We start from the raw sequence: 112,214 nt of genomic DNA, 5'->3' as shown, positions 1-112,214 counted from the left end.
GGCTCGCGAGGCCGCAGGTGGGCCCCTGTCACCGCGTCCGGGGCGCGCGGGTCGGCCGGTCCGGCCATGATCGTCCGCACCGGCTATCCTGGTCCGGTTGCCCGTGTCCAGCCGGGTTCCCCCGGAACCGGTCACGGCAACGACGCACGACCTCCTGCCACGGAAGGACCGTGGCCGCTTAGCCCACAGGAGGTGAGCACGTCTTGCGTCATTACGAAGTCATGGTGATCCTCGACCCCAGCCTCGAGGAACGCACCGTCGCCCCGTCGCTCGACACGTACCTGAACGTGATCCGGACCGCGGGTGGCTCGGTGGAGAAGACCGACGTGTGGGGCCGCCGGCGCCTCGCGTACGAGATCAACAAGAAGGCCGAGGGCATCTACGCCGTCATCGACCTCCAGGCGACGCCGGAGGCCGTTGGCGAGCTGGACCGTCAGCTCCGACTCAACGAGTCGGTGCTGCGCACCAAGGTCATCCGTCCGGAGATGCGCTGAGCATCTAGTCCCGGCACGTCCGGATCAAGCCTCATCCACGCTGTCGTACGGCTCTGAGAGCCTGTACGGCACAAAGATGAGTGCGCGAGGAGATGGTCATGGCAGGAGACACCACCATCACGGTCATCGGCAACCTGACCGATGACCCCGAGTTGCGTTTCACCCCCTCCGGCGCGGCGGTCGCCAAGTTCCGGGTCGCTTCGACGCCCCGCTTCATGGACAAGGCCTCCGGCGAGTGGAAGGACGGCGAGCCGCTGTTCCTCTCGTGCACGGTCTGGCGCCAGGCCGCCGAGAACGTCGCCGAGTCGCTGCAGCGTGGCGCTCGGGTGATCGTGTCCGGCCGGCTGCGTCAGCGGTCGTACGAGACCCGTGAGGGCGAGAAGCGCACCGTCATCGAGCTGGAGGTCGACGAGATCGGCCCGTCCCTGCGCTACGCCACGGCGAAGGTGCAGAAGATGTCCCGCTCCGGTGGCGGTGGCGGCGGCTTCGGTGGTGGTGGCGGCCAGGGTGGCGGCGGAGGCAACTTCGACGACCCCTGGGCCTCTGCTGCCCCCGCCCCCTCCCGCGGTGGTTCGGGCGGCGGAAACTTCGACGAGGAGCCCCCGTTCTGATGGCGCCGAGCGCCCGCGATCGCAAACCAGGAGCAAGAGCAATGGCGAAGGCTGCGGCACTGCGCAAGCCGAAGAAGAAGGTGAACCCGCTCGACAAGGACGGGATCACCTATATCGATTACAAGGACACCGCGCTGCTGCGCAAGTTCATCTCCGATCGCGGCAAGATCCGCGCTCGACGGGTGACCGGCGTGACCTCGCAGCAGCAGCGGCAGATCGCCCGTGCGGTCAAGAACGCCCGTGAGATGGCGCTCCTGCCGTACACGGCCACGGCCCGCTGAGGGGAGGCACGGACATGAAGATCATCCTTACTCAGGAGGTGTCCGGCCTCGGCTCTCCGGGCGACATCGTCGAGGTGAAGGACGGCTTCGGCCGTAACTACCTGCTGCCGCAGGGCTTCGCGATCGCCTGGACCAAGGGTGCGGAGAAGCAGGTCACGGTCATCAAGCGGGCCCGCTCGGCCCGCGAGATCCGCGACCTGGGCCACGCCACCGAGGTCAAGACCCAGGTCGAGAGCCTGAAGGTCAACCTGAAGGCCCGCGCCGGCGACGGCGGCCGGCTCTTCGGCTCGGTCACCCCGGCTGAGATCGTCGACGCCGTCAAGGCCGCCGGCGGTCCGACGCTGGACCGCCGCCGGCTGGAGCTGCCCGGCCACATCAAGGCGCTCGGCTCCTACCCGGTCAGCATCCGGCTGCACCCCGAGGTGACCGCCAAGTTCGACCTGAACGTGGTCAAGGGCTGACACCCGTAGCACGACGCGAAGGGCCCGCACCGGACACCGGTGCGGGCCCTTCCGCATCTGCGTCACCACGACCCCGGCGGCAGCCCCGGTCTCGCCGGATCTCAGCCGAGCGGGTTACCCGTCACCGCGCTGATCACCACCGTGGACAGGCCACCGCCCACCACGGCCGCCGCCAGCGCCACCGTCGCCGACCGCCAGGTCGTCCCGACCTGCCGTAGCAGCACGGCCACCACCAGGCTGCTCACCAGCGCCAAGCCGAAGCGCGGGGCCGCCGAAACCAGCGAATCCAGGGCATGCGTACGCGGCGAGTCGCAACCGCCACCGGTGATGTCGGTGACGCAACCCGCCGGAGGCTGACCGCTCAGGAACAGCAGGCCGACGACGACCAGCACGGCCGGAACCAGGTAGCACGCCACCGTGTAGACGAGCGGCCGCAGCGGTCCACCCGGATCCGGGTCCAGCAGGTCGTCTTCCAGTCGCCGGCCCCACGAGCCGCCACCGATCGTCTCCACCCGCTGCCGCAGCGTCGGCCCGGCCGGCGCCACCGGCCGGCCGCGAGGCACGGCACGCGGACGCGGAGCGGAGTACGCCACCGCCGGCGACCTCGGCGCCGACGTCGGCGTCTCCATCCACCGCGGATCGTCCCCGGCCAGCCGGGTACCCGACCAGAACGCCTCGGCCCGCTCCGGTGACGCCCAGCCCTCCCGTACCGGCGGGGCAGTACGGTCCCACGGGTCGACGCCGTCGCGCACAGGCTCCAGATAGCCGGTGTCGGTGAACCGGTCCCACTCGCCCGTGTGCTCCGTACGGTCCCAGCCGCTCTCCGCCTGCTGCCAGCCGCCACCGGGCGCCGACCTGTCCCAGGCGTGCACGCCCGACGCGTCCCACGGGTCGACCGCGGGCGGTGGCTCCGGGGGCTCGCGATCGGCCGCCCGACGCCGCTGCCAGGGATCCGCCACCGGCCGGGACCGGTCCGAACCCGACGGGGCCCCCGACCGCGACCAGGTCGACTCCGAAGCCGGCGACGGTGACCGGCCCGACGACGCCGACGACGACCAACGCGGCTCCGGCGCCGCCGACGCCGGCCAGTCGGCATCCGACGTCGCCGGCCGGGACCGGTCCGAGCCCGACACCGCCGACCGCGACCAGGCGGAGTCCGACGCCACCGGCGGCGGCCAGGAAGAACCCGACGCCGATCGACGCCGCCGGCCCGCCCGCCCGCTGTCCCGCGCCGCTTCCTCGTCGCCCGGACCCGCCGAATCCGGCAGCCCGGACCAGGTCACCTGCGGACGTCGGGTCGCCGCGCGGCGGGGACGACTACGGGGCGACATTCCCGACACCGGCTCGTCGTCCGAGTCGGCACGCCTGTTTCCCACGTACCCCCGCTCCTGGGGGGCGTCCATCGTCCACTCAGCCGTGTGGTCCGACAACGGACCCGCGCCGATCGCCCGCTGCTCACGCCGGCGGCGATCCGCCTCCGTGCGCCAGACACCCTCGGAGGACGGCGTCTCGACCTCGATCTCGTCGTCGTCGGGCGCCGCGTGCCGCCCGCCACCGTCCGCGCGACTCACCCCGGACTCCAGAGCCCAGCGGGGAAGGTAGGTGTCCACGGGCTCGTCCTGGCCGCGCTCGATCGCCCGCCGCCGACTCGGCGTGCGGTAGCTCTCCGGCGCGTACGAGTCGACCCGGCGCGGCCCGGCGGGCTCATCCCAGGAACCGCTCGGCCGTCGCTCGCGCGGGCTGTCCTCCCCGCTTCCCCAGTCCCGGTGTCTCACGGCCGGAGCGTGACCTCTCTCAACCCGAAAGTAAACCCGCTGTCCCAGGTGTCGCCGTTCGCAGCGATAGTACGGGACGAACGACGACAAAGCTCGGCCGGAAATCTTCCGTCCACAGGGTGGGGACAGGAAAAGGCCAGGTCAGAGGCGATACGCCCGGAATTCCCCATCACTTTTCCACACCCTGTGCACACCCTGCGCACATGCCGGTCCCCAGGCGTCCACAGGTTGTCCCGAGGCTCATCCACCGGCCTTGTTGAGTCGCTGACCTCGGGTTCCGTATCGTGGTCCCCCGACCGCCGGACGATGACCCCCGATCGACCGGAGGGGTCGGCGGAAGTTGTCACACCCCAGCGATAGAGCTGGACTCGATCCGACGCAGCAAGGGGGGCACCCGTGTCGGTCACCGACGAGACGCGTGCGGAACGGACCGGGGGACAACCGTCCGAGCCGCCGCCGCGCGATACGGCGTTCGAGAAGACACCGCCGCAGGACGTGGCCGCCGAGCAGTGCGTACTCGGCGGCATGCTGCTCTCCAAGGACGCCATCGCGGACGTCGTGGAGATCCTGAAGACCAACGACTTCTACCGCCCCGTCCACGCCACCATCTTCGACGCGATCCTCGACATCTACGGGCGCGGCGAACCCGCCGACCCGATCACGGTGGCCGCCGCGCTCGCCGACTCCGGCGACCTCGCCCGCATCGGCGGCGCGCCCTACCTGCACACGCTCATCGCCAGCGTGCCCACCGCCGCGAACGCCGCCTACTACGCCCGCATCGTCGGCGAACGAGCGGTGCTCCGCCGCCTGGTCGAGGCCGGCACCCGGATCGTGCAGCTCGGCTACGGCACCGGCCAGGGCGGCAGCCGCGACGTGGACGACATCGTCGACCTCGCCCAGCAGGCCGTCTACGAGATCACCGAGAAGCGCGTCAGCGAGGACTTCGCGGTCCTGGCCGACATGCTGCAGCCGACGCTCGACGAGATCGAGGCGGTCGGCGCCCAGGGCGGCATGATGACCGGTGTGCCGACCGGCTTCACCGACCTGGACCGGCTGCTCAACGGCCTGCACGCCGGCCAACTTATTATTGTTGCAGGCAGGCCTGGTCTTGGAAAGTCAACGGCGTCTATGGATTTTGCCCGAAATGCGGCTATCCGCGCCAACCAGGCGGCGGCGATCTTCTCGCTGGAAATGAGCAAGGTCGAGATCGTCATGCGACTGCTCTCGGCCGAGGCGCGCGTACCGCTGCACGTGCTGCGCAGCGGGCAGCTCTCCGACGACGACTGGACCAAGCTGGCCCGCTGCATGGGCGAGATCAGCGAGGCGCCGCTGTTCGTCGACGACACACCGAGCATGAACCTCATGGAGATCCGGGCGAAGGCGCGGCGGCTCAAGCAGAAGCACGATCTGAAGTTGATCGTGGTCGACTATCTCCAGCTGATGACCTCACCGAAACGCACCGAGAGCCGGCAGCAGGAGGTCGCGGACCTGTCCCGTGGCCTGAAGCTGCTGGCCAAGGAGGTTGAGTGCCCGGTGATCGCGGTGAGTCAGCTGAACCGTGGCCCGGAGCAGCGTACCGACAAGCGGCCGCAATTGTCCGACTTGCGTGAATCTGGGTCGATTGAGCAAGATGCGGACGTTGTCATCCTTTTGCACCGCGACGACTACTACGACAAGGAGTCGCCGCGCGCGGGCGAGGCGGACTTCATCATCGCCAAGCACAGGAATGGGCCGACCGACACGGTGACGGTTGCGGCGCAGCTGCACCTGTCGCGCTTCGTGGACATGGCCATCGTCTGAGCGGCGTCAGCCGAGCAGCGGGAACCAGCCGGCGGCCTCGCCCAACTCCAGCCGGTCCCGGTCGGTCAGCGGCACGCGGCCGGCGGCCTTCAGCAGGTACTCGTGGTCGTCCCAGCCGGTCGGCCGTACCGCCTCGTCGCTGAGCAGGCCGTCCATCGTGGTCACCGCGACCCGCGTCGGGTCCGCCGCCGGCAGCGGCGCGTCCGGCAGGTCCACCACCAGGTCGAGGTGGTGGATGACCGCCTCGGTGGTCAGGGTGGCGAGCAGATGGGGTACGCGCAGCACGTGGCCCTGGGTGCTCACGTATCCGTCGGGGTCGGCTGCGGTGGCCGCGCGGACGGCGGCGGGCGCGGTGTCGGACCAGAGCTGGACCACACCTGAGGGCCGGTCGAAGGCGACGGCGGAGCGGCGCGCCCACCAGGCGTGCCGTGCACTCGCGTCGTCGTCGGCGGGGGTGAACGCGCGCCAGTAGCTGACGTCGTCCACGTCGGCCGGTCCGGGTGCGGGGCTGGCCAGGGCGACGAGCGCGCGCTGGGCGTCGCAGAGCACGTGGAAGAGCAGGTCGGCGACGAGCCAGCCGCGGCACCGGGTGGGCCGTTGCAGGCCGGCGTCGTCGAGCGGGGTGACCACGGCGGTGATGCCGTCGTACGCCTGGGCCAGCGCCTCGTGCTGCCGGATCGGGCTCATGTCCTGCAGCCTGCCACGGCGCGCCGCGCCCGGCAGGGTGAAGGAGCAGGACGTCGGGCACGCCGGGTCGATGCGGTGCACCGGCCCGGCGTGGGCGTCGGCGTCGGTCAGTCGAACAGTTCGCCGAGGAAGCCGTGCTTCTTCTTCCGGCGGTAGTGGCCGTGGTAGCCGTAGTGCTGCTGCTGGCTGTGGCCGTACGCGGGCTGCGCGTAGCCGTGGCCGGGCGGCGGCGGAGGAGGGGGCGGGGGGACGGCGCCGTAGCCGGGCTGGTGCGGCGCGGCGGCGGGCGGGGGCGGCGGGGGCGGCGGGTAGCCGGCGCCGGAGGGCGCGGCCTGCCGGGCGCCGCCGTGCTGCTGGTTCCAGTTGGCCTCGGCATCGAACAGTTTTTCCAGCTCGCCGCGGTCGAGGAAGATGCCCCGGCATTCGCCGCACTGGTCGATGACTACTCCGCTGCGCTCGTACTGGCGCATTTCTCCGCGGCACTTGGGACAGGTCATCTGCATGACAACGACGGTACCGGGTGTTTTCACGCAGTGGCGGCCAGCGCCTGCGTCACCTCGTCGTCGGAGACCTCGTGGAAGTCCTCGTAGTACGCGCCGACGGCGGCGAAGTCGGGCGGGAGTTGGCAGCTCACGACCGTGTCGGCTTCGGACGCGAGCATCTCGTACGCCTGCTCGGAGCCGACCGGGACGGCGACCAGGACGCGGGCGGCGCCGAGGTGGCGGGCGACCTGGACGGCGGCGCGTGCGGTGGCGCCGGTGGCGAGTCCGTCGTCCACGACGACGGCGGTGCGTCCGGTGAGGTCCAGCGGCGGGCGGCCGCCGCGGTAGCGCTGCTCACGACGTTCCAGTTCGGCCTGTTCGCGGCGGCGGACCTGGGCGCGGTCGTTCTCGCTGATCCGGCCGGCGACCATCTCGTTGAGGACCTGCACGCCGCCGGGGCCGAGCGCGCCGTACGCGACCTCGGGCGCCCAGGGCACGCCGAGCTTGCGGACGACGAGCACGTCGAGGGGCGCGCCGAGCCGGTCGGCGATCACCTGGGCGACGGGTACGCCGCCGCGGACCAGGCCGAGCACGATGACGTCGGGTCGGCCGGCGAGGTCGGTCAGGCGCTCGGCGAGCGCCCGTCCCGCCTCGGCCCGGTCGCGGTAGGTGGTCATCCCTCAGGTGTACGCCTTCCGGCCGGGTCGCGCGGGGCGGTTGCCGGGAATGCCGTCGGGTCCGCTGGTCGGGTGAGCGCCAGTGCCGGGGCGAGCACGAGCAGCGCGGCCGGGTAGAGCAGGTAGCCGAAGCGGGTGGAGGGCATGAGGAGGATCGCGGCGAGCAGCCCGTACCCGCAGATGATCGTGGTGGTGGCGGCGGTGCGGGGCGGGTGGCGCAGCAGCCGGACGGCGATCGCGAGTCCGGCGGCGACGAGCAGCGCGGCGGCGATCGCCCGGCCGGCCGGGAGCGTCTCGGCGATCAGGTGCCCGGGGAAGGGCGACTGGGCGGGACTGGTCACCATGCCGTGGCCGAGGGGGAAGCGCAGGACGTTCTCGACGAGGGCGTCGCGGTCGACGAGCAGTACCGGGACCAGCGCGAGGACGGGTAGGCCGAGGGCGCCGAGGGCGGTGCGCAGGGTGGCGCGGCGGGTGGCGGCCCAGAAGAGCAGGACGAGGGCGATCGGCCAGGCGAAGAGTTTCAGCGCGCCGGCGGCGCCGATCGCGAGACCGGCGCGGCCGGGGTGTCCGGCGGCGGCGAGCGCGAGGGCGAGCAGGCAGAGCGCGAGTACGGGCAGGTCGTCGCCGCCGGTGGCGAGGGTGAGCGCGCAGATGGGCAGGACGGTGGCGGCCTGGACGGCGCGCAGCACGGCGGCGTCGCGGCGGGGCGCGGTGGGGCCACCGGCGGCGCGCAGCGTGGCGACGAGGGCGATCACTGTGAGCGCGGTGACCACGGCGAACCAGATGCGGGCGTCGGTCCACCAGGCGTCCACCGCGGCCCGGGGCAGCCCGAACAGCGCCATGCCGGGCTGGTAGGGGGTGTAGCCGAGGAGTTGCTCGCCGGGGGGCAGCGCGGCGATGGAGTCGGGGCCGAGGTAGGGGGTGCCGTGCTCGGCGAGGCGGGTGCCGGCGTTCTCCACGACGATCACCTCCTCCTGGGCGCGGTCGGTGCGTCCGCCGGCCCGTTCGAGGCTCTGCGTGACGATCGGCAGCAGCGCGGTGGTGGCCCAGGTGATTCCGGTGACCGTCCAGCGTGCGGGCAGCGCGGCCAGGGGTCTGCCGGCGGCGCGGCGGCGGGCGAGCAGTTGCGCGGTCGCCGCGAGGGTGGCGAGCGCGTACCCGATGGTGGCGACGGCGCCCCAGGCGCGGTGCGGCGGCAGCGTGGAGGTGGCGGCGGTGATCGCGGCGAAGACGGTGGCGGTGGCGTAGAGGCCCAGGTCGAGGGCGAGGCCACCGGCTGCGGTGTCGAGTGCCGACCAGCGGCGGGAGACGGGGGTCGCGGGGTCGGCGTGGGCGGTCACGCGGGCCAGTCTGGCAGACCGGCGCGGTGGTCCCGCGGGGTCAGTGTTGCCGGGAGTCTCCGGCGGCGGACGGGTTCGGGCGGGTGCGGGCACCGCCGGCGCGGCGTCCGGGGAGGCGAATCACGGCGCCCGCGTCGTGCAGTGCGGGTGCGAGCGCGCCGGTCCGGCCGCCGTGGCCGCGTTGGAGGCTGGCGAGCAGCGCGGCGGCGGGCAGTGGCCGGGCGAACAGGTGGCCCTGGCCGGCGGCGCAGCCGAGTTCCCAGAGGGCGCGGCGCTGGGGTTCGCTCTCGACGCCCTCGGCGACGACTGTGAGGTTGAGGCTGCGGCCGAGGTCGAGGGTGGAGCGGATGACGGCGGCGGCCTCGGGCGCGGTCTCCATGGCGGTGACGAAGCTGCGGTCGATCTTCAGTTCGTGCACGGGGATGCGGGAGAGCAGGGAGAGCGACGAGTATCCGGTGCCGAAGTCGTCGAGCGCCAGGCGGACGCCGGAGTCGCGCAGCCGGCTGAGGACGCGGTCGACCACGTCGAGCTGGCTGAGCGTGAGCGTCTCGGTCAGTTCCAGCACGAGCCGGTCCGGTGGGAGGTCGTGGGCGCGCAGCCGGGCCAGCACCGCGCCGGGGAAACGGGCGTCGAGCAGGCTGCGGGGGGACACGTTGACCGAGACGGGCAGGTCGAAGCCGGCGTCGCGCCAGGAGCCGGCGGCGATGAGCGCCTGGTCGAGGATCGCCTCGGCGAACGCGGGCAGCAGTCCGGAGCGTTCCACCGCTTCGAGGAAGCGCAGCGGGTCGATGAGCCCGTGGGTGGGGTGGTGCCAGCGGGCCAGGGCCTCCGCGCCGATCACCTCGCCGCTGCCGAGGTCGACGATGGGCTGGAAGTTGACTGTGAATTCGTGGTCGGCGACGGCGCGGGGCAGTTCACCGCCGAGGGTGAGCCGGCTCAGGTCGGCGGTGTCGCGGGCGGGCGCGTAGGTGGCGAGGCGTTGGCCGGCGCGTTTGGCCTGGTACATGGCCACGTCGGCGCGGCGCAGCAACTCGGGCATCCCGCCGGTGGCGGGGGCGACGGCGATGCCGCCGCTGGCCTCCACGCTGATCCGCATGCCGTCCACGTCGAGCGGATCGTGCAGGGCGTTGAGCAGGGCCTCGGCGCGGTGGGAGGCGACGGCCGGGGCGGGCAGGCCGCGCAGCAGCACGGCGAACTCGTCCCCGCCGAGCCGGGCGACCAGGTCGTCGGGGCGGGCCGCGTGGCGCAGCCGCTCGGCGACCTGGATCAGCACCCGGTCACCGGCGCCGTGGCCGAGGGTGTCGTTCACTTCCTTGAAGTGGTTGAGGTCGATCAGCACCAGCGCGGTGACGCCGTCGGCGTGGCGGGTGGTGAGCTGGGCGCTGCCCTCGTCCAGCAGGTGCCGCCGGTTGGACAGGCCGGTGAGGGCGTCGTGGGTGGCGGCGTAGGCGTGGTCCTGGGCGATTCGGGCGAGTTCGGCGTACGCCTGGGCGTTGCGGACCGCGGTGCACAGGGCGGAGGCGAAGGTACGCAGGGTGTACTGCTCCCGCTCGGAGAGCTCGACCGGACCGGTGAACCGCAGCCGCAGCACGCCGAGGTCGTCGGTGCGGTTGTGGCCTTCCAGCGCGACCGGCATGACCCGGCCGTCGATGTCGCTGGGCCGGGGCGACGTTCCGTCGTACGCGATGCCTGCGGCGTTGCCGCGGACGGTGCGTCCGCCCTCGCGCAGTTCGATCTCGATCTCGTCGGCGGAGAAGAGTTCGCTGGCTTCGGTCACGGCGGTGGTCAGCACCTGGTCGAGGTCTACCACGTTGAGCGCGTCGGTGGCGCGGGCGAGTCGTTGCCACGCCTGCTGTTCGGTGCGGGTCCGGATCCGACTGGAGTAGGCCAGGTGGAGGCTGAGCACCAGTGCCGGTACGGCGGGCAGCAGCCGGGGGTCGACCCGCAGGATGAGGACGGTGCAGGCGGCCACCAGGAACCGCAGGCCGAAGCCGGCGATGCGGAGGTCGAGGTCGTCGCGGAACTGCCGGAGGACGGGCGTGCGGGAGGCGAGCGCGATGACCGGGATCGCGAGGACGTCGTCGAGGATCGCGGCCACCAGGTAGACGAATCCCAGCAGCACGACGATGCCGAGCGGCTCGCGGGGTGGCCAGGCGCTGCCCAGGGCCAGCGCGGCGAGCGTGGCTCCGCCGGCCACCAGGGTGTGCTTCGCGATGGCGAATGCCACCTTGATGGGGGCGAGGCGGGTCACCGATCCGCATGCCACCCCGATCCCGGTGGCCAGGATGACCCACGAGGGTGGAGCGACGGCGAGGCCGATGACGATCGCGGTCTCGACCCAGGCGAAGTAGAACGTGGTCGAGCGGATCCGTAGGCGTGTCTTGATGACGGTGGCCAGCGTCACCGTCAGCACGAGGGCTGTGACGGTGACGAAGTCACGTGCGGAGTCAGGGTGTTGCGTGCGGGCGGAGAAGATCGCGGTGAGGGCGACGATCGTCGCCCCCGCGACCAACGTGTAGACGATCCCGCGCAGGCGCGAGTCGACAGCCGTTCGGCTTTCCGTCGCTCGGCTCAACCGGAGTCACCCGCCGCTCACCGTCGGTATGCGATGAGCGGCAGCCTACCGCTTCGCCCGTGGCCGGGAAACTCAGGAAACTCATCCCCATTCGGTGCTGCGCATTGTGCTGCCCCCTTCGGATTCGCTACGGGGCGGAATCGCGGTGGACCGAAGCCGTTACTTCGGTCTGATTTCGCGAATTGCCCGCCGGTCGTCCTGTGCCTTCTTGGCGCCTATGGGCGCCGTACTGCCTGAAGGCAGATTAGGGGATATCCGACTGGTTCGAAAGAATTAATGTCGGTATGCGCAATATAAGTAAGTATCGCCGATTAAATGACGTTCTGTCCACGGGCGGTGTGCGGAGCGGAGCCGATCGTCTCCTTCACGTACCCGCGCAGTCGCTCAGCGCCATCAGATTGGCCGAGGTGGGCTTACGTCGCCTGTAGCGTCGTCGCGGCGGCGAAACATTACAACCGTGCTTTGGGCGGCTTCTGCGGTCGGGTCGGATGAGGACCGGAGGGGCCCTTGGCGAGGGCATCGGCTTTGTGGCAAATCGATTACGCCGCAGCCTGGCGCGGGCAAGAGCCGACTGAGGCCGGAACAGCAGCATGAAATCCACGTTGTCGGCGGTCTGGCGGTGCGGCTCGGCGCCGCGGACCTCTCGCTCGGCACCCCCGAGCAGCACTTGGCTCCCGATGCACGACCTGCCGGACGAGTTGTGGGCTGACGATCCGCCCCGCTCCGCGATCGCCGATGTCCGGACGTACGTCGGCAACCTGTACCGGCTGACCGCGCGGTGGTGCCACACCCGGGAGCTGATGCGAGCGGGAGAGCCGGCGCAGGCGGTCCCGTTGCCGGAGGACTTGGCGGCCGTCTACCGCGCGCGAGGCCCGCACCGACGAACTGGGTGTGCCACCCCAGCGAGGAGACGGAGCAGCTAAGGGTCGCCCTGCCGCGCTCGCCCGTCGACGGCTCCCCGACTCCGGACACGACGCGGAAACAAATTCAGAAAGGCACTCACAAGCGCAACTGGCTGCCGCGCACAGTGCCGGACTTCGTCGGTCGGAAGGAAATTGTCGATCGCTTATTGCACGACGTGGGCGAGCGATCCGGGAGCGGCCCGACGATCCGCCTGATCGACGGCACGGCGGGCTGCGGCAAGACGACACTTGCCCCGCACGTACTCGCGGCCGGCCTGCTCGGACACACCGAGGACACGTGGATGAGCCTGCCGCAGCGCTTGACATCCTGCTTCGCCAAATGGGTGTGCCGGCCGGCCGGATACCGATGGAACTGCCCGGTCGATTGGAGATGTGGCGACGGGAAGTGGCATGGGATCCGCGATTGTGGTGCTCGACAACGCTGCGGACACCCGATAGCAGCGGCGCTCCTTCCCGCCGACGGCCGCGCGTCGTCGTACCCGGCGGATAGGGTCGGGCCGTGACCGAACCCGCGCAGCTCACCCACGTCGACCCGGCCGGCGCGGCCCGGATGGTCGACGTCTCCGCCAAGCCGGTCTCGGGCCGGCTCGCGGTCGCCGCCGGCCGGCTCCGCACCACCGCCGAGGTGGTCGAGCTGCTGCGCCGCGACGGCCTGCCCAAGGGCGACGCGCTCGCCGTCGGCCGGCTCGCCGGCATCATGGGCGCCAAGCGCACGCCCGACCTGATCCCGCTCTGCCACCCGATCGCGCTGCACGGCGTCACCGTCGACCTCGACCTCACCGCCGACACGGTGGAGATCACCGCCACCGCGAAGACCGCCGACCGCACGGGCGTCGAGATGGAGGCGCTGACCGCGGTGGCGGTCGCCGGCCTCGCCCTGGTCGACATGGTCAAGGCGGTCGACCCGGCCGCCTCGGTGGAGGCCGTCCGGGTGCTCCGCAAGGAGGGCGGCAAGACCGGCGAGTGGGTCCGGCCGGAGGACCGGCCGTGATCCGGGCCCGGGTGATCGTGGCCTCCAACCGGGCCGCCGCCGGGGTGTACGAGGACACCAGCGGCCCGCTGCTCGTGACCGGCCTGCGCGAGCTGGGCTGCGAGGTCGACCCGCCGGTGGTGGTGCCGGACGGCGACCCGGTCGGTCAGGCGCTGCTCACCGCCCGCGAGGAGCGCGTCGACGTGGTGCTGACCAGCGGCGGCACCGGCATCACCCCGACCGATCGCACGCCCGAGGTGACCCGCGCGCTGCTCGACTACGAGATCCCCGGCATCGCCGAGGCGATCCGCGCGTACAGCCGCGACACCGTGCCGGCCGCGGCGCTGTCCCGAGGGCTGGCCGGGGTGACCGGCCGGACGCTCGTGGTCAACCTGCCCGGTTCGCGGGGAGGCGCCCGCGACGGCCTGGCGGTGCTCGGGCCGATCCTGCGGCACGCCGTCGACCAGCTTCGCGGCGGCGACCACTGAACCCGCGGGCCGCGTGCCCCGGCGTTAGGCTCGCCGGATGAGCACGGAAACCGAAGCCGCCGCGGCCGAGGCGGCCACGCCACCCCCGGCCGGGTGGGAGGAGGCCCGCTCCCGGGTGTACGCGGTGGGCCTGTCCGCCGCGCTCCCCGCGGTCGCCCGCCCGCTGGCCGAGGCTGACGGGCACACCCTGGCCGAGCCGCTGACGACGCGTACCGACCTGCCGGCGTTCCCCACGTCCAGCGTGGACGGCTGGGCGGTGCGTGGGCCGGGGCCGTGGCGGGTGGTCGGGCGGGTGCTCGCCGGGCACACCGCGCCGCCGCTGGAGGCCGACGGCACCACTGTCGAGATCGCCACCGGCGCGATGGTTCCCGAGGGCACGACCGCGATCCTGCGGATCGAGGATTCGGCCCGCACGACGGACGGCCTGGTGACCGGCACGCCCCGTACCCAGCCGGAGTGGCGGGAACCGGGCGAGGAGGCGTACGTCGGGGAGGAGCTGCTGCCCGTCGGCACGCCGGTGGATCCGGCGGTGATCGGCCTGGCCGCCTCCTGCGGGCACGACACGCTGCGGGTCCGCCGCCCGCCCCGGGCCGCGCTGCTGGTCTTCGGCGACGAGCTGCTCACCTCGGGTCCGCCGGGCGCGGGCCGGGTCCGCGACGCGCTCGGCCCGTCGGTGCCCGCCTGGCTGCGCCGCTACGGCTGCCAGGTGCGTACGGCCGACGTGGTCGGCCCGGTCGCCGACACGCTGCCCGCGCACGTGGCGGCGTTGCGTGGCGCGCTCGCCAACGCCGACCTGGTCTGCACCACCGGCGGCACCATGCACGGGCCGGTCGACCACCTGCACCCGACGCTGGAGGCGCTCGGCGCCGACTACGTGGTCAACACGGTGGCGGTGCGCCCGGGCTTCCCGATGCTGCTCGCCCGGCTGGTGGACGACGACGGGCGGGTGCGGTTCGTGGCCGGCCTGCCCGGCAACCCGCAGTCCGCGGTGGTGGCGCTCGTGTCGCTCGTCGCGCCCCTGCTCGCCGGCCTCACCGGCCGGCCGATGCCGGTGCTGCCACACGTGACGCTGGCCGAGCCGATTCCCGGGCGCGGCGACTACACCCATCTGGCACTGGCCCGCTGGGACCGGATCGCCGGCACCGCGTACCCGGTGCGGCACGTCGGCTCGGCCATGCTGCGGGGTCTCGCGGGCGCGGACGGTTTCGCGGTGATCCGGCCCGGCACCAGCGGCGCGGCCGGCGACCGGGTGCCGCTCGTGCCGCTGCCGCTGACCCCCGGGGAGCGTGCCGGATGAGCGCGACGAACGAGCCGACGGGAGACGTCGTGACTGTGGAGGCAGGCGTGGTGCTCGGCGCGGTGACCGACCGGCCGCTCGACCTGGCCGCGCACGAGGCGGCGGTCGCCGACCGCCGGGCCGGCGCGGTGGTGTCCTTCCAGGGCGTGGTTCGCGACCACGACCACGGGCGGGGGGTCACCCGTCTGGAGTACGAGGGCCACCCCACCGCCGAGGCGGTGCTGCGCGAGGTGGCGGCCGAGGTCGCCGCCGACCCGGCGGTGTACGCGGTCGCGGTGTCGCACCGGATCGGCCCGCTGGAGATCGGCGACGTGGCGCTGGTGGCGTCGGTCAGCACGGCGCACCGGGCGGCGGCGTTCGCCGCGTGCGCGCGGCTGGTCGACGAGGTCAAGGCGCGGCTGCCGATCTGGAAGCGGCAGGTCTTCGACGACGGCACCGAGGAATGGGTGAACTGCCCCTGAGGGCTCAGCGCCGGGCGGCGGGGCGAGGCTCAGCGCCGGGCGGCGAGCGCGCCGCCGCGGCTCAACCGGTCGTGGTAGAACGCCGGCTCGGCACCCGGACGCCACGGCAGCGCCGCGACCAGCACGATCAGCGCGATGGCCAGGGAGTTCTCCATGAGCGCGCCGAACAGGCCGTCCTGGTAGTGGGACACCTCGGGGAGCTGGTGCTCGTACGGCCAGATCGGTGAGATCAGGAACAGCAGGTAGAGCCCGAGCGCGCCCGCCCCGTGGCGGAGCCCGGTGAGCGTCGGGTACCAGATGGGCGGGCGCAGCGCGGGCACCCCGTTTGCCGAGGGTCCGCTGCCGCGCAGGGGCAGGCCACGGCTGGCGTCGCGGCGGCGTACCGCGGCGTCGGCCAGCACGATGATCGCCGGGATGACCCAGATCAGGTGGTGCGACCAGGAGATCGGGCTGATCACGTTGGCGGTGAGCCCGACGAGTGTGAACGCGGTCAGCTCGTCGCCGTCGGCGCGGGCGCTGATCGCCCGGGACAGGCCCAGCGCCAGGAGCAGCACCGAGAAGGCGAGCCAGAGCAGACCGGGCGTCTCGATCGAGTCGTAGAGCCGCGCCAGCAGCCCAGCGAGGGACTGGTTGGCGGTCATGTCCGCCGCACCGACCCGCTCGGTCTGCCACAGCACGCTCGTGAAGTAGGCGCGGGACTCCTCGCCGACCACACCGAACGACGCGATGGTCACGCCGATCGTGGTGCCGACAGCGGTGAGCGCGGCCCGCCACTGCCGGGTGAGCATCAGGTAGGCGACGAACAGCGCCGGGGTGAGCTTGACGGCGGTCGCGAGCCCGATGCCGACGCCCGCCCAGGCGCCGCTGTAGACGAACCGGGCCAGCGGCGAGTCGGCGGTCTCGTGGTGAGTGCCCCGCTTGGCGCGCCAGCGCAGACCCACCATGTCGGCCATGATCAGCGCGAACAGCAGCAGGTTGACCTGGCCGTAGCCGAGCGTCTCCCGGGACGGCTCGACGGCCACCGCGAGCGGGGTGGCGATGCCGACGGTGAACCAGAGCGGCCAGCCGAGCCGGTCCACGATGGGGCGCAGCAGCGCCGCCAGGACGACCGCGAGCGCCCCGATGCTCGCAAGCGCGTTGACGAAACCGGCGCCGTCGACCGGCAGCCAGGACATCGGCAGCATGACCAGGCCGGCGAACGGCGGGTAGGTGAAGCCCAGTGTGGTCGACGGCGCGACGAAGTCGTACAGCTCGTTGCCGCTGGCCCACCACACCACCGCGCCGTGGTAGATCTTCATGTCGAAGAAGTTGTACGGCCGTCCGAAGGCGCCGATGGCCAGCCACGCGACGTACGACACGGTGGCCACGACGCCGAGGCGCACGACGGTCCGGCGGTCGACGCGGGAGGTCGGGGCGAGGCGGTTGGTCCGTCTACCGACTGACGTCGGCATGGCGTGGCCACCCCCGTACCAAGGTCGTCGTACCCGTCCAGGTCCAGAACGGAGCCTAGAACGGCGCCTCACGTTGCTGCCTCCCGCGTTACGCGACCGTGTCCGATCCCACACGTGTTTGCGACATTTCCACCGCGTTAACGGGTCTCGGACGGTTCAGGTGATTGGTGGCCTTGCGGGGGGTGGTGGCCGTACGAAAGGACTGTCAGCCAGGCATTCTGCGGGCGGTCGCCGCGGAGCGTACGGCGATCTTCGCGTCGCGCCGCGCGGTGCGGACCGCGCGCTTGACCGACCGGCGCGAGTGGTCGATCCGGTGGCCCGCGCGCCAGCGCAGCCCCGGCTTGCCCTCGGTGTCGGCGGCGGCGAGGAGGAGGCCACCGAGCAGGCCGATATTCTTCAGGAAGTGGACCTGGTTGTTGTTGCGCGCCGCCGGGTCGTCGTTCTTCCAGAAGGCGTGACCGGCGGCCGTGGTCGGGATCAGGGAGCCGGCGAGCACCAGCGCCACCGGGCGGGTGAACCGGCCGGTGGCCAGCATCAAGCCGCCGACGAGCTGGGTGGCGGCGTTGGCCCGGATGAGCGAAACGGTGTCGGTGGGGATGCGCGGGTGGACGTTGCGGATCAGCGGGGCGACCTTCCCGGTGACCGGTTCCGCAGCCTGCACCAGCCGTTCCGGGTTCTGCAGGTTGCGGGCGCCACTGACCACGAAGATGCCGCTCAACATGACTCGGGCGAGGGAGCGCACAGGCTTCATGGCTCAGTCTTACCCCGTCGCGGGCGTCGTCATCCCCGCAACACACGAAAGGTATCGGCCGACGTGGACGTCCGGACGGTATCGATTTCAGCGACAGTCGCGGATGGACCGGTTGCGTTCGGTAAGGTCGCGCGGGTGACGACGCTGCGATTACGCCCGGAGGGCACGGCCGACGAGCCGGCGGTGGCCCGGGTGCTGGCCGCCGCCTTCGCCCGGCCCGACGTGGCCACCCCGCCGGAGGTCGGCCTGGTCGAGGAGCTGCGGCACAGCCCGGCATGGATTCCCGAGCTGGCCATGGTCGCCGAGTACGGCGGCGAGGTGGTGGCGTACGCGCTGCTCACGCGCGTGGGTGTACGCACCGACGACGGCCGCGTGTGGCCGGCGCTGGCTCTGGGCCCGGTGGCCGTGGCGCGGCACCGGCAGCGGCTCGGTCACGGCACGGCGGCGGTGCAGGCGGCGCTCGACGCGGCTACCGAGCTGGGCGAGCGGCTGGTGGTGGTGCTGGGCGACCCGGCGTACTACCGGCGGTTCGGGTTCGGCCGGGCGGACCGGCTGGGCCTGACCAGCCCCTGGTCCGGGCTGGGCGAGCCGTGGCAGGCGCTGGTGCTGCCGCCGTCGGCGAGCGAGGAGCCGCCGCCCCCGTCCGGCGAGGTGGTCTTCCCGCCGCCGTGGTCGCGGGTCTGAGCGGTCGCGGTCCGAGCCGTCAGGTGGGCTGGGTGCGCAGGTAGCGGCCGAAGTGCGGCACGGTGAACGCCACCGTCCCCCGCTCCCCGGAGTAGATCAGCCCTTTCTTGATGAGCGCGTCGCGGGCCGGGGAGAGGCTGGCCGGCTTGCGGCCGAGCGCGCGGGCGATCTCGGCGGTGGGCACCGCGGCGTCCATGTCGTCGCGGCCGGCGTCCTCGCCGTCCACCAGCGCCAGCGTCGCCATGGCCCGCATGTACTCGCGTTCGGCCGGGGTGGCCCGCTCGAACCGGGAACCGAAGAACCCCACTGCCAGCTCCGCCTCCGCCTCGGGCGCGGCGACGCGGACGTCCGCCGCGGTGATCGGCGAGCGGGGCGCGTGGTCCCAGGTGGCCTTGCCGTACGCCTGGACGAAGTAGGGGTAGCCGCCGGACTTCTCGTAGAGCAGGTCGAGGGCCTTCTGCTCGTACTCGACCTCCTCCCGCTCGGCCGGCGCGCAGAGCGCCTGGTCGGCGGCGATCCGGTCGAGCCGGTCGATGCGCTGGTAGCGGTAGAGCCGCTCCGAGTAGGACTTGGCCGCGCTGAGCACGGCCGGCAGGTGCGGCAGGCCCGCGCCCACCACGATCAGCGGCGCGCCGAGCTGGGACAGCTCGTGGCAGGCGGCGCAGAGCGCGGAGACGTCCTCGGCGCCCACGTCCTGCATCTCGTCGATGAAGATCGCGATGCCGGTGCCGACGTCGGTGGCGACCGCCGCCGCGTCGCTGAGCAGCTCGACCAGGTCGATCTCGATGTCGCCGGAGTCGGCGCGTCCGCTGCTCGCGGGTACGTCGATGCCGGGCTGCCAGCGGTCGCGCAGCTTGGGCGCCGCGCCACCGCGTCCGGTGGGCGCGGAGCGTTGCGCGAACGCCTTGAGTACGCCGAGGAAGGCGTCTATCCGGTCCGGGGCACGGTGCCGGGGCGCCAGTTCACGGACCGCCATGTGCAACGCGGCGGCGATCGGGCGGCGCAGCGACTGGTCCGGCCGCGCCTCGATCTTGCCGGTGCCCCAGAGGTGGTTGATCGCCTCGGACCGCAGCGTGTTGAGCAGGACCGTCTTGCCCACGCCGCGCAGCCCGGTGAGCATCAGGCTGCGTTCGGGCCGGCCGCGCGCGATGCGTTCCAGCACCACGTCGAACACGTCGAGTTCCCGCCCCCGCCCGGCGAGTTCGGGCGGGCGCTGGCCGGCGCCCGGCGCGTACGGGTTGCGGACCGGATCCACGAATCGCACAGTATCGGGTTCTCTAGCGACCAGGCTAGACGTGCGTAGAGGCGGCTACCGCGTGTCGGCCTCGACCTAAAACTAGGGCTGTCTAGCGTGGATGCTAGACAGCCCTAGTTTTGGTTACCGACAGGCCGGGGGTCTCAGCGGCGCTTCAGGCAGAGCACGAAGTCGAGCGTGTCCAGCTCACTGTCGAAGAAGTACCAGTCGGTGTAGCCGTCGACCTTCCCGCACTTCGCCTCCGCGTCCTTCTTGCCGCTCGTCGCGCCGTCGACGCGCCGCAGCACCTCGTACGTCTTCGGGGCGCAGTCGGCGATCACCAGCTTCGGCTGCCCGCCGCCGCCCTCGTTGGCGACGCACTGGCCCGCCTTCACGAAACGCGGATCGGTCGAGGAGGCCGGCGCCGGCGCGGTGGGCGTCGTCTCCGCCGGATCGCTCGGCGCCGCCTCGGTCGGATCAGCGGCCGGCGCGGTGGCCGCCGTCGTCCCGGCCGTCGGGCTCTCCTCGTCCCGGCCGAGCATCCAGTACGCCCCGGCGCCGCCGAGCAGCAGCACCGCCAGCACGACCACTACCACCAGCAGCGGGCCCTTGCCCCGCTTCGGCGGGGTCGGCTCGGCGTACGGTGGCTCCCCGCCGTACGGCGGTCCGGGGGACCAGGCCGGCCCCGGCTCGTAGCGCTGCGTCGGCGGGCCGTACTGATCCGCCGGCGGGCCGTACCGGTCGGCGGGCCCGTACTGGTGGGTCGGCGGCCCGTACTGATCTTCGGGCGGGCCGTACGGCCGCGCGCCCGGCGGCGGGCCGTACTGCGGGTCGGGCTGCGCGGCGTAACGAGGGTCGCCCTGCGGGGCGTAACGGGGATCGGACTGCGGGGCGTAGCCGTCGTCGGGCCGTCCCCAGGGGTCGGGGGAGCCGCCGCCCGGTGGACCGAAGTTCGACATGAACGCCTCCTGCGTACGCCAGTGCTGAGAGGCCGGCCACCAACTGGGGACGCCGACGCCGTGGTCACCGTAGCGTGGACCCTCGATGAGCTCACGCCCCACGAGTGCGACGAACGCTGTCGATTCCGCGACGCCGCCGACCCGCACCGCCCTGATCTGGACCGCACTCGTGCTGGTCTACCTGCTCTGGGGCTCGACGTACCTGGGCATCCGGGTCACCGTCGAGTCGCTGCCGCCGCTGATCTCCGCCGCGATGCGGTTCGCCGCCGCCGCCCTCGTCCTCGCCGTGGTGCTGCGCCTGCGGCGCGGGCCCGGCGCGTTGCGGGTCCCCGCGCGCCGTGTCGGGTCCGCCGCGCTGATCGGCGTGCTGCTGCTCGCCGGCGGAAACGGGCTGGTGGTGCTCGCCGAGTCCGGTCCGGCCGGAACCGCCGTGCCCTCGGGCGTGGCCGCGCTGCTGGTGGCCACCGTGCCACTCCTGGTGGTGCTGCTGCGGACCGTGGGCGGGGACCGGCCCCGGCCGTGGACGTTCGCCGGGGTGACGCTCGGGTTCGCCGGCCTCGTCGTGCTGGTGCTGCCCCGCGACGGGGTGGACGGCGTGCCGGTGGCCGGCGCGCTCACAGTGGTCGCTGCCGCCGCGAGCTGGTCGGTCGGCTCGTACCTGTCCGGGCGGATCCGGATGCCCGCCGACCCGTTCGTGGCCACCGTCTACGAGATGACGGCCGGCGCGGCGGTGCTCGCGCTGGTCGGCGTCGCCCGTGGCGAGCTGCGCGGCTTCAGTTTCGCCGAGGTGACCGGGCGGTCCTGGGCGGCGCTGGCCTACCTGATGGTGGCCGGTTCGCTCGTCGCCTTCACCGCGTACGTCTGGCTGCTCGCCCACGCGCCGATCTCCTTGGTCTCCACGTACGCGTACGTGAATCCGGTGGTCGCGGTGGCGCTCGGCGCGCTGTTCGTCGCCGAGCCGATCACCTCGCAGGTGCTGCTGGGCGGCGCGGTCATCGTGGTCGGCGTGGCGGTGGTGGTGAGCACCGAGCGACCCCGCCGGTCCCCGCCACCAGCCGTCGACGGGGCAGCCGGGGAACCCACCGGGCGGTAGCGTCCCGGCCCGTGTCGGCGCTGCTGGTGACGGGGGTCGCGCTCCTCGGCGCGGCGGCCGGGTGGGCGGCCGTAGCGGTCGGCCGGTCGTTCGTCACCGTTCCCGCCGGCGGCCCTCCGCGCCGGGGCGCGTTCGCCCTGGCCGGCGTCGTGGTGTTCGGCGGGCTCGCCGCCGCCCGGGGCGGCGATCCGGCGCTGCCCGCGCTGCTGCTGATCGCCGCGACCGGGCTGGTCCTCGCGGTCACCGACGTGACAGCGCTGCGGCTGCCCGATCCGCTCGTCGCCGTGGTCGCGCTCGGCGGCGGGCTCGGCCTCACCGCGGCCACGGCGGCGACCGGCGAACCGCGCCGCCTGGCCGTCGCGGTCGCCGGGGCCACGATCTCCTTCATCGGGTACGCGCTGCTGGCGCTGCTGCCCCGGGCCCGGCTCGGGTTCGGCGACGTGAAGCTCGCCGCCGCGCTCGGGCTGCCGCTGGGCTGGCTCGGCTGGCCGGCGCTGCGCCTCGGGCTGCTCCTGCCGCACGTGCTCGCCGGGGTGGCGGTCCTCGTCCTGCTCGCCGCCGGCCGGGTACGCCGGGACACGCCGGTGCCGCTCGGCCCGGCGATCCTCGGCGGCGCGTGGCTCGCCGCCGTCCTCACCTGACGCGCGCCGGTCAGATCAGCCGGAGCTGGTGGTCCTTCGGGCGGCGGGGCTCGGCCGCGTCCAGGCGCTCGAACAACGCCGGGTCGATCACGTCGAGGAACGGCGACGGGCGGGTGTCGCGTTCCGCGCCGTGCCGGGCGCGCCGGCCCGCATGGCTGACGTAGAGCCGGTCCTGTGCCCGGGTCAGCCCGACGAAGAACAGCCGCCGCTCCTCGGCCACCGCGTCGTCGTCCGGCTCGGAGCCGGGCCAGCGCAGCGGCAGCAGCCCGTCCTCGGCCCCGACCAGGAACACCACCGGGAACTCCAGGCCCTTCGCGGCGTGCAGCGTGAGCAGCGTGACCGCCTCGGCACGCGGGTCCAGCGCGTCCACCTCGGCGCCGGTGGCGAGCTGGTTGAGGAACAGCTCCAGGTCGTCGTCGCAGCGGCGGGCCAGCGGGGTGAGCAGGTCCACCGCCGTGCGAACGTCCTCGGGGCGTACCGCGCCGGAACCGTCGAGCGTCGGCACGGCGAAGCGCTCGGCCAGGATCTGCCCGGCCTGGCGTACCCGGGCGGCGAGCGAACCGTCCAGACCGGCGTGGCGCAGCTCGCGGGCGATGGCCGGCACGCCGGGGCGGTCACGCAGCCGGTCGTGCGAGCGCTTCTGCACCGGGATGTTCGCCCGGGCCAGCGCGTCCACGATCGGCGCGGCCTGCGCGTCCGTGCGGTACAGCACGGCGATGTCGGAGAAGGACAGCGACGTGGTCCGCCCGTCGATCCGCCCCGAGTCCAGCGAACGGTGGGACAGGCCACCGACCAGCTCGTCCACGGTACGGACCACGAAGTCGGCCTCGTCGTACGCCGATGCCGCCGCGTACCGGCCGACCAGCGGCGCCTCCGGGTCGAGCCGGGCCGGGTCGAGGCGTCGCCCTCGCACCAGCGACGACGGCGCGATGGCCTGCACCGCGGCGGCCAGGATCGGCGCCGAGGAGCGGTAGTTGCGGTTCAGCCGAACCAGCCGGGCGTCGGTGAAGTCCTGCGAGAAGCGCAGGAAGTAGCCCACGTCCGCGCCCCGGAACGAGTAGATCGCCTGGTCCGGGTCACCGATCGCGCACAGGTTGCCGTCCGGCGGGCTGAGCAGCCGCAGCAGGTCGTACTGCACCGCGTCGACGTCCTGGTACTCGTCGACGAAGATCCACTTCCACCGCTCGCGGTACTCCCGGACCAGCTTCCGGTCCCCCTTGAGCAGCGCCACCGGCAGCGTCAGCAGCTCGTCCAGGTCGACCAGGTCCCGCTTGCGCAGCAGCGCCACGTACCGCTCGTCGTCGTCACCGGCCTCCGCGCGCGCCGCCGCCCGGTCCGCGTCGTCGGCGATCCGGAAGTCCGCCGGCAGCCCGGCCGCCGCCGCGTTCTCCCGCAGCACGGTCAGGCCCAGCGAGTGGAACGTACCCACTGTGACGTCCTCGGCGACCGGACCGAGCAGCCCGTCGAGCCGGTGCCGCAGCTCCTCGGCCGCACGCCGGGTGAACGTGATCGCCAGACACTGATCAGGGAAGACGTTCAGCTCCGCGCACAGGTACGCGATCCGGTGCGTGAGCGTGCGGGTCTTCCCGGTGCCCGGACCGGCCACGATGAGCAGCGGGCCGCCCGGCGCGGACGCGGCCACCCGCTGCATCGCGTCCAGCCGGTCCAGCAGGCCCGTGCCGACCTCCTCCATCCCGGCGAGCATCGGCTCGAACGGCTCGTGCGGCGACGGCGGCGGCGCGATCGGAGGCGCGGGCGGCGGCGTCCGCTTCGGCTCCGGCCGGGCCGCCGCCGGGCGCTTGGCCTTCGGCTTCGGCGCCGGCTCCGAGGGCCGCCGCTGCGCGGGCACGGGTACGTCGAACAGCGTCTCCTGCCCCGCCCCGGCACCCGGACCGCCCAGCTCCGCAGGATCGAACAGCGTGATCACCCCGTACTCGCCGTCGTAGCCCGGCACCCGGCGCACGTCGCCGCGCCGTAGCCGGCCGATGCCCTCCGCGAGCAGTTCGCCGCCGACGCGGCCGATCTCCTCGACCGGGGTACGGGTGAGGATCTCCAGCTCCGGGCCGAGCGCGGCGATCAGCTCGTTGAGCTTGCCCTCGACCTTCTTCGACCGCGCGCCCACCCGGTTCAGCTCGCCGAGGATCTCCGCCAGCGGCACCAGGTGGGTCACCTCGCGCGCGTGCGCCGGACGATGCCCCGCCGGCCGGTCGGCCAGCTCCTCGATCCGGCTGAGCACGCCCACGGTGAGCGGCTTGCCGCACTCCGGGCAGCGCCCGCCCGCCTCACGGGTCCGCTGCGGCGACCAGTTGATCCCGCACAGCCGGTGCCCGTCGGCGTGGTACTTGCCCTCCTCCGGGAAGAACTCCAGGGTGCCCGCCAGTCCGTCGCCGGTGCGCAGCGCCTCGCGGATGGCGAAGTAGTCACGGGCGGCGGTGAGGACAGTGGCCTCCCGGGCCAGGGCCGGCGGCGAGTGCGCGTCCGAGTTGGACACCAGCTGGTAGCGGTCCAGGCTGCCGACCCGCCAGTTCATCTCCGGGTCCGACGACAGGCCGGTCTCCACAGCGAAGATGTGCTCGGCCAGGTCCGCGTAGCAGTCGGCGATCGCGTCGAAGCCCGACTTCGAGCCCAGCGCGGAGAACCAGGGCGTCCAGATGTGCGCGGGCACCAGGTAGCCGTCCGGACTCGCCTCCAGCGTGATCTCCAGCAGGTCGCGGGAGTCCAGCCCGAGGATCGGCCGCCCGTCCGAGCCGAGATTGCCGATCCGGCCCAGCGCGGTGTTGAACCGCCCCACCGCGTCCAGGTCCGGCAGGTAGATCAGGTGGTGCACCTTGCGTGTGCGGTCGTCCCGCTTGTAGATCGTGGAGATCTCCACGCTGAGCATGAACCGGACCGGGTCCGCCTCCGCCTCGCTCGCCAGCCGGGGCGGCAGCCGCCGGGCGACGTCGCGCTCCGCCTCGGGCGCGAGCCGGTACAGGCCGGGCTCGGCCGGGTGCAGCGTCTCGCGCAGGTGGTCGTACCAGGCGGGATGGGTGAAGTCCCCGGTGCCGAGCACTCCGATGCCCTTGCGCCGGGCCCACCAGGCCAGGTTCGGCAGGGTCAGGTCGCGGCTGCACGCGCGGGAGTACTTCGAGTGGATGTGCAGGTCCGCCACGTACGGCGGGAGGCCACCGGGGGGTGCGGCGCTGAACGGAGGCACGCCGCATCCTGTCACGTCCGGTCCCCCGCCCGCCCGTCGCCACGCGTACGGGTGACCTGAGCAATGCGGTGCTGGACTCGGCGGCCCCCGCGCGCTATGGGGCGCGCAACTCCACCAGCGTCACCTGAGGTGGCGCGCCCACCCGGACCGGCGGGCCCCAGAAACCGGCGCCGTTCGTGACGTAGACCTTCGTGCCGTCCACCTCGCCGAGACCGGAGACCACCGGTTGTTCGAGCTTGACCGCCAGGTTGAAGGGCACCATCTGACCGCCGTGGGTGTGCCCGGACAGTTGGAGGTCGACGCCGAACTTCGCGGCCTCCTGCGCGGCCACCGGCTGGTGGGCGAGCAGCACCACCGGCCGGCTCGGGTCGCGGTCGCCGAGCGCGGCGGCGTAGTCGGCGGGGGCGGCCACCCCGGTGCCGGCGGCGCTGACGTCGTTCACCCCGGCCAGGTCCAGCACGCCGCCCCGGGCTTGGATCTCCTGCCGTTCGTTCTGCAGCACCCGCAGGCCGAGCCGGTCCACCTCGCGGACCCACTCCTCCACTCCGGAGTAGTACTCGTGGTTACCGGTGACGAAGAAGCTGCCGTACCGGGACTGCAGGTCGCGCAGCGGCTCGGCGGCCTCGCCCAGCTCGGCAACCGTGCCGTCGACCAGGTCACCGACCACGGCGACGAGGTCGGCGTCCATCCGGTTGATCATCGCGACGATCCGCTCGGTGTGCGCCCGGCCGCGCAGCGGCCCCAGGTGGATGTCGGAGACGGTGGCGATGCGCAGCCCGTCCATGCTCCGGGGCAGCTTGGCCAGCGGGATCTGCACCCGGTCGAGCTGCGGCGGACCGACGGCGGTGCGGACGCCGTACCCGGTGACGCCGGCGGCGGTCAGCCCGGCGAAGATCGCCGCCCCGCGCGCGAGCAGCAGCCGCCGGGAGGGATCGTGGTCCGGCGCGTCGGTGCCGGCCGGCGGCGTGTCGGTGCTGTCGACCGGCGGCGGCGTCCCACCCTCCGCGGTTGCCGCGCCCACGAGTGCGGGCTCGGGCTCCGGGCCGGTGGCGACCACCGAGCGGGCCCGGCGGCGCAGCACCAGCCGGACCACTGCCGTGGGCACTTCGAGCACCAGCAGGATCACCAGCAGGTAGAACATGAGTGCGACCCAGAGGTAGCCGGGCCAGGCCAGCCAGTACCAGCCGTTGCGGGTGCCCGCCAGGGTCACCGGTACGAGCACCGCCAGCGCCGCGATCGCCACCCCGCCGGCCCGGCGCCACCGCCCCGGGTGCGTGGTGTCCCGGACCAGCCGCTTCCACAGGTAGAAGTGGATCAGGCCGATCACGAGCACGACGAAGCCCAGGAATGTCGCCATGGCCAGCACGTGTGCCCCCCTCAGCCGCCCGCGAAGGGCGGCAGCACGTCCACCGTCACCCCGGCCGGCAACAGCGCCCGCCGATCATGACAGGCGACGCCGTCGACCAGGAAACTCGCCGCCTTCAGCACCACGGCGAGGCGTTCGCCGTGGCGGGCGGCCAGGTCATCGAGGAGTTCGTCCAGAGATCGGCCCGCGGATGCGGTTTCCTCGGATCGCCCGGCCGCCGCGCGGGCGCCGGCGAAATAGCGGACCGTCAGCTCCACCCTCAGCCTCCGATCGCCGACATCGAGCGCGCGGGCTGGAGGAACGTCGGATCGTCGATGCCGTGACCGGCCCGCTTGGCCCACATCGCGGCGCGCCAGCGCCGGGCCAGCTCCTCGTCGTCGGCGCCGTCGCGCAACGCGCCGCGCAGATCCGACTCCTCGGTGGCGAAGAGGCAGTTGCGGACCTGGCCGTCGGCGGTGAGCCGGGTGCGGTCGCAGTCGCCGCAGAACGGCCGGGTCACGCTGGCGATCACCCCGACCCGGGCCGGCCCGCCGTCCACCAGCCATGTCTCGGCCGGTGCCGCACCCCGCTCGGACGGGTCCGGCGTCAACGCGAACGCGGCGTGCAGGGAGGCCAGGATCTCGTCGGCGGTGACCATTGTCGAGCGGTCCCAGCCGTGCTGCGCGTCGAGCGGCATCTGCTCGATGAACCGCAGCTCGTAACCGTGCGCGAGCGCGAACCGCAGCAGCTCCGGCGCCTCGTCGTCGTTCGTGCCCCGCATGAGCACCGAGTTGATCTTTACCGGGGTCAGTCCGGCGTCCGCCGCCCCGGCCAGCCCGGCGAGCACGTCGGCGAGCCGGTCGCGCCGGGTCAGCGCGGTGAACCGGTCCCGGTCCAGCGTGTCGAGCGAGACGTTGACACGGTCCAGCCCGGCGTCGCGCAGCGCAGGCGCCATGCGGGCCAGGCCGATGCCGTTCGTCGTCAGCGAGATGCGCGGCCGGGGCGTGAGCGCGGCGACCGCCGCCACGATGCCGGGCAGACCGGGTCGGATGAGCGGCTCACCGCCGGTGAAGCGCACCTCGGTGATGCCGAGCCGGGTCACCGCGACACCCACCAGCCGGACGATCTCGTCGTCGCTGAGCAGTTGCGGACCGGACAGCCAGGGCAGGCCCTCGGCCGGCATGCAGTAGGTGCAGCGCAGGTTGCACTTGTCGGTCAGCGAGACCCGCAGGTCCCGGGCGACGCGGCCGTACCGGTCGGCGAGGACGCCGTCGGCCGTCGTCCGCGGGGCGCTCATCCGTCGACCGTAGCGCGCTCGACGCCCCGGAGGGCGTCCCGGGCCGTGGCGGCCACGGCGTTCGCGTACGCCGCGCCGAAGATCGCGGTGTGCACCAGCAGCAGGTGCAGCTGATGCAGGGGCACCCGTTCCCGCCAGCCGTCGGCCAGCGGCCACGCCTCCCGGTAGGCGGCCAGGACGCGGTCTAGATGGGGCGGGCCGCCGAAAAGGGCGAGTTGCGCCAGGTCGGTCTCGCGGTGTCCGCCGTGCGCGGCCGGGTCGACCAGCCAGACCCGGCCGTCGGCGCCCCAGAGCAGGTTGCCGGGCCAGAGGTCGCCGTGCAGCCGGGCCGGCGGCTCGTCGCCGCCGAACTCACCGATCCGGGCCACTACCTGCTCGACCAGCGCCGCCCCGGACCCGTCGAGCGCGCCGCCGTCGACCGACAGGCGCAGGTACGGCAGGAGGCGACGCCGGGCGAACCAGTCCGGCCAGGGACCGGGGTCGGGTGTGTTGTCCTGCGGCAGCGCGCCGATGAACCCGGTCCAGTCCGCGCCGAACGCCGGTGCCCCGGCCCGGTGCAGCCCGGCCAGGTCACGCCCGAACGCCTCCGCTGCCTCCGGCGTCGGCTCGCCCGGCTCCACCCAGTCGAGCGCCAGCAGGTCGGGCAGCGCCACGAGCACATCCGGCACCGGCACCGAACCCGCCTCGCGCAGCCAGCGCAGCCCGGCCGCCTCGGTCGCGAAGAAGCCCTCCGGCAGGGGACGCGCCGCCCGTTCTGGCCACGTCTTGGCGAACACGGAGTGCCCGTCGTCCAGCGTGAGCCGGGAGGCGGCGCAGATTTCACCGCCGGAGACCGGGGTCTCCCGGATCCGCTGATGGGTCAGGAAGGTCGGCAGGTGCTCCGGGTGTGCCCGCAGGTACGCCAGGTCCATGAGCGCAAGGTAGCGGGTACCCCGGACAACCGTGGGGCAAGCGACGCCACGGATCGCCGCTGACCTGGACCGATACGCTCCGTATCTGTGGACGGACCGCGTGTCGTCCACAGGGGCGGACAGCGCGGCAGGCGAACGCCCACGCTCCCGGCATGAACTCCACCGAGCAACCCCGCCTCTCCGTCCGCTCACCGGCCGACATGGTCGCGGCCGTGCCCTACCTGCTCGGCTTCCACCCGGCCGACAGCGTCGTGGTGGTCGCGGTACGCGGCCGGCGCGTCGTCTTCGCCGCCCGGGGAGACCTGCCCGCACCCGGCGCCAACCCCGGCCCGGCGGCCCGGCACCTGGCACAGGTGGTGGCCCGGCAGGACGCCGACGCCGCCACGGTCGTCGGCTACGGTCCGGCCACCCGGGTGACCGGCGCCGTGGACGCGATCGGCGACGCGCTGACAGCTGCCGGGCTGGTCGTGCTCGACGCCCTGCGGGTCACCGACGGCCGCTGGTGGTCGTACCTGTGCGCCGAGCCGTCCTGCTGCCCGCCCGAGGGCACCCCGTACGACCCGGCCGCCAGCCAGGTCAGCGCCGCGGCCGTGTTCGCCGGTCAGGTCGCCCTGCCCGACCGGGCCGCGCTGGCCGCACAGGTGTCCCCGGTCGACGGGCCGGTACGCCTCGCCATGCGCCGGGCCACCAGCCGGGCCCGTCTGCGCCTGGCCGCGCTCACCGGCGGGACGTCCTCGCAGTCCGGCCGCGGCTCGGAGGCCGGCAGGCCGCACGACGACCCGGAGCCGGTCGACGGCACCGCGCCGGTCGGCAACGGTTCGGCGGATCGCTCCGGGCCGGGTGGCGGTCCGGTGGACGGCTTCGGGTCGGCGGACGGCTTCGATCCGGCGCACGGCTTCGATCCGGCGGACGGCTTCAGTCCGGCGGACGGCTTCGGGCCGGGTGGCGGGCAAGCGGGCGGGCTCGGGCCGGGTGGCGGGCCGGCGGGCGGCAGTTCCGTGCCGGGGGACGGTGATGTGCGGGCCGACGGTGCCGGGCCGGGGGATTCACCACGTGCGGTGCGGAGCGCGGGCACGGCGGCGGTGCGGGCCGCGTTCCGCCGGCAGCGGCGTGGCGAGCGGCTCGACGACGACGAGGTGGCCTGGCTGACCGTGCTGCTCACCCACATCCCGGTACGCGATCACGCCTGGTCCCGGACCGACGGCCGGGACGCGGACATCAGCCTCTGGACCGACGTGACCCGGCGCGCCGAGCCGGACCTGATCGCCGCGCCGGGCTGCCTGCTCGCCTTTTCCGCCTGGCGCTCCGGGCACGGGGCGCTGGCGGCGGTAGCCCTGGAACGGGTGCTGTCCGCCCACCCCGGCTATTCGCTCGCGGTGCTGCTCGACGAGGCGCTTCGGCGCGGGGTGGCCCCGTCCCAGCTGGACGGATGGCCCGGTCCCGACGGCGGCTCGGTGCTGCGCCGTCGCCGTCGCCGCCCACGCGGCTGAGCCGCCGCCGTCGCCGTCCACGGCGTTGAGCCGTCAGCCGCCGATCCGCGCCGTCCCGGTGTAGACGTTCATGGTCGGCCCGCGCAGGAAGCCGACAAGCGTCATCCCGGCCTCCTCGGCCAGTTCGACGGCGAGCGTGCTGGGCGCGGACACCGCGGCGAGCAGCGGCACGCCCGCCATCCACGCCTTCTGGGTGAGTTCGAAACTGGCCCGCCCGGAGACCAGCAGCACGTGCCCCGCCAGCGGCAACCGCCCCTCCCGGGTGGCCCAGCCGATCACCTTGTCCACCGCGTTGTGCCGCCCGACGTCCTCCCGCAGCACCACCATCTCCCCGTCGGCGGTGAAGAGGCCGGCCGCGTGCAGGCCGCCCGTGCGGTCGAAGGCGCGCTGCGCGGCCCGCAGCCGGTCCGGCAGCGCGGCCAGCAGTTCGGCGGTGACCGTCAGCGGGTCGTCCCGCACGGCGAACCGCGAACGGGTACGCACCGACTCGATGCTGGCCTTGCCGCACACGCCGCACGAACTGGTGGTGTAGAAGTTGCGCGAGGGATCGGTGACCGGCTCCGGAACACCGGGCGTGAGCACCACGTCGACCACGTTGTAGGTGTTCGGGGTCTCCGCCCCGGCGCAGAGCTGTGCGGTGTGCACGTCCTCGGCCGACCGGATCAGCCCTTCGGTGAGCAGGAAGCCGATCGCCAGGTCCAGATCATCGCCCGGGGTGCGCATCGTCACCGCGAGCGGCCGACGCCGGCCCGGCCCGGCCGCGCCCACGCGGATCTCCAGTGGCTCCTCCGCAGCCAGGGTGTCCTGGCGGCGGATCCGGCCCCGGCCCTCGCCTGTCGCGTCGAGGTCGATCCGCAGCACGCTTCGCCGGTCTGTTGCCCGTCCCATGCCGCCATCCTCCCCGGGCCCTCTGCCGCCCGCACCTCACCCCCGCTCCTTGCACCCGCGTCGCCCGAACGGCCCGGCCTTGCCCGGCCGATGATGATCGACACCAGATCGCCGAGGTGGCGGTATCGGAGGGCCCCGGATGCCACCACTTCGGCGAAAGGGAGTTGATCAACGTCGGAAAACCGCCAACAAGAGCCGGGCGCAGGTCCGAGCCTGTGAACCGAGCCCTCGGTCCGAGCCGGGATGCGGCGGTCGTGGCCGTGGATAGGGTGAGGCGGTGACGGGGTACGCGGCGGTGGTCCTCGCCGGTGGCGCGGCCCGGCGGATGGGCGGCGTGGACAAGCCGGGCCGCCCGGTTGGCGGCCGGCCGATGCTGCACCGGGTACTGGCCGCGGTGGCCGATGCGGACCAGCGGATCGTGGTCGGCCCGTCCGGTCCGCTGCCCGACGGGGTCCGGACGACACGTGAGGAGCCACCCGGGGGCGGGCCGGTGGCCGCCACAGCGGCTGGGCTGGCGCTGCTCGACCCGGCCACGACGACAGTCGCCCTGCTCGCCGCCGATCTCCCGCTGCTCACCGCCGCCGCGGTCACCGAGCTGCGGCGCGCGCTCGACGCCCCGCCCGCCGGGCAGCCGCACGCCCCGCCCGCTGGGCAGCCGCACGACCCAGCCGCCGAGCGGGAACACGACCCGGCCGCCGAGCGGGAATCAGCGCTCACGCCGGCCGGATCGACAGTCGCGCTCGCCTGTTACGTGGACGCCGACGGCCGCCGCCAGCAGCTCTGCGCGGTGTGGCGGTTGCCGGCTCTGCGGGCCGCCCTGGACCGGCTCGCCGCGACGCGGGGCGGCACGCTCGACGGGGCGCCGGTACGCGCGCTGCTCACCGGTGTCGCGGTACGCGAGGTGTCCTGGCCCGGCTCCGGTCCGCCGCCCTGGTTCGACTGCGACACTGACGAGGACGTACGCCGGGCGGAGGAGTGGTCGAGATGACGGTCCTGGACGACTGGGTCACGGCGGTCTGCGCCGAGCTGGACCTGGACCCGGCCGGGGTGCCGGTGCCGACGGTGCTGGACGTGGCCCGGGACGTGGCACATCAGGTGGTCCGGCCGGGGGCGCCGGTCACCGCGTACCTGCTGGGGTTGGCGGTGGGGCGTGGGGCGGATCCGGCGGCGGCGGCCGAGCGGCTCAGCGCGCTGGCCGGCTCCTGGCCGGTGGATCTGGGCGGTTCCACGCCTGCGGAATAGCGCCTCGGGCGTGATTCGGTCGCCGCCGCGCGTGGGTAGGGTGGCGGGAACGGACGGAGGCGATCATGACGGCAGACCACCCCTCGGCGCCGGTCGAGCAGCCGGCCGGCGACACGCCGGTTGAGCACAGCTCCGGTGGCACGCCGGCTCATCACTCTGCCGGCGGTACGCCTGAGCATCATCACGAGTCGATCCTGCTGGACGAGCCGACCACTGCCGATCTGCGGGCCAAGGTCACCGAGGCCTGGCGTGAGTTCGCCCGGGCGCTCGCCGAGCGGCTACGCGCGCTGCCCGCCGGTGGCCACCTTGAGGTGACACTCGATCCGACCGCCTCCGGCACCGGGGACGCGGTCTACTCGGTCAGCGTGGACGCGGGCGAGGAGGGTCGCCTCTCGGCGCGGGCGGTCGGCAACGCCACACTGCCGCAGGGCTACCGGCTGGACCGGGCGGCGGTGGCCGACATGGTCGCGCTCGGCTGGTCGCCGCCGGGCGTGGTGGCGGGTTCCGGCGAGCAGTTCGGCCTGGACTGCGGCGCAGACGAGTCCACCCGGCTGGCCGCCGTGCTCTCCCGGACGCTGCGTGACGTCTACGGCGCCCCGCACCCCGCCTTCCTCGTCTACCTGGTGCACGACGTCGAGGGTGAGCCGCTGCCGGTGGAACCGCTCGGCACGGCCCGCAGCGAGTTCGGGCCGGACCGGGACGTCGAGGCCGATCTGGACGAGGCGCTGGCCGCGGCGGCGACCGCCCAGGCGGACGAGAACGACGTGCTGGCGCTCGCGGAGCGGGTGCGCACCGTCGTGTCGACGATGCTGAAGTCCACCTCCGACCAGCTCCAGGTCGACTCGGACGGTGACATCAACATCCGGGCCGGCTCGGCGATGGTGTTCGTCCGGGTCCGCGACAACCCGCCGCTCGTGGACGTCTTCTCGCCGGTGCTGACCGAGGTGGAGCCGACGGAGCGTCTCTACGTGAAGCTCTCCGAGTTGACCAACCGGATGCCGATCGGCCGGCTCTACTGCGCCGACGACACGGTGTGGGCGTCGATTCCGGTCTTCGGCCGCAACTTCCAGGCCACCCACCTGATGCTCGCGGTGCAGGTGATGACCGGCCTGGCGGACGAGCTGGACGACCGTCTGCACGGCGAGTTCGGCGGCAAGCGCTTCTTCGGTGAGGGCGACAAGCCGGCCCGCAGCGAGGAGCACCGCACCGGCATGTACCTCTGAGCCGTCGGGTCAGCGTACGTCGAGCAGGGTCTTGCCCATCGTTTCCCGGGCCTCGATCGCGGCGTGCGCCTCGGCGGCCCGTTCCAGCGGGAAGCGCCGGCCGATCAGTGGGCGCAGCCGCCCGGCCGCGCCCTCGGCGAGCGCCGCCTCGGTGAGGGCGCGCAGTTCGTCCGGGCCGGGCCGGGGCCGCAGCAGCGTCACGCCGCGTGCGGCGGCCGACTCGGCCGGGATGTCCGCCCAGGCGCCGCTCGCCAGGCCGAAGCTCAGCATCCGCCCGCCCGGGTCGAGCAGGTCGAACGCCTCCCGGGCGAGCGGTCCGCCCACGCCGTCGAACACCACGTCGACCGCGCCGACGGCGTCCCGGACCCGGTCGCTCCAGCCGGGCTGCCGGTAGTCGACCACGACGTCGAGCCGGCCCGCGCGGAGCGTGGTGACCTTCGCCGGGCCACCGGCTGCGGCCACCACGGTGGCGCCGGTCCGCGCGGCGAGTTGGACCAGCAGCGATCCGACGCCGCCGGCGGCCGCCTCGACCAGGACGCGGTCACCCTGTCGCAGCCCGGCCGCACGGGCCAGCATCAGGGCGGTCCGGCCGTCGGCCATCAGCGCCACCGCCGCGTCCAGCGCCAACCCCGGGGGTACGCGGACAGGCGCGCCCTGGTCGACCACGACGCGCTCGGCGTACCCGCCGGTGCCGCCGGTGGCGGTGACCACGACGCGTCCGGCGAGCGCCGGATCGACACCCGGTCCCAGTTCGGTGATCGTGCCGCCGACGCCGTTGCCGGGGATCAGCGGCAGTTCGGCGCCGAACGGGCCGAAGCCGGTGGCCCGGAACATCGTCTCGACGAACGTGATGTTCGCGTGTGCCACGTCGACGAGCACCTGGCCCGGTCCGGGTGCCGGGTCGGGTGCCGTCCCGGGCACGAGCACCTCCGGTCCGCCGAACTCCCGCAGCCACACCGCACGCATACCGCCCCCCTCGCTTCAATCCGGCCACCAGTGCACTACTTGAAGCCGGGTTGAGGTCAAACGGTTGACGGTCCGACGCCGGGCGACTCGACCAGCCGGGAGAGCACGATGGTGCTGCGGGACGAGGTGACGAACGATTCGGCACGCAGCCGTTCGAGCGCCTCCTCCAGGTGTGAGATGTCCGCGGCGCGTAGGTGCACGAGCGCGTCGGCCTCGCCGGAGACGGTGTACGCGCCGACCACCTCGGGGTGCCGTCGGGCGGCGGCGCCGATCTGGGCCGGGGTGGTGCGGCCGGCGCAGAACAGCTCGACGAACGCCTCGGTGGTCCAGCCGACAGCGGCGGGGTCGACGACGGCGGTGAATCCCCGGATCACACCGGCGGATCGGAGCCGGTCGACCCGTCGCTTGACGGCGGGGGCGGAGAGTGACACCCGGGTGCCGATGTCCGCGTACGAGGCGCGGGCATCTGCCACGAGCAACGCAATGATTCGCTGGTCTACCGCGTCTATCTGCAACGTTCTGCTCCCGGGAAGCAATGCTTGTGGCTGTTACCAAAGTTGTACCGTACCTACTCTTGGTGACCGTGAACCAGCAGCGAGTCTCGCGAAAGCGGACATATCTCATGTGCTCGCCCGAGCACTTCGCGGTCGAGTACGCGATCAACCCGTGGATGGACGTGACCACGGCGGTCGACGCCGACCTGGCGGTCAAGCAGTGGGACCGGCTGCGGGAGACGCTCGTCGGGCTCGGTCACGACGTGCGTCTGCTCACCCCCGAGGCGGGGCTGCCGGACATGGTCTACGCCGCGAACGGCGCGTTCGTGGTCGACGGCACGGTCTACGGCGCCCGGTTCAAGCACGAGCAGCGGACCGCCGAGGCCGCCGCGCACCGGGCGTTCTACGAGGAGCAGGGCTGGCGGTTCATCGCCCCGAACGAGACGAACGAGGGCGAGGGCGACTTCGCGTACCTGCCGGAGGCGCACGGCGGCCTGATCCTCGCCGGGCACGGCTTCCGGACCGAGCCGGCCGCGCACGCCGAGGCGCAGGAGGCGCTCGGCCGCCCGGTGGTCTCGCTGCGCCTGATCGACCCGCGCTTCTACCACCTGGACGTGGCGCTGGCCTCGATCGACGACGAGAACATCGTCTACTACCCGGGTGCCTTCTCCGCGGCCAGCCAGAGGGTGCTGGCCCAGTTGTTCCCGGACGCGATCGTCGCGGACGACGAGGACGCGCTGGCGTTCGGGCTCAACCTGGTCAGCGACGGGCTCAACGTGGTGCTGAACAACGAGGCGACCCGGCTGGCCGGCAAGCTGAAGGCGGCCGGCTACCACCCGGTCCCGGTGGAGCTGGCGGAGCTGAAGAAGGGCGGTGGCAGCGTGAAGTGCTGCATCGCCGAGCTTCGGCACTGAGCCCCGGCACGTCGAAGGGCGGCCTCCCCGCGGGGAGACCGCCCTTCGACGTGTACGGGAGCCGGTCAGCCCAGCGTGGCCAGCTCGTTGATCACGATGTTGGACAGCAGCCGGCCGTCGGTCTGCACCCGGCGCAGGTACCACTTCTGCTGCGGGGTACGGGTCTGGTTGAACTGCCAGGTGCCGCGCGGGCTGTCCACCTGGCCGATCTTGCCCAGCGCCAGGTTGACCTGCTGCGGGGACGGGTTCCCCCCGGCCAGCCGGATCGCCTTGTCCAGCACCAGCGCGGCATCGTAGGAGGCCATCGCGTACGTGGTCGGCGCGGAGTTGAACGTCTTCCGGTACGCCGAGGCGAAGATCCGGTTGGCGGTGTTGTTCAGGTCGGCCGAGTAGTTGAGCGCGGTCTCGAGGCCGTTCGCCTCGATCAGCTTGCGGTCGCGGCCCTTCTCGCCGTCGTCGAGCTGGTCCAGCGCGGTGCCCTCGGTGAGGAACCCGGGGGCGTAGATCGGCCCCCGGTAGCCCTGGGCGTAGAGCTGCTTGACGAACTGGACGGCCTGGGTGCCCGAGTAGTGGCAGAAGACCGCGTCGGGCTTCCGCTCCAGCGCCTTGCGGATCGGCCCGGCGTACAGCTCTCGCGTGGGGTTGTCGGAGTCGTCGGTGAAGATCGGGTCCTCGGTGAGCCGGCGACCCCGCTCGTACGCCCGCCGCAGCCCTTCGACGACGTCCTCGCTGCCCTGGCCGCGGGTGCCGAAGATGGCGATGCGGCTCGACGCGTCCAGCTTCTGGCGCAGGTACTCCCCGAGCGCCTCGCCGGGCTCGGTCAGCACGTACGACGTACGCCAGATGTAGACGACGCCCTGCAGCGTCGAGGGCGACGCGTTGGAGCCGATCAACGGCACCCGGGCCTCCTCGACCGAGTCCTTGATGCCGGTCATGACGGCCGGGCTGACCACGCCGGTGAGCGCGAGCACACCCTCCTTGAGCAGCCGCTCCACAGCGGCCTTGCCGGACGCGGCGGTGGTGCCCTCCTCGGCGGGCACCAGCGTGACCGGGTGGCCGGCGATCTGCTGGCCGCGCAGGCGGAGGTAGAGCTGGAAGCCGTTGGTGATCTCGTCGCCGATGGCCTTGTTCGCCCCGCTGCCGGGCACGATCAGCCCGACTTTGATCGGGCTGCCGGACCCGGACTGCTCCCCGGTGTCTGCCTCCCCGGAGCCGCAACCCGCCGCCAGTCCGGTGGTACCCAGTGCGGCCAGCATTTGCAGGGCTCGCCTGCGGTTCATCTGTGCCACCGACTTCCTTCCCGACGGGGTGGCCATGGTGCACACCCCTTCGGCGTTCTACCTGGTCGGCGACGCTGCGTCAATGCCTTGAAGATCATCGTGAAGCGACCGCAACGCCTGTGTCACCCGGGGCCAGGCGGTGGAGGCCGGGTCGATCAGCCCGAAATGCTCGCATTCGGGCAGCTCAATCAGCGTGGAAGTGCCGCCGGCGGCGCGGTCGGCGGCCACCCAGGACCGGCTGATCGAGGCGGGAACCTGCACATCCAACTCGCCGTGCATGACTACGGTGCGTGTTGGTGCGGGTACGGATTTCGACGGATCCGCGTCCGCGTACCGGTCCGGCACTTCCTCCGGCGAGCCGCCGAGCAGCGCGGCCACCGCCCCGCCGTCCAGGTCCTGCCGGTACGCCTCGGCGAGGTCGGCCACCGGGGCCAGCGCGAGCACCCCGGCGACCGTCTGCGGGGCGTGCGCGGCCACGTACAGGGCCAGGTGCCCGCCCGCGGAATGGCCGATCAGGATCGGCGGTACGGGCGCCACCCGGCCGGGCAGCGCCGCGGCGGCCAGGCCGGGCAGGGCGGCGACTCCGGCGCGGACGTCGGTCAGCGTGTGCGGCCAGCCGCCGCCCGGCTGGCCGGTGCGGCGGTACTCGATCTGCGCGACCGGGTGGCCGAGCGCGGCCAGCGCCGCCGCCATCGGGCCGGTGTGGGCCCTGTCGTACTCGGCTCGCCAGAAACCGCCGTGCACCACGACGACGAGCGGCCGCGGCGGCCCGTCGCCGGCGGGCCGGCGCAGGTCGGCGAGCTGGTCCGGGTGATCGCCGTAGGCCACTGTCGCGTCCGGCGGTGGGGACGGGCGGGTCAGCACCTCGCGCGGGTCGGAGAGCATGCGGCGACGGTAGCGCCCTCCGGTCCGGCCGCGTGCGCATGGTCGGCGTGGGTAAAGATGGGTGCCATGACCGAAGCGCATTCCGGACGGGACGACGAGCAGGGCACCGATGGCATCCCCGGCACCGTGGTGGTGGTCGGGCCGGACGGCCGCCCGGTCGGCACGGTGCAGACCGAGGAGGGCAAGGGCGAGGACCCGACCCGCCTGGTCGAGCAGCCGGCCAAGGTGATGCGGATCGGCAGCATGATCAAGCAGCTGCTGGAGGAGGTGAAGGCGGCGCCGCTGGACGACGCCAGCCGGAACCGGATGCGGGAGATCCACGAGCGCTCGATCGTGGAGCTGAAGGAGGGCCTCGCGCCCGAGCTGCGCGAGGAGCTGGAGCGGCTCTCGCTGCCGTTCACCGAGCAGCAGACGCCGAGCGAGGGCGAGCTGCGGATCGCGCACGCCCAGCTGGTGGGCTGGCTGGAGGGCCTGTTCCACGGCATCCAGGCCGCGCTGGTGGCCCAGCAGATGGCCGCCCGCGTCCAGCTGGAGCAGATGCGCTCGGGCCGCCAGGCGCTGCCCAGCGGCCCCGGCGGCGTGATCCCGGGTATGCCCGGGATGCCCGGCCCCGGTGGCGAGGGCCACGCGCCCGGCCAGTACCTGTGACCCCACCGGCCGGGGCGCGTCGAGCGCCCCGGCCGGCCGGTCAGTCCACCCCGAAGACCTTCTCCAGGTACGCCGCCACACCGTCCTCGGTGTTCGGCCCGGTGACCTCGTGTGCGATCTCCCGCACCGCCGGGTGGGCGTTGGCGACTGCCACCGCGCGTCCGGCCCAGGCCAGCATCGGCACGTCGTTGGGCATGTCGCCGAAGGCCAGCACGTCCCGCTCGCCGACGCCCAGCCGCTCCGCGTACCAGGCCAGCCCGGCCGCCTTCGTCACGCCGGCCGCCGAGATCTCGATCAGCCCGCTGTACGACGAGTGGGTCGCCTCGGCCAGCCCTTCCAGCGCGCCCGCCACCACCTGTACGAACACGTCCGGGTCCTGCTCACCGGCCCGTGCCAGCAGCTTCACAGCGGGCGCGGCGAGCAGCTCCTCGGGCGACTCGACTGCCCGGATCGCGTCGAGGTCGGCGTCCCAGCGCAGCGGGTAGTGCGCCTCGTGCCGCATCTGCCGGCTGTCCACGATCTCCACCGCGAGGCTCACCCCGGGCACCTCGGCGCGTAGCCGCCGGGCCACCTCCGCCAGCAGTTCCGGGGCGAGCGGGTCGGCCCGCAGCACCTGGTCGGTGACCGGGTCGTACACCACCGCGCCGTTGGCGCAGATCGCCGGCAGCGGCTCGGTGAGCTGCTCGTACACCATCTGGAGCCAGCGGATCGGACGGCCGGTGACCAGGACCACCGGCGTGCCGGCGGCGTCGATGCGGGCCAGCACCGCGGCGGTACGCGGGCTGAGCGTCCGGTCGTCGCGCAGCAGCGTGCCGTCGATGTCGGAGGCGACGAGCCGAGGTGGATCTTCCATCACCGGGACAGTAGTCGGTCCAGGTAGACCGCGACCCCGTCGTCGTCGTTGCGCAAGGTGATCTCGTCCGCCGCGGCGCGCACCTCCGGGTGGGCGTTCGCCACCGCCACCCGGGCCCATCCCGCCCAGTCGAACATCGGCAGGTCGTTGGGCTGGTCGCCGAAGACCAGCACGTCGGCCGGGTCCACGCCGAGCCGCTCGGCGATCACGCTCAGGCCGCTGGCCTTGTCGGTGCGGGGCGGGCAGATCTCGACGAAGCCGAGCCCGGCCTGGGTGAGCGTGGCCACCTCCGGCGGCACGATCGCCCGCGCCGCCGCCAGCAGTTCGTCCACGTGGTGGTCGGCGGTCCGGGCGAACGCCTTGATCACGTCGCAGGACAGGCATTCGACCCGGCTGCGCGCCTCGAACCGGTCCGGGTAGGGCCAGCTCGGGTGGTAGTCGCCCCACAGCGGCGCGTCGTGTTCGTCCGACGCCTCCACCATCACGGTGAGCGGGCCGACCACCGCCTCCAGGTCGGTGAGGATCCGGGCCAGCACCTCGCCGGGCAGCCGCTCGTCGCGCAGCACCAGCGGCCCCTCCGGGTCGCTCTGGTCCACCACCCGGCCACCGCCGGCCATCACCAGGAAGTCGGCGGCCCGGATGTCGTTGCGGGTGAGTTCGGTCAGGCGCGGTCCACGGCCGGTCGCGCCGACCACCGGAATCCCGGCGGACCGCACCCGGTCCAGCACCCGATGGGTGTACGCGGAGACGGTCTCGTCGCTGCGGACGAGCGTGCCGTCCAGGTCGGTGGCGATCAGCTTGGGCAGTCCCGGGCGGGTCATGGTTCCTCCTTCGCCCGCCGCCGTCACGCCGGCCGACCAGGTCCTCGGTGCCGCGACCATGGGACGGCGGGCAGCAACCGTATCTCGCGGAACGGGCGGCAACCACGGCTTTCCGGCGAATCGGAGACGAAGCGACGACGGCCCCGCGGTGGCCGGCGGACGCGGTGCCGGCGCTGCGTCAGCGGGACCGGTCGGGGTCCGCGAACGGCACCGTGGGCTGCACCGTCAGGTCCGCGGGCGCCGGAGGCAGGTCGTCCTCGGCGGTCCGGCCCCGCCGGGCGGGCCGGTCATCGGGCCGGTCGTCGTCCGGCTCCTCGTCCACGGGCGCGTCCCCCGCCGGACGGCCGGCCAGGCGCAGCGCGGCGGCCAGCAGCGCGACGGCGAGGAACGCGGTGGCCAGGCCGCGCCCGTGCTCCACGTCGAGGCGCTGGTCCCCGACGAAGAACAGGATGCGCCGGGCCAGCTGCTGGAGGGACGCGGCGGTCGCGACCAGCACGCCGAGCACGCCCGCCGAGAGGCCCAGCCCGGCGAGCGCGGCGTGCCGACGGACCGCCGGGGCGCCGCGCAGCGCCAGAGCCAGAGCCACGGACAACCCGAGCAGGCCCACCAGGTACGCGACCCCGAACCCGCCGATCTCGGAGATGCCGCTGGTCAGCCGGGTGGGCGCGTCGTCGTCCCGGGCCTCGGCCGGCACCGTGATGATCAGCCACTCGCCGATCAGCGAGGCGACCGCGGCCACCGTGGCGAGTCCGGCGAGCACCGTCGGCAGACGGCGGTCGCGGCCCAGCGCGGCGAGTGTGCGTCCGGCCCGGCCGGAGGACTCCGGCTCGGCGTCACCCCACTCGACGACAGTGGTGTCGTCGGACCGGTCGTCCCGCACGGGGGTTCGCTTCTCCTGCCGGGGGACGGGGAGATCCTGTGACATGGCCACCCTTCCCGTACGCGGGCCTGCGTCGAATCATGGCACAGCACACACCCGCCGGCCCGGATCGTCGTGCGGAGGTGCGGTGCGACGCGGCCCGCTTTCGGTTAGCGTCGTGCCATGCCTATCCGTACCGCATCCGCTCGCTGGCAGGGCAACCTCACCGAGGGGTCCGGCACCGTCCGCACCGGCAAGGGCGGCCTGTCCGGCAACTACTCCTTCAAGTCGCGCTTCGAGGAGGGCGAGGGAACCAACCCCGAGGAGCTGATCGGCGCCGCGCACGCCGGCTGCTTCTCGATGGCGCTCTCCAAGCAGCTCGCCGACGCCGGCGCCCAGGAGACGGCGGTGGAGACCACCGCCAAGGTGCACTTCGACAAGACCGACGCCGGCATGACCGTGACCCGCATCGACCTGGAGACCGTCGGCCAGGTTCCGGGCATCGACCAGGCCGAGTTCACCAAGCTGGCCGAGGCGGCCAAGGAGAACTGCCCGATCTCCCGGCTGCTGTCGCCGGGCGCGCAGATCACGCTGAACGCCCGCCTGGCCTGACCATCACGTACGGCACGGCGAGGGCGTCCTGCGGGCCGCCCTCGCCGTGCGACGTGCCGATTGTGGGGGAGTGACCGGGCCGCGTGGCCGTGGAGATGAGCCGGGACCGGTTCGAGGAACTGGTCGGTGAGGCGCTCGACGAGGTGCCCGAGGAACTGCTCGGGCTCATGAGCAACGTGGTCATCCTGGTCGAGGACGACCCGCCGCCGGGCGAGGACCTGCTCGGCCTGTACGAGGGGCACGCGCTCACCTCTCGCGGCTGGGACTACTCCGGCGTGCTGCCCGATCGCATCCTGATCTACCGCAATCCGATCCTGGCGATCTGCGACACCGACGACGACGTCGTCGAGGAGGTCGCGGTGACAGTGGTGCACGAGATCGCCCACCACTTCGGCATCGACGACGAGCGCCTGCACGCCCTCGGCTGGGGCTGACCGGTCGCGGCGTGCCTCCGCCCGGCTGATCCCGGCGGTTGCGCCGGTCCCCTAATCTCCGTGGTCAGGCACATCCTGACCCAGGAGGAAACCCCATGCGCAGCGCGCTGTTCTCCGCGGAGAACCTCGAGAAGGAGTCCCAGCAGCCGGGCATGCGGTTGCAGAACTCCAAGATGCTGAAGATCGAGCTGAACGGCGAGGCGATGGCCCGCGTCGGCTCGATGGTCGCGTACCAGGGCCAGGTGCAGTTCCAGGCCCTCGGCTCCGGCGGCATCGGCAAGTTCATCAAGCAGCGCCTCACCGGTGAGGGCGTGCCGCTGATGAAGGTCTCCGGGCGCGGCGACGTGTTCCTCGCCGACTTCGCCAAGGACGTCCACATCATCGACCTGGAGCCGGGCGACGCGCTGTCCATCAACGGCTCCAGCGTGCTGGCCTTCGACTCGACCCTGCAGTACGACATCAAGATGGTCGGCGGCGCCGGTATCGCCTCCTCCTCCGGCCTGTTCAACTGCGTCTTCACCGGGTACGGCCGGATCGCCATCACCACCAAGGGCACCCCGGTGGTGCTCAACGTGGACGCGCCGACGTACGTGGACCCGCAGGCGGCGGTCTGCTGGTCGGCGAACCTCCAGACCGGCTACCACCGCGCCGAGCAGCTCGGCCTCGGCACGCTGCTCGGCCGCAGCACCGGCGAGGCGTTCACGATGAGCTTCGCCGGTCAGGGCTTCGTCGTGGTCCAGCCCTCGGAGGAGCCTCCGGTGGCCGGCAGCGGCTCCCAGCAGCAGGGCGGCATGCTCGGCGGCCTGCTGCAGTGACGGCCCGGTGCCCGGGGCGCCCGCCGTGGTCGCCCCGGGCCGGTCAGCTCAGCTCGCCGGACCGCAGCCGGGCCACCCAGGCCGCCGCGTCGGCGTAGTCGAGGTCGGAGAGCCCGCTCGGCGCGGGCGCGGGCCGGTCACCCGCCGTCGCGTTCCAGCGGTGCCGGGGGTACGACCCCAGGAACCGCACGTCGGCGCAGACCCGGCGCAGCCCCTGCAACGCCTCGCCCAGGCGTACGTCGGCGACGTGCCCGGCACAGTCCAGGAAGAACACGTACCGGCCGAGTGCCTCACCGGTGGGGCGGGACTCGATACGGGTCATGTTCACGCCCCGCACCGCCAGTTCCATGAGCACCGCCAGCAGCGCGCCGACCCGGTCGTGCGCGATGTAGACGGCAAGCGAGGTGAGGTCGTCACCGGTCGGCGGCGGAGGCGGCCCCGGGCGGGACACCAGCGCGAAGCGGGTCACCGCGTCCGGGTGGTCGGCGATCTTGTCGGCGAGGACGGCGAGCCGGTGCCGGGTCGCGCCGATCGGGGCGCAGATGGCGGCGTCGTACTCGCCGCTCGCCGCGCCGGCCGCGGCGGCGCCGTTGGAGAGTACGTCGACGACTGTGGCGTCGGGCAGGTGCTCGCGCAGCCAGCCCCGGCACTGGGTGGACGCCTGCGGGTGGGCGGCGACGCCGCGCACGTCGGCGAGCGTGGTGCCCGGCCGGGCGGCGAGCACGAACTCCACAGGCAGGACGACCTCCCGGGTGATCACCAACGGGTCGCCCTCCGCCAGCTCGTCGAGCGTCACCCCGACCGCGCCGCCGATGGAGTTCTCCAGCGGCACCAGAGCCGCGTCCGCCTCGCCGGCGCGTACCGCGTCGAGCGCCTCGCCGACGCTGCGGGCCGGCGTGCGCTCCCCGCGCTCGGCGGCTGGCACTGTTCGCAGGGCCTGCTCGGCGAAGGTGCCCTCGGGGCCCAGGTAGACGAAGCGGGTCGGCGGTGTTCCCGGCATGCCGACCAGCCTACGCACCCGGCGTGCCGTCGCAGGCCAGGGTACGGATGCCGGGCGGCCCGAGGGTCCGCACCTCGACGCCGCACACGTCCGTACCGGCCGTCACCAGGGTCGGCGTGCCGCTGTCGCCCCGGGTGACCACCTGCAGCTCCTCGTGTCCGGTGACCGCGAGCACGGTGTACTGCCAGCCCTCGGCGCAGAGCGGGCCGGTGGTCACTGTGACCCGGACGTCGCGGGGCAGCACTCCGGCGGACCCGCGCAGCAGCGTGACGATCCGGTCGCCGGACGGCCGGCCCCGGCACGGCGTCGCCGCCACCGGCGTGGACGGGGAGAGCGCGGGCGCGGACGGCGTGACCGGCGCGGCCGGTGTGGCGCTCGCGGTGGGCGTGGTGGACGCCGACGGGACCGGAACACCGGTGGCGACGGCGGGCGGCGTGCGCAGCTCGGGCGGCGTGCCGCAGGCGGCGAGGGTGAGCACTGTCAGCAGCGCCAGCAGGCGGTGCCGGCGACGGGGGTGTGGGGTGCGCAGCACGATGGGTGTCCTCGGGGCATCGAGGGATGTCGTCGTATGGCGGGGTCGAGCCCATCGTAGGAGGAGTGCGGGCCCGGGTGAAGCGTGCCGGGCCTCGTCGCGGCTCAGACCGCGGAGAGGAAGGTGAGCGAGCCGGCCACCACGCCGTCGGTGAGTACCGGGGTGGAGATCGCGTCGACGGTGCGGCCGGCGTCGGAGCCGGGCCCCTGCACGCGGAGCAGGCCCCGGGCGAGTCGCCCGGAGTGCAGCGCGAGCAGCGGCGGGATCTTGTCGGTCTCCTGTTCGGTCAGCTCGCTCGGGCTGGCCGTGAAGTCCACCAGGCGCAGGCCGCCCTCCAGCAGCGGCAGGCCGATCACGTCCTCCGGCGCGCCCAGGCAGAGCAGCGCGCAGCCGGACGAGGAGATCGCCACGACTGTGGTGCCGGCGTCGATCAGCAGGCACGGCTCGGCGGCCCGGGAGACCATGCCGGACCACTGCCCGAAGTTGTCGGACTCCTGCTCGGTAGAGGCCGCCGGGGGCGCGAACACGTCCGAGAGTGAGAGTTCGACGTGGGCCACCGCGCCTCCTATGTACACCGACGGTCTGTCCACGCTAGCCGGTCGGTGCGGCGGGAGCATCGGCTGCCGGGCGGCCGGCGACGACGCGGACCGACGGAACCAGTCGGGGGGCGGAGCCGGGGGCCGCGTGGCGTCGCCGGAGACGTTACCGGTGGGCGGCCCGCTTGTCAGCGGCCGTTCGGCCCTCGTCGTACCACCGGTAGTCGGCGGTTGGACGGTACGTGCCGTTGAACCACGTCGACGGCGCCTGGGCGACCCGGGAGAGCTTCTCGGCGGTGGCCGGGCTGATCCGGTTTCCGCCGGCCACGAGCAGGCGGTCCAGCTCCCGGTGGGTGGCCATGAGGCAGTCCTTCGGCAGCCCGTAGACGCTGATCACCCCGGAACCGACGAACGTCAGCACCGGGCTGACCGGGATCGGCAGGCCGACCGCGTCGGAGAGGGCCTTGCTGGCCCGCTTGGCGTCCCGGCGCGCCTCCGCCACGTACGGCGGGCGCTTGCCGTTGATCTGGACGACGTCGCCGGCGACGAGCACCCGCGCGCGGCCGTGGTCGGCGATGGTGACCGCGAACAGGCCGCTCGGACCGATCGCCAGGAACCCGGCCCGGTCGTCACGGACGCGGTCGAACAGCATGTCGGCCGGGTCTGTCCGGGGCCACTCGATGACGTGCCAGGCGGGCCCGAGGTGGTCGAGCTGGCCGAGGGCGCGGGCCCCGGCGGCTTCCAACCGGCGGGCCCCCCGCTCCGCCCGGCGACGCCGGGCCCACTCCAGTGGAGTCGGTCGGGCCGGTTCGAGCACCGAGGTGGGCTCGACCCGGGTGTGCGGCACCGTGCGGGGCGGCAGTGCCCTGCTCGGTACGGCTCGACGAGCGGGAAAGACAGTCATCGCGACCTCCGGCAAAAGGTCTCTCGAAGTTATGTCTCCACTACCCTACGTTGCACACCCGGGGGCTCGGCAAGCCGGGGCGCCGGAGTGAGTGCGGATGAATGCCATATTCATCCACCCTTCTTTTCCGAATGGTGCGCAAGCCTGCCCTAGGCTGCGGGAGTGACCCACTATGTGGACAGCGAAGTCGCCCGGCTCGGGACGGTGTTGCTGCACCGCCCGGGACCCGAACTCGCCCGCCTCACCCCACGCAACAACGACTCGTTGCTGTTCGACGCTATCCCATGGGTGGGACGGGCGCAGGAGGAGCACGACGCGTTCGCGGCGGCGCTGCGGTCCCGCGGGGTCGAGGTGCTCTACCTGGCCGACCTGCTGGCCGAGACGCTCGCCGTGCCGGACGCCCGGGCCGAGCTGACCGAGCAGGTGCTGCGGTCCCGCCGGCTGGGCCACACCCTGCGACGCCGGGTCGCCGACCACCTCACGTACCTGGACCCGGCCGGGCTGGCCGACGTGCTGATCGCCGGGCTCGCCCACGAGGAGCTGCGCATCGGCGGCGACCGTCCCGGCGGTCTGGTGTGGACTCTCATGGACCGGCACGACTTCGTCATCGACCCACTGCCCAACCTGCTGTTCACCCGGGACTCGTCGGTGTGGATCGGGGACCGGGTCGGGGTGACCAGCCTGGCCATGCCGGCGCGGCGGCGGGAGACCACGCTCACCGACGCGATCTACCGCTTCCACCCCCGGTTCGTCGGCACCGAGTTCGTCTACCACCCCCGGCTGGAGCATCTGGAGGGCGGCGACGTGCTGCTGCTCGCCCCGGGGGTGCTCGCCGTCGGTGTCGGCGAACGCACCACCCCGGCCGGCGCGGAGCGGCTGGCCCGGCAGGTGTTCGCCGCCGGCCTGGCACACACCATCCTGGTGGTCCCGATCGCGCAGGAACGCGCCACCATGCACCTGGACACGGTCTGCACGATGGTCGACACCGACGCCGTGCTGATGTACCCGAACATCGCCAACGAACTGTCCGCGTACACGGTGATCGCCGGCGCGGACGGCGACGACCTGCGGGTCGACGGCCCGGCGCCGTTCCTGCGGGCCGCCGCCGACGCGATGGACCTCGACCAGCTCCGGGTCATCGACACCGGCCTCGACCCGGTCACCGCCGAACGCGAGCAGTGGGACGACGGCAACAACACGCTCGCGCTCGCGCCCCGGCTCTGCGTCGGGTACGAGCGCAACGTGGAGACCAACGCGCAGCTGGAGCGCGCCGGCATCGAGGTGATCGCCATCGCCGGCTCGGAGCTGGGCTCCGGCCGTGGCGGCCCGCGGTGCATGTCCTGCCCGCTGGTGCGGGAGAAAGGCGGGGTTCCGGACCCCGCCTGACTCCCGGGACCGTCAGCGCAGCGTCAGCTGGCGGCCGAGCAGACCCTGCCGGGACCGGCGGCCCGCCGCGTCCAGCGGCGCCTGCTCCGCGACCGCCTCGGCGTAGCGCTTGGCGAACTCCGCCAGCGGCGCCTCCCACTCGGCGGCCGGGGTGTCCTCCGGCAGGTCCCAGACCGGCGCGAGGCGTCCGTGCGCCCGGAACATGCCCGCGAACTTCGTGTCGTCGCCGAGCGTCAGCGCGCCGGCCGCGCCGAGCCGGGACAGCGCGTCCAGCGCGGCGTCCTCGTCCTCCGGCAGGACCATCCGCACGTGGGCCTTCTCCGGCACCTGGCACCAGTACGCGGCCCGCGCGGCGGCCAGCTTCACGGTCGGGTAGATCGCCGAGTTGGCCCGCTCCAGGGACGCCTGCACGTTCGGGTCGTCGGCGGCGCCCGGGTCGAGCCAGAAGTCGAACCCGTCGTGCATGCTGATCTCCAGCGGGCCGTCCACCAGGATGTCCTGGAGGCGCGGGCCGGGCCCGGGCAGCGGCGGCACGCTCACCTGACCGCCCGGCTCGGTCCGCAGCGCGGAGATCAGCGCGTCGGCCAGGTCCCGGGAGACGTCGCCGGACTGCTGGTGCCGTTGCAGGCCGATGAAGACGCGCCCGTCCGGCTTGGTCATCGCCGGGGCGGCCATCGGCAGCACGGTGGCCAGCGTGACCGGCCGGTCGCCGTACTCCTCGATCAGCTCCGGGGTGAGCCGCAGCGGCGCGGAGGCGGCCGGGACCAGCTCGCGCAGGGCGATCCACTCCGGCTCGTCGACCAGGCCCTCGAACGGCCGGGGCACGAAGACGTCGCGCACCTTCTCCCGCTTGGGCGTGCTCTCGCCGACCCGCTGGTTCTTCCGACGCTTGCTCATGGCGAGACAGCCTAGATGCCGGGCCGCGCGGGCGGGGGCAGGACCCGCCTGCCCGTGCGTTCAGCCGGCCGCGACCAGATCCGGCCGGTGCGCCGGCGCCGGGTCGAACCGCGCCCAGACGCTCTGGCCCAGGCCGTCCCGCTCCACGCCCCAGCCGCTGGCCAGCCCGGCGACGATGTGCAGCCCGCGCCCGTCGGCCGCGTCCGGCGAGGCGGCCCGCATGCACGGACCGGCGCCGGAACCGCCGTCGGTGACCCGGAGCGCGACGATCGGCCCCTGCTCGGTGGCCCGCAGCCGCCAGGCGACCCGGACCACGCCGCCGGGCAGCGCCTCGGCGTGCCGGACCGCGTTGCCGACCAGCTCGGCGAGGACCGCGACCAGGTCGGCCAGCAGAACCGGGGGTACGACGCCGGTCAGCTCGTCGGCGAGCCGGTGCCGGGCCAGGCGCGCGCCGGTCGGGTCGTGAGGCACCACCACACACCACGACCGCTCGGCCGGACCAGTCGACACGTCGTTCCTTCCCCGTCTGCGAGCGCCGGGTCAACCCCGCGGCAGCCGCACCTCTGCGACCGTACCGCCACCGGCTCTGGGCCGGAGGGATACCCATCCATTCTGCTGTTCAACGATCTGGCGGACGAGATAGAGACCGAGCCCCGCGCCCGGGTATCGCCGGCGGTCGCCGGACTCGCCCTGCCAGAACCGGTCGAAGGCCCGCTCCACGTGTTCCGGGCGGATGCCGATGCCCCGGTCGGCGACCCGGAACGAGACGGTCCGTTCGTTCGCCTCGGCGGTGATCTCGATCGGGGTGTCCGGCAGCGAGTACTTCCCGGCGTTGGTGCCCAGCTCGGTGAGCACCGTGGCGAGGCTGTGCCGGTCGCCGAGCGCCTTGGGCAGGTCGGCCGGCAGGTCGAGCACGACCCGGTGCCGGATGTCGGCCGGCAGGTGGGTCACCGCGGCGCGCAGCGCGTCGACCAGGTCGAACGGCGCGGCCGGCTCGCCGCCGGGGCGATTCTCGGTGGCGGCGGTCAGCAACCTGTCGACCAGGCGGGCCAGTTCGTTCGCGCGTTGGCCGATGATCCGCGCGGCCTGCCGCCGGTCGTCGTCGCTGAGCGAGTCCCAGTGGTCGGTGAGGGTGTCCGCGTACCCCTTGATCACGGTAACCGGGGTGCGCAGCTCGTGGCTGGTCACCGCCACGAAGAGGTCGCGGTCGTGGTCGCGCCGCTGCTGGTCGGTGATGTCGCGGAAGGTGACCACGCGCAGCGCGTTCGGGCCGGGCAGCTCGCCGGAGGTGATCCGCAGCCAGCGGCCGTCGGGCATCCGGTGGTCGAGCACCTGACCGGGCGGCGGCAGCGGGAACGGCAGCGGGCGGTTCAGCGCCTCCTCCGTCGGGCGACCGGTGACCTCGGCCGCCGCCGGGTTCCAGAGCCGGATCCGCCCGTCGCGGTCCACCACGGCCAGCCCGTCGGCGAGCGCCGCCACGACCGGGCCGTCCCCGTGCACCGGCAGACCGGTCTGGTCGCCGTACATGTGCGCGACGCACGCGGCCACGTAGCCGATCACGGCGCGCTGCGCGGGTTCCGGCGGCTCGCCCAGCGGGTAGAGCGCGTGCAGGCTGCCGACGGTGAGCCCGCCGATCTCGGCACGCGCCACGATCATCCGGCAGAGGCCCCGGCCGGCCACCTCGTCGGCGAGCGCGCCCGGGATCGCGTCGACCCGGACCTCCCGCACCGGCGGCCCGGCGAGCAGGCAGACGGTGGCCGGGTCGGTGGCGGGCAGCGGTCGGCCGAGCACGAACTCGGCGCGGCCGGTCGCCGCGATGACCCGTCCGCCGGCCGGGGTGAACTCCACGAAGACCAGGCCGGCCGCGCGCACCGCCGGTTCGACCTCGTGGAGCAGGCGGTTGAGCACGGCGGGGCCGGACTCGCCCGAGTTGATCATGTTGATCACAGTAGTGTGGCCGGCGATGAGGGCGGGGTAGTCGGTTCGCTCCGGCATGTCCCGAGTGTGCCGCGCGGCAGCCCTCGCGGACACCCCCGGCCGGTCGACCGTCCCCGATACCGATCGACCGGACTCACCGGCCCAACCGGGCCAGCGCGTGGGCCGGCCGGTCCGTGATCACCCCGTCCACGCCGGCTTCCAGCACGAGTTCCAGATCCTCCGGCTCGTTGACCGTCCAGACGTACACGGCGTTGCCGGCCGCGCGCAGCGCCGGGACCAGCCGCGGCCGGGCCCGGACCAGACCCACCCCGGGACCGGCGATCCGGCTGCCGAACGGCAGCCGGCCCAGCGGCAGCAGGCGCGGCAGCACCTCCAGCAGCAGCACCGTCGGCAGCGCCGGGGCGAGTTCCCGGACCCGGCGTACGGCCAGCGGCGAGAACGACATCACCGTCACCTGGACGGGATGCCCCCGGCGGGGCTCGTCCAGCCCGTACCGGCGCAGCAGCGCGACCAGGCGGCGCTCGACCTCGCCCCGGTAGCGCGAGGGGTGCTTGGTCTCGATCAGCAGCCGGACCGGCCGCCCGGCGTCGAGCACCGCGTCGAGCAGCCGCTCCAGCGTGAGCAGCCGGGTGTGCGACTCGTCCAGCGGCGCGTCGTCCTCGGCGAGCGTCGCGGCCCGGTGCCAGGAGCCGAAGTCGAGCGCGTCGAGTTCGGCGAGCGTACGCGCGCTGACCAGCCCGCTGCCGTTGCTGGTCCGGTCCAGCCGGCGGTCGTGCACGCAGACCAGGTGCCCGTCGCGGGTCAGCCGGACGTCGCACTCCAGCCCGTCCGCGCCCTCCTCGATGGCGCGGAGGTAGGCGGCGAGCGTGTGTTCCGGCAGGTCGTACGAGGCGCCGCGGTGGGCGAAGACCAGGGGGACGGTCATGACCGCCTCAGGCGACCCGGCCCGGCTGCCCGTCGTCGGTGACCACCGGGCGGCCGGCGGCGGCCCAGTCACCCATCCCGCCCTCGACGTTGCGCACCTGGTCCCAGCCGTTACGCATCAGGTAGCCGACGACCTGGGCGGAGCGACCGCCCGAGCGGCAGATCACCGCCACGTCGCGGTCCTGCGGGATCTCGGCGATCCGGGCGGGCAACTCGGTCATCGGCAGGTGATGGGCGGCCGGCGCGTGGCCGGCGGCCCACTCGTCGTCCTCGCGGACGTCGAGCAGGTAGACGTCGTCGGGCACGGCCGACGCGGGGACGCTGGGTAGCGGGGCTCCGAACACGGTCACCAAGCCTAGTCGCCCGAACCGCTCACAGGCGGTTGACCCAGCGCGGGTTGGCGCCGGCCCATTCCGGCACGTGTGTGTCGCGCAGCGCGGCGAAGAGCCCGCCGCTCCCGTTGTCCAGCACCACGTACGAGATTCCGTCGATGGTCTGCGGGTAGGAGGGGATCTGGACCCCGCGCAGGGCGTCCGCGGGCAGCCCGCGCAGCGCGAAGAGCAGCTCGTCCAGCGGTACGCCGTTGGTGTCCACGGTCAGCGCCCCGCCGGCCGCGCGCAGCACCCGGTCCAGCTTGACCGGGTCGGTGCGCAGGCGCGTCTCGCCCGCCCGGTCGAGCACCGCCCGGAGCATCTGCTGCTGGTGCCGCTGCCGGTCGAAGTCGCCGCCCGGCAGGTCGTAGCGCTGCCGCACGTAGTCGAGCGTCCGGGCCCCGTCCATCTGCTGGCAGCCCGCGTCGAACTGGTGCCGGGTGTGGATCGAGCGCACCGGCGTGTCCACGCACATCCGGATGCCGCCGAGCTGGTCGATCACCTGCTTGAAGCCGGAGAAGTCGACGAGCGCCGCCCCGTCGAAGCGGATTCCGGCGAGCCGGCTCAGGGTGGCGCTGAGCAGCCGGGCGCCGCCCTCGCCCCCGCCGCCGTGCTCGTACGCGGCGTTGACCTTGTCCTGGCCGCCGGGGAAGCCGGGCGCCGCCGGGAGTGCCACCAGCAGGTCGCGGGGTACGGAGATCAGGTACGCCTGCCGCATGCCGGCCGGCACGTGCACGATCAGGATGCTGTCGGAGCGCTGGTCCTCGGGGTTCGCGCCGGGCCGGTGGTCGGAGCCGATCAGGAGGTAGTTGAGCGCGCCGTCCAGGTCTGTCCGCTTCTTCCGGGCGGCCGGGTCGAGCAGCTGCTCCTTGGCGACGGTGCGGTCGTAGCGGTGGGTGAGCCAGTTCAGCCCGGCCACGCCGAGCGCGGCGAGCAGGACCAGGACGAGTCCGGCACCGAGCAGGAACCGGGCCCAGCGGGCGGGTGCGCCCCGCCCGCGTCGGTTCCGTGCTGGCCTGGACGTGACGATCCCCCCGTAGCCGCGACATGAGACCCGCTCACGTCAGGCTACGGGGGGATCGGCCGACCGGTGGCGCTTTCGCGCAGGTCAGCAGGTCATTTACGGGTGGAGAGGACGTCCGGGTTGGAGATCACGAAGTCGGCCAGCTTGTCGTTCTTGACCGCCTGGAACATGTCCATGGTCGTCTCGTTGAACGTCTCCCGGCCGTTGTCGTTGCCGGCGAACGTCCCTCCGTTGGTCCGCAGGGTGACCAGGTCGTTCCCGTTGAGGTTCTTGAGCGTGAAGATGAAGTCCGCGATCGGCACGCCGCCGGTGTCCAGGACGAACGCCTTGCCGGCCGCCTTCATCAGCGAGTTGAGCTTGATCGGGTTGGTCAGCATGCCGCCCTCGGTGGCCTTCTTGGCCATCGCCTTGATCAGCTGCTGCTGGTTCTGCTGCCGGTCGTAGTCGCTGTTCGGCAGGCCGTAGCGCTGGCGGGAGTAGTCGAGCGCCTCCCAGCCTTCCATCTCCCGGCAGCCCTTCTTGTGCACCACTGCCTTGTACGACTTACCGGTCTTCTTCGCGTCCGCGTTCCACATCGGCTTGCCGTCGACGTACGACATGTGGTGCGACTTGACCTCGTGGCTCACGCAGATGCGTACCGAGCCGAGCGCGTCGATCACGCTCTTGAAGCCGCCGAAGTTGATGATCGCGGCGCCGTCGAAGCCGATCCCGGTCATCGACTTGATCGTCTTGGCCATCAACTGGGCGCCGCCCTCCCAGCCGCCGCCGTTCTGGGCGCCGTGGAAGAAGGCCGCGTTGATCTTGTCGGTGCCGCCCTTGTAGCCGCTCTTCTCGAACGCGGGGATACGCGCCTCGGTGTCCCGGGGGATCGAGATCAGGTACGCCTGGTCGTGGCTGGCGGGGATGTGCAGGATGATGATCGTGTCCGACCGGACGTCATCGGCGGCCCAGCGCTCGCGGGCGTCCACACCGAGCAGCAGCATGTCGATCGGGCCTTCGAGGCTGTTGCCGCCCTCGGCCTCGCTCTTGCCCGCGCCGCCGAGCAGGTTGCGCTGGGCGATGTTGTCGGTGGCCTGGCCGATGACCGCCTTGCTGCCGACGATCGCGACGCCACTGGTCACCATCAGCACGGCGCCGAGCACCAGCGTGAGCTTCGCCCAGAGCGGGTCCTTGCGCTTGGCGCGCTTCTTCTTCGGGCCGCCGGGGCCGCGACCGCCAGAACCGGGCTGTGTGGGGATGACCGGAGGGACCCGCCCGGATGATCCGGGTGCCGGTGACTGCGGGCGACGGCTGGTCTGGACCGACATGCGTGCTCCAGCTCGGTGATCGGGGGCGGGACCACTTTACGTATCTGTTCCCGTTCTCGCGACCTCGTAGGGCGGCAATTCCCATCAATACCGGCCTACATCCTCGGTTGTGGCCGAACGGGCAGGGGTAAGGGGCCGGTCGGCGGTTTTGCCGCCGCGGTGGCGTGGTTCTCACGCGTGACACCGGCTCTGTCGTTCGGGCTTCGCCGTCAGCCGCCGGCGCTGTCGCCCGAACCCTTCTGGTTGGCCTGCATCCACTCGGCCATCCGGTCCGCGGCGATCGCCTTGTACATCGCCAGCGCCTTCTCCCGGTCGGAGACCACCACCGACTGGCCGTCGATGGTCTGGCCGCCCAGGTGCGGGCTGGTGACGAACGTGAGGTTCTCGCCTCGCAGACTGCGGAACTGCACTGCCATGTCGGTCAACGAGAATCCCTGGTCGACCGTGACGGCGGCGGTCACCGCCTTGAGGAAGTCGTTCAGCTTCTTCGGGTTGGTGAGCGTCCCGGTGCTCGCCGCCTTGTCCATCAGCGCCTTCAGGAACTCCTGCTGGTGCCGCATCCGGGCGAAGTCGCCGTCCGGGAACTGCTTGCGCTGCCGGACCCAGTCCAGCGCCTCGGCGCCGTTCATGTGGTTCACGCCCTTGGTGAACGTCCGGTACGGCTTGTGGATCGAGGTGATGGTCCGCTCCACCTTGAGGTCGACCCCGCCCAGGGCGTCGGTGACCTCCTTGAAGCCGCCGAAGTCGATGGCCATGACGTGGTCGATCCGTACGTCGGTGAAGCACTCCACGGTCTTCACCGCGAGCGGCAGGCCGCCGAACGCGAACGCCGCGTTGATCTTGTTGCGGGAACCCGAGTCGCAGGACGCGCCCGCGTTCTCCGGGATCGGCACGTACAGGTCACGCGGCACCGAGACCAGGTAGGCGCGCTTGTGGTCGGCCGGGATGTGCATGACGATCACGGTGTCCGCGCGCCACTTGCCGGAGCCGTCGACCGGGGCGTCCGGGTCCCGCGAGTCGCTGCCCACGAGCAGGATGTTGAACGCGCCGTCGACCTGCTTGGCCGGCCGGCCCCCGGTGATCCCGGCGAACGGGTCCGTACGGGCCAGGTCGTCGTCGAGGTTGCGGGCGTAGAACCAGGCCCCGAGGCCGCCGAGCAGCGCCAGCACCAGCACCACGACACCGGCCACCAGGCCGATGCGTCCCCAGCGGGGCCGGGGGCCGCGCCGGCCCGGGCCACCCGGGCCGCCGTCGCCCGGACCGCCGGGTCCGGTCGGCCCCACGGGACCGCCGGTACGGCCCGAGCGGGGCGCCTCGTCGTGCGGGGGATACCAGCGGGCATCCGAGGTGCGGGCGCGCCCGGTGGCGCCCCGGCCGGAGCCGGGGACCGAAGCGCGGCCCGCATCCCGGTTGAGGTGGTGCGGGAAGGGGGCGCCGGCAGACGAGGTCGCTGACATGTAACCGAGGGTAGGTCGGCCGGGCCACCGACGCCCTCGTACGCGCGCCGATGTCAGCCGCGTCCGGGCGGGTTCAGTACCCGAGCCGCCCGCGGAAGTACTCGATCGTGCGCCCGAGTCCGTCTTCCGGCGTGACGCTCGGCTCATATCCCAGCAGTTCGCGGGCGAGGGTCAGGTCCGGGCGGCGCATCTCCGGGTCGTCCGAGGCGCGAGTGATGTAGCTCACCTCGGACGTGCTTCCGGTGAGTGACACGATCGTCTCGGCCAGTTGCCGCATCGACATCTCGTGCTCGGTGCCGCAGTTGATCGGCCCGGTCTGCGTCGAGTCGAGCAGCAGCAGGATTCCGCGCACCAGATCGTCGACGTAACAGATCGAGCGGGTCTGGTTGCCGGTGCCGTGCACGGTGATCGGCTCGCCGCGCAGCGCCTGGGAGATGAAGGTCGGGATGGCCCGGCCGTCGTCCGGGCGCATCCGCGGGCCGTACGTGTTGAAGATCCGCACGATCGCGGTGTCGGTGCCCCGGCTGCGGTGGTAGGCCATGGTGGCCGCCTCGGAGAAGCGCTTCGCCTCGTCGTAGACGCTCCGGATGCCGATCGGGTTGACGTTGCCCCAGTACGTCTCCCGCTGCGGGTGCTCCTTCGGGTCGCCGTACGCCTCGGAGGTGGAGGCCATCAGGAACCGCGCGCCGTCGTCGGTGGCCCGCTCCAGCAGCGCCAGCGTGGCCACCGAGCCCACCCGGAGGATCTCCACCGGCAGCTTCTCGAAGTCGGTGGGGCTGGCCGGGGACGCCATGTGCAGGATCGCGTCGAACCGCTCCGTCATCGCCGGGTGGTGCGGCAGGCCGTCGGAGATGTCCGCCTCGACGAGGGTGAAGTTCGGCTTGTCCAGCAGGTGGGCCACGTTCTCCTTGGACCCGGTGACGAAGTTGTCCAGCACCACTACCGTGCAGCCGCGCTCGACGAGCCGGTCGACCAGGTGGGACGGGACGAAACCGGCGCCGCCGGTGACGAGGATGCGGTGTCCGCTACCGAAGCGGGGAGCGACCTTCATGGCGGTCAGCCTATACACGCGAGGCGGGGCCCCCGCGTACGGCAGGGGCCCCGCTCGACGTGCTGATCAGTGCGCGCCGGCTCCGGTGAGCGAGCGCACCTCCAGCTCCGCGTACTTCTCCTCGTCGCTCTCCTTGGACAGGATCGTGCCGAGCCAGCCGCACAGGAAGCCGAACGGGATCGAGATGATGCCCGGGTTCGACAGCGGGAACCAGTGCCAGTCGTGGTCGGGGAACATCGCCGTCGGCGCGCCGGACACGACCGGCGAGAAGAAGACCAGCAGCACGGCGGAGAGCAGGCCGCCGTAGATCGCCCAGACCGCGCCCGAGGTGTTGAACCGCTTCCAGAACAGGCTGTAGAGGATCGCCGGCAGGTTGCCCGACGCGGCCACCGCGAACGCCAGCGCGACCAGGAACGCCACGTTCAGGCTCTGCGCGTAGATCGACAGGACGATCGAGACCGCGCCGATCACCAGCGCGGAGATGCGGGCGACAGTCACCTCCTGCCGTTCCGACGCCTGCCCGTTCTTGACGACGTTGGCATAGAAGTCGTGCGCCAGGCTGGACGACGACGCCAACGTCAACCCGGCGACCACCGCGAGGATCGTGGCGAACGCGACCGCCGCGATGATCGCCAGCAGTGTCGCGCCGCCCAGGTTCCCGCCGAGGAAGTCCACGCCGAGCGCCTCGGCCAGCTGTGGCGCCGCCGTGTTGCCGGCCTTGTCCTGCTCGGTGATCGCCTGCCCGCCGACGATCGCCGCCGCGCCGAAGCCGAGCGCCAGGGTGAGCAGGTAGAACGAGCCGATGATGCCGATCGCCCAGAGCACGCTCTTACGGGCCGCCCGCGCGGTCGGCACGGTGTAGAAGCGGATCAGGATGTGCGGCAGGCCGGCCGTGCCGAGGACCAGCGCGATGCCCAGCGAGAGCAGGTCCATCTTGCTGTAGAACGTCTTCAGCGCGTCGCCGGGTGTCTCCACGCCGTAGCGCAGCCCGGGTTCCAGGAACGCCGCTCCCTTGCCCGAGGCGTCGGCCGCGTCGCCGAGCAGCGAGGACAGGTTGAACTTGTACTTGGCGAGCACCAGCAGCGTCATCACCAGCGCGCCGCCCATCAGCAGGAACGCCTTGACGATCTGCACGTACGTGGTGCCCTTCATGCCGCCGACCGTCACGTAGATGACCATCAGGGCGCCGACCAGGATGATGGTGGCGACCTTGGCGGTGTCGGCGTCCATGCCGAGGAAGGTGGTGCCCGGCTTGATGCCGAGCAGCAGCGCGACGAGCGCGCCGGCGCCGACCATCTGGGCCAGCAGGTAGAAGATCGAAACGGTGATGGTGGAGACCGCCGCCGCGGTCCGGACCGGCCGCTGCCGCATCCGGAACGCCAGTACGTCAGCCATCGTGTACCGGCCGGAGTTGCGCAGCAGTTCGGCCACGAGCAGCAGCGCCACGAGCCAGGCGACCAGGAAGCCGATCGAGTAGAGGAAGCCGTCGTAGCCGTAGAGCGCGATGATGCCGGCGATGCCCAGGAAGGACGCCGCCGACATGTAGTCGCCGCCGATCGCCATGCCGTTCTGGAAACCGGAGAAGGACCGGCCGCCGGCGTAGAAGTCGGTGGCGGTCTTGGTCTGCCGGCTGGCCCAGACGGTGATCGCCAGCGTGATCGCGACGAAGACCAGGAACAGCGTGATGGTGAGGTTCCGGGCGGTGGTGCTGCCCGCCTCAGCCGCGAGGACCGTGTTCATGGGTCACCTCCCCCATCTCGTCGCGGATCCGGTCGGCGACCGGGTCGATCCGGCGGTTGGCGAACCGGGAGTAGAGCCAGGCGATGACGAACGTGGAGACGAACTGGAGCAGGCCGAAGACCAGGGCGACGTTGATGTTGCCGATCAGCTTCGTGCCCATGAATCCCCGCGCGTACGCGGAGAGGATGACGTAGAGCGCGTACCACAGGAAGAACGCGACGGTCATCGGGAAGATGAAGCCGCGCAGCGCGCGCCGCAACCCGGCGAACTCGTCGGACCGCTGGACGGCGAGGTACCGTTCCGCCGCCGACTCGGCGGGGGCGGACGCGGGTGTGTCCGTGGACATCTGTGGATCACCACCTTCGCAGGCGTGGGGGAGTTTCGCGCACGGTAGAGAGCGCGCTCCCCGCCCGGGAAGGCTCCGCCGCCCGGCGGCGAGCGGCTGCGCCGAACGGCGCCCCGGCTGCGCCGAGTGACCCACGTCACTCCGCTAACCGGTCACCCCGACCTCCTCCCACCGCCCCCGGCTCCGCAAGCGACGGCGGTGGGTCAGTCGGTCAGCTCGCGGTAGCGGCCGCGGTAGTGCAGCAGGGGGAGGGTGTCCGCGGGGAGGTCCACCGACTCGATGGTGGCCTCGACAAGCAGGCCCCAGCCGTAATCGCGGGCGGTGTCGAGCCGGCACCCCGCCCACCCGCCGGCGTCCGCCGGCACCGGCCCGTACGGCGTCTCGGTCCAGGCGTCGAGGGCGAACAGACCGCCGGGCGACGGGAACAGGCCGGCGAAGCGGTCGGCGAGCTGCCGGTGGCGCGGGCCCAGCGGGGCGACCGCGAACCGCCCGGCCTCCTCGACCGCGGCCCACAGGTCCGACTCCGGATCGATCAGCCCGAGCAGCCGGTCCGGCTCCCCCTCGGCCACGAGCGTGGACGACACGGTCAGCCCGGCCGGCCCGGGCGCGGTCCAGAGCGTCACCGGGGCGGCCAGCCGGCCGCGCAGCCGTCGTACCGGCGAGCGTTGCCCGGCCGGCGCCGCGAACGGGTCGGTGGAATGGATCTGCGCGCCCGGTTCTGGATTCACGTGAAACATTGTGCCGTCCGCTGCCCGGCGGGGTTCGACGGAACGCCATACCCTGCCGGGCATGAATCTCATCCCTCCGCAGCAGCTCGCCCAGGAACGGGTCGTCGCCGCCGATGCCGTCCTCAGCGGCCAGGTTGACCTGCGTGCCTATCCACACCGGCACCTGCTGATCCGGGCGAACAACACCTGGGGCCGCCGGGCGTTCCAGCCGCTGACGGAGGCGATCGAGCACCTGTCCAACTACGGCTGGGAGCTGGTCACCATGACGAGCGTCGGCGACGGGCACACCGTCTACGCGGCGATGCGCCGTACCGCCTGACGCGGATCAGTCGCCGGCGAGCGACCGGCGGGCGGCGGCCAGCACCTCCGGGTCGGCGCATCCGGCCGCGTACCCGGCGATCCGGCGGCGGATGTCGCGCCCGAGCAGCCACACCCCGATCCGCTCGGCCACCGGGCGCAGGAACGCCGGCCGACAGCGGAAGTTGTACCGCCAGGTCGCGATCGTGGTGCCGGGCTCGGGGCCGGGCGCGAAGCGCCAGCCGCCGCCGAACCGCTCGAAGAACCACGGCCCGCGCACCATCTTCATGCCGACGTTCGTCGGCGGTGACCACGAGACGTACTCGCTGACCATGACCAGGCCGTGCCGGGAGCGGGTGTACGTGCGCACGCCCCGGCCGGGCGCCGTCGCGCCGTCGACGAAGTGCTGCTCGCGGACGAACGGGTCCCAGCGGTAGCGGACCGGCGCGACGGTCTGGGAGACCGCGAACGCCAGCTCCGGGGGGATCGCGACAGTGGTGACCGCCTCGACGACCGGCATCAGCGCCTCGGGGTGACAGTGGCCAGCAGCTCCGGCTGCCGGCGGTCCAGTGTGTCCCCGGCAAGGTACGCGCCGAGCAGCGCCGCGCCCACCCCGTACGCGAGGCCGACCGGCAGGGCCAGCCACAACCACACGTCGCCGAGCAGCGCGGCGGCCACCACGAAAGGCACCGCCGTCATCGCGGAGGCGACCATGGAGACCAGCGTGAGCAGGCCCTTGGTGAACCCCGCGCCGCTGTTCATGGCGAACGGGTTGCTCGACTCGGGCAGCGAGTACGCGCCGAGCACCGACACGAACCCGTTGATCGCCAGCCCGCAGCCGTACGCGGCGGCCAACGCGCCACCCATCACGCCGAGCCATGCGGGACGCCCCAGCACGAACGCCAGCGCGACCGCGATCACGACGAGCATCGGCACCACGTAGATCGAGAACGCGGCCATCCGGGCCCGCAGCTCCACCCGCCCCGGCACCCCGGCGACCAGGTTCGCGGCGTACGAGCTGCCGTCGAAGCCGAACTGGTTGGCGAGCGTCAACGACGCGAGCGCCCCGACAAAGATCATGGAAAGGCTGACCAGCGCCGGTGAGGAATCGCCGCCACCGAGCTCCGCCCCGCCCTCGGTGGTGAACGACACGCCGCCGAGGTTGACCATCACCGGCACGAACACACCGACCACGGCCACGGTGATCAGGTTGGCCCGGCGGCGGGCGTCCCGCCACCAGTAGCGGCACTCGCGGGCGACGAGCGCGCCGAACCGGTCCCGCCGCGCCCAGCCCACCGCGCGGGGGAACAACTGCGCCACCGCGCCGCCGACCACACCGCGCGGCGTCCGCGCCGGGCCGCTGCTCGCGGTGCCCACCATCGCCGACTCCAGCGACCGCGACCACCAGAACAGGAGTACGCCGAGCGTCGCGCCCGCGATCAGCAGCTTCGCGACCGCCGCGCCGGCCCGGCCCTCGGCCACGTCCACGCCGGCCGTCCACGGCGCGCCGAACGGCGTCCAGCCGACCACCCGGGCCACGCCGTCCAGCCGGTCCCAGTCGGTCTGCCGTACCGCGGCGAACACGAGCAGCTGCAACGGCCCGAGCAGAGCGGCCAGGACGGCGAGCAGCACGGCCGCCAGGTCGCGTACCCGGCGGGACCGCAGCATCGTGGCGAACGCGCTGGTCAGCGCGCGGGCCCCGGCCAGGCAGACCAGCAGCCCGGCGACCACGCCGAGCGCGCCGACCAGGGCGGCGGACCAGCCGCCCAGCAGACCGGCGGTGACCACCAGACCGGCCGCGGTGAGCGCCGTCGCCAGCGCGGGCACGCTGACCAGGGCGGCGGCGAGCAGGCCGGTGACCAGGGTGCGGCGGGACAGCGGCAGCAGCGCGAACCGGGCCGGGTCGAGCGTCTCGTCCACGCCGAAGAAGACGAGCGGCAGGAGCAGCCAGCCGAGCGTGAGCAGGCCACCGCCGAAGGCGGCCACCATGAGGGCGTACCGGGGCTCGTCGGCCAGGCCCGGCGTGGCGAGCAGGAAGAACCCGGCGGCGGCGAACCAGAGCCCGAGCAGCAGGCCCAGCACGAACAGCGCGATCCGCCACTTCTGGCCCCGGAAGTTGTTGCCGAGCACCCGCAGCTTGAGCCGGACGAAGTGCCGGGACGAAACGCGCCGGGCCGGCCGCTCGGGAACGGTCACCGGGACAGCCACGACAGCTCCTCGCCGGTGGCGGTCCGGCCGCCCACGACCTCCACGAACACGTCCTCCAGCGACCGGTCGCCGCGCACCTCGGCGAGCGTGCCGACCCGCGTGATCCGGCCCTCGGCCAGGATCGCCACGTGCGAGCAGAGCCGCTCGACCACCTCCATCACGTGGCTGGAGAAGATCACCGTGCCGCCGCCGCTCACGTACCGGTGCAGGATGTCCCGGATCAGCGCGGCCGAGACCGGGTCGACCGCCTCGAACGGCTCGTCCAGCACCAGCAGGCGCGGGCCGTGCAGCAGCGCGCAGGCCAGGCCGATCTTCTTCTTCATGCCGGCCGAGTAGTCGACGACGAGCGTGCGCCCGGCGTCGGAGAGCGCCAGCACGTCGAGCAGCTCCGCCGCCCGCTGGTCGACCACCGCCGGGTCCATGCCCCGCAGCAGACCGTGGTACGCCAGCAGCTCCGCCCCGCTCAGCCGGTCGAAGAGGCGTACGCCGTCCGGCATCACGCCGAGCAGGCTCTTGGCGCGTACCGGGTCGGCCCAGACGTCGTACCCGAGCACCCGCGCCTCACCGGCGTCGGGCCGCAACAGGCCGACGGCCATGGAGAGCGTGGTGGTCTTGCCGGCCCCGTTCGGTCCGAGCAGGCCGTAGAACGAGCCGGTCGGCACGACGAGGTCGACGCCCGCCACCGCGACCTTGGTGTCGAAGCGCTTGGCCAGGCCACGAAGGGAGAGCGCCGGGTGCTGGTCGGTCATGGTCCGACCGTATCGGTCCCCGCCCAACGGCTGCTCGGACGGCAGGATGATCTCGCCTCATCCCTGAGAGGTACGAGTCGGATCGCCGACGGCGTGCAACCGGCGACCACGACGGGGGGTGTCAGGCGTACGAACGGCAGCGGGGAGAGAGATGGATCCGGACAGTGGGTTCGAGGAGTTCTACCGGAACAGCAGACAACGCGTGGTGACAGTGCTGTACGCGCTCGGCGGTGACCGGAACGAGGCCCAGGACGCCGCCCAGGAGGCGTACGCGCGGGCTTGGCAGCGCTGGTCCCAGGTCGGCACGTACGACGACCCGGAGGCGTGGGTGCGCACCGTCGGGCACCGTCTGCTGGTCAACCGGTGGCGGAAGGTCCGTAACAGCGTCGTCGCCTACCGGCGGCACGGGCCGCCACCTCCCGTCAAGCCACCCTCCGAGAACACGGTCGCGCTGGTCAGCGCGTTGCGGCAGTTGTCGGCTGACCAGCGGCAGGCGATCGTCCTCTACCACCTGGCCGACCTGTCGGTCGCGGAGATCGCGGCGCAGATCGGCGTGCCGAGCGGCACCGTCAAGGCCCGCCTCGCCCGGGGCCGTAAGGCCCTCGCCGCCCTGCTCGACGTGAACTTCCCGGAGGAGGTCCGCAATGCCTGACCCGATCTTTTCCGACCTCTATCAGGACACCGAGCACCTCATCTGGGCGCCCACCGAGCAGGTGCGCCGCCGGGGACGGCAGCGCGCCCGGCGTACCCAGGTCGCCGCCGGCCTGGCCGCCGCGGTCGCCGTCGCGGTCGTGGCGACCGGGGTGGTGCTGGCCCGTCCGGACGCCGCACCGCCACCGGTGCCCCCGGCGACAGTCGAACCGATCACGCCGACGTCGGTGCCCACGCCGAGTTCCACGCCGTCGGCCGAGCCGTCGGCGAGCGGGACGTCGACGCCGAGTCGCACCGCGGGAGAGCCGGCCGCCAGCATCGGCGGCGGGCCGACCAGCCGTACGCCGAGCCGGACGATTCCGGCGGCGGCGACGCTCCAGCTCGCCGACCTGCCGACGGGCTTCACGATGCAGACGGGAAAGGTGGACGGTGACTGGTCCCTGGAGTTCATGAGCTCCCGCTGCGTGAACGAGTCGCCGTCGCTGTCCGACAGGGAGGTGGCCACCCGGTCGGTGGCGTTCAACTCACCCAGCGACTGGATCGTCCAGCGGGTGACCCGGCACTCGGGCGCCTCCGCCACCACAGTGATGAAGAATCTCCGCAAGTTGGTAACGGGCTGCGAGATGGAACAGCCGGACGACTCGCTGTCGATCATGGCTGAGTCGCTCGGCGGCGACGACGGGGTGCTGGTGGGCAGCGACGTCGGGGGGAGGCCCGGCCGCTGGCTCGTCGTCCGGCAGGGCGATCTGGTGGCTCAGCTCCGCCTCGACTCCCAGACCACGCCCACCGAGGCCCGCCGTACCGCCCGGTCGGTGGCGAACCGGCTGTGTGCCGGCACGGACACCTGCTGACGGGTGCTCGGGTGTGAGGCGGGGCCGAGCGAGCGGGGCCCCGCCTCACAGGCGCAGCGACTCCGGGGTGTGCAGGCGGAGCATGGTGGCGCGGACGTCACGCGGGAGCCGCCGCCGGCTGGCCATGGAGACCACCACCATCACGGTGAACGCCAGCGGCACAGTCCACGCGGCCGGCTGCGTGGTCAGCGTCGCCGGCCAGCCGGTCAGCGGCGGGCCCAGCACGGTGAGCAGGACCGCGCCGACCGCCGCGCCGCCGCCGACCAGCACCCCGGCGGCGGCGCCCAGGTCGGTCAGGCCGCGCCACCAGATGCCGAGCACCAGCAGCGGGCAGAAGCTCGACGCGGCCACCGCGAACGCCAGCCCCACCACCTGCGACACGTCGAGCCCGGAGACGTTCAGGGAGAGCACCGCGGGCACCCCGCCGGCGATCACCGTGGCGATCCGGAAGCCGCGTACCGAGCCGCGGCCCAGCACGTCCGTGGAGATCACCCCGGCCACGCTGGTGAGCAGGCCGGACGAGGTGGACAGGAACGCCGCGAACGCGCCTGCGGCGACAAGCGCGGCGAGCAGCCGGCCGGTGGTGCCGTCGCCTAGAGCCGCCCCGGGCAGCAGCACCACCACCGCGTCGGTCTGACCGCTGACCAGCAGTTGTGGCGTGTAGATGCGGCCCAGCACGCCGTAGACGGTCGGCAGCAGATAGAAGACGCCGACGAGCGCCAGCACCACCAGGGTGGTGCGGCGGGCGGCGGCGCCGTCGGGGTTGGTGTAGAAGCGGACCAGCACGTGCGGCAGGCCCATGGTGCCGAGGAACGTGGCCAGGATCAGCGAGTACGTGGCGAACAGCCCTCTGTCGTTCTCGCCCGCGGTGTCCGGCAGCAGCCACTCGGTGGGGCCGGTCGCCGCGCCGGACACCTCCGGCACCGGGTCACCGGCGGCGAACTCCAGGCGGTCGCCGGGGCGTACCTCCCGGATGTCGCCGTCGGGCAGGGTGAGCGTCGCGCGGTGCTCGACCACGACTGTGGTCGCGGTCCGGAACGTCGGCCCGTCGGGCGGGGTCACCGCCGGGCGGGCGTCGGCCTGCCACTGCAACGCCAGGAAGATCGCGGGTACGGCGAGCGCGGTGAGCTTCAGCCAGTACTGGAACGCCTGCACGAAGGTGATCGCCCGCATGCCGCCCAGCGCCACGTTCGCGGTGACCACCACGGCGACCAGCAGCGCGCCGAGCGGGTACGGCGAGCCGGTCAGCGTGGCCAGGGTCAGCCCGGCGCCCTGCAACTGCGGCACCAGGTAGAGCCAGCCGATGAAGATCACGAAGACGGTGGCGAGCGTCCGCAGCCGCCGCGAGCCGAGCCGCACCTCGCAGAAGTCGGGCAGCGTGAACGCGCCGGAGCGGCGTAGCGGCGCGGCCACGAACAGCAGCAGCGCGAGATATCCGGCGGCGAAGCCGACCGGGTACCAGAGCACGTCCACGCCGTACTTGAGGATCAGCCCGGCGACGCCCAGGAAGCTCGCGGCCGACAGGTACTCGCCGCCGATCGCGGCGGCGTTCCAGGTCGGGCTGACCGCCCGGGACGCGACCAGGAAGTCCGAGGTGGTCCGGGCCAGCCGCAACCCGTAGAAGCCGATGCCGACGGTGACCAGCGTGACGGCGACGATCGCCGGGACCACGTACCCGTTGGACATCAGCGTTCCGGCCGTCGGATCAGGTCGACGAAGTCCTGCTCGTTGCGTTCGGCCAGCCGCACGTACGCCCAGCCGACCACGATCAGGAACGGGAAGGAGACCACGCCGAGCAGCAGCCACGGCAGGTTGACCCCGAGCACCGTGATCCGGCCGACCGAGGGCGCGATGGCGAACAGCCACGGCAGGCCGCCGAGCCCGATCATCACCAGCAGGCTGAGCCGCAGCGCGAGCGAGAGCTGGGCCCGCATCAGTCCCTGCACCAGCGTCTCGCCGACCGGGGTCTGCTGGGTGAGTTCGGAGCGGGTGCGATCGGCCGGGCTGCCGGCCCGGGAGACCTCGGCCAGCACGATCCGGGTCCGCTTCGGCGTGCGGGCCGGCTGCGGGCTGTCCGGCTGCCGGGGGACGGGCGGCGACGACGCGCGCGGACCGGGAACCGGGACGGCCTCGACGGGCCGCCCCGGTGGATGCTGTTCCTCGGCTCCGGTCACCCCCGGCAGTCTCGCCCGCTGAGCCGAATTGTCAAGAGCGCGCCGTTGCGCCCTGTGCACAACCTGTGGATAACGCCTCACGCCTGTGGAAAACCCGGTGGACGGCGCGGAGTCGTTGTGGACAACCGAACGGGGTGTCAGGGTGAGCCGATAGAGAGGAGGTGTGACAGTGACCAGCCCGGCACGGCCCGGCACCGGCGACGTCTGGACGGTGGACGACCTCCAGGACCTCCCCGAGGACGGCCAGGACTACGAGATCTTCGACGGGAGCCTGCTCGTGTCCCCACACGCCGACGTCCGGCACGGCGCGATCGCCAACCGTCTCCGCCGGCTCCTCGACCGGCAGGCTCCACCCGGTCTGCTCGTCGGGCAGGACGTCGGCGTCAGCGCGAAGCGCTCCTCCTACTTCGTGCCGGACGTCTTCGTCGCTCGCGAGGAGGCCCTGGAGCGTGGCGGCCCGGCCCTCGCCCCGGCCGACGTGCTGCTCGTGGCCGAGGTCGTCTCGCCCGGCAACGCCGGTCGTGACCTGGTCCTCAAACGCCACGAGTACGGCGTGGCCGGCATCGCGCGTTACTGGCTCGTCGAGCCGCGCAAGGAGACCCTGACGGTGCTGGAGAACGTCGACGGCCGCTACCGCGAGGCCGCGGTGCTGTCGACGGCCGACGTGTACCGCGCCGACCAGCCGTTCGCGCTCGTCCTGCCGGTCGCCGAGATCTTCTGAGCGCCCTGCTCCAGCCCCGGCGTCAGCCGAGTCCCACCCGTACCGGGTTCGCTGTCGCCGAGCCCAGCCAGGTGTGCGGGTTGCCGAACCAGCACCAGCCGAGCTTCGGCGCGCCCTGACTGATCCACAGCGCCGGCACCCGCCGGTCGCCGCAGCGCGAGCCCACGAGGGAGAAGCACCTGTTGCTCGCCAGCGCCTCCGGGTACAGCGTGACGAACGCCAGGCCCTCGTCGATGGTGATCGGCAGCCGGTCCTTCGCGGTCATGTCCTCCAGCGCGGCCGACGGCGCCACGTTGCGGTACTCCTCGCCCCGGTCCACGTCGAAGAGCAGGTACGCGGGGCCGGGCGGCACCTCCAGCTCCTTGATCGGGTGGAACGCCGGCAGGTCGTCGGCGGGGAAGTTCCGGTCGAGGACGCCGGGCTTGCGCTTGCCGGCGAGCGTGGTGAGCGCGATCCGTTCCGGCACCGGCACCAGTTCCCGCGTGGTCACCAGCAGGAACGGCACCCGTCCCTCGGTGGGGCCGCTCAACCCGGCCGCCCCGGTGAGCGCGGCGTCGCGCAGCGGGGTGAGCTGGGCGCGGAACGCCTCCTCGGTCTGCCCGGCGAGCGCCGGATAGCCGAGCAGGACGAGGCGGTCGAGCTGGCTGTCGAATTCTGCGGCGGCGTCGAAGCGGTCGTCGGACATGTGGTCCTCCACCCTGTCGTACGGTCTGCCGTACATTGTACGTCAGCCCTGCCGGGCGGCCCGTCCCTCAGCGACTCCAGTCCTGCTTCGCCGCGCGTACCAGCTTGTCCTTCAGCTCCCGGGTGTGCCGCCGGCTGACCGGCAGCTCGGAGCCGTCGATCACCACCACGTAGCCGGAGTTCACCAGCCGCAGCTCCGCGATGAGCCGCAACTGCACCAGGTAGGAGCGGTGGATGCGGACGAACCCGGCGTCGGCCCAGCGCTCGGCGAGCGTCGCAAGCGAGACCCGGACCAGATGCGACCCCTCCGCCGTGTGCAGGCGCGCGTAGTCCCCCTGCGCCTCCACCCACCGCACCGCCGAACGGGGCAGCATCCGGGTGGTGCCGGCCAGCTCGATCGGGATGGTCGGGTCCTCCTCCGCCCGCGCCAGCGCGGCCGGGTGTGACGGCACCACCCGGGCGCCGATCACCCGGCGCAGCGACTCGGCCAGCCGCTCGGCGCGTACCGGCTTGCGGACGTAGTCGGTGGCGCCCAGGTCGAACGCGTCCACCGCGCCGTCGTCGTACGCGGTGACGAACACGATCGCCGGGGGCCGGGCGAACCGGCGCAGCACCCGTGCCAGCTCCATGCCGTCCAGCCCCGGCATCCGGATGTCGAGGAACACCACGTCCACGTCGTCGTCCCGGAGCACCCGCAGCGCCTCGGTCGCGTCCCCCGCCGTGTGCAGCCGGGCCACCCGGGGATCGGCGCGCAGGTGGTACGCCAGCTCGTCCAGCGCGGGCGGCTCGTCGTCCACCGCCAGCACACGCAGGAACCCGGTACCGGGCGTGGTCACGAGGAAACCCGTACGCCGGGGTGGAACTTCGGCACCCGCATGCTCACCTTCGTACCCGAGCCGAGGCCGGTCTCGACGACCAGGCCGAACCCGTCCCCGAAGGCCGACCGGAGCCGTTCGTCGACGTTCGAGAGGCCGACGTGCTGCCCCGGGTCGTCGGCCGGGTCGCTGCCCGCCCCGGAGACCTCGGCGATCCCGGCGGTCAGCGTCGTCGGATCCATCCCCACCCCGTCGTCCTCCACCGTGATGTGACACTCCGCGCCCGCGTCCCGGGCCTCGATGCTCACCATGCCGGTGCCCGGCTTGCGCGACAACCCGTGGCGGACCGCGTTCTCCACGAGCGGCTGCAGGCAGAGGAACGGCAGCGTCACCGGCAGCACCTCGGGGGCGATCTGAAGACGCACCTGGAGCCGCTCACCGAACCGCGCCCGCTCGATGGTCAGGTAGCGGTCGATCGAGCGCAGCTCCTCGGCGAGCGTGGTGAACTCGCCGTGCGCCCGGAACGAGTAGCGCGTGAACTCGGCGAACTCCAGGATCAACTCCCGGGCCCGCTCCGGGTCGGTACGCACGAACGAACCGATCGCGGTGAGCGCGTTGTAGATGAAGTGCGGGCTGATCTGGGCGCGCAACGCGCGCACCTCGGCCCGGGCGAGCCGCTCCCGCGACGACTCCAGCTCGGCGAGGGCGAGCTGGTCACCCGCCCAGTGCGCGGTCTCCAGCGTGGCCTGCACCAGACCCGGGGCCGGCCGCTCGCCGGCCACCGCCACCAGCGCGCCGACCACCCGGCCGTCCGCGCGCAGCGGCGCCACCACCGCGCCGCGGACCGGGCAGTCGACCAGGTCGCAGCGCAGCTCCGACTCGCCCAGCACTGTGGAGCGCCCGCTGCCGACCGCGCGCCGGGCCGCCGCGACCAGCTGGTCACCGTGGTGCGCGCCCTGCCCGTCCACGGCGAGCAGCGTGTCCCGGTCCGTCAGCGCCAGCCCGGCCGCGCCCACCAGGGCCCGCAGATGGCGTACGGCCTTCGCCGCGTCCGCGGCGGTCAGCCCGGCGCGCAGCGGCTCGGCGGCGAGCCCGGCGGTGTGCAGCACCTCGTACGTGGCCCGCTGCGTCGCCGTGGCGATGCCCCGCCGCCCACGCAGCCGCAGTACCGCCCAGAGCGCCGCGGCCAACGCGGTGACGAGCGAGACCACGGCGAAGACGGCGGAGAGGTTGCCACCCACGCAGCGATCCTGCCGGGTGCCGTGCCCTCGGCGCTAGTACGCGCCCTTGCGGGCCAGCACCACGCCCACTGTGCGCCACAGGATGCTCAGGTCGTACGCCAGCGACCAGTTGTCGACGTAGTAGAGGTCGAGCCGGACCGCCTCGTCCCAGGACAGGTCGGAGCGGCCGGACACCTGCCACAGCCCGGTCATGCCCGGCCGAACCAGCAGCCGGCGCCGGACGTCGCCCAGGAAGTCGCCGTCGTCGGCGGGCAGCGGGCGCGGGCCGACGAGTGACATCTCGCCCCACAGCACGTTGATCAACTGGGGTAGCTCGTCCAGCGACGTGGCCCGCAGGAAGCGGCCCACCGGGAAGACCCGGGGGTCCTGCTTCATCTTGAACAGCATGCCGTCGGTCTCGTTCCGGTCGACCAGACCGGCCAGCCGCTCCTCGGCGTCCACGTACATGGTCCGGAACTTCCAGACCCGGAACGTCCGCCCCTCGTGCCCGACGCGGGGCTGGCGGAAGAAGACCGGCCCGGGGTCGGAGATCCGGATGGCCAGGGCGATGGCGGTGAAGAGTGGGACCAGCATCAGCAGGCCCAGCCCGGCGGCGACCCGGTCCATCAGATTCTTGACCAGCAGCGCCGGCCCGGACAGGGTCGGCTCCTCGACGTGCAGCAGCGGCAGGCCCTCGATCGGGCGGATGTGCACCCGCGGGCCGGCGATGTCGGTGAGCTGGGGCGCGACCACCAGGTCGACGCCGGAGCCCTCCAGCTGCCAGGCCAGCCGGCGCAGCTCGCCCGGCTCGGCGCTGGCCGAGCCGCAGACCGCGATGGTGTCGCCGCCGACCTCACGCACCAGCGCGAGCACGTCGCGGCCCGCGTACACCGGCACCGGGGTCTCCAGGCCGCGGGCGGCGGCGTACCCGTCGGTGAGGTGGATGGCCACCGGCACCAGGCCGACGGACGGGTGCCGGGTGACTGTGGTGTAGACCTCCAAGCACTCCGGCAGCGTGCCGACGAGCACCATCCGGTGCCCGGCGTGCCCGAACCGGCGGCGCAGTCCGTGCAGGGCGGCCCGGGCGATCATGCGGCCGAGCAGGATCAGCAGCATTGCGCCGAGCAGCGCGAAGCCGACAGTCCACCGGGACAGGGAGTAGGTCTTCGTGGCGAAGGCGATGAACGAGACCGCCGCCGCCACCGCCACGCCGGCCCGGATCACCCGCTTGAACTCGTCCGGGCCGAGCCCCAGGTAGCGCCGGTCGTAGGCCCGGTTACCCCACAGGAAGAGCAGCCAGCCGAGCGGCAGGAGCACAAACGCCACGGTGTAGAACCAGGCTTGCGGCGAGTTGCGGAAGCCCGAGTCGGCCTGCTCGAAGATCTGCACGGCCAGGAAGCTGGCCAGAGCCGCCGCGCCGAAGTCGAGCAGCAGCAGGAACAGGATGTAGGGCCGGTGCCACCGGGAGACCCGGCGCCGAGCGCGGGCCCACGCCGACCGGGGTACGCCGTTGTGCGACGGCGGAGTCGGCGGCTGGATCTCAAAGCTGTCGACGTGCCGCACGCTCTTGCTCCGGCCTCTGTCGGTTACCGGGCGCTGGAGGCTTGTCGTCACCTCAACCCATGTCCTCCCGCATGACCCGCACCCTCACTCGCCGTAAGGACCCGGGTCGCTCACCGTCCCAGTCTCCCACGCGGGCCCGACCCGGACCGACCCCCGCGAAGAAGCCGTGCCGCTGGTGCTCGGTGAGATCTGGCCGGCTCCGAATCAGTTGTGAAGCCGGGGACCGAGCCACTATACCGATGGATGACCACTCGGGTAGAGGGGCGGACCGGGACCTTCGGCGATCCCGGGCCGATTCCGCTCAGTAATCACCGGGTGTCGTCACTCACCGTACGAGACGGGACAACCTTCGGTCAGCCAGCGGCTTCCCGCCCGTCTGGCAGGTGGGGCAGTACTGCAGGCTCGAATCGGCGAACGAGACCTCCCGCACCGTGTCGCCACACACCGGACACGGAAGGCCCTTACGGGCGTGCACCTTGAGGCCCGAGCGCTTCTCGCCCTTCAGCTCCGCCGCCCGCTGCCCCATCGATCGGCGTACCGCGTCGCCGAGGACGGTCCGGGTGGCCGCGTGCAGACCGGCGAGCTGGTCGTCGGTGAGCCGGTCGGTGATCGCGAACGGCGACAGCCGCGCCGCGTGCAGGATCTCGTCGGAGTACGCGTTACCCACCCCGGCGAGCACCGACTGGTCGGTCAGCACGCCCTTGACCTGGCCCCGGCGGCTGCGCAGCCGCTCGGCGAAGGTCGGCAGGTCCGCCTCCAGCGCGTCCGGCCCCAGCTTCGCCACGCCCGGCACCAGCGCCGGGTCGGTGACCAGATAGGCGGCCAGTTTCTTCTGGGTGCCCGCCTCGGTCAGGTCGAAGCCGGAGCCGTCGCCGAGGCGTACCCGCACCGCGATCGGGCCCTTGCCGGGCCGCAGCGGGGTCGCCGACGGGAACGCCTCCCGGTAGTGCAGCCAGCCCGCCCGGGCCAGGTGGACCACCAGGTGCAGTCCCTCGTCGAACCGGACATCGAGGAACTTGCCGTACCGGCCGGCGCCGGTGACCGTGCGGCCGGCGACAGTGCTCGGCGGCGGATCGTACGTCTTCAGCGCGCTGATCGCGGCGACCTCGAACCGCTCGACGCGGCGGCCCACCGCACGCTCGCGCAGGTAACCGGCGAGCGCTTCCACCTCCGGAAGTTCGGGCACCGTTCAACGGTAGCCTTCTTTCCCGTGAGAATCGTGGTGGCGCACAACCGGTACCGGGAAGCCCAGCCCTCCGGCGAGAACACCATCGTCGACGCGGAGATCGCCCAGCTCACCGCCGCCGGCGTGGAGGTGCTGCCGTTCCTGCGCAGCTCCGACGAGATCCCGTCGATGTCCAAGCCGGCCAAGGCGCTGCTGCCGATCTCGCCGATCTGGGCACCGAAGGCCCAGCACGACCTGGACCGCCTGCTCACCGCGCACCGGCCGGACGTGCTGCACCTGCACAACCCGTACCCCCTGCTCTCGCCCTGGGTGGTGCGGACCGCGCACAAGCGCGGGGTGCCGGTGGTGCAGACAGTGCACAACTACCGGCAGGTCTGTTCCTCCGGCCTGTACTTCCGGGACGGCGTGATCTGCCAGGACTGCCGGGGCCGGGCGCTGGGCGTGCCGGCGATCGTGCACCGCTGCTACCGCAACTCGCGGGCGCAGAGCGCGCTGATGGCCACCACGCTCGCCGTGCACCGGCCGACCTGGAAGTCGGTGGACCGGTACATCGCGCTCACCACGGCAGTCGCTGATCATCTGCGCGACTACGGCATCCCGGACGAGCGGATCGTGGTCAAGCCGAACGCGGTGCCCGACCCGGGCACCCCGGCACCGGCCGGGAACGGCTTCCTCTTCATGGGGCGGCTCAGCCCCGAGAAGGGCCTGGACCTGCTGCTCGCCGCCTGGCGGCGGCATCCGGTGGGCGCGCTCGGCCCGCTGCGCATCGCCGGCGACGGCGAGCTGCGCCCGCTCGCCGAGGCGGCCGCCGCCGAGCGGCCCGACGTGCTCTACCTGGGCCAGCTCGACCGCTCCGGGGTACGCGCGGCGCTGGCCGACAGCTCCGTGGTGCTGGCCACCTCCACCTGGCACGACGTGCTGCCCACCGTGATCATCGAGGCGCTGGCGGCCGGCCGGCCGGTGCTCGGCACCGCGCTGGGCGGCATTCCGTACCTGGTGGGCGCGGACAGCCCGCGCGAGCCAGCCGGTACCGGCCCGGCCGAGGTGGCCACCGCGGCGCCGGGTGACGGGCGGGTTCCGCTGCCGGTCGGGGTGCAGCGCGGCGAGGCCGGCTGGGTGGTGGCGCCGGAGGCCGACGCGCTGGCGGCGGCGCTGCCACTGGCCGCTGCCGAGGCGACCGCGCTGGCCCCGGCGGCCCGCAGCCGCTACGAGCGCACGTTCCACCCCGACGTGATCACCAAGCGCCTGATCGACGTGTACGCCGGCCTGGCCGCCCCCGGAGGCCGTCCCGCGCGCTGAGCCCAGGTGTGTGCTGAGCCCAGGTGTTAGGAAGGGCCCCTTTTTATGCACGAGGCGTTAAGAAGGGGCCCTTCCTTACCGCAGGGAGGCGCGGGCGGAGAATGCGATGCTCGCCAGCAGGAAGCCGCCGTTGACGATCGTGAACGCGACCATCACCCAGAACGCCAGCGCGGGCGCGAAGGCCAGCACCAGGCCGGCCACGAAGATCACCGCGCCGTAGTCGCGAACCAGCTTGACCAGGCGTACCGGCAGCGAGGTCGAGGTGACCATGCTCGCCGCGTTCGGCCCGGACTGCATCACCGAGGTCACCAGGTTGACCATCCAGGTGCCCGCGAACACCGCCACCAGCCAGACCGGCGTGGACGGGCGCTGCGCCACGGCTGTCGCGCCGATGGCCGCGACGAGCGCGATCTGGGCGGCCACGTCGCAGAGCACGTCGATCCGGGCGCCGGCCGCGCTACCCTGACCGGTCACCCGGGCGAGCTGCCCGTCGGCGCAGTCCAGCGCGTACGCGATCTGCCACGCGACCAGCGCGAACAGCCCGACCGCCCAGGCCGGTACGGTGCCCGCGGCCACGTCGTCGGCGAGCGCCACCACGGTCACCGAGGCGGCCAGCCCGAGCACCAGGTTGGCCAGCGTCAGCGCGGTCGGGCGCAGCCCCAACCGCTGGGCCGCAAGCGCGAACGCGGCCCCGATCCACTGGCTGATGGACTCGCTGAACAGGCCGCCTCCCCGGTTGACCCGGTGGAAGTCGGCGACTGTGGGACGGGGCTCAGCCAATGTGGTCGCGGAGGGCACCGGCGTAGTCTGCCAGCCGCTCCCGCGTCTCGGTAGCGGACATCGCGAGGTGTTCGAGGATGGTGTAGCGGTCCGGCCGGGTGGCGGGGGCGAACTGCACCGCCTCCACGAACTGGTCGTCGGTCAGCTCGACCTCGGCGGGCAGCCGGGGCAGCCCGTGCCGGGCCAGGCAGGCCGCCATCTCGGCGAACCGGCGCTCGTCGCCGCGCAGGTACGTGCAGAACAGCGCGCCGAGCCCGGCCAGCTCGCCGTGCGAGGCGGTGCCGGGGAACAGCGCGTCGATCGCGTGCATGATCTCGTGGCAGCCGCCGCTGCACGGCCGGCTGGTGCCCTCGATCGCCATCGCCAGGCCACTGGAGATCAGCGCGTCGGCGAGCACCGTGACGAAGCCGTCGTCGCTCATGTCGCCCGGGTGGTTGAGCACCGCCTCGGCGCCGGCGCGCGACAGCGAGGCGGCCAGCCCGTCGACCCGCTCGCCGCGTACCCGCCGGGCCAGTTCCCAGTCGGCGAGCGCGCTGATGTTGCTGATCACGTCGCCGATGCCGGCCCGGTTGTGCCGTTCCGGCCCGGCCTCCACGAAGTCCAGGTCGACGATCACCGCGATCGGGATGTGCACGCCGTAGGAGCCCTTCAGGCCCTCGGTGATGAGGCTGGCCACCGGGGAGGCGATGCCGTCGTTGGCGAGACTCGTCGCCACCGAGACCATCGGCAAGCCGCGCCGGGTCGCGGCGTACTTGGCCACGTCGATCGTCTTGCCGCCGCCGATGCCGACCACCGCGTCGTACGACCGGCTGCGCAGCTTCGCTCCCAGGTCGTCGGCGGCGTCCAGCGTGCCCCCGGCGACTGTGAACACGTCAGCCGAGCGCAGCGACGGCCGGATCAGCTCGGCGATCCGCTCGCCCTGCCCCGGCCCGACCACCACGGCGACGTCACCACCGGCGGAGATCCGGCCGTCGGAGAGGATCGCCGCCAGGTCGGCCACCGCTCCCCGCCGCACGTCGATGTGCAGCGGGGTGAGGACGCTGCGGGCTAGTAGCGGCACGCGATCTCCCGCGCCCGGGCCAGATCGGCGTGGTTGTCGACCTCGACCCAGGAGACGTCACCGATCGGGGCCGCCCGCACCTCGCCACCGCGCTCGGCGAACTCCTGGTAGCCGTCCTCGTAGTAGAGGTTCGGGTCGCGCCGCCAGGTCGCCTCCAGCGCGTCGGCGAGCGGCTCGGCCACCTGCGGCTCGATCAGCGTCGCGCCGATGTACTCGCCGTACGCCTCGCCCGGGTCCATCAGCTTGGTGATCCGGGTGAGCTGGCCGGCCGCGTCGAAGGTGGTCTTCATCTCCTCCTCGGCCAGCGGCTTGAGCGTGTCCACGGCGAGCAGGATGCCCGGACCGCGCTCGGCCAGCAGCGTCTTCTCCACGCTCACCGGGTGCACGGTGTCGCCGTTGACGAGCAGCACCCCCCGGGAGAAGTACTCGCGCGCCAGCCAGAGCGAGTACGCGTTGTTCCACTCCTCGGCCTTGTCGTTGTGCACCAGGGTGAGCGTGACGCCGTACTTCTCCTCCAGGGCGGCCTGGCGCTGCCGCACCGCGTCGGCCGCGTAGCCGACCACGATCACGACCTCGTTCAGCCCCACCTCGGCGAGGTTGCGCAGCGCGATGTCGAGGATGGTGGTCTCCCCGTCGACCGGCACCAGGGCCTTGGGCAGGGTGTCGGTGTACGGCCGCAGCCGGCGCCCCGCTCCCGCGGCGAGCACCATCCCGATCATGCCGACACGCTTCTCTTCTCGACCCGATTCCACAGGGCGAGGATATCGCCGGGCGCCGACCGGCAGTGGTTCAGCCCGTCAGCCCGATCGAGCGCAGCGCCGCGAACCCGTCCTCGGCGATCCGCCGGATGAGCCCGTCGTTGACGTCCCGGTGCTCGTCGAGCAGCGCGACGTCCGACTCCGCCAGCCAACGGAACTCGGTGTGCTTGCCGGCTTCCAGCCGGGGCCGGCTCAGGTCGCCGTCCACCCGGACCAGGAAGTCGGTCTCCACCCGGGCCAGCCCGTCGTCGGCGGTGTAGCGGTATTCGCCGACCAGGCCGAGCACGTGCGACACGGACCAGCCGGTCTCCTCGGTGACCTCCCGGCGCAGCGCGTCGTCGATCTCCTCACCCGGTTCGAGGTGGCCGCCGACGATGTCCCAGCAGTTCGGGAAGAGGCGTCGGTCGGGAGATCGGCGTTGGATGAAGATGCGGCCGTCGTCGTCGACGATCAGCGCGCCGGCGCAGCGCAGGGGCTCTCGGGGCACCCTCCGACAGTAGCCATCCGCACCGTTTCCGGCGATGCCCGTCCTTGTCCCGGTGCGTATCGAGGGCTCACCATGTCCGTACTCAGTCGCCGTCCCACAGGGGTGATGTGTGATGCAGGTACGCGAAGCGATGTCCAGCGAGGTACTCGTGGTCGGGCCGGAGCACACGCTCCGGCAGGCGGCCCGGATGATGTCGGCCCGCGGTGTCGGGTCGGCGGTCGTGATCGACCCGGACTCCGAGGGGGTCGGGATCATGACCGAACGCGACGTGCTGAAGGCGATCGGTGCCGGGCTCGACCCGGATGTCGAACGCACCGGCGCGCACCTGACCTGGGACGTCGTCTACGCCGGCCCGGACTGGACGATCGAGGAGGCCGCCGCGGCGATGGCCCGGGGCGGATTCCGGCACCTGGTCGTGCTCGACGGGCGTGAGGTGGCTGGAGTGATCTCGGTACGCGATCTGATGCGGGTCTGGGCGGGGCGGCAGGCGCCGACCCGGAGCTGAACCGGCCCGGCGCGACGGGCGCCGGAACGGGCGATGGCCCGGCCGATACCGGCCGGGCCATCGTCGTATCTGTTCTGTTTCGGTCGCGCCGCCCGTCAGGGGCCGACGAAGACCGAGGTGCCGCGCCAGTCCACGTCGTCGACGCTCGGGCCGCTGCGCACCGTGGCGGTACCGGTCGGCACGCCGTCGGACCACGCCATCGACGCGAGGTTGCCGGTGCTCCGGGAGACGACGTAGAGCGTGTCGCCGTCCAGGAACAGGCCGCCCGCGTCGGCGAAGCCGGTGGTGCCGGTGACCGTGTTGCGCTCGGCGCCGACGGTGCCGGTGTCCGGCGCGAACCCGCGCCAGAAGAGCGTGCTCTGACCGGCCAGCGAGTAGTAGATCCGGCCGCTCTTGTAGAACATCGCCGTCACGTTCGGCAGTTCGGCGGAGAAGTTGCCGGTCATGCCGGCGTAGGTGGAGCCCTCCGGCGCGGAGCCGGTGACGACCAGGTCCCACTTCGCGTCGTGGTACGGGTCCAGCTTCTTCGCGGTGCCGAACTCGGTGCCGTCGAACGAGCGCTTGTAGAGGTCGCCGCCGACGCCGTAGAACAGGTCGCCGCCGACCCAGAACGCGCCCTTGACGGTCGACCAGCCGGTGTTGTCGCCGTTCGGCACCGACATCGCGTTGCCGACCGAGGACGCGCCGTCGTACGTCCGCTTGGTGATGCTGTCCACGGTGGTGGACGGCGGCACCGGCGGCAGCTTGACGATCTCGATGGCCTGCACCAGCGGGTTCTCCAGGACGCGACCGAAGTCGATGTCGATGTTGCCGTCACTGGTGACCGGGAACGCCCGCATGGTGCCCCGGTTGGTGGCGCCGATCGCCGTGATCGGGTCGAAGTTGCTCAGCTTGAGCACGCCGTCGATGCTCACGTTGAACTTGCGCTTGCCGGCGGTGGCGGTGCCGGCGTAGCGGTTGGCCAGGTAGAGCCGCACCTGCACCGGCGTGCCGGCCGGAACCGGGAAGTCCCACTGCATGTCCGGCGCGGTCGACTCGTCCCACCGCTCCGAGTTGAACAGCTCGACCGGCGTGCCGGACGGCACGGTGGCGTCGAGCGCGGCGTTGGTGGTGTAGCTGGTCACCTGGCTGCCGGTGTTGTGGTAGGTGCTCGGCGCGGTGGCGGTGTCCGCCGCCCAGGCCGGGCCACTGGGCGCGGCCATCTGGTCGCCGCCGGCGTTGACCCGGTAGAGCACGTCCGAGGCGTCCGGCGTGGGCGCGGTCTTGACGATCTCGATGCCGTGGACCAGCGGGTTCTGGACCACCCGGGCGAAGTCGATGTCGACCACGCCGTCGCTGACCAGGGAGATCGACTGCATGGTGCCGCGGTCGGTGCCACCGGCGGCGACGACCGGGTCGAAGTCGTTCAGCTTGAGCACGCCGTCGACGCTGACGTCGAACTTGCGGTTGCCCGGCTTGCTCGTGCCGGACCAGCGGTTGGCCATGTAGATCCGGACGTCGATCCGGGTGCCGGCCGCGACCGGGATGTCCCACTGCATGTCCGGCGCGGTCGCCTCGTCCCACCGCTCCGAGTTGAACAGCGTGGCCGGCGTGCTCGCCGGCACTGTGGCGTCGAAGGCCGCGTTCGTCGTGTACGTCGTCACGCTGTTGCCGGTGTTGTGGTACGGGCTCGGCGACGCCTCGCTGTCGGCGGCCCAGTCCGGCCCGCCGTCGGTGGCCGGGATGGCCGGACCACCGGCGTTGACCCGGTAGAGCACCTCGGTCTGCGCCGCGCGACCGGCCTGGTAGACGTTGCCCGGCAGGCCCTTGGTGCTTGTCGAGTGCGGTGCGTTGCCGCCGGCCAGCGGGAAGAAGGCGAGCCGCTTGCGCTGGTAGTCGAAGTCGCCGATGTACTCCTGGTCGCTGCCCAGCCAGAGCCCTTCCGGGGTCACCAGCATCTCGGTGACGCCGTAGCCGCGCGGGTGGCGGCCCGGGTTCCAGGACAGCGGCAGGCCGCTGACCGGGTCGAGGGCCGCGATGCTGGCACGCGGCACCGCACCCGGTCCGGCCTTGTCCCGGGCGAGCGGGTTGTTCGACCAGCGGAAGTGGCCGCCGACGTAGATGGCCTTCTCGCTGATGCCGACGGAGAGGAAGGTGTCGCCGCCGCTGAAGTTCGTCCAGGTCGGCTTCTGGCCGGCGCCGGTGGCGTCGGTCTCCCAGCGGGCCGCGGAGTCGCAGAGCGTGCCGGGGTAGGACGCGCCGGTGGTGACCACCACGAAGTACTTGCTGTCCGGGGAGAACTGCACGTCGCGTACCCACGAGTCGAACGCGGTGTACTTGCAGGCCGCGGAGTAGCCGTCGGTGTTCCAGTCGGCGACGGTGGCCGAGTTGGCGCCCAGGTTGATCCGCACGATCTGGTCGTGCACGACGCCGTCGGCCTTCTTGAAGTTGCCGATCACCACGAGGTGCTTGCCGTCCGGCGAGACGGTGAACTTCTCCACGCCGACGCCGGCCGAGGCCCCGTTGTTCGTCGGGGTCCAGTTGTGGTTCTCGGTGAGCGACACGGTGAGGTAGTCGTCCACCGCGCCGGTGGTCGGGTTCAGCGAGGCGAGCCCGTTGCGGGTGATCGTCGCGGTCGCCGTGGTGAAGATGCCGCCGACGAGCAGGTGGCCGTCGACGAGCGCGATGTCGTTGACGGTGCCGTTGAACGCCGGGCCCTTGAAACCTTCGACGGGCGTGCCGTCGGCGACGTTCAGCAGCGCCAGCTTGCGGAAGTTCTTGTCGCCGACCTTGTTGAACTTGCCGGCCACGTAGACAGTGCCCGGGGTCGGGCCGGCGATGACGGCGGTGACGTCATTGTCCAGCACCGGCGCGAACGCATTGTCGATCTTGCCGGTGGCCTTGTCGAAGGCGAGCAGCCCGCGGCGGTCGACCGGGGTGGGTGAGGAACCCCGGTTCTGCGCGTTGGTGAACGAGCCGCCGACGATCACCTTGCTGCCGGCGTCGTGGATGGCCACCACGTTGCCGTCGTTGATGTTCGGCGTCTTGTCCGAGGGCACCTCGCCGACCATCGTGCTGTGGTCGGGCGCGGGCGCGGTGGCCGGCGCGGCGAGCGCCGGCACCGGTGTGAACAGGGTGGCGATGCCGAGTACGGCAGCGCCGAAGGCGGACACCGAGCGGTGTCTCAGGATCGAGGAAGCCACAGGCTACTCCGGGGGGAATACGTCGGAGGCGCTGCGATCGTGGCCGGTGCCGACTTGAGGCGGGGCGTCACTCGACCGACCGCAGACGTGAGAGCAATACCTTCTCGCATTCGCCGGTCGCGCGTCCACCCGGGATCGGCCTTTTTGGCCGAGGAAACGGCCCGGGTCACACGAAAAGACGAGCGACGATCACTCGCCGGACACGGAGGGTTGCCCTGAGGAGACACTCAGGTCGGGCATCGGTGGCTGGAAGTACGGATCCGTCGCCATTTCCCGGAAGACCTTCTCGCTCTCCGGGTCGTCGCCGAACGTGCTGTCGTAAATCGGCTTCTGCGTCTGCCGCGCCGCGAAGTAGACCGCCGCCTTGATCTGCGGGTGCTTCTTCAGGTACGGCCCGACCTCGCGCATCCAGTCGGCCCGCTGGCCCGGACGCCCGTCCTGGGTCAGGCCGTACTCGCCGATGATGACCGGCCGTGGGTGCTTCTTGGCGAACGCCATGAAGTGGTCCATGCGGTTGGAGAAGCTGTTCCACTCCGGGCTGGGATAGACGTCGGCGCAGAGCCAGTCGACCTGGTCGTCACCGGGGTAGTAGGCGGCGGCCCGTCGCTGCGGCTCGGCGAAGCCGTCCGCGTGCGGGCACCACACCCAGGCCGCGTTGGTGACGCCCATCTCCGTGAAGATGCCGCGGACGTGTTTCCATGCGGCGACGTAGTCCTCCGGTGAGTGCATGCTCGCGGCCAGGTTGGGCCGGTCCATCTCCCACCGGTAGCGCAGCAGCACCGGAACGCCGAACTCCTTGACGTCCCGCGCGCGTTCCCGGATCAGCGTGTCGTAGGTGCCGCTGACCGTCGAGCGGGTGTCGGTGCCCTGCCAGGAGATCATCTGGAGCTTGCCCCGGGCCTGGAACGCCCGCTCGCTGGCGCCCGGGAACGGCTCGTTCCACTCGTGGAACATGTGCGCGATGGCGAGCGTGCCGCCGGCGGCCCGGTTGAACTCGTCGAACGCGGCGGCCCGCCCGGTGGCGGTGTGGTACTGCGGCTTGACCCAGGTGCCGAGCCAGGCCCCCTGCTCCGGCGGCTCCGGCCCCCGTCCGGTGGTGCGGACCGGCGCGGTCCGCGGCGTCACAGTCGGTGGGGGCGGCGCCGCGGTGGTCCCCTCGTCGGACCGATCGGAGCCGATCTCGCAGGCCGTCACCGCCGGCGCCAGCAAGGCCAGGCCCAGCACGGCAGCCATCGTCAGTCGTAACCGTCGTACCACCGCAACCTCTCCCCAGGACGGTCGCCGGCACGGTGTGGGCCCTGACGGATCCGCGTCAGCGGAGAGGCACGCCGGGCCGGGCGGGCGACCCCTGGCACTCTACCCGGGGAGGCGCGCTCAGGCGGGGTAACCGAGCTCGGTCAGCAGCGGGCCGGCCTGGTCCAGCACGTCGGTCAGATCCTTTTCGGTCAGTCGCTGCCGCCAGCGTCCCACCGAGCCCGGCCGGGCCTTGGCGAAGCGGGCGTGCAACGCCGCCCGGCCGGCCGGGTCGCGTACCTCAAGGAAGTCGGCGACCACCTCGGCGGCCTCCGCCGGCCGGGTGACGACGTCCTCGTAGCGCAGGTGGCGGACCCGGTCCGCGGGCAGCTCGGCGAGCTGGGACAGCGCGCTGCCGGTGAAGCGCCGCCACATCCAGGCCGACCGGCCCAGGTCGGAGACCCGGGTGAACTCCTCGCGCCGCTCCGGCTCCACCCAGAACCTCGGCGCGGCGCCCCACGGCGTACCGCCCCGGCCGCTGCGGCCGGTGCCCGTGGACGCGGCGTTCAGCCAGGGCTGCTCGGCGTGCGACACCGCCACGTCCCGGCCGTCGCGGTAGACGTGCAGGAAGACCGCGTCCGGGAAGACCTCGGTCAGGAACGGCACGATGAAGCAGTTCTCCGGGTCCTTCTCGGCGAAGCGCAACCCGCCGTGCCCGGACGCGGCGAGCAGCGCGCCGTAGTAGCCGCGGAAGTAGCGGGCGGCCCGCTGCGGCGTCCAGCTTCCCTCGTAGACACAGCGGGCGACCGCCTTGGTCAGGCGCGGCTCGAAGTGGTACGACACGTCCGGCAGCGCGCCGACGCAACTGCCCAGGAACGTGGTGCCGGAACGCGGGGCGCCCAGGATGAAGATCGGGCGCTCCACCTTCAGCGTGAGGCGGCGGCTGCCCGCCTCCACCGGCCGTTCCAGCTCGCGGCGTTCCTTGCGGTCCGCCAGCAGGCCGACCGCGGCGAGCTTCGCGGCCTTCACGGTGGACAGGCCGGCGTGCGGGGCGAGGGGGGAGTCGCTGGTCATCGAAGGTCCCATCGGTGCGCAGGATCGGTCAGGACTGGGCGGCCGGGTCCGACCCGGCGCGGTTGCGGCCGCGGCGCAGGGCCCGCAGCGCGTCGAGGTTCAGGGTGCGCCGCCAGCGCCAGACACCCGCCACGTACGCGGCCAGGCCGACGGCGGTCACCAGCGCGAGCACCGGCGTCGTGGCGTCGAGCAGGCTCGCCGCGCCGAGCGGCAGGCCCAGCGCGACGACGGCGAGCGCCATCGCGGTACGGGTGCCGGCGCCGAACGGGTGCAGCCGCATCGACCACCAGAGCTGGGTCAGCGGCACCAGGTTGGTGACCAGGATCGAGACGGTCCAGGCCAGGGCCGCGCCGAGGATGCCGAACCGCGGGATGAGCAGCAGGTTGCCGACCACGTTGAGCACGGTGCCGGTCATCGCGTTGTAGAACGTCCACGCGGTGCGCCCGGCCATGTTGAGCACCATGTCGACCATGCCGCAGCCGGTGGCCAGCAGCATGGTCAGCGCCAGCAGCACCACGACCCGGCGGCCGTCGGCGTAGTCGCCTCCGAACAGCGCCAGCATCGGCGTGGCGAAGGCCGCGAAGATCAGGTACGCGGGCCAGGAGAGGATCACCAGCCAGCCGGTGGCGACCTGGTAGAGCTGGCCCGCCTCGGCCCGGTCGTTGCGGGCGAACGCGGCGGCCAGCCGGTGCTGCACCGAGCTGGACAGCGCGACGCTGGAGAGCTGGCCCAGCGCCAGGAACCGGGTCGCAGCCGTGTAGATGGCCGCCTCGGCCGGCCCACGCAGCGCGCTGAGCAGCACGATGTCCAGTCGCTGCACCACGATCGCGGCCAGGCTGCTGACCGCGCGGGGTCCGGTGAAACGCCAGAACGGCCCGGCCAGCTCACGCGCCGGCACCGGCCGGGCCACCTGGCGACCGGCCCGGCCGACGAGCCGGCTCAACCAGAACAGCGCGACCACGGCGGCGAGCAGGTACGGCACCACCCAGGCCAGCGGCAGCGCCACGGTGGCGGACAGGCCGAGCCAGGCGGCCACCGCCACGGCCAGGAACTGCACCAGCGTGCGACCGAGCCGCTCCACTGTGAGCAGCGGGCGCATCTGACCGAAGCCGCGGCAGGCGGCGAGCGCGTAGTCGTTGAGCGCGGCCAGCGGCACGAACGCCAGCAGGATGCGCAGCGCGGTCACCGCCTCCGGGCCGGCCTCCGGCATGGTGGCCCGGGCCAGCGCCGGCGCGGCCAGCCAGCCAGCCAGCCCGAGCAGCGCGCCCACGACCAGCACCGGCAGCAACCCGACCAGGATCGTGCCGCGGATCTGGTCGCGGCGGTCGAGCGTGCGCTGGCGGCTGACGAAGTAGACGGTGCCGACGTCGGTGCCGAGCCGGGCCGCCGACGCGGCGATCATGAACGCGCTGGTGGCCGCGAAGAACATGCCGGCCTCGCGGACCGACCAGCCCCGGGCGATGACGATGTTCAGGCCGAAGCCGGCCACCGCGGCCAGCCCGACCCCGACCAGGTTGGCGAAGCCCTGCCGGGCCGCGCCGCCGAGCCCCGCGCCCGGTCCGGGCGGCGGAGCGGTGAGCGTCGGGGTGCCGCCGGCGTCCGGCCGGGTCACCGCCGCCACGACGGCACGCGTCCCCACCACGCCGCCAGCCGCTCGTCGTACGGGGCGAAGTGGTCCTCCAGCCGGGCCCGCAGCTCCGTCGACATGGGCGAACGGGACCGCGAGTTGTGCTTGCCGAACGCGATGTCCGCCCAGCGGGGCAGCCCGAGGAAGTCGCAGACCGCGTCGAAGGACGGGCGCGGGTCGGCGAAGAAGTCGTCGCTGTCGATGACGTGCATCCGCTCCCGGCCGACGAGCGCCTCCAGCCGCTCCAGCTGCTCGATGTAGCGGCCCCGGGCCAGGTACGCGTTGTGCTGCAGGTGCTCGCTCGCGTACGCGGCCGAGCGGATCATCCGCTCCCGCTCGCCCGCGGTCCGCTGCTCCTCCAGGGCCAGCGCCCGCTCGAAGTCCGACTCGGTCTCGTAGCCGCGGGCCAGCTCGTGCGAGTGCGCCGAGTAGGCGCGCTCCACCGGGTCACGCAGCAGCACCAGCAGCTTCACCGAGGGCAGGTCCTTGGCGATCCGCTGCCCGGCCAGCGGGTGGAACATGTAGTACGGGCTGGACTCGCCGGTGATTCCGCGTACCCCGATCTGGGCCTTCACCGCGTCGGCCTTGGCCGTGGTGGGGAAGTGCCCGAGGTACCAGTTCATCCCCCGGTGGTAGTCCATGTCGAAGTAGTGCACGCCCTTGTGGTACGCGGGCGGCAGCACGCCGGGGTGCTGCGAGAGCGTCTTGAACAGCGAGGTGGTGCCGCAGCGCTGCGCCCCCACGATCAGGAATCCCGGCACCATCCGCGAGCCTGCGGTCAAGCGACCGACCGTCCGGCTCACCGACTTCACCGCGCGGAGCGCCTGCTCCCTGGCCACCGTCACGTCCCCACTCCTCACTCTCACCGGGCCCGGCGGGCCAGGTGTTCCTCCACGGCGGGCAGCAGCCAGGTGTCGACGTGCCCCAGTCGCGCACCTGCCTCCGCCTGCCGGTCGCGCAGGTAGCGCGCAGCCAGCTCCACCAGGTAGAGCACGGCGACCAGGTCGGCGTCCCCGGCCGCCTGGTCGAACGGCGCCAGCGTGTCCGCCGCGCCGGCGACGAGCGTACGCGCGGCCTCGACCGGTTCCACCCCGTCGTGGCTCATCGCGCCCTGCACCGCAAGGTGCAGCGCGTCGTACCCGGCCGGCACGTCCGCCTCGAACCGTTCCCAGTCCCAGACCAGCACCCGCCCGTCGGCGAGCACCGCGCTGTTGCCGCCGTTCCAGTCCCCGTGCCACGCGCCGAAGGCGACCACCGGGTCGGCGTCCGCGACGGACTTCAGCACCGCGCGCAGCCGCCCGGCCTCCGGCCGGGGCCCGAGCGCGTCCACCGCGGCGGTGAGTCGGGTCGCGTGCGAGCTGGCCGCCCACGGTTGCCGGCGTACGCCGAGGCAGCCGGCGACCGCCACCATGGCCGCGCGCTCGCCCGCCTGCGCGGCGGCCGGGGCGGCCCGGGGCAGCCGCACCGGCAGCGCCTCCTGCACGAGCAGCGCGTGCCCGTGCCAGTCGCCGTGGTGGCGTACCCCGGCCAGGACCACCGGGCCGAGCGGCACCTCGGCGAGTCGGCGCAGCGCGTCGGCCTCCGCGTGGACGAGCGCGCGGGTCAGCGGGTCGACGCCGAGTTTCGCGTACCCGAGGGCCCGGCCGTCCGGGGCGAGCAGTTGCAGCACCGGCTTGCGGTTCGCGCGGGCCGGCCCGATGTGCAGGCTCACCAGCGCCGGCTCGCCCAGCACCTGGGCCAGGTGCGCGTCCAGCCCGCCGCCGTCGACGACCAGCCGGTCGCGGAAGACCAGCGGCCCCAGACCGAGCCGGAACGCGGTGGCCAGGCCCTGCCGGACCAGCTTGGCCTTGCGGCCGACGGCCTCGGTGGAGTGCCGGACCGCGCTCGCCGCCGCCCGGCCGGAGCCGGTGGGCACGAGCAGCCGAGGGCGGGCCGCCGAGGGCACCACCACCCAGCCGGCGCCGCCGCGGCGCAGGCTGGGCTCGGCCGGCGCGGGCCAGATCAGCCCGGCCAGTTCACCGAGGTACGCGGCACGGCCGTCGCCGTCCGGGGGTACGCGGAACACCATCAGCGGTCACCGGTCGTTTCCAGTCGGGCCCGGAGCCCGGCGATCGTGCCCTGCGGTGGCGCGGGCGCGAGCGACCGGCGGATCCGGTCGTTGCGGGCCAGCAGGGCGACAGTGATCAGGGCGTAGGCGAGTGTTGCTTCCATCGCACCGTAGGTGAACTGGAAGAAGAGCATGAGGATGAGTACGAGCGTGCCGGCGATCCCGATGGCGCTGTGGTCGCGCCGGTAGCGCCAGATGCAGTAGATGAAGAAGGCGTTGTAGCAGATCGCGCCGATCCAGCCCTGCCCGACGAGCAGCGCCCAGACCTGGCCGTTGCTGCCCAGCTCCCGGTTGCCGCACTGCTTGCAGTCCTCGGACTTGCCGATGGCGATCGAGCGGTTGCTGCCGATCAGCGCCCGGTTGCCGCCGTAGCCGAGGACCGGCGAGTGGTTGGCCGCGGTGACCGCGCCCTGGGACAGCGTGGTCCGGATGTCGTCGCTGTGCCCGTTCTGCAGGCGTTCGTCGAAGGTGCGGCCGAGCGGGGTCGCGACGATCAGCACGCCGATCAGTCCGACCGCCAGGGCGAGCCCGCCGAGCACCACCATCCGGCCGCGCAGCGCGAGCCGCAGCGCCACGTACGCGGCGGCGATGCCGAGGCCGATCCAGAGGCCGCGGTTGAGGGAGTAGACGATCGGGAAGATCGCCGCCAGCGCGATGGCCACGCCGGCGGTGCGGCGCAGCGGCCTGCCCAGCACCACCCAGCCGACGATCAGCCAGACCAGCAGGATCGCCGTGTTCTGGCCCCACGAGTTCGTGTAGGTGAACGGCGCGGACGGGCGGGGCGAGCTGGCCTCCCCCTCGATCACCTGCTGCACCTGGGCGAACTTGATCTCCATGAGCGAGGTGACGTACGGGTGGCCGGCGATCGACTGCGGCAGGACGAACCGCAGCGGCGCGACGAACTTGAGGTTCGGGAAGAGCGAGCCGATCCAGCCGCCGAGCACGACGACCACGCCCATGAACCCGAACAGCCGCACCATCCGGCGCTGGGACAGCTCCCGCTCGCGCAGGTTGTAGACGTAGAGCATGGTCACGGTCATCGCGACGTAGTTGGCGAGCCGGATGCCCCAGCCGATGTACTTGCCGCTGCCGCCGGGCGGCAGCGTGTTCGGCGCGGTGAGGTCGAGGGTGAGCACGGACAGGAACACCCAGAGCAGCAGGATCAACCAGATCCCGAAGCCCGGCGGCACCCGGACCGGGCCGCGCTTGCGCATCTGCGCCACCATCGGCACCGCGAAGATGACGAACACGAAGCTCGACACCCCGAGCACCCACCACAGCGGGTACAGCAGGAAGACCGCGATCAGCGGCCATGCCGTCGGCAGCCGCCACGACCAGCCCTCCGGCCGTACCCGCACCGGGCGGAGGCGGTTCCCGCCGGGCGGCGACACCGCGGCGAGCGGAACCGACCCGCGCGCGGTACGGGGCGGGGTGGCGGTGCTCATTTCACGGAGACCTTGGCGGTGGTCGGCGCGTAGATCACCCAGGCGTTGCCGGGCTGCGGATGCAGGAGGTCGCCGCCGGTGTCGGCGAGCGTGCAGACCAGGGGCAGGCCGGGCTTGCGCCACCGGCCCTTGGCGCTGTTCGGCCCGGACACGGCGACCACCGCGCCCTCACCGAAGACGTTCGCCGAGGGCAGCGAGCGCGGGGACGGGTTGCGTACGTCGAGCGTGCGGTACTCCATCGTCAGCACGATGACGGAGGCGGCGGTCACGGTGACCTTGCCGATCTTGCCGGCCCAGACGGACTTCGCCTGGTCGTACCGCCAGACCATCGGCGGACCGCCGGAGACGGAGACGGTGAGTTCGGTGGCGGGGGCGAGGTCGCGGGCGGCGAGCGCCTCGCCGTCGGTCGCGTGGTCGAGCGGCGGGGTGGGCGGCTGGCCCCCCTTCGGAGCGGCCTTGAGCAGCGCTGCGGTCGACGTGTAGCCGCCGGAGAACACCTTGCTGTCGTCGTCGGGCGTGACGCCGTCGAGGTCGGAGTTCTCGAACTGGGTGAGGAAGCCGGTGGGGCCGCCGTTGTAGCCGACGAACGGGCGCAGCACCGTGAGTGACCGGATGTCGACCGGCCGGATCTCGGTGACCGGGCCGATCTTCGTGGCGTCCTTGGAGTGGAACACCGCGGTCAGGTGCAGCGTGTCCGCCTCGGCGAACTCGGCGTAGACCAGGTCGGCGGCGTCCAGGCCGGCCGGTGTGGTCGCGGGGCTCACCCGCAGCGGCACCGCGACCGCCTGGCGGGTCGCCGCGGCCGGAGTGCTCACCGGAGCGCCGGTCAGCGGGCCCTTGGGCAGGGTCGGCGAGGCGCTGGCCGCGGACGGCGAGGCGGTGACGTCGCCCGGGTCCACCACCTGGACCTTGCCCGGCTTGGGCTCGGGCTCGCTGCACCCGGTCCCGACGCCGAGGACGACGGCGGGGACGATGGCGGCGCGGAGCATCTGCCGACGGTTCACCCAAGGTCCTCGCCGGAGTCGAGGGCGTAGCTGCGGCCGTCGCCGTCACCCCGGGAGCGGTAGGTGCCGCCCGTGCCGTTGAGCGGCACCGGTTTGCCCGGGACGCCGGGCGGGGTGGCCTTGCCGGGCATCTGCGGCGCCGGAGCGGCCGGCTTCGCCGGGGCGGGGCGGGACGACTGCATGCGCGGCAGCACCATGGTCGACTCGGCGGACGGGCCGGGGCTGGGCCGGGGCTTGGGCCGGTTGGCCGGGGCAGCCGGCGCGCTCGACGCGTTCGACCCGCCGGACGTGGCCGGGCGGGTGGCGCCTGCGGGCGGGTCCGGCAGGCGCGGAGCCAGCACGGCGCCGATCACCGGCGCGTTCACCTGCTCGAACTGCTGGAGGGCGGCGGTGATCTCACCGCTGCGGGTCTTGCCCGCCTCGGCCACCATGATCACTGCGTCGACGTACCGGCCCAGGGCCTGGGCCTCCACGGCGAACGTGGGCTGCGCGGTCTCGATCAGCACGTGGTCGAAGCGCGCGGACAACTCGTGCAGGATCTCCAGCAGCCCGGCGACCGGCAGTTCGACCTCGGCGTCCAGGTCGCCCGGCACCAGCACCCGGAGCTGGCCCAGCCCTGGCACCGGCGCGAGCGCCTTGAGCGGGGGCACGTCGCGGCGCAGCACCGAGGCGAGGCTGTGCCGCCCCTCGGCGACTCCGGTGATGGCGCCCACCGCCGAGTCGGGCTTCGTGGTGATCAGCGCGACCTGCTGGCCGGTACGGGCGTACGAGGCGGCGAGGTTGGCGGCGACGAACCCGGCGGCGGTGCCGGCCGAGGCGTCACAGAGCAGCAGTTGACGCCCGCGCCCGCCCTGCGCCGCTTCGGGCACGGCGGAGAGCAGCACGTTGCGCAGCCGGCCCAGCTCGCGGGAGGCCCGGTGGGTGGCCGGCAGGACTGCGAGCGACGGCGCGCGCGACGGCAGTTCCACGAGCAGCGGCAGGCCGACCCGGTCGGAGATGTCGCGTCCGCGCCGGATCCGGGTGTCGAGCCGGTCCAGCACCAGCGCCAGCACGATGCCGAGCAGCAGGCCCGCGCCCATGCCGCTGGCCAGGTTGAGCGTGCGGTTCGGCGAGCTGGGCCGCTCCGGCAGCCGGGCGTCGGAGATGATCTCGCCGGGGTCGGAGCCGGCCGCGCCCAGCGGGTTGAGCCGGTTGTACAGGCCGTTGATCTGGTTGGTGATGACGTTGCGCTCGGCCTCGGCCCGCTCCCGCTCGGGCGAGTTGGACGGCGCGGCCGAGATCCGCCCGGCGACCGCGCTCAACTGCTTCTGCAGGTCGGCGATCTGCTGCTTGAGCGCGTTGGTCTCGTTCTCCAGCGTCTTCTGCGCGGTGGCCTTGCGCAGGTCCAGGTATGCCTGGGCGAACGCGTGCGAGCCCGACTGGGCGCCCTCGGGGCTGTTCGCCTCGTACGCCACCTGGAGGATCTGGCTGTTCGGCGGGACCTTGACGGTCACCGACTTGACGAGCTGGTCGGCCCCGGTGTCGACCTTCATCAGCGCCTTGGCCCGCTCGGCCACCACGAGCGAGCGGACCACCTGGGCCTCGGTGTCGAGGTTGACCTTGGCGTTGGGGTTGTTCTCCGCGCCCGAGCCGAGCGGGCGCACCAGCAGCGAGGTGGTCGAGGTGTAGCGCGCCTCCTGGACCTGGCTCAGCGCCAGCCCTCCGCCCAGACCGAGGACCGCGGCGAGCAGCAGGATCCACCAACGGCGGCGCAGCCAGCCCAGGTAGGCCATCAGGGCAAGACCGTCGGCGTCGCTCTCGACCAAATGGGGTGAGGGCATCAGAGTCTGTCGCTCCCTTTCGACCGAGCCGGGCAGTCCACGGCACAGCTGGACCTGACCGTGGCCTTGAGTGTCCCCGATCCGAACGACGAGGGAAAGTCTGCTCACGTTCCGGTAAGCCTGCCCGGGTGTGGGCAGCCCGCGTAGAAATGGCCGATCGGCGCTGACCATTCGGCGGGTTTCCCGGTGCCGGGCCCGACTTGCCCCCGGTAAAGCCGACGTCGTCGCCGGCTCTCGTGCGGAGCGGTGACGGAATCCTGACACATCTCACTTCGTCCGGGTGTCCCGGCCCGTCGTCCGGGTGCGGCCGGGCTGACCTGCCCGATGGCCGGTCGACGCGCATCCCGTTGACGGGAATCGCGAGGTGAGCCGACCGGCGAGCCAGGATCCATCCAATGGCCCCTTCAGTTGCCCACGGGCGCGCCAGTAGGTTGTCAGGACGCGTCCGAGGAGCATTCACAAAATCCGGACGCGTCATCCGCGTACGGGAGGACGTTTGTGGTGAGCGGGTCAACCGAGGACTCGGGGCAGGTCCTGCTGGTGGGTTCCAGTGGCGGGCACCTGGCCCAGCTCCTGGCCCTGGAACCGTGGTACCGGGATCGGCGCCGCGCATGGGTAACCTTCGACACCCCGGACGCGCGCTCGCTGCTCGCCGGTGAGGACGTGGTCTGGGCGCACCACCCCACCACACGCAACGTCAAGAACCTGGTACGCAACGCGTTCCTCGCGCTGAAGGTCATCCGCCGGCGCCAGGTCGACGCGGTCGTCACCACCGGCGCCGGGGTCGCACTGCCGTTCGTGGTGGCGGCCCGCATGCGCAAGATCCCGACGGTCTACATCGAGGTGTACGACCGGATCGACAGCGCGACGCTCACCGCCCGGCTCTGCCGGCCCTTCCTCTCCGCGATGCTCGTGCAGTGGGAGGAGCAGCGCCGGATGTACCCGGAGGCGACTGTCGTGGGGAACCTCCTCTGATGGCGCACATTCCCCAGCAGCGGGACCGGCGGTCGAGGCCGTTCGTGCTGGTCGTGGTCGGCACCGACGTGCACCGCTTCGACCGGCTGGTCGGCTGGCTGGAACGCTGGCACGCCGCCCGGCCCGAGGTCCGGCTGGTCCTCCAGTACGGCCACAGCCGCACCCCGGCCCTGCCCGAGGCCACCCCGTTCCTCGGCCACGAGGAACTCCAGCGGGCGATGGCGGAGTCCACGCTCGTGGTCAGCCACGGCGGCCCGGCCACCATCACCGAGGCCCGGCGCACCGGCCACCTGCCGATCGTGGTGCCCCGCGACCCGGCGCACGACGAGCACGTCGACAACCACCAGCAGTTGTTCTCCCGCCGCCTGGGCGCGGCCGGCATGGTGCGGCTGTGCGAGTCCGAGGCCGAGCTGGTCGCCGCGCTGGACGAGGGCCTGGCCGACCCGGGCCGGTTCGTCCTGGCCGCCGACCCGGGCCGCCCCGACCCGCGCGCCGAGGCGGTCGCCCGGGTCGGCGCGGTGATCGACGGCCTGGTGGCCAGCCGGGTACGGCAGCGGGCCGTCGGGCGGCGCGGATGAGCGGCCCGGACCCGGCTCCGCCGCGGGTCCTCTTCGTCGGCGGCCTCGGCCGCAGCGGCTCCACGCTGCTGGAGCTGCTCCTGGCGCAGAGCGCCGACGTGTGCGCCGTCGGTGAGGTCGTGCACCTGTGGGAGCGGGCCCTCGGGGCCGACGAGCGGTGCGGCTGCGGCGAGCGGTTCACCGCCTGCCCGTTCTGGCGGCAGGTCGGCGACCTGGCGTTCGGCGGCTGGGCCGCCGTCGACCGGGACGACGTGCTGGCGCTCAAGGACCGGGTCGACCGGACCCGGCACATCCCCCGGCTCGCCAAGGAGGCGCTCCCGCCGGAGCAGCTCGCCGACGTGCGCCGCTACGCCGACCTGTACACCCGGATCTACCGGGCCGCGCTCGCGGTGACCGGCGCCCGGGTGGTGGTCGACTCCAGCAAGCACGCCTCGCTCGCGTTCGCGCTGCGCTGGGCCGAAGGGCTCGACCTGCGGGTGCTGCACCTGGTCCGGGACAGCCGGGCGGTGGCGTACTCGTGGGGCAAGCAGGTGCGCCGTCCCGAGGTGGTCGACGGCGAGGACTTCATGCCGACCTTCTCGCCGTTCGAGGTGAGCAAGCTGTGGACCGCGCAGAACGCGGCGTTCCACCTGCTCGCCTCCCGGGCGAAGGTGCTGCGGCTGCGGTACGAGGACTTCACCGCCGACCCGGCCGGCACCGTACGCCGGGTGCGGGACTTCGCCGGCCTGCCGGACGACCCGGCCGCGCTGCGGATCCTCTCGGCGGACGCGGCCGACGCGGCGAGCGATCCGGCCGCGCCGTTCCGCGCGCACAGCGTCGCCGGCAACCCGCTGCGGTTCAGCGGCGGGCCGTTGACAGTGCGCCGCGACGAGGCATGGCGCGACCGCCTGCCGCGACGCAGTCGTGCCGTGGTCAGCCTGGCCACGCTTCCCCTGCGGGTCCGCTACGGCTATCTGGGCCAGCGGGGATCCGACGAGTCCGTGGAGAGAGCATGAGTGGGCCGAGCATCTCGGTCGTCGTACCGACGCGAGACCGTCCGGAGCTGCTGCGTGCGGCGCTCGACGCGATCCTCAGCCAGGCGCACCCGGGCCTGATCGAGGCGATAGTCGTCTACGACCAGTCCGAGCCGGACCGGTCGCTGGAGACCGACCGGGGTGACCGCCGGATCCGGGTGATCACCAATACCCGTACCGCCGGGCTGGCCGGCGCGCGCAACACCGGCATCGAGGCAGCCACCGGCGACTGGGTGGCGTTCTGCGACGACGACGACGAGTGGCTGCCCGGCAAGCTCGCCGCCCAGTTCGGGGCGCTCGACGCGCACCCGGACGGCGCGCTGGTGAGCTGCGGCATCCGGGTCAGCTACGACGACCGTACGGTGGACCGCTCGCTGGACCGGGCCCGGATCTCGCTGGAGGCGCTGCTGCGCGACCGGCTCACCGAGCTGCACCCGTCCACGTTCCTGATCCGCCGGGCCGCGCTGCTCGACGCGATCGGCCTGGTCGACGAGCAGATCCCGGGCAGCTACGCGGAGGACTACGAGTTCCTGCTCCGCGCCGCCCGGTACGCCCCGCTGGTGAACGTGGAGAGCCCGTACGTGCTGGTCCGCTGGCACAAGCGGTCCTACTTCGCGCAGCGCTGGGAGACCATCTCGACCGCGTTGCAGTGGCTGCTGCGCCGCTACCCGGAGTTCGCCACCGTGCCGCACGGCGAGGCGCGGGTGGCCGGGCAGATCGCGTTCGCGCAGGCCGCAATGGGCAATCGGCGGGACGCGGTCCGCTGGGCGCGGCGCACGCTGGCCCGCAACCCGAAGGAGCCGCGCGCCTACCTGGCGCTGGCGGTGGCGAGCCGGGCGGTGCAGGCCGACCGGGTGCTGCGCACGCTGCACAAGCGCGGCCGGGGCATCTGACGCGTACGCGAAACGGGCGGGCGACCGAGGTCGCCCGCCCGTCGTCGTTCCGCTGCGATCAGGCCGTGCAGAAGGACTTCCACGCCTGGATGCTCGGCTGGTCGAGCAGCCGGAAGTCGCCCTGGCTGACGGTCTGGTTGTAGTACGCCACGAACTCCGGCCGCTGGCCGTTGAGGAAGCTCGTCATCGACCGGATCCAGGCCGCCCTCCCGGCGCCCGGGTCACCGGGAACCAGGTCACTGCCGGTCTCCGCGACGCCCCACGGCTTGCCCAGCGCCTTCGACTTGCTGATCATCGGGCCGTAGATCTCCTGCGGCGGGGCGTACCGCTTCCACTTCTTGCCCCAGTTGTAGCAGTCCCAGCCGAGCGTCTCGATCACGTCGGAACCGGGGTAGAACGCGTCGAAGCTGCGCCCGGACTTCGGGTCGAGCGTCCAGCACATCAGGATCAGCGTGTTGATCAGCTTGGGGTTGTTCGCCCGGGCGGCCAGGCCGGCCACCCGCTTCCACGCGGTCCGGTACGCCTCGGTGGTGAAGGCGCCGCGCTCGACGTCGTCCTCCGGCTCGTGGAAGTACGACCAGTAGACGTTGTGCTCGCGCGGGATCGAGGCGAACCAGGAGGTCAGGCGGGAGTCGAACTTGCCGGTGTTGATCTCCTGCGGCGCGGCCTTGAAGGAGACCACAACGGTCCGGTCCACCACGTCCGCCCGGCTGCCGGACCAGGCCGGCGGCAGGCCGGGGAAGAAGATCCGGGCCATCCGCAGCTTGCCGAACGTCCGATCGGAGCGGGCCAGCGCCTGACCGAACGTCTCCCCGTTCTGCACGCCGATCGAGGCGCCGGGCAGCGTCAGCCGCGTACCGCCGAAGGCCGGTCCCGCGTTCTCGGAGGCCGACGGGCGGGCCGAGGGCTTACCGCCGAGGCCCTGGTCGGCGCTCGGGGACGCGCCGGGGGTCCCGGGCGCGCCCGGTCCCGTCGACGTGGCCGGGCCGAGCGCTCCGGGCGCCTCACCGGCCTGCGGGTTCGCGGAGTCGGGCCGCAGCGCGGCCACCGCGACCCCGCCGCCGGCCACTGCCAGCGCCAGCGCCGCCGCGACCGCCACGCGCCAGCGTCGCCGGGCGCCGCCGGGCGACGGAGGCGTCCCCGGGGCGAGCGGCGGAGCGGGTGGCCGGCCGGGCCCACCGGAGGCCGGCCCGTGCGGGGCGTCCACCGGGGGCGGTCCGGTCAGGGTGGCGGTCGCCGCCGTGCCCGCACCCCATCCTGCCGTGCCCGCCGGGCCACCCGCAGCCGCGCCGGGCCCGGACCGGCCGGGCTCGTCGTGCGGCGCCCAGTCGGCGTGACCGTCCCCCGCCGGTCCGGCCTGCGGTGCCCAGCCGGCGCCACCGTGGACCGTCGGTTCGTCCTGCGCCCAGGCGGCGTCCTGGTGGCCGGTGTGGGGCACCTCGTGCTCCGGCCAGGGCAGGTCACCGCCGGTCCGGGCCGGTGGTGGCGGAGACGAGGTGGCCTCGGTCTCCGGCCAGGGCAGCGACGGTCCGCGTGCCTGGCGTGGAATGTCCTGACCCGGCCACAGGCCGGTCGGCTGCCCGAAGGCGTTGTGCGGCTCTCGATCGGCCGGCATGACCCTCCCTGGCTGTCGGCGGCCCGTGTCCGGGCTCAGATCGCCACGCATACCTGCCCGACGATAACCCTCATTCACCTGGCCGTATGTACCGTGACACTCAACCGAACGCCTGACCGTGGTTGTCGGTGACGGTCGAAGCGGGCATCTCGACCCCGGTCCGCGCGATCGCGTCGAGCAACTGGTCGGACAGTTCCGGCCGGCAGACCAGCAGATCGGGCAGGCGCGGGTCGGCGCGGTTGTAGCGCAGCGGCGAACCGTCGATCCGGGACGCGTGCATGCCCGCGCCGAGCGCCACGGCGACCGGGGCGGCACTGTCCCATTCGTACTGGCCGCCCGCGTGGACGTACGCGTCGACCTCGCCGGTCACCACGGCGCAGACCTTCACACCGGCCGAGCCCATCGGTACGGCGGTCGCGCCGAGCATCTCGACCAGCTCGCCCACGAACGCGGGCGGGCGGCTGCGGCTCACCGCGATCCGGATCGGCCCGTCGGACGCCTTCGGTGGCGGGCAGGTGGTGCCGAGCACGAGCGGCGTACCGTCCACGGTGGTCCGCGCCGGCATGCCGACCGCCCCGGCGACCAGGGCGCCGTCGGGCGCGGCGGAACGCTGCCAGAGCGCCACGTGCACCGCCCAGTCGTCCCGGCCCTCCTCGGAGAACTCGCGGGTGCCGTCCAGCGGGTCGATGATCCAGACCCGGTCCGCCTCGTGCCGGGGCGCGCGCTCGCCGTCCGCCCACGCGCGGCGGGCGTCGGCCTCCTCCTCGGAGAGCACCGCGTCGGCCGGCCGCAGCCGGGCCAGCGCCGCCGTCATCAGCTCGTGCGACGCGCGGTCGCCGGCGTCCTTGAGCGCCTTCGGGTCGGCGAAGCCCTGCCGGTCGCGCAGCGCGGTGAGCGCCTTGCCGGCCTCGGTCGCCAGCCACTGCGCGAACCGCTGGTCGTCGAGCCGTCCCGCCTCGTCCTCGGTCACGAGCCTCATCCCTTGTTCTCCCGGGTCTGCCGCGACCCGTCATCCTTCGGCGTCCGGTGCGACCGGTGCCAGCGTCCGTCGGATCGTAGACAGTCGCGAGCGGTTGTCGGATCCCCCGTCGGCCCAGGTCGCCGCCACCGGCCGCCCGCATGTTGAACTTCGCGTGTATCGCGGTCGGACCCGCCGGGCCAGGCCCTAGGCTCTGCGCATGACCGCCGAGCAGCTGATCTCGTTCGCCCGTGGCGCGCCTTCGCTGGACATCGTCGATGTCGAAGGGCTCAAGGCCGCCGCTGTCCGCGCCTTCGACGCCGACCCCGCCGGGGTCACCGCGTACGGCACCTCCGTCGGCTACCCGCCCCTGCGGAAGTGGATCGCCGAGAAGCACGGGGTCGAGGCCGATCAGGTGCTGATCACCAACGGCTCGCTGCAGGCCGACGCGTTCCTCTTCGACCACCTGGTCCGCCGGGGTGACGCGGTGGTGGTCGAGCGCCCGACGTACGACCGCACGCTGCTGAACCTCCAGCAGATGGGCGGCGAGGTGCACGGCGTGACGATCCAGCCGGACGGCCTGGACACCGCCGAGCTGCGCAAGCTGCTGGAGTCCGGGGTACGGCCGCGTCTGGCGCACGTGATCCCCAACTACCAGAACCCGGCCGGCGTGACCCTCTCCCTGGAGAAGCGCCGTGAGCTGCTCGACCTGGCCGCCGAGTACGGGTTCACGATCTTCGAGGACGACCCGTACGCGGACATCCGGTTCCGGGGCGAGCCGCTGCCGTCGATGCTGTCGATGGACACCCGGGGCGTGGTGGTGCACGCGTCCAGCTTCACCAAGACGGTCTGCCCGGGCGTGCGCGTCGGCTACCTGGTCGGCCCGGCCGAGCTGATCGCGACGATCGCGAAGCGCGCCACCAACCTCTACATCTCGCCCGGCATGGTGGCCCAGGCGATCGTGCACCAGTTCTGCGTCTCCGGCGCGATCGAGGAGTCGATCCGGACGGTCCGTACGGCGCTCGGCGAGCGGTCGGCGGTGCTGGCGGAGTCGCTGCGCCGGCACATCCCGGAGGCCCGGTTCGTGGAGCCGGACGGCGGCTACTTCCTCTGGGTCGAGCTGCCGGAGGACGTCGAGGTGGACCGGCTCGCGCCGGCCGCCGCGGAGCGCGGCGTGGCGGTGGTGAAGGGCAGCGACTTCATGGTCGACGGCGGCCGGCACGCGCTGCGGCTGGCGTACTCGGCTGTCACCGCGGACCGGATCGACGAGGGTGTCCGGCGGCTCGCGGAGGCGATGGCCGCCGTTCGCGGCTGATTATCTGTCGGGTTTCTGACAAATAGGCCCCGCTGGCCGGTTCGGCACTCCCGCTGGACCGGCCAGCAGCCCACAATGCTGCGAGTGTCGTTCACCTTTTGGTGACCCGGCCGCTCCGGCCAGGGCCGACGGCACGCCCAGCATCACTCCCGCCCCCCAAGGGGTGCCGGGTGGGCCGTGTCGCCCCTCACCCCCCTGACGCGGCCCGGCCCGCCCGGCGCCGGCGCGTGACCTCCGTCGCACCGCCCGTCCCGCTCCCGCGCTGCGCCTCCCGCCGGTCGGCGTAACCTGCAAGCCGCAGCTCCAGGGAGAGGAGGCGAGAGATGACGGACCGGGTGGCACGCGACCGAACCGCCGGACCCGACGGCGGCCGGGCACTACGACCCCGGGCCTGGGCGGCCCCGGTACGCGCCATGTCCCGCATCCTCAACGCCGACGGCTCCCCCCGTACCGCCCAGCCGGCCGGCCCGGAGCGCAGCGGCATCGTCGACTGCGGTCTCTACGTCGACGGCGAGCGCCGCCCCGGCCGGGCCCAGTACGCCGAGGCACTGGCCGCCGCCCGGCAGGAGCGGGACGGCTTCGTCTGGCTCGGCCTGCACGAGCCGGACCTGGCCGAGATGACCGAGATCGCCGCCACCTTCGGCCTGCACGAGCTCGCAGTGGAGGACGCGGTCAAGGCCCAGCAGCGCCCGAAGCTGGAGCACTTCGGCGAGATCGTCTTCCTGGTGCTGCGGACCGCCCGCTACTGCGAACACGCGGAGCTGACCGAGAACTCCGAGGTGGTGGAGACCGGCCAGGTGATGCTCTTCATCGGGCCGCAGTTCGTGATCAGCGTGCGGCACGGTGACGCCTGCCGGCTGGCGCCGGTCCGCGCCGACCTGGAGGCGAAGCGGGAACTGCTGCGGCACGGCCCGTGGGCCGTCGCGTACGCGATCACCGACCGCGTGGTCGACCTCTACCTGGAGGTCGCCGACCGGCTGGAGGACGACCTCGACGTGCTGGAGGCGGACGTCTTCGACCGGCAGAGCAGCGGCCGGATCCAGCGGATCTACCAGATGAAGCGGGAGCTGGTCGAGTTCAAGCGGGCGGTGGTGCCGCTGCAGCGGCCGCTGATGACGCTCACCTCCGAGGTCAACCGGTGGGTGCCGCAGGAGGTCCGGCGTTACTTCCGCGACGTGCAGGACCACCTCAGCCGCACCGTCGAGCAGGTGAACTCCTACGACGACCTGCTCAACTCGATCCTCCAGGCCCGGCTGGCCCAGGTCACCGTCGACCAGAACAACGACATGCGCAAGATCGCCGCCTGGGCCGCGATCGGTGCGGTGTGGACGGCGATCGCCGGCATCTACGGCATGAACTTCGACAACATGCCCGAGCTGAGGTGGACGTACGGCTATCCGGGGGTGTGGGCGCTGATGCTCGCCGCGTCCTTCACGCTCTACCGCCTGTTCCGCCGCAACGGCTGGCTGTAAGCCTTCGCCCTACGCCGAACCGGACGCCTCACACGCGGAGGCGCCGGCCACGCGGGGTGTCCCACGTGCCGGCGCCGATCCGACGGTACGAGGTCAGCGACGACCGGCGGCCTTCGCGGCGTTCTTGCCGGCCTGCACGGCCTTGGTGATGTCGTCGGCCGGGCGACCCGAGACGTCCCGGGCGCCCTCGGCGACGGAGGGGACCTGGTCGTTCGGGTGGATCACCGGCTGGCTGCCGGAGGTGGCGGTCGACGCGCTGCTGCCCTTGGCCACCGCCGAGGAGCCGGCGCCGGTCGGGCCGGCCTGCGTCACCTTCGCGCTCGCGTCCGGGGTCTCCACCACGATCGTGTCCACGTCCTCCCGCATCGGCTCCAGCTTGTCGCGACCGGTCGCGCCGAGCGTGCTGGTCGCGCCGAGCGTGCCGGTCGGGTCGTACTCGGCCCACTCCTGCTGCTCGCGGCGGCGCCGCATGGCCATCGCCCCGGCCAGGCCGGCGACGGTCCCGGCCACCAGCAGGCCCGCGGTCATGCCCCGCGACCTGCGCTGCTTCTTCTTTCCGGCCTTCATGCTCTTCGCCTTCTTCGTCATCGCGGACTGCTTCGCGGCCATCGCCTTGCGGCCACCCGACGCCTTACCGGCGGCCTCGACCCGGGCGTTGCGCACGGCCAGCAGCACCGGCGCGACCGCCGCGGCGGTCGACGCGAACCCGCTGGACGCCCGGTCCCGGACCATGACCGCGGTCGGCGCGACGGCACCCCGGGCTGCCTGGACCCGCGGGCCGACAGTGGCGCCGGCACCCTTCGCCGCGTACGTCGCGGCTTGCCTCAGGTGACCGATGCCCTGGTTCAGCTCCACCTTGGCGAGCTGGCCCTGGGTCTTTCGCCGCCCGATTCCAAACACGGTCCCACCTCCTGGGAGTTGTTCCTTCGTCATCCTCCACCTTCGGATGCCTCCGCATGGCCAGATCGGGCACATGGGAGGATCCGCAAGGAACTGACCAACGAGTGAGGAGTACCCGTGGCCGAGGCTGTCTACGCCACCTTGCACACCAACGCCGGCCCGATCCGGCTGGAGCTCTTCCCGAACCACGCGCCGAAGACCGTCCGCAACTTCGTGGAGCTGGCCGAGGGCACCCGGGAGTACATCGACCCGCGTACCGGTCAGCCGGGCAGCGGGCCGTACTACGACGGCACCGTCTCGCACCGCGTGATCAGCGGTTTCATGGTTCAGATGGGCGACCCGACCGGCACCGGACGCGGTGGCCCGGGCTACAAGTTCGGCGACGAGTTCCACCCCGAGCTGCGCTTCGACCGGCCGTACCTGCTGGCCATGGCGAACGCCGGGCCGGGCACCAACGGCTCGCAGTTCTTCATCACGGTGTCGCCCACGCCACACCTGAACAACCGGCACACCATCTTCGGCCAGGTCGCCGACGAGCAGTCCGCGAAGGTGGTCGACTCGATCGCCAACACCCCGACCGGCCCGAGCGACCGGCCGCTGCAGGACGTGGTGATCGAGCGGGTCGAGATCGAGCGTCAGCAGGCCTGAGCGACACGCGGGTACCTTTGCTCGCATGACTGAGCGCTCCGGCCAGCCAGGCGACACCACCGGGGACCCGGTGCCGACCACTCCGGTCTGCTACCGGCACCCCGGCCGGGAGACGTACATCCGCTGCTCTCGATGCGACCGGCCGATCTGCACCGAGTGCATGCGGGACGCCTCCGTCGGGCACCAGTGCCCGGAGTGTGTCGCCGAGGGACGCCGCAGCGTGCGGCCGGCGCGTACCGCCTTCGGTGGCGGTGCCGCCGGCCGCCAGGGCAACGTCACGAAGGCGCTGATCGCGCTGAACGTGCTGATGATGCTGGTCTCCATCGCCTCGGCCCGCAGCGGCAACGCGGTGGCCGGCGGTGGCCTCGGCGGCCTGATGGGCGATCGCACCCCGCTGACCGACTGGGGCTCGGTGCTGGGGCTGGCCGCCTTCCCCGACGGCACCATCGGCGGAGTGGCCGACGGCCAGTGGTACCGGCTGGTCACCGCCATGTTCCTGCACTTCGGCGTGCTGCACCTGCTGCTCAACATGTGGGCGCTCTGGGTGCTCGGCCGGACGCTGGAGGCGGTGCTCGGGCCGCTGCGCTTCCTGGCGCTCTACCTGCTCGCCGGGCTGGGCGGCAACGTCGCGGCGTACGTCTTCACCGAGCCGAACCGCACCACGGCCGGCGCCTCGACGGCGGTCTTCGGCCTGTTCGCCGCCATCTTCGTGATCATGCGGCGGCTGGGCCGGGACACCTCGGCGATCGTCCCGATCCTGGTGATCAACCTGATCTTCACGTTCACCGTGCCGAGCATCTCGGTGGCCGGGCACCTCGGCGGTCTGGCGGCCGGCGCGGTGGTGTCGCTGATCCTGGCGTACGCCCCCCGGTCACGGCGGACCGCGTTCCAGGTGGCGGGCTGCGTGATCGTGCTCGTCGCGCTGATCGGCCTGACCCTGGTCCGTACCGCCGCGCTGCTCGGCTGAGCCTCAGCCCGCGGTGGGGCGGGCCTCGTCCAGCGCCGCCGCCACCTCGTCCAGCGGCGCGTCCAGGTCACGCCGCCCGAACAGGTGCAGCGACTCCCCGGCGTCGATCTCCAGCGTCTCGGCGGTGATCCCGCGCCGGGCGCGCCGCTCCAGGCGGATCGCCTCCACCGCGTCCCACGGCAGCCGGCGTCGCCCGGCGAATCCCCGCAACACGGTCAACCCGTCCGGGTCGGCGGCGAGGCGGACCGGTGCGACCACGTCGCGCAGCGCCCAGGCGAGCAGACCGGCGGCGGCCAGCCCGGCCAGCCCCGGGCGGACCGGGTCACCGCCGGCGAAGAGCAGCCCCAGGGCCAGCAGCGCGAGCGCGCCGAGCGCCTTGAGCACCGGCACCTCGCGCGGCACCCGCCACTGCCGGACCGGTGGCGACTGTGGATCCATCCGCCCAGCATGCCAGCCGCACCGTCCGCTCGCCGGAGGAGGACGGCCGGTCCGGCAGCACGTACTATCGGGGCAAGCGAGGTTACCCGGGAGTAGACATGAGTGACGCGGTCATCGTCGGCGCGGTACGAACCCCGGTCGGGCGGCGCAAGGGCAGCCTCGCCGGAGTGCACCCGGTCGACCTCTCGGCGCACGTGCTGCGCGCGCTCGCCGAGCGCACCGGCATCGACCCCGGCCTGGTCGACGACGTGATCTGGGGCTGCGTGTCGCAGGTCGGCGAGCAGTCCTGGAACGTGGCCCGCAACGCGGTGCTGGCCGCCGGCTGGCCGGAGTCGGTCCCGGGCACCACGCTCGACCGCCAGTGCGGGTCGAGCCAGCAGGCGCTGCACTTCGCCGCCGCGACTGTTCTCTCCGGCCAGGCCGACCTGGTGGTGGCCGGTGGCGTCGAGTCGATGACCCGGGTGCCGATGGGTTCCAGCGTCGGCGGCGGGATGCCGTTCAGCGCGGCGATCCTGGAGCGCTACCGCGGAGTCGAGGGCGTCGCGGCGGACTCGCCGCTGCCGTTCAACCAGGGCGTCGGGGCCGAGCTGATCGCCCAGCGGTGGCGCTTCTCGCGTACTCAGCTGGACGAGTTCGCGCTGGCCAGCCACGAGAAGGCGGCCGCCGCGCAGGACGCCGGCGCGTTCGAGGCCGAGCTGGCGCCGGTGGCGCTCGCCGACGGCGGCAAGTTCTCCGCCGACGAGGGCATCCGCCGCGACACCTCGCTGGCCAAGCTGGGCGAGCTGGCCACCCCGTTCCGCGCCGACGGCGTGGTCACCGCCGGGTCCGCGTCGCAGATCTCCGACGGCGCCGCCGCGCTCGCCGTCACCACCGCCGAGTGGGCCAGCCGGCACGGCCTGCGCCCGCTGGCCCGGGTGCACACCGCCGTGGTCGCCGCCGACGACCCGGTCACCATGCTGACCGCGCCCATCCCGGCCACCGCGAAGGCGCTGCGCCGGGCGGGGCTGGGCATCGAGGAGATCGGCGTGTACGAGGTGAACGAGGCGTTCGCCCCGGTGCCGCTGGCCTGGCTGGCCGAGACCGAGGCGGACCCGGAGCGGCTCAACCCCCGGGGTGGGGCGATCGCGCTCGGTCACCCGCTCGGCGGGTCCGGCGCGCGGATCATGACCACGATGCTCCAGCACATGCGGGACAACGGCATCCGCTACGGCCTGCAGACCATGTGCGAGGGCGGCGGGATGGCCAACGCCACGATCGTCGAGCTGCTCTGAGCCGACCGGCCGCCGGTGTCGCACCGCAGGTGCGACTTGCACGTGTGGAAGTTCCAGAAATCGGGCGTGACCCATATCACCCCTGGTCATCGCGTCGTTGGACCGGGCATGGACGTGTTCTCGCGAACGTTCCTTCCGGCCGCCGCCGAGACCGGCCTGGCGACCCAGACCGTCACCCGGCACATGCCGGTGTTCCGCCGGTGCGTCGGTTCCGGCGACGCCACCATCCTGGTCACCCGGTGCAGCCGCCCGGACGACCCGGTCGGCGGCGACTACCTGATGCTGCTCACCCACCGCCGCCTGGTGGTCACCCGGCAGACCCGGGTACTGCACCGGCTGCGCCTGCACCTCAACACTGAGCTGCGCGAGCTGAGCAACGTGACGTGGAGCCCCGATCCCCGGGCGCACAGTGTGGAGCTGGCGGCGACAGCCATCGACGGGGCGCGTGAGCGTTTCGTCATCCGTACCCATCACCCGAAGCAGGTGTGGCAGCTCGACACGCTGCTCAACCACGCCTTCCGTACCCGCCTGCGGACTCCGGCCGAGCGGGTGGTCGCCACGATCGGCGAGCCGCCGGCGGGCGCCCGGCCCACTGTGCTCCGGCCGGCGCCGGCCCGCTGACGCTCTCCTTACCGGATCCGAACATTTCCTGACCGGCCGGTCGGTCGCCGGTCGGTCATCATGGGCCGGTGACCGCCGCCGCCCCGCCCGGGCTCGTCCTCGTGGTGGAGGACGAGCCGGCCATCGCCGACCTGGTCCGGCTCTATCTGACCCGGGACGGGTTCGGCGTACACCTGGAACGTGACGGCGAGGCCGGGCTGGCCGCCGCGCGGCGGCTGCGCCCGGTGGCCTGCGTGCTCGACATCGCGCTGCCCGGCCTGGCCGGCACCGAGATCTGCCGTCGGCTGCGCGCGGCCGGCGACTGGACACCTGTCATCTTCCTCACCGCCCGGGACGACGAGGTGGACCGCGTCGTCGGGCTGGAGTTGGGCGCCGACGACTACGTCACCAAGCCGTTCAGTCCCCGCGAACTGCTCGCCCGGCTGCGGGCGGTGCTGCGCCGCACGTCCGGCGTGCCCGCCGAACAGCCCCGCACGCTCGGCGCCGTCACACTCGATTCGGCCCGCCGCACGGTGACCGCCGCCGGTACGCCGGTGCAGCTCACCTCCACCGAGTTCGACCTGCTCGCCCATCTCATGGCCCGCCCGGGCCGGGTGTTCACCCGGGAGGAACTGCTGGCCGGCGTGTGGGGGTACGCGGCGCACGCCGGCACCCGGACCGTCGACGTGCACGTGGCGCAGGTCCGGGCGAAACTCGGCCCGGACAGCGTGATCCGCACCCACCGGGGCGTCGGGTACGCCGCCGATGCCTGAGCAGCCGACGGGAGCGATGCCGCGCCGCCCCGGGCGGACGCTCACCGCCCGGGCGGTCCTGGCCACCTGCGCGGTGGCGCTGGTGTCGGTGCTCGTGACCGCGCTGGTGGCGGTGCCCCTGGCGGTACGCGGCGCGGAGCGCCGGGACCAGGAGGCGCTCGCCGCCCAGGCCCGGCTCGCCGCCGACGTCCTCCGGGTGCGGGCGGTACGCCAGCGCGACGGCGCCGGGGACCGGCTCATCCGCCAGCTGGGTCAGCAGCAGATCGAGGTGTACCTGATCCGGGGCGGGCAGGCCGACCGGCCCGGCCTGCCCCGACCGCTCGTGACACGGGTGGCCGGCGGCGGCAACGTCTCCGGCCGGCGGCTGGTCGACGGGGAACGCCGGCTGGTCGAGGCGCGGGCGCTGCCCGGCGGGGACGGGGTGGTGCTGACCCGCGCCCGGAGCGCCGCGCCCTGGCGGCAGGTGCTGCGCGGACTCTGGCTGCCGCTGCTCGCCGGACTCGCCGCCGGGGCGGCCGCCGGACTGCTTCTCGCCCGCCGGCTGGCCCGGCCGATCCGGACCGCCGCCACCGCCGCCGCGCGGCTGCGCGCCGGGGACCGGGCGGTCCGGGTGCCGGTCGAGCCGCCCGACGAGGTGGCCGACCTGGCGCACGCGCTGAACGGCCTGGCCGCCGCGCTGGCCACGAGCGAGGGTCGGCAGCGCGAGTTCCTGCTCTCCGTCTCGCACGAGTTGCGGACCCCGCTGACCGCGATCCGTGGCTACGCCGAGGCGCTGGCCGACGGGGTGATCGAGGCCGACGCGGTGCCGGCGACCGGCCGGACCGTGCTCGCCGAGGCCGAACACCTGGACCGGCTGGTCCGCGACCTGCTGGCGCTGGCCCGGTTGGAGGCGGTCGACTTTCCGCTGGAACCGCTGCCGGTCGACCTGACCCGGCTCGCCGCCGACGCGGAGCGCGCCTGGTCCGGCCGGTGCGCGGCGCTCGGGGTGCCGTTCCGGCTGGAGACGCCGGACGCGCCGGTGCCGGCGTACACCGATCCGGGCCGGATCCGGCAGGTCGTGGACGGGCTGCTGGAGAACGCGCTGCGGGTCGTACCGCCGGGGGCGCCGGTGGCGCTCGCGGTCCGGCCCGCCGGCCCGGCGGGCGGCGGGACGCTGGAGGTCCGGGACGGCGGACCCGGCCTCACCGACGACGACCTGGACGTGGCGTTCGAGCGGGGCGCGCTGCACCAGCGGTACCGGGGGGTGCGCAAGGTGGGCAGCGGGCTGGGCCTGGCGCTGGCCGCCGGGCTGATCCGCCGGCTCGGCGGGGACATCACCGCGGGGCACGCCCCGGAGGGCGGGGCCGCCTTCACAGTCGTGGTGCCGCCGGATCCTTACCGGGCTCGAACATCGGCTTGACCGTCCCCTCGTGTCGGTGCGGAACGCTCGGGTCGTCACCGCGAGGAAAGGACCACAGATGGCACGTCAGCGAATCGTCACCGGCGCCACCGCGCTGCTCGCCGCCGCGGCGCTCGGACTCGCCGGGTGCGGCGCGAGCCGGCCCGGCGCGGCACCCGACCAGGCGGTCGAGGTGAGCGCCGCCCTGGGCGCGGAGGGCCAGGCGCTCGCCGCGCTCGGCCTCGACGCCGGCGACCTGGACGTGGACCCGGTCGCCGCGCCGGCGCCCACCGGCACGCCGCAGGCCGGGCCGGACGGCAAGGGCGAACGGGCGCAGGAGGGGAACAGGCGTCACCGGGCCCGGGTGCTGCTGCGGCGCAACACGCTGCACGGCGAGGCGGTGGTGCGCACCAGGGACGGTGGCACGAAGACCGTGGCGGTCCAGCGCGGCGAGGTGACGGCGATCGACGACAGGTCGATGACCGTTAAGTCCACAGACGGTTTCACAGTGACCTGGACATTTGGCGAGAAACTGCGGGTGGTCGAGCGCCGGACCGCAATCCGATCGAACGACATCAAGATCGGTACGACGGTCGCGGTGGCCGGGGCGAAGGACGGCGGCAGGAACGTGGCCCGGCTGGTGGTGGTTCCGATTCGCCAGGAATAGGTGCCTGGGCTGTCGTGACGGAAGCAATGTGCCAGGCTACGCTATGCCCCGACCCGCCATCGCCTCAGTGGAGAATCCGTGAAGCTCTCGATCCTCATGCCGGTCTACAACGAGGAAGAACGTATCGCGGATGCCCTCAAGCAGGCATTGGCGGTGGACTACCCGTGCGAGATCGAGCTCGTCGTCGTGGACGACGGCAGCCGGGACGGCACCGGTGAGATTCTGGGCCGGGTCGACGACGCACGCCTCCGGGTGATCACCCACCAGCGCAACGCCGGCAAGGGCGCGGCCATCAAGACCGCCGTCGACAGCGCCGAGGGCGAGTACATGGTCATCCTCGACGCCGACCTCGAGTACGACCCGCAGGACATCCCGCGTCTGCTGGAGCCGGTGCTCGACGGGCGGGCGACAGTCGTCTACGGCAATCGGACCTTCGGCAGCCACAGCTCGTACAGCTTCTGGTACGTGATGGGCAACAAGGGCGTCACGCTCGCCGCGAACGTGCTCTACAACTCCTACATCGGCGACCTGGAGACCTGCTTCAAGCTGATGCCGCTGGAGCTGTACCGCTCGCTCCAGGTCCGCTCCCGGGGCTTCGGCATGGAGGCCGAGGTCACCGGCAAGCTGCTCCGCCAGCGCATCCGCCCCTACGAGGTGCCGATCAGCTACCGCGCGCGGGGCCGCGAGGAGGGCAAGAAGATCACCTGGAAGGACGGCGTCGAGGCGATCTGGATCCTGGCCCGCGAGCGCGCCCGCCGCCGCCCGGCCACTCCCGCCGCCGCGCACTGAGCCCGAACCGGAACCCCGCGACCCTGGCACGAGCCGAGGTCGCGGGGTTCCGTCGTGTCCGGGACGCTCAGGTGAGGAACGTGTCCACCGAGCGGCGCAGCCCGGCGGCGTCCAGGCCGTGCCAGCGTTCGTGGTCCTCGGCGCTGCCGTAGCGGCGCAGGTCCTCGCGGCCCACCCCGAGCGCGAGCAGCCGGTGCGGCCGGTCGGCCAGCGCCTCGGACACCACCCGCGTCGAGGTGCCCGCCAGGTACGGCTCGACCAGTATCACCTCGGTCCCGGCCAGCGCCCGCAGCCCGGCCGTGTCGAACGGGCGCGGCCGGTGGGTGTAGGCCACGGTCACCGCCCGGTCGGCAGTCGCGGCCAGCGCCGGGTCCAGCACCGGCCCGACCGCCACCAGCAGCGGCGCGCCCGGCCCGGCGTCGCGCACCACCCGCAGGTCACCCGCCTCCGGGTACGCCTGCGAGTTGGTCCGGAGGGACAACCGCAGGTACGCCGAGTCCTGCCCGCACACGACGTCGCGCAGCAGCGGCCGGACCTCGTCCGGGTGCCCCGGCACGTGCACGGTCCAGCCGTGCAGCGTGTCGATCAGCGCCACGTCGGCCGGACCGAGGTGGGTGCGCCCCGCCGCCGCCCGGTCGTACGAGCCGCCGATGCCGACGAGCACCGCGCCGACGCCCTGGTGGTCGAGGTCCAGCTTGATCTGCTCGTACGCCCGCTCGACCAGGAACGGGGCGTAGCTGTGCACGATCGGCCGCTGCCCGGTCAGCGCCAGCCCACCGGCGACCCCGATCATCAACTGCTCCCGGATGCCGACGTTGACGACCCGGTCCGGGTACCGGGCGGCGGCCGGCTCGAACGCGTCGGCGGAGATGTCGGCGAGCACGACCGTCGTACGCGGATCGGCGAGCACCTCCTCGGTGCTGGTCACGAACGCGTCCCGCATGGTGCTGCTCATGCTCACTCCCCGTCCGTGACGACCGCGACGACGACGTGCGGCCGGTGATCGTCGTGCCCGGTGAGGGCGGCGTGCAGGGCGTCGTGGTCGCGCCCGTCGACGGTGGCGGCGCTCCACCCGTTCACCGTGAACCGGCTTGCCACGCCACCCGGCCAGCCGTACGTGGCCGAGCGGTTGTCCAGCACGATCGCGGTCAGGCTGCCCAGCCCGGTCGCGCCCGCGTACGCGATCGCCTCGTGGTTGGAGCCCTCGTCCAGTTCGGCGTCGCCGAGCAGCACGTACACCCGGGGGTCGGTGCGGCCCTGGGCCCGCAGCCCGAGCGCGGTGCCCACGCCCAGCCCGAGGCCGTGGCCGAGCGAACCGGAACCGATCTCGACGCCCGGCACGAGCGTGCGGTCCGGGTGGTCGCCGAGGCGGCTCGCCGGGCCGCCCTGGTCGTCCAGCCACTCGGGCGGTACGAAGCCGCGCGCGGCGAGCAGCGCGTAGTAGCCGGCGACCGCGTGCCCCTTGGAGAGCAGGAAGCGGTCCCGGTCCGGGTCGTCCACGGTGGCCGGGGTGACCCGGAGCACCCGGTCGTAGAGCACCTGGAGCACGTCCAGCGTCGAGTACACGTTGGCGCCGAACTCGCGGCCGGCGCGCACCCGGTCCAGCAGCGGCCCCAGTTCGGTGGCGGTGGTCGTCGTCATACCGATAGCCTCGGACTTGAAGCGAACTTCAACTCAAGGCCGTGTGATGCACGAAGCAACACTGACCATCGGGCAGCTCGCCGACCGCAGTGGCGTGGCCCCCTCGGCGCTGCGCTACTACGAGCGGCTCGGCCTGATCCACGCCGCCCGCACGGGCGGCAACCAGCGCCGCTATGCCCGCACCGAGCTGCGCCGGGTCGCGTTCATCCGGATCTCCCAGCAGGTCGGTGTCTCGCTGGAGGAGATCCGGGCCGCGCTGGACTCGCTGCCGTCGGGCCGTACCCCCACGCCCGACGACTGGGCCGCGCTGTCCCGCGCCTGGCGGGACCGGCTGGACGAGCGGATCCGGCTGCTCGGCAAGCTCCGCGACGACCTGGACGGCTGCATCGGCTGCGGCTGCCTGTCGTTGCAGCGCTGCACGCTCTACAACCCCGGCGACTCGCTCGCCGTCGAGGGCCCCGGCCCGCGCCTCATGCTCCCGCGCCCCGGCCAGGGCTGACCCTCACCGGACCAGCAGCACCTTGCCCAGGTGGTCGTTGGTCTCCACCAGGCGGTGCGCCGCGGCGGCGTCGGCCATGTCCACCCGGGCGTGCACCACCGGCCGGACCCGGCCCGCCTCCACCAGCGGCCACACCTGATCGCGTACGCCCCGGACGATCGCCGCCTTCTGCTCGACCGGACGGGACCGCAACGCCGTGGCGTGCACCGCCGCCCGCTTCGCCAGCAGCATCCCCAGGTCCAGCTCGCCCTTGCGGCCGCCCTGCATGCCGATCACCACCAGCCGCCCGCCGGTGGCCAGCGCCGCCACGTTCCGGGGCAGGTAGGACGCGCCCATGATGTCCAGGATCACGTCCGCGCCCCGGCCGTCGGTGACCCGGCGTACCTCGTCCACGAAGTCCTGCTCGCGGTAGTCGATCGTGTGGGCGGCGCCCAGCTCCCGCAGCCGCTCGTGCTTCGCCGAGCGGGCAGTGACCAGCACCGTCGCGCCGAGCGCCACGCCGAGCTGGATCGCGAACGTGCCGATCCCGCTGCCGCCACCGTGCACCAGCAGAGTGTCGCCCTCGGCCAGCCGGGCCAGGTCGACCACGTTCGACCAGACAGTGCAGGCCACCTCCGGCAGCGCCGCCGCGTCGACCAGGTCCACCCCGGCCGGCACCGGCAGCAGCTGCCCGGCCGGCACCGCGACCTGCTCGGCGTAGCCGCCGCCGGCCAGCAGCGCGCAGACCTCCCGGCCCACCGACCAGCCGGTCACGCCGGGACCGAGCGCACGCACCGTCCCCGAACACTCCAGACCGGGGTACGCGGACGCGCCCGGCGGCGGCGGGTAGTGCCCCTGCCGCTGCAACAGGTCGGCCCGGTTCACCGCGCTCGCCCGCACCTCCACGACCACCTCGCCGGGGCCGGGCTCGGGGTCGGGCACGTGAGCCCAGACGAGCGCCTCGGGTCCGCCGGGTTCCGTGATCGTGACTGCGCGCATGACTCAGTCTTACCCGATCTGCCCGTCGGTCCACGCGCGGGCGAGGATCTCGGTCACCGTCTCCTCCGGGGTCTGGTCGGAGGTGTCCAGCCAGAGCCCGATCCGGGGCGTGTCGGCCCGGAACCCGGCGTCCAGGTCCGCCACCGGCCAGTCCCCGTACCCAGTCTTCGGCCGGTCCCGCTCGCGGGCCGCGACCACCTCGGCGCGGGGCGCGAGCACCACCACGGCGAGCGGCCGGTGCCGGATCCGGCCGACCATGGCCGGCAGGTCCGCGCCGAGCACCACGTCCTGGAGTACGACTGTGAAGCCCGCCGCGGCGTACCGGTCGGCGGTCGACGCGGCCAGGTCGTAGCGGAGCCGGAGCTGACCCAGCGCCTCGTCGGTCGGCTCGGCGGTCATGTCGGCCCGCCCGCTGACGATCATGCGGCGGAACACGTCACCGCGCAGGTGCACCGAGCGGGGCAGCTGCCGGGCCAGCCCTTCGGCCACTGTGGACTTGCCTGCGGCCATGATTCCGCTGATCAGCACCACTGCCGGGCTCTTCCACATGCACACATTCTCGCAACTGTGGTGGGACGGCGGCTTGCCCGGTACGGGGTTCGTGGCAGACTGGTCCCCGGTCGCGCACCCCTCGGGGGCGTGCCGGGAGGGTTCGCCTAGTGGCCGATGGCGCTGGTCTTGAAAACCGGTAAGGCAGCGATGTCTTCGTGGGTTCGAATCCCACACCCTCCGCCCACTCCCGCCTCGCCTCGGCCGGCCGCGTGCGGACATATCGGCGTGTCGCCCCGGAAGTAACCATCGCCTCTGCGGCTTATGACTCTCGGTCATAAATATGGGTCTTGTGACGGATGTGTGGGTCGGGTGTTCATGGGCGAGGTAGTTCGGGTCGGTGGCCGC

General features: G+C 73.0%; 113 protein-coding genes and 1 tRNA gene. 44 read left to right on the top strand and 70 right to left on the bottom strand.

The window, feature by feature from the left end; genetic code table 11:
* Positions 1-203: 203 nt before the first annotated feature.
* The 4 genes from rpsF to rplI all read left to right on the top strand — a co-directional run bounded on the left by rpsF (position 204) and on the right by rplI (position 1,847).
* Complete coding sequence (gene rpsF / locus AMK25_RS26715) at positions 204-494, top strand: 30S ribosomal protein S6 (protein ID WP_013289357.1); 291 nt, start codon at positions 204-206, stop codon at positions 492-494.
* Between the two features lie 80 nt (positions 495-574).
* Positions 575-1,105, top strand: a complete 531-nt coding sequence (locus tag AMK25_RS26710; RefSeq protein ID WP_172967885.1) for a single-stranded DNA-binding protein — start codon at positions 575-577, stop codon at positions 1,103-1,105.
* 41 nt (positions 1,106-1,146) lie between these two features.
* Entirely contained in the window at positions 1,147-1,386 is a 240-nt protein-coding gene (gene rpsR / locus AMK25_RS26705) for a 30S ribosomal protein S18 (RefSeq protein ID WP_007073789.1), read from the top strand.
* A 14-nt stretch (positions 1,387-1,400) separates the two neighbouring features.
* The gene (gene rplI, locus AMK25_RS26700) at positions 1,401-1,847 is read left to right on the top strand and encodes a 50S ribosomal protein L9 (RefSeq protein ID WP_073831140.1); all 447 of its coding nucleotides are present in this window, start codon (positions 1,401-1,403) and stop codon (positions 1,845-1,847) included.
* A 101-nt stretch (positions 1,848-1,948) separates the two neighbouring features.
* On the opposite strand, the gene AMK25_RS32840 is transcribed toward rplI, so the two are convergent.
* Positions 1,949-2,806 carry a hypothetical protein gene (locus AMK25_RS32840; RefSeq protein WP_241826500.1) on the bottom strand — a complete coding sequence of 286 codons (858 nt, stop codon included), beginning with the start codon at positions 2,804-2,806 and terminating at the stop codon, positions 1,949-1,951.
* Between the two features lie 1,212 nt (positions 2,807-4,018).
* On the opposite strand from AMK25_RS32840, the gene dnaB reads away from it, so the two are divergent.
* Positions 4,019-5,422, top strand: a complete 1,404-nt coding sequence (dnaB, locus tag AMK25_RS26690) for a replicative DNA helicase (protein WP_073831138.1) — start codon at positions 4,019-4,021, stop codon at positions 5,420-5,422.
* A gap of 6 nt (positions 5,423-5,428) precedes the next feature.
* Here dnaB and AMK25_RS26685 read toward each other — a convergent pair whose 3' ends face one another.
* The 5 genes from AMK25_RS26685 to AMK25_RS26665 form a co-directional block, all read right to left on the bottom strand.
* Positions 5,429-6,109 carry a maleylpyruvate isomerase N-terminal domain-containing protein gene (locus AMK25_RS26685; RefSeq protein WP_073831185.1) on the bottom strand — a complete coding sequence of 227 codons (681 nt, stop codon included), beginning with the start codon at positions 6,107-6,109 and terminating at the stop codon, positions 5,429-5,431.
* 107 nt (positions 6,110-6,216) lie between these two features.
* Entirely contained in the window at positions 6,217-6,612 is a 396-nt protein-coding gene (locus AMK25_RS26680) for a TFIIB-type zinc ribbon-containing protein (protein ID WP_073831137.1), read from the bottom strand.
* 23 nt (positions 6,613-6,635) lie between these two features.
* Positions 6,636-7,268 carry a phosphoribosyltransferase gene (locus AMK25_RS26675; protein ID WP_073831136.1) on the bottom strand — a complete coding sequence of 211 codons (633 nt, stop codon included), beginning with the start codon at positions 7,266-7,268 and terminating at the stop codon, positions 6,636-6,638.
* The gene (locus AMK25_RS26670; RefSeq protein ID WP_073831135.1) at positions 7,265-8,608 is read right to left on the bottom strand and encodes a glycosyltransferase 87 family protein; all 1,344 of its coding nucleotides are present in this window, start codon (positions 8,606-8,608) and stop codon (positions 7,265-7,267) included. The genes AMK25_RS26675 and AMK25_RS26670 overlap by 4 nt, the downstream gene beginning before the upstream one ends.
* Positions 8,609-8,648: 40 nt before the next feature.
* The gene (locus AMK25_RS26665; protein ID WP_443189929.1) at positions 8,649-11,183 is read right to left on the bottom strand and encodes a putative bifunctional diguanylate cyclase/phosphodiesterase; all 2,535 of its coding nucleotides are present in this window, start codon (positions 11,181-11,183) and stop codon (positions 8,649-8,651) included.
* Positions 11,184-12,605: 1,422 nt separating this feature from the next.
* Between AMK25_RS26665 and moaC the strand changes: the two genes are divergently transcribed.
* From moaC to AMK25_RS26640, 4 genes are read left to right on the top strand one after another with little or no spacing between them, the layout of a single operon-like run.
* Entirely contained in the window at positions 12,606-13,097 is a 492-nt protein-coding gene (gene moaC / locus AMK25_RS26655; protein WP_073831132.1) for a cyclic pyranopterin monophosphate synthase MoaC, read from the top strand.
* Complete coding sequence (locus tag AMK25_RS26650; RefSeq protein ID WP_073831184.1) at positions 13,094-13,564, top strand: MogA/MoaB family molybdenum cofactor biosynthesis protein; 471 nt, start codon at positions 13,094-13,096, stop codon at positions 13,562-13,564. Before moaC ends, AMK25_RS26650 begins: the two co-directional genes overlap by 4 nt.
* Positions 13,565-13,601: 37 nt before the next feature.
* On the top strand, positions 13,602-14,861 hold the full coding sequence (locus AMK25_RS26645) for a molybdopterin molybdotransferase MoeA (protein ID WP_073831131.1): 1,260 nt from the start codon (positions 13,602-13,604) through the stop codon (positions 14,859-14,861).
* Entirely contained in the window at positions 14,858-15,322 is a 465-nt protein-coding gene (locus AMK25_RS26640; RefSeq protein ID WP_073831130.1) for a molybdenum cofactor biosynthesis protein MoaE, read from the top strand. The genes AMK25_RS26645 and AMK25_RS26640 overlap by 4 nt, the downstream gene beginning before the upstream one ends.
* Before the next feature lie 29 nt (positions 15,323-15,351).
* Here AMK25_RS26640 and AMK25_RS26635 read toward each other — a convergent pair whose 3' ends face one another.
* Positions 15,352-16,773 (bottom strand): glycosyltransferase 87 family protein, encoded by a 1,422-nt coding sequence (locus AMK25_RS26635; RefSeq protein ID WP_073831129.1) that lies wholly within the window; start codon positions 16,771-16,773, stop codon positions 15,352-15,354.
* Between the two features lie 205 nt (positions 16,774-16,978).
* Positions 16,979-17,524, bottom strand: a complete 546-nt coding sequence (locus AMK25_RS26630; RefSeq protein WP_073831128.1) for a DoxX family protein — start codon at positions 17,522-17,524, stop codon at positions 16,979-16,981.
* A 135-nt stretch (positions 17,525-17,659) separates the two neighbouring features.
* On the opposite strand from AMK25_RS26630, the gene AMK25_RS26625 reads away from it, so the two are divergent.
* On the top strand, positions 17,660-18,208 hold the full coding sequence (locus AMK25_RS26625; RefSeq protein ID WP_073831127.1) for a GNAT family N-acetyltransferase: 549 nt from the start codon (positions 17,660-17,662) through the stop codon (positions 18,206-18,208).
* Between the two features lie 19 nt (positions 18,209-18,227).
* Here AMK25_RS26625 and AMK25_RS26620 read toward each other — a convergent pair whose 3' ends face one another.
* Both AMK25_RS26620 and AMK25_RS33115 read right to left on the bottom strand, forming a co-directional pair.
* On the bottom strand, positions 18,228-19,463 hold the full coding sequence (locus AMK25_RS26620) for an ATP-binding protein (protein WP_073831126.1): 1,236 nt from the start codon (positions 19,461-19,463) through the stop codon (positions 18,228-18,230).
* Between the two features lie 143 nt (positions 19,464-19,606).
* The gene (locus AMK25_RS33115) at positions 19,607-20,401 is read right to left on the bottom strand and encodes an LppU/SCO3897 family protein (protein ID WP_073831183.1); all 795 of its coding nucleotides are present in this window, start codon (positions 20,399-20,401) and stop codon (positions 19,607-19,609) included.
* Positions 20,402-20,486: 85 nt separating this feature from the next.
* Between AMK25_RS33115 and AMK25_RS26610 the strand changes: the two genes are divergently transcribed.
* Complete coding sequence (locus AMK25_RS26610; RefSeq protein WP_241826499.1) at positions 20,487-21,494, top strand: EamA family transporter; 1,008 nt, start codon at positions 20,487-20,489, stop codon at positions 21,492-21,494.
* An 11-nt stretch (positions 21,495-21,505) separates the two neighbouring features.
* A complete protein-coding gene (locus AMK25_RS26605; RefSeq protein ID WP_073831124.1) occupies positions 21,506-22,135 on the top strand; it encodes a prepilin peptidase in 630 nt (209 codons plus the stop codon).
* A gap of 10 nt (positions 22,136-22,145) precedes the next feature.
* On the opposite strand, the gene AMK25_RS26600 is transcribed toward AMK25_RS26605, so the two are convergent.
* The 5 genes from AMK25_RS26600 to AMK25_RS26580 form a co-directional block, all read right to left on the bottom strand.
* Positions 22,146-25,331, bottom strand: a complete 3,186-nt coding sequence (locus AMK25_RS26600; RefSeq protein WP_073831123.1) for a UvrD-helicase domain-containing protein — start codon at positions 25,329-25,331, stop codon at positions 22,146-22,148.
* Positions 25,332-25,425: 94 nt separating this feature from the next.
* Positions 25,426-26,688 (bottom strand): metallophosphoesterase, encoded by a 1,263-nt coding sequence (locus tag AMK25_RS26595; protein WP_073831182.1) that lies wholly within the window; start codon positions 26,686-26,688, stop codon positions 25,426-25,428.
* A 20-nt stretch (positions 26,689-26,708) separates the two neighbouring features.
* The gene (locus AMK25_RS26590; RefSeq protein WP_013289332.1) at positions 26,709-26,954 is read right to left on the bottom strand and encodes a MoaD/ThiS family protein; all 246 of its coding nucleotides are present in this window, start codon (positions 26,952-26,954) and stop codon (positions 26,709-26,711) included.
* A gap of 2 nt (positions 26,955-26,956) precedes the next feature.
* A complete protein-coding gene (gene moaA, locus AMK25_RS26585; protein ID WP_073831122.1) occupies positions 26,957-27,973 on the bottom strand; it encodes a GTP 3',8-cyclase MoaA in 1,017 nt (338 codons plus the stop codon).
* A complete protein-coding gene (locus AMK25_RS26580) occupies positions 27,970-28,884 on the bottom strand; it encodes a fructosamine kinase family protein (protein ID WP_073831121.1) in 915 nt (304 codons plus the stop codon). The genes moaA and AMK25_RS26580 overlap by 4 nt, the downstream gene beginning before the upstream one ends.
* Before the next feature lie 152 nt (positions 28,885-29,036).
* Here AMK25_RS26580 and AMK25_RS26575 point away from each other — a divergent pair, with 152 nt between their 5' ends.
* Positions 29,037-30,374 carry a DUF4192 domain-containing protein gene (locus tag AMK25_RS26575; RefSeq protein ID WP_073831120.1) on the top strand — a complete coding sequence of 446 codons (1,338 nt, stop codon included), beginning with the start codon at positions 29,037-29,039 and terminating at the stop codon, positions 30,372-30,374.
* A 33-nt stretch (positions 30,375-30,407) separates the two neighbouring features.
* Here AMK25_RS26575 and fdhD read toward each other — a convergent pair whose 3' ends face one another.
* Positions 30,408-31,262: a formate dehydrogenase accessory sulfurtransferase FdhD gene (fdhD, locus tag AMK25_RS26570; RefSeq protein ID WP_073831119.1), complete on the bottom strand. Its 855-nt coding sequence runs from the start codon at positions 31,260-31,262 to the stop codon at positions 30,408-30,410.
* A 277-nt stretch (positions 31,263-31,539) separates the two neighbouring features.
* On the opposite strand from fdhD, the gene mobA reads away from it, so the two are divergent.
* From mobA to AMK25_RS26555, 3 genes are all read left to right on the top strand, one after another.
* The gene (gene mobA / locus AMK25_RS26565) at positions 31,540-32,250 is read left to right on the top strand and encodes a molybdenum cofactor guanylyltransferase (protein ID WP_073831118.1); all 711 of its coding nucleotides are present in this window, start codon (positions 31,540-31,542) and stop codon (positions 32,248-32,250) included.
* Entirely contained in the window at positions 32,247-32,504 is a 258-nt protein-coding gene (locus AMK25_RS26560; protein WP_073831181.1) for a DUF6457 domain-containing protein, read from the top strand. The genes mobA and AMK25_RS26560 overlap by 4 nt, the downstream gene beginning before the upstream one ends.
* 65 nt (positions 32,505-32,569) lie before the next feature.
* On the top strand, positions 32,570-33,727 hold the full coding sequence (locus AMK25_RS26555) for a T3SS (YopN, CesT) and YbjN peptide-binding chaperone 1 (RefSeq protein WP_073831117.1): 1,158 nt from the start codon (positions 32,570-32,572) through the stop codon (positions 33,725-33,727).
* Positions 33,728-33,736: 9 nt separating this feature from the next.
* Here AMK25_RS26555 and AMK25_RS26550 read toward each other — a convergent pair whose 3' ends face one another.
* Positions 33,737-34,693 carry a zinc-binding dehydrogenase gene (locus tag AMK25_RS26550; RefSeq protein ID WP_073831116.1) on the bottom strand — a complete coding sequence of 319 codons (957 nt, stop codon included), beginning with the start codon at positions 34,691-34,693 and terminating at the stop codon, positions 33,737-33,739.
* Between the two features lie 56 nt (positions 34,694-34,749).
* Entirely contained in the window at positions 34,750-35,208 is a 459-nt protein-coding gene (locus tag AMK25_RS26545) for an Lrp/AsnC family transcriptional regulator (RefSeq protein WP_073831115.1), read from the bottom strand.
* A 59-nt stretch (positions 35,209-35,267) separates the two neighbouring features.
* Between AMK25_RS26545 and ddaH the strand changes: the two genes are divergently transcribed.
* A complete protein-coding gene (ddaH, locus tag AMK25_RS26540) occupies positions 35,268-36,101 on the top strand; it encodes a dimethylargininase (protein WP_198937685.1) in 834 nt (277 codons plus the stop codon).
* A gap of 65 nt (positions 36,102-36,166) precedes the next feature.
* Here ddaH and AMK25_RS26535 read toward each other — a convergent pair whose 3' ends face one another.
* Both AMK25_RS26535 and AMK25_RS26530 read right to left on the bottom strand, forming a co-directional pair.
* Positions 36,167-37,390 carry an ABC transporter substrate-binding protein gene (locus AMK25_RS26535; protein ID WP_073831113.1) on the bottom strand — a complete coding sequence of 408 codons (1,224 nt, stop codon included), beginning with the start codon at positions 37,388-37,390 and terminating at the stop codon, positions 36,167-36,169.
* 48 nt (positions 37,391-37,438) lie between these two features.
* A complete protein-coding gene (locus AMK25_RS26530; protein ID WP_073831112.1) occupies positions 37,439-38,266 on the bottom strand; it encodes an alpha/beta hydrolase family protein in 828 nt (275 codons plus the stop codon).
* A gap of 57 nt (positions 38,267-38,323) precedes the next feature.
* Between AMK25_RS26530 and AMK25_RS26525 the strand changes: the two genes are divergently transcribed.
* Positions 38,324-38,914: a bacterial proteasome activator family protein gene (locus tag AMK25_RS26525; protein ID WP_073831111.1), complete on the top strand. Its 591-nt coding sequence runs from the start codon at positions 38,324-38,326 to the stop codon at positions 38,912-38,914.
* Between the two features lie 40 nt (positions 38,915-38,954).
* Here the strand turns inward: AMK25_RS26525 and AMK25_RS26520 are convergent, their stop codons facing one another.
* From AMK25_RS26520 to AMK25_RS26510, 3 genes are all read right to left on the bottom strand, one after another.
* On the bottom strand, positions 38,955-39,767 hold the full coding sequence (locus tag AMK25_RS26520) for an HAD family hydrolase (RefSeq protein WP_073831110.1): 813 nt from the start codon (positions 39,765-39,767) through the stop codon (positions 38,955-38,957).
* Complete coding sequence (locus AMK25_RS26515) at positions 39,767-40,588, bottom strand: HAD family hydrolase (RefSeq protein ID WP_073831109.1); 822 nt, start codon at positions 40,586-40,588, stop codon at positions 39,767-39,769. The genes AMK25_RS26520 and AMK25_RS26515 overlap by 1 nt, the downstream gene beginning before the upstream one ends.
* A gap of 178 nt (positions 40,589-40,766) precedes the next feature.
* On the bottom strand, positions 40,767-41,513 hold the full coding sequence (locus AMK25_RS26510) for a hypothetical protein (protein ID WP_073831108.1): 747 nt from the start codon (positions 41,511-41,513) through the stop codon (positions 40,767-40,769).
* Positions 41,514-41,630: 117 nt separating this feature from the next.
* Here AMK25_RS26510 and AMK25_RS26505 point away from each other — a divergent pair, with 117 nt between their 5' ends.
* From AMK25_RS26505 to AMK25_RS26495, 3 genes are all read left to right on the top strand, one after another.
* Entirely contained in the window at positions 41,631-42,059 is a 429-nt protein-coding gene (locus tag AMK25_RS26505) for an OsmC family protein (protein ID WP_013289315.1), read from the top strand.
* A gap of 89 nt (positions 42,060-42,148) precedes the next feature.
* Positions 42,149-42,493, top strand: a complete 345-nt coding sequence (locus AMK25_RS26500; protein WP_174534013.1) for a metallopeptidase family protein — start codon at positions 42,149-42,151, stop codon at positions 42,491-42,493.
* Positions 42,494-42,588: 95 nt separating this feature from the next.
* Positions 42,589-43,308 (top strand): AIM24 family protein, encoded by a 720-nt coding sequence (locus tag AMK25_RS26495; RefSeq protein ID WP_073831107.1) that lies wholly within the window; start codon positions 42,589-42,591, stop codon positions 43,306-43,308.
* Between the two features lie 43 nt (positions 43,309-43,351).
* Here AMK25_RS26495 and pheA read toward each other — a convergent pair whose 3' ends face one another.
* The 4 genes from pheA to AMK25_RS26475 form a co-directional block, all read right to left on the bottom strand.
* Positions 43,352-44,308 carry a prephenate dehydratase gene (gene pheA, locus AMK25_RS26490; protein ID WP_073831106.1) on the bottom strand — a complete coding sequence of 319 codons (957 nt, stop codon included), beginning with the start codon at positions 44,306-44,308 and terminating at the stop codon, positions 43,352-43,354.
* 10 nt (positions 44,309-44,318) lie between these two features.
* On the bottom strand, positions 44,319-44,840 hold the full coding sequence (locus AMK25_RS26485) for a hypothetical protein (RefSeq protein WP_241826498.1): 522 nt from the start codon (positions 44,838-44,840) through the stop codon (positions 44,319-44,321).
* Positions 44,841-44,944: 104 nt separating this feature from the next.
* The gene (locus AMK25_RS26480; protein ID WP_073831105.1) at positions 44,945-45,397 is read right to left on the bottom strand and encodes a hypothetical protein; all 453 of its coding nucleotides are present in this window, start codon (positions 45,395-45,397) and stop codon (positions 44,945-44,947) included.
* Between the two features lie 145 nt (positions 45,398-45,542).
* Entirely contained in the window at positions 45,543-46,280 is a 738-nt protein-coding gene (locus AMK25_RS26475; protein WP_073831104.1) for a hypothetical protein, read from the bottom strand.
* A 162-nt stretch (positions 46,281-46,442) separates the two neighbouring features.
* Between AMK25_RS26475 and AMK25_RS26470 the strand changes: the two genes are divergently transcribed.
* Complete coding sequence (locus AMK25_RS26470; RefSeq protein WP_073831103.1) at positions 46,443-47,666, top strand: arginine deiminase; 1,224 nt, start codon at positions 46,443-46,445, stop codon at positions 47,664-47,666.
* 12 nt (positions 47,667-47,678) lie between these two features.
* Here AMK25_RS26470 and AMK25_RS26465 read toward each other — a convergent pair whose 3' ends face one another.
* From AMK25_RS26465 to AMK25_RS26410, 12 genes are all read right to left on the bottom strand, one after another.
* Positions 47,679-48,563: a DUF5926 family protein gene (locus AMK25_RS26465; protein ID WP_073831102.1), complete on the bottom strand. Its 885-nt coding sequence runs from the start codon at positions 48,561-48,563 to the stop codon at positions 47,679-47,681.
* Positions 48,564-48,623: 60 nt separating this feature from the next.
* Complete coding sequence (locus tag AMK25_RS26460; RefSeq protein ID WP_241826501.1) at positions 48,624-49,040, bottom strand: ATP-binding protein; 417 nt, start codon at positions 49,038-49,040, stop codon at positions 48,624-48,626.
* Between the two features lie 63 nt (positions 49,041-49,103).
* Positions 49,104-50,558, bottom strand: coding sequence for a sensor histidine kinase (locus AMK25_RS26455; protein ID WP_073831100.1), 1,455 nt, complete (start codon positions 50,556-50,558; stop codon positions 49,104-49,106).
* Positions 50,559-50,634: 76 nt separating this feature from the next.
* On the bottom strand, positions 50,635-51,426 hold the full coding sequence (locus tag AMK25_RS26450; RefSeq protein ID WP_073831099.1) for a glycerophosphodiester phosphodiesterase: 792 nt from the start codon (positions 51,424-51,426) through the stop codon (positions 50,635-50,637).
* A 7-nt stretch (positions 51,427-51,433) separates the two neighbouring features.
* Positions 51,434-51,769, bottom strand: coding sequence for a rhodanese-like domain-containing protein (locus tag AMK25_RS26445; RefSeq protein ID WP_073831178.1), 336 nt, complete (start codon positions 51,767-51,769; stop codon positions 51,434-51,436).
* Between the two features lie 28 nt (positions 51,770-51,797).
* The gene (locus AMK25_RS26440) at positions 51,798-52,715 is read right to left on the bottom strand and encodes an LCP family protein (protein ID WP_241826497.1); all 918 of its coding nucleotides are present in this window, start codon (positions 52,713-52,715) and stop codon (positions 51,798-51,800) included.
* Between the two features lie 197 nt (positions 52,716-52,912).
* Complete coding sequence (locus tag AMK25_RS26435) at positions 52,913-54,127, bottom strand: LCP family protein (protein WP_073831097.1); 1,215 nt, start codon at positions 54,125-54,127, stop codon at positions 52,913-52,915.
* A 209-nt stretch (positions 54,128-54,336) separates the two neighbouring features.
* Positions 54,337-55,584 (bottom strand): LCP family protein, encoded by a 1,248-nt coding sequence (locus AMK25_RS26430; protein WP_073831096.1) that lies wholly within the window; start codon positions 55,582-55,584, stop codon positions 54,337-54,339.
* A 73-nt stretch (positions 55,585-55,657) separates the two neighbouring features.
* Complete coding sequence (locus AMK25_RS26425) at positions 55,658-56,635, bottom strand: NAD-dependent epimerase/dehydratase family protein (RefSeq protein WP_073831095.1); 978 nt, start codon at positions 56,633-56,635, stop codon at positions 55,658-55,660.
* 66 nt (positions 56,636-56,701) lie between these two features.
* Positions 56,702-58,375, bottom strand: a complete 1,674-nt coding sequence (locus AMK25_RS26420) for a solute symporter family protein (protein WP_073831094.1) — start codon at positions 58,373-58,375, stop codon at positions 56,702-56,704.
* Entirely contained in the window at positions 58,353-58,721 is a 369-nt protein-coding gene (locus AMK25_RS26415) for a DUF485 domain-containing protein (protein ID WP_073831093.1), read from the bottom strand. Before AMK25_RS26415 ends, AMK25_RS26420 begins: the two co-directional genes overlap by 23 nt.
* A 203-nt stretch (positions 58,722-58,924) precedes the next feature.
* Positions 58,925-59,521 carry a flavin reductase family protein gene (locus AMK25_RS26410; protein ID WP_443189928.1) on the bottom strand — a complete coding sequence of 199 codons (597 nt, stop codon included), beginning with the start codon at positions 59,519-59,521 and terminating at the stop codon, positions 58,925-58,927.
* Here AMK25_RS26410 and AMK25_RS26405 point away from each other — a divergent pair.
* Positions 59,511-59,768, top strand: coding sequence for a hypothetical protein (locus AMK25_RS26405; protein WP_073831091.1), 258 nt, complete (start codon positions 59,511-59,513; stop codon positions 59,766-59,768). The genes AMK25_RS26410 and AMK25_RS26405 overlap by 11 nt on opposite strands.
* 6 nt (positions 59,769-59,774) lie before the next feature.
* Here the strand turns inward: AMK25_RS26405 and AMK25_RS26400 are convergent, their stop codons facing one another.
* From AMK25_RS26400 to AMK25_RS26390, 3 genes are read right to left on the bottom strand one after another with little or no spacing between them, the layout of a single operon-like run.
* A complete protein-coding gene (locus tag AMK25_RS26400) occupies positions 59,775-60,266 on the bottom strand; it encodes an SRPBCC family protein (RefSeq protein ID WP_073831090.1) in 492 nt (163 codons plus the stop codon).
* A complete protein-coding gene (locus tag AMK25_RS26395) occupies positions 60,266-61,954 on the bottom strand; it encodes an ABC transporter permease (protein WP_073831089.1) in 1,689 nt (562 codons plus the stop codon). Before AMK25_RS26395 ends, AMK25_RS26400 begins: the two co-directional genes overlap by 1 nt.
* On the bottom strand, positions 61,939-62,703 hold the full coding sequence (locus tag AMK25_RS26390; RefSeq protein WP_073831088.1) for an ABC transporter ATP-binding protein: 765 nt from the start codon (positions 62,701-62,703) through the stop codon (positions 61,939-61,941). Before AMK25_RS26390 ends, AMK25_RS26395 begins: the two co-directional genes overlap by 16 nt.
* Positions 62,704-62,854: 151 nt before the next feature.
* Here AMK25_RS26390 and AMK25_RS26385 point away from each other — a divergent pair, with 151 nt between their 5' ends.
* Complete coding sequence (locus AMK25_RS26385) at positions 62,855-63,355, top strand: SigE family RNA polymerase sigma factor (protein WP_073831087.1); 501 nt, start codon at positions 62,855-62,857, stop codon at positions 63,353-63,355.
* Positions 63,348-64,205: a hypothetical protein gene (locus AMK25_RS32830; protein WP_073831086.1), complete on the top strand. Its 858-nt coding sequence runs from the start codon at positions 63,348-63,350 to the stop codon at positions 64,203-64,205. Before AMK25_RS26385 ends, AMK25_RS32830 begins: the two co-directional genes overlap by 8 nt.
* Before the next feature lie 45 nt (positions 64,206-64,250).
* Here the strand turns inward: AMK25_RS32830 and AMK25_RS26375 are convergent, their stop codons facing one another.
* Together AMK25_RS26375 and AMK25_RS26370 are read right to left on the bottom strand one after the other, a co-directional pair.
* The gene (locus AMK25_RS26375) at positions 64,251-65,891 is read right to left on the bottom strand and encodes a sodium/solute symporter (protein WP_073831085.1); all 1,641 of its coding nucleotides are present in this window, start codon (positions 65,889-65,891) and stop codon (positions 64,251-64,253) included.
* Positions 65,891-66,241, bottom strand: coding sequence for a hypothetical protein (locus AMK25_RS26370; RefSeq protein ID WP_073831177.1), 351 nt, complete (start codon positions 66,239-66,241; stop codon positions 65,891-65,893). The genes AMK25_RS26375 and AMK25_RS26370 overlap by 1 nt, the downstream gene beginning before the upstream one ends.
* A 307-nt stretch (positions 66,242-66,548) precedes the next feature.
* Here AMK25_RS26370 and AMK25_RS26365 point away from each other — a divergent pair, with 307 nt between their 5' ends.
* Entirely contained in the window at positions 66,549-67,100 is a 552-nt protein-coding gene (locus AMK25_RS26365; protein WP_158070679.1) for a Uma2 family endonuclease, read from the top strand.
* Positions 67,101-67,122: 22 nt separating this feature from the next.
* On the opposite strand, the gene AMK25_RS26360 is transcribed toward AMK25_RS26365, so the two are convergent.
* The 5 genes from AMK25_RS26360 to AMK25_RS26340 all read right to left on the bottom strand — a co-directional run bounded on the left by AMK25_RS26360 (position 67,123) and on the right by AMK25_RS26340 (position 72,568).
* Complete coding sequence (locus tag AMK25_RS26360) at positions 67,123-67,785, bottom strand: DUF5701 family protein (protein ID WP_241826496.1); 663 nt, start codon at positions 67,783-67,785, stop codon at positions 67,123-67,125.
* Positions 67,786-67,852: 67 nt separating this feature from the next.
* Positions 67,853-68,620, bottom strand: a complete 768-nt coding sequence (locus AMK25_RS26355; protein ID WP_073831082.1) for a LytR/AlgR family response regulator transcription factor — start codon at positions 68,618-68,620, stop codon at positions 67,853-67,855.
* Entirely contained in the window at positions 68,617-69,840 is a 1,224-nt protein-coding gene (locus AMK25_RS26350) for a histidine kinase (protein ID WP_073831081.1), read from the bottom strand. The genes AMK25_RS26355 and AMK25_RS26350 overlap by 4 nt, the downstream gene beginning before the upstream one ends.
* Positions 69,841-69,873: 33 nt before the next feature.
* Positions 69,874-71,382 carry a sugar transferase gene (locus AMK25_RS26345; RefSeq protein WP_073831080.1) on the bottom strand — a complete coding sequence of 503 codons (1,509 nt, stop codon included), beginning with the start codon at positions 71,380-71,382 and terminating at the stop codon, positions 69,874-69,876.
* Positions 71,383-71,707: 325 nt separating this feature from the next.
* Positions 71,708-72,568 carry an Fpg/Nei family DNA glycosylase gene (locus AMK25_RS26340; protein WP_073831079.1) on the bottom strand — a complete coding sequence of 287 codons (861 nt, stop codon included), beginning with the start codon at positions 72,566-72,568 and terminating at the stop codon, positions 71,708-71,710.
* 24 nt (positions 72,569-72,592) lie between these two features.
* On the opposite strand from AMK25_RS26340, the gene AMK25_RS26335 reads away from it, so the two are divergent.
* Entirely contained in the window at positions 72,593-73,867 is a 1,275-nt protein-coding gene (locus tag AMK25_RS26335) for a glycosyltransferase family 4 protein (RefSeq protein WP_073831078.1), read from the top strand.
* Positions 73,868-73,942: 75 nt separating this feature from the next.
* Here AMK25_RS26335 and AMK25_RS26330 read toward each other — a convergent pair whose 3' ends face one another.
* From AMK25_RS26330 to AMK25_RS26315, 4 genes are all read right to left on the bottom strand, one after another.
* Positions 73,943-74,665, bottom strand: coding sequence for a CDP-alcohol phosphatidyltransferase family protein (locus AMK25_RS26330; RefSeq protein ID WP_030499403.1), 723 nt, complete (start codon positions 74,663-74,665; stop codon positions 73,943-73,945).
* Positions 74,640-75,707, bottom strand: a complete 1,068-nt coding sequence (locus tag AMK25_RS26325; protein ID WP_073831077.1) for an iron-containing alcohol dehydrogenase family protein — start codon at positions 75,705-75,707, stop codon at positions 74,640-74,642. The genes AMK25_RS26330 and AMK25_RS26325 overlap by 26 nt, the downstream gene beginning before the upstream one ends.
* A complete protein-coding gene (locus AMK25_RS26320) occupies positions 75,695-76,426 on the bottom strand; it encodes a phosphocholine cytidylyltransferase family protein (RefSeq protein WP_043327756.1) in 732 nt (243 codons plus the stop codon). Before AMK25_RS26320 ends, AMK25_RS26325 begins: the two co-directional genes overlap by 13 nt.
* Positions 76,427-76,496: 70 nt before the next feature.
* Entirely contained in the window at positions 76,497-76,952 is a 456-nt protein-coding gene (locus tag AMK25_RS26315; protein ID WP_241826495.1) for an NUDIX domain-containing protein, read from the bottom strand.
* Positions 76,953-77,064: 112 nt separating this feature from the next.
* Between AMK25_RS26315 and AMK25_RS26310 the strand changes: the two genes are divergently transcribed.
* Positions 77,065-77,457 carry a CBS domain-containing protein gene (locus tag AMK25_RS26310; RefSeq protein WP_073831076.1) on the top strand — a complete coding sequence of 131 codons (393 nt, stop codon included), beginning with the start codon at positions 77,065-77,067 and terminating at the stop codon, positions 77,455-77,457.
* A gap of 95 nt (positions 77,458-77,552) precedes the next feature.
* Here AMK25_RS26310 and AMK25_RS26305 read toward each other — a convergent pair whose 3' ends face one another.
* The 9 genes from AMK25_RS26305 to AMK25_RS26265 form a co-directional block, all read right to left on the bottom strand.
* On the bottom strand, positions 77,553-80,639 hold the full coding sequence (locus AMK25_RS26305) for a malectin domain-containing carbohydrate-binding protein (RefSeq protein WP_073831075.1): 3,087 nt from the start codon (positions 80,637-80,639) through the stop codon (positions 77,553-77,555).
* A gap of 189 nt (positions 80,640-80,828) precedes the next feature.
* Entirely contained in the window at positions 80,829-81,872 is a 1,044-nt protein-coding gene (locus AMK25_RS26300; RefSeq protein WP_073831074.1) for a glycoside hydrolase family 26 protein, read from the bottom strand.
* Positions 81,873-82,013: 141 nt separating this feature from the next.
* Positions 82,014-82,946 (bottom strand): sulfotransferase family protein, encoded by a 933-nt coding sequence (locus AMK25_RS26295; RefSeq protein ID WP_073831073.1) that lies wholly within the window; start codon positions 82,944-82,946, stop codon positions 82,014-82,016.
* A gap of 28 nt (positions 82,947-82,974) precedes the next feature.
* Complete coding sequence (locus AMK25_RS26290) at positions 82,975-84,588, bottom strand: oligosaccharide flippase family protein (protein ID WP_073831072.1); 1,614 nt, start codon at positions 84,586-84,588, stop codon at positions 82,975-82,977.
* On the bottom strand, positions 84,555-85,418 hold the full coding sequence (locus AMK25_RS26285) for a sulfotransferase family protein (protein WP_073831071.1): 864 nt from the start codon (positions 85,416-85,418) through the stop codon (positions 84,555-84,557). The genes AMK25_RS26290 and AMK25_RS26285 overlap by 34 nt, the downstream gene beginning before the upstream one ends.
* 17 nt (positions 85,419-85,435) lie before the next feature.
* Positions 85,436-86,641, bottom strand: coding sequence for a hypothetical protein (locus AMK25_RS26280; protein ID WP_073831070.1), 1,206 nt, complete (start codon positions 86,639-86,641; stop codon positions 85,436-85,438).
* The gene (locus tag AMK25_RS26275) at positions 86,641-88,125 is read right to left on the bottom strand and encodes an O-antigen ligase family protein (RefSeq protein WP_073831069.1); all 1,485 of its coding nucleotides are present in this window, start codon (positions 88,123-88,125) and stop codon (positions 86,641-86,643) included. Before AMK25_RS26275 ends, AMK25_RS26280 begins: the two co-directional genes overlap by 1 nt.
* Positions 88,122-89,129, bottom strand: coding sequence for a DUF3048 domain-containing protein (locus AMK25_RS26270; RefSeq protein ID WP_073831068.1), 1,008 nt, complete (start codon positions 89,127-89,129; stop codon positions 88,122-88,124). Before AMK25_RS26270 ends, AMK25_RS26275 begins: the two co-directional genes overlap by 4 nt.
* On the bottom strand, positions 89,126-90,949 hold the full coding sequence (locus tag AMK25_RS26265) for a Wzz/FepE/Etk N-terminal domain-containing protein (protein WP_073831067.1): 1,824 nt from the start codon (positions 90,947-90,949) through the stop codon (positions 89,126-89,128). Before AMK25_RS26265 ends, AMK25_RS26270 begins: the two co-directional genes overlap by 4 nt.
* Positions 90,950-91,447: 498 nt before the next feature.
* Here AMK25_RS26265 and AMK25_RS26260 point away from each other — a divergent pair, with 498 nt between their 5' ends.
* Genes AMK25_RS26260 through AMK25_RS26245 form a run of 4 tightly spaced genes read left to right on the top strand, consistent with a single transcriptional unit; the run spans position 91,448 to position 94,408 of the window.
* On the top strand, positions 91,448-91,924 hold the full coding sequence (locus AMK25_RS26260) for a polysaccharide biosynthesis protein (protein ID WP_030499390.1): 477 nt from the start codon (positions 91,448-91,450) through the stop codon (positions 91,922-91,924).
* On the top strand, positions 91,924-92,502 hold the full coding sequence (locus AMK25_RS26255; protein WP_073831066.1) for a glycosyltransferase: 579 nt from the start codon (positions 91,924-91,926) through the stop codon (positions 92,500-92,502). Before AMK25_RS26260 ends, AMK25_RS26255 begins: the two co-directional genes overlap by 1 nt.
* Positions 92,499-93,497, top strand: a complete 999-nt coding sequence (locus tag AMK25_RS26250; RefSeq protein WP_073831065.1) for a sulfotransferase family protein — start codon at positions 92,499-92,501, stop codon at positions 93,495-93,497. Before AMK25_RS26255 ends, AMK25_RS26250 begins: the two co-directional genes overlap by 4 nt.
* Positions 93,494-94,408 (top strand): glycosyltransferase family 2 protein, encoded by a 915-nt coding sequence (locus AMK25_RS26245; protein WP_013289266.1) that lies wholly within the window; start codon positions 93,494-93,496, stop codon positions 94,406-94,408. Before AMK25_RS26250 ends, AMK25_RS26245 begins: the two co-directional genes overlap by 4 nt.
* Positions 94,409-94,466: 58 nt before the next feature.
* Here the strand turns inward: AMK25_RS26245 and AMK25_RS26240 are convergent, their stop codons facing one another.
* Together AMK25_RS26240 and AMK25_RS26235 are read right to left on the bottom strand one after the other, a co-directional pair.
* Positions 94,467-96,023 (bottom strand): hypothetical protein, encoded by a 1,557-nt coding sequence (locus AMK25_RS26240; protein ID WP_073831064.1) that lies wholly within the window; start codon positions 96,021-96,023, stop codon positions 94,467-94,469.
* A gap of 100 nt (positions 96,024-96,123) precedes the next feature.
* Positions 96,124-97,002 (bottom strand): 3'(2'),5'-bisphosphate nucleotidase CysQ, encoded by an 879-nt coding sequence (locus tag AMK25_RS26235; RefSeq protein ID WP_073831063.1) that lies wholly within the window; start codon positions 97,000-97,002, stop codon positions 96,124-96,126.
* Positions 97,003-97,201: 199 nt separating this feature from the next.
* On the opposite strand from AMK25_RS26235, the gene AMK25_RS26230 reads away from it, so the two are divergent.
* Positions 97,202-98,296, top strand: coding sequence for an aminotransferase-like domain-containing protein (locus tag AMK25_RS26230; RefSeq protein ID WP_030499384.1), 1,095 nt, complete (start codon positions 97,202-97,204; stop codon positions 98,294-98,296).
* A 323-nt stretch (positions 98,297-98,619) separates the two neighbouring features.
* Complete coding sequence (gene corA, locus AMK25_RS26225) at positions 98,620-99,768, top strand: magnesium/cobalt transporter CorA (protein WP_073831062.1); 1,149 nt, start codon at positions 98,620-98,622, stop codon at positions 99,766-99,768.
* Positions 99,769-99,861: 93 nt separating this feature from the next.
* Here the strand turns inward: corA and AMK25_RS26220 are convergent, their stop codons facing one another.
* Complete coding sequence (locus AMK25_RS26220; protein ID WP_073831061.1) at positions 99,862-100,701, bottom strand: hypothetical protein; 840 nt, start codon at positions 100,699-100,701, stop codon at positions 99,862-99,864.
* An 84-nt stretch (positions 100,702-100,785) separates the two neighbouring features.
* On the opposite strand from AMK25_RS26220, the gene AMK25_RS26215 reads away from it, so the two are divergent.
* A complete protein-coding gene (locus AMK25_RS26215) occupies positions 100,786-101,316 on the top strand; it encodes a peptidylprolyl isomerase (RefSeq protein WP_073831060.1) in 531 nt (176 codons plus the stop codon).
* 25 nt (positions 101,317-101,341) lie between these two features.
* Positions 101,342-102,283, top strand: coding sequence for a rhomboid family intramembrane serine protease (locus AMK25_RS26210; RefSeq protein ID WP_073831059.1), 942 nt, complete (start codon positions 101,342-101,344; stop codon positions 102,281-102,283).
* 3 nt (positions 102,284-102,286) lie between these two features.
* Here the strand turns inward: AMK25_RS26210 and AMK25_RS26205 are convergent, their stop codons facing one another.
* Positions 102,287-102,721 carry a PH domain-containing protein gene (locus AMK25_RS26205; protein ID WP_073831058.1) on the bottom strand — a complete coding sequence of 145 codons (435 nt, stop codon included), beginning with the start codon at positions 102,719-102,721 and terminating at the stop codon, positions 102,287-102,289.
* A 98-nt stretch (positions 102,722-102,819) separates the two neighbouring features.
* Between AMK25_RS26205 and AMK25_RS26200 the strand changes: the two genes are divergently transcribed.
* The 6 genes from AMK25_RS26200 to AMK25_RS26175 all read left to right on the top strand — a co-directional run bounded on the left by AMK25_RS26200 (position 102,820) and on the right by AMK25_RS26175 (position 108,199).
* Positions 102,820-103,992: a thiolase family protein gene (locus AMK25_RS26200; protein WP_073831057.1), complete on the top strand. Its 1,173-nt coding sequence runs from the start codon at positions 102,820-102,822 to the stop codon at positions 103,990-103,992.
* 108 nt (positions 103,993-104,100) lie between these two features.
* Positions 104,101-104,613: a hypothetical protein gene (locus AMK25_RS26195; protein ID WP_030499377.1), complete on the top strand. Its 513-nt coding sequence runs from the start codon at positions 104,101-104,103 to the stop codon at positions 104,611-104,613.
* A gap of 68 nt (positions 104,614-104,681) precedes the next feature.
* Positions 104,682-105,365, top strand: coding sequence for a response regulator transcription factor (locus AMK25_RS26190; protein WP_073831056.1), 684 nt, complete (start codon positions 104,682-104,684; stop codon positions 105,363-105,365).
* Positions 105,358-106,764, top strand: a complete 1,407-nt coding sequence (locus tag AMK25_RS26185; RefSeq protein ID WP_073831055.1) for a sensor histidine kinase — start codon at positions 105,358-105,360, stop codon at positions 106,762-106,764. Before AMK25_RS26190 ends, AMK25_RS26185 begins: the two co-directional genes overlap by 8 nt.
* Positions 106,765-106,822: 58 nt before the next feature.
* On the top strand, positions 106,823-107,410 hold the full coding sequence (locus AMK25_RS26180; protein WP_073831054.1) for a hypothetical protein: 588 nt from the start codon (positions 106,823-106,825) through the stop codon (positions 107,408-107,410).
* Positions 107,411-107,488: 78 nt separating this feature from the next.
* Positions 107,489-108,199, top strand: a complete 711-nt coding sequence (locus tag AMK25_RS26175; protein ID WP_043327778.1) for a glycosyltransferase family 2 protein — start codon at positions 107,489-107,491, stop codon at positions 108,197-108,199.
* 67 nt (positions 108,200-108,266) lie between these two features.
* On the opposite strand, the gene AMK25_RS26170 is transcribed toward AMK25_RS26175, so the two are convergent.
* Both AMK25_RS26170 and AMK25_RS26165 read right to left on the bottom strand, forming a co-directional pair.
* Positions 108,267-109,142, bottom strand: coding sequence for a transketolase family protein (locus AMK25_RS26170; RefSeq protein ID WP_073831175.1), 876 nt, complete (start codon positions 109,140-109,142; stop codon positions 108,267-108,269).
* Between the two features lie 14 nt (positions 109,143-109,156).
* Entirely contained in the window at positions 109,157-109,840 is a 684-nt protein-coding gene (locus AMK25_RS26165; protein WP_073831053.1) for a transketolase, read from the bottom strand.
* Positions 109,841-109,886: 46 nt separating this feature from the next.
* On the opposite strand from AMK25_RS26165, the gene soxR reads away from it, so the two are divergent.
* Positions 109,887-110,339 (top strand): redox-sensitive transcriptional activator SoxR, encoded by a 453-nt coding sequence (gene soxR, locus AMK25_RS26160; RefSeq protein WP_073831052.1) that lies wholly within the window; start codon positions 109,887-109,889, stop codon positions 110,337-110,339.
* Between the two features lie 3 nt (positions 110,340-110,342).
* Here soxR and AMK25_RS26155 read toward each other — a convergent pair whose 3' ends face one another.
* Together AMK25_RS26155 and AMK25_RS26150 are read right to left on the bottom strand one after the other, a co-directional pair.
* Complete coding sequence (locus tag AMK25_RS26155; protein ID WP_073831051.1) at positions 110,343-111,317, bottom strand: NAD(P)H-quinone oxidoreductase; 975 nt, start codon at positions 111,315-111,317, stop codon at positions 110,343-110,345.
* 9 nt (positions 111,318-111,326) lie between these two features.
* Positions 111,327-111,866, bottom strand: a complete 540-nt coding sequence (locus AMK25_RS26150) for an AAA family ATPase (RefSeq protein WP_073831050.1) — start codon at positions 111,864-111,866, stop codon at positions 111,327-111,329.
* Between the two features lie 96 nt (positions 111,867-111,962).
* On the opposite strand from AMK25_RS26150, the gene AMK25_RS26145 reads away from it, so the two are divergent.
* Positions 111,963-112,049: transfer RNA gene (locus AMK25_RS26145), tRNA-Ser, on the top strand.
* The last annotated feature ends 165 nt before the right edge of the window (positions 112,050-112,214 follow it).

This window comes from Micromonospora sp. TSRI0369 (assembly GCF_001905625.1).
GTDB classification, from domain to species: Bacteria; Actinomycetota; Actinomycetes; order Mycobacteriales; family Micromonosporaceae; genus Micromonospora; species Micromonospora echinospora_A.
Note: the sequence above shows the minus strand (reverse complement) of the source record. Positions and strands in the feature narration are given on the sequence as shown.

Coding starts and splice junctions, on each gene's coding strand:
- rpsR (WP_007073789.1), top strand. CDS start 1,147: ATGGCGAAGGCTGCGGCACTGCGCAAGCCGAAGAAGAAGGTGAACCCG.
- rplI (WP_073831140.1), top strand. CDS start 1,401: ATGAAGATCATCCTTACTCAGGAGGTGTCCGGCCTCGGCTCTCCGGGC.
- AMK25_RS26685 (WP_073831185.1), bottom strand. CDS start 6,109: ATGAGCCCGATCCGGCAGCACGAGGCGCTGGCCCAGGCGTACGACGGC.
- AMK25_RS26680 (WP_073831137.1), bottom strand. CDS start 6,612: ATGCAGATGACCTGTCCCAAGTGCCGCGGAGAAATGCGCCAGTACGAG.
- AMK25_RS26675 (WP_073831136.1), bottom strand. CDS start 7,268: ATGACCACCTACCGCGACCGGGCCGAGGCGGGACGGGCGCTCGCCGAG.
- AMK25_RS26645 (WP_073831131.1), top strand. CDS start 13,602: ATGAGCACGGAAACCGAAGCCGCCGCGGCCGAGGCGGCCACGCCACCC.
- AMK25_RS26640 (WP_073831130.1), top strand. CDS start 14,858: ATGAGCGCGACGAACGAGCCGACGGGAGACGTCGTGACTGTGGAGGCA.
- AMK25_RS26635 (WP_073831129.1), bottom strand. CDS start 16,773: ATGCCGACGTCAGTCGGTAGACGGACCAACCGCCTCGCCCCGACCTCC.
- AMK25_RS26630 (WP_073831128.1), bottom strand. CDS start 17,524: ATGAAGCCTGTGCGCTCCCTCGCCCGAGTCATGTTGAGCGGCATCTTC.
- AMK25_RS33115 (WP_073831183.1), bottom strand. CDS start 20,401: ATGTCGAACTTCGGTCCACCGGGCGGCGGCTCCCCCGACCCCTGGGGA.
- AMK25_RS26610 (WP_241826499.1), top strand. CDS start 20,487: ATGAGCTCACGCCCCACGAGTGCGACGAACGCTGTCGATTCCGCGACG.
- AMK25_RS26595 (WP_073831182.1), bottom strand. CDS start 26,688: ATGGCGACATTCCTGGGCTTCGTCGTGCTCGTGATCGGCCTGATCCAC.
- moaA (WP_073831122.1), bottom strand. CDS start 27,973: ATGAGCGCCCCGCGGACGACGGCCGACGGCGTCCTCGCCGACCGGTAC.
- AMK25_RS26580 (WP_073831121.1), bottom strand. CDS start 28,884: ATGGACCTGGCGTACCTGCGGGCACACCCGGAGCACCTGCCGACCTTC.
- AMK25_RS26575 (WP_073831120.1), top strand. CDS start 29,037: ATGAACTCCACCGAGCAACCCCGCCTCTCCGTCCGCTCACCGGCCGAC.
- fdhD (WP_073831119.1), bottom strand. CDS start 31,262: ATGGGACGGGCAACAGACCGGCGAAGCGTGCTGCGGATCGACCTCGAC.
- AMK25_RS26560 (WP_073831181.1), top strand. CDS start 32,247: ATGACGGTCCTGGACGACTGGGTCACGGCGGTCTGCGCCGAGCTGGAC.
- AMK25_RS26555 (WP_073831117.1), top strand. CDS start 32,570: ATGACGGCAGACCACCCCTCGGCGCCGGTCGAGCAGCCGGCCGGCGAC.
- AMK25_RS26550 (WP_073831116.1), bottom strand. CDS start 34,693: ATGCGTGCGGTGTGGCTGCGGGAGTTCGGCGGACCGGAGGTGCTCGTG.
- AMK25_RS26530 (WP_073831112.1), bottom strand. CDS start 38,266: ATGCTCTCCGACCCGCGCGAGGTGCTGACCCGCCCGTCCCCACCGCCG.
- AMK25_RS26525 (WP_073831111.1), top strand. CDS start 38,324: ATGGGTGCCATGACCGAAGCGCATTCCGGACGGGACGACGAGCAGGGC.
- AMK25_RS26520 (WP_073831110.1), bottom strand. CDS start 39,767: ATGGAAGATCCACCTCGGCTCGTCGCCTCCGACATCGACGGCACGCTG.
- AMK25_RS26515 (WP_073831109.1), bottom strand. CDS start 40,588: ATGACCCGCCCGGGACTGCCCAAGCTGATCGCCACCGACCTGGACGGC.
- AMK25_RS26510 (WP_073831108.1), bottom strand. CDS start 41,513: ATGTCACAGGATCTCCCCGTCCCCCGGCAGGAGAAGCGAACCCCCGTG.
- AMK25_RS26505 (WP_013289315.1), top strand. CDS start 41,631: ATGCCTATCCGTACCGCATCCGCTCGCTGGCAGGGCAACCTCACCGAG.
- AMK25_RS26495 (WP_073831107.1), top strand. CDS start 42,589: ATGCGCAGCGCGCTGTTCTCCGCGGAGAACCTCGAGAAGGAGTCCCAG.
- pheA (WP_073831106.1), bottom strand. CDS start 44,308: ATGCCGGGAACACCGCCGACCCGCTTCGTCTACCTGGGCCCCGAGGGC.
- AMK25_RS26475 (WP_073831104.1), bottom strand. CDS start 46,280: ATGACTGTCTTTCCCGCTCGTCGAGCCGTACCGAGCAGGGCACTGCCG.
- AMK25_RS26465 (WP_073831102.1), bottom strand. CDS start 48,563: ATGAGCAAGCGTCGGAAGAACCAGCGGGTCGGCGAGAGCACGCCCAAG.
- AMK25_RS26455 (WP_073831100.1), bottom strand. CDS start 50,558: ATGCCGGAGCGAACCGACTACCCCGCCCTCATCGCCGGCCACACTACT.
- AMK25_RS26450 (WP_073831099.1), bottom strand. CDS start 51,426: ATGACCGTCCCCCTGGTCTTCGCCCACCGCGGCGCCTCGTACGACCTG.
- AMK25_RS26435 (WP_073831097.1), bottom strand. CDS start 54,127: ATGTCGGTCCAGACCAGCCGTCGCCCGCAGTCACCGGCACCCGGATCA.
- AMK25_RS26430 (WP_073831096.1), bottom strand. CDS start 55,584: ATGTCAGCGACCTCGTCTGCCGGCGCCCCCTTCCCGCACCACCTCAAC.
- AMK25_RS26425 (WP_073831095.1), bottom strand. CDS start 56,635: ATGAAGGTCGCTCCCCGCTTCGGTAGCGGACACCGCATCCTCGTCACC.
- AMK25_RS26420 (WP_073831094.1), bottom strand. CDS start 58,375: ATGAACACGGTCCTCGCGGCTGAGGCGGGCAGCACCACCGCCCGGAAC.
- AMK25_RS26415 (WP_073831093.1), bottom strand. CDS start 58,721: ATGTCCACGGACACACCCGCGTCCGCCCCCGCCGAGTCGGCGGCGGAA.
- AMK25_RS26405 (WP_073831091.1), top strand. CDS start 59,511: ATGAATCTCATCCCTCCGCAGCAGCTCGCCCAGGAACGGGTCGTCGCC.
- AMK25_RS26410 (WP_443189928.1), bottom strand. CDS start 59,521: ATGAGATTCATGCCCGGCAGGGTATGGCGTTCCGTCGAACCCCGCCGG.
- AMK25_RS26400 (WP_073831090.1), bottom strand. CDS start 60,266: ATGCCGGTCGTCGAGGCGGTCACCACTGTCGCGATCCCCCCGGAGCTG.
- AMK25_RS26390 (WP_073831088.1), bottom strand. CDS start 62,703: ATGACCGACCAGCACCCGGCGCTCTCCCTTCGTGGCCTGGCCAAGCGC.
- AMK25_RS26385 (WP_073831087.1), top strand. CDS start 62,855: ATGGATCCGGACAGTGGGTTCGAGGAGTTCTACCGGAACAGCAGACAA.
- AMK25_RS32830 (WP_073831086.1), top strand. CDS start 63,348: ATGCCTGACCCGATCTTTTCCGACCTCTATCAGGACACCGAGCACCTC.
- AMK25_RS26375 (WP_073831085.1), bottom strand. CDS start 65,891: ATGTCCAACGGGTACGTGGTCCCGGCGATCGTCGCCGTCACGCTGGTC.
- AMK25_RS26360 (WP_241826496.1), bottom strand. CDS start 67,785: ATGTCCGACGACCGCTTCGACGCCGCCGCAGAATTCGACAGCCAGCTC.
- AMK25_RS26320 (WP_043327756.1), bottom strand. CDS start 76,426: ATGATCGGGATGGTGCTCGCCGCGGGAGCGGGGCGCCGGCTGCGGCCG.
- AMK25_RS26310 (WP_073831076.1), top strand. CDS start 77,065: ATGCAGGTACGCGAAGCGATGTCCAGCGAGGTACTCGTGGTCGGGCCG.
- AMK25_RS26300 (WP_073831074.1), bottom strand. CDS start 81,872: ATGGCTGCCGTGCTGGGCCTGGCCTTGCTGGCGCCGGCGGTGACGGCC.
- AMK25_RS26295 (WP_073831073.1), bottom strand. CDS start 82,946: ATGACCAGCGACTCCCCCCTCGCCCCGCACGCCGGCCTGTCCACCGTG.
- AMK25_RS26280 (WP_073831070.1), bottom strand. CDS start 86,641: ATGGTGTTCCGCGTACCCCCGGACGGCGACGGCCGTGCCGCGTACCTC.
- AMK25_RS26275 (WP_073831069.1), bottom strand. CDS start 88,125: ATGAGCACCGCCACCCCGCCCCGTACCGCGCGCGGGTCGGTTCCGCTC.
- AMK25_RS26265 (WP_073831067.1), bottom strand. CDS start 90,949: ATGCCCTCACCCCATTTGGTCGAGAGCGACGCCGACGGTCTTGCCCTG.
- AMK25_RS26255 (WP_073831066.1), top strand. CDS start 91,924: ATGGCGCACATTCCCCAGCAGCGGGACCGGCGGTCGAGGCCGTTCGTG.
- AMK25_RS26250 (WP_073831065.1), top strand. CDS start 92,499: ATGAGCGGCCCGGACCCGGCTCCGCCGCGGGTCCTCTTCGTCGGCGGC.
- AMK25_RS26245 (WP_013289266.1), top strand. CDS start 93,494: ATGAGTGGGCCGAGCATCTCGGTCGTCGTACCGACGCGAGACCGTCCG.
- AMK25_RS26240 (WP_073831064.1), bottom strand. CDS start 96,023: ATGCCGGCCGATCGAGAGCCGCACAACGCCTTCGGGCAGCCGACCGGC.
- AMK25_RS26235 (WP_073831063.1), bottom strand. CDS start 97,002: ATGAGGCTCGTGACCGAGGACGAGGCGGGACGGCTCGACGACCAGCGG.
- AMK25_RS26230 (WP_030499384.1), top strand. CDS start 97,202: ATGACCGCCGAGCAGCTGATCTCGTTCGCCCGTGGCGCGCCTTCGCTG.
- corA (WP_073831062.1), top strand. CDS start 98,620: ATGACGGACCGGGTGGCACGCGACCGAACCGCCGGACCCGACGGCGGC.
- AMK25_RS26220 (WP_073831061.1), bottom strand. CDS start 100,701: ATGACGAAGGAACAACTCCCAGGAGGTGGGACCGTGTTTGGAATCGGG.
- AMK25_RS26210 (WP_073831059.1), top strand. CDS start 101,342: ATGACTGAGCGCTCCGGCCAGCCAGGCGACACCACCGGGGACCCGGTG.
- AMK25_RS26205 (WP_073831058.1), bottom strand. CDS start 102,721: ATGGATCCACAGTCGCCACCGGTCCGGCAGTGGCGGGTGCCGCGCGAG.
- AMK25_RS26200 (WP_073831057.1), top strand. CDS start 102,820: ATGAGTGACGCGGTCATCGTCGGCGCGGTACGAACCCCGGTCGGGCGG.
- AMK25_RS26195 (WP_030499377.1), top strand. CDS start 104,101: ATGGACGTGTTCTCGCGAACGTTCCTTCCGGCCGCCGCCGAGACCGGC.
- AMK25_RS26185 (WP_073831055.1), top strand. CDS start 105,358: ATGCCTGAGCAGCCGACGGGAGCGATGCCGCGCCGCCCCGGGCGGACG.
- AMK25_RS26180 (WP_073831054.1), top strand. CDS start 106,823: ATGGCACGTCAGCGAATCGTCACCGGCGCCACCGCGCTGCTCGCCGCC.
- AMK25_RS26170 (WP_073831175.1), bottom strand. CDS start 109,142: ATGCGGGACGCGTTCGTGACCAGCACCGAGGAGGTGCTCGCCGATCCG.
- AMK25_RS26165 (WP_073831053.1), bottom strand. CDS start 109,840: ATGACGACGACCACCGCCACCGAACTGGGGCCGCTGCTGGACCGGGTG.
- soxR (WP_073831052.1), top strand. CDS start 109,887: ATGCACGAAGCAACACTGACCATCGGGCAGCTCGCCGACCGCAGTGGC.
- AMK25_RS26155 (WP_073831051.1), bottom strand. CDS start 111,317: ATGCGCGCAGTCACGATCACGGAACCCGGCGGACCCGAGGCGCTCGTC.
- AMK25_RS26150 (WP_073831050.1), bottom strand. CDS start 111,866: ATGTGGAAGAGCCCGGCAGTGGTGCTGATCAGCGGAATCATGGCCGCA.